Origin of the sequence: Algoriphagus sp., from assembly GCF_013373065.1 — a bacterium.
Classification (GTDB): domain Bacteria; phylum Bacteroidota; class Bacteroidia; order Cytophagales; family Cyclobacteriaceae; genus Algoriphagus.
Window position 1 is genome coordinate 1 of record NZ_JABXIN010000003.1, and the last position, 115,343, is coordinate 115,343.

Here is a 115,343-nt window from a genome sequence, read left to right on the forward strand (position 1 = left end):
CATACGGTATTTTTAATTTTTCTAAGGTCCATCACCACGATATCGAGGGCTTTTTTATCCTCCATTCCTTCGACGATGACTTGACTCAGCTCTTCTGCTGTCATATTTAATTTTTAATTTTGTCTTGTCCTTGTAAATCTAGTCTCTACTTAAGACAAACCAGAAACAAATGCATAAAATTCTTGCCAATACACTTTTTTTGGGCAAAGACATTAAATACCTGCCAGACTGTCACTCTACCAATGACATAGCCTTCCAATTAGTCAGAGAAGGAGAGGGGCTTGAAGGCACGATTGTCATTTGTGATTTTCAAAAAGCAGGAAAAGGACAACGCGGGAATACCTGGGAGTCCCAACCGGGTCAAAATCTTACGTTTTCGCTGATCCTTCAACCATCTTTCATGGATGTTTCTGAACAGTTTTATTTGAATATGGCAGTGAGTTGTGCTATTCAAAAAGTATTGGAAGATTATTTCCCCTTGATTCAGATCAAGTGGCCTAATGATGTGATCGTCCCACAAAAGGGGAAATTAGGGGGAGTGTTGATTGAAAACAGTTTGGGTAAAAGTGGTTGGGAATATGCGGTTGTTGGTATTGGACTCAATATTAATCAAACAGAGTTCGGGAATTCGAAAGCTGTTTCGCTAAAAAGTTTGACTGGGACAGAATTTTCCAAAGATGAGATTTTAAGGCAATTGGTGACCCAGATTGAGCAATATTATCTGCTTCTGAAGAAACGAAAATGGGCTCAGATTGAAGCAGAATATCAGCGGAATTTATATTTATTTCAAAAGGAAGCTGAATTTTTGGTAGGAGAAGAAAAACTTCATGGGAAAATTATCGGTCTTAAGCCCAGCGGACAGTTACTATTGGAGACTAATACTCAAGAAATTAAAACTTTTGATTTTCAGGCAATCCGTTTTCCTGATTACAGTAGTTAATTTTAGAATGCGGGATTTTCGAGGTACCTTTGCGGCAAGTTTTGGAGTTTTAAACAATTAATTTTCATACTATGTCAGAGATTCAATCTGAAAAATTCATTCAATACAAAGTAAAAGACATTTCCTTGGCAGAATGGGGGAGAAAAGAAATCAAACTTGCTGAAGCTGAAATGCCAGGTTTGATGGCTTTGCGTGAAGAATATGGGGAAATCAAGCCTTTGAAAGGAGCTCGTATCGCTGGATGTCTTCACATGACTATTCAGACTGCGGTTTTGATTGAAACCTTAGTGGAGCTTGGTGCGGAAGTCACTTGGTCTTCTTGTAACATTTTTTCTACGCAAGATCATGCAGCAGCAGCGATTGCAGCAGCAGGTATTTCGGTCTATGCATGGAAAGGTATGACTGCTGAGGAATTTGACTGGTGTATTGAGCAAACGCTATTTTTTGGCGAGGAGCGAAAGCCTTTGAATATGATCTTGGATGATGGAGGTGATTTGACCAACATGGTTTTGGATCAATACCCTGAGTTAGTTTCTGGAATTAAAGGTTTATCCGAGGAAACCACCACGGGTGTTCACAGATTGTATGAGCGAACGAAGAATGGTACACTTCCTCTTCCAGCTATCAATGTTAATGATTCAGTTACGAAGTCGAAGTTTGATAACAAATATGGTTGCAAGGAATCATTGGTAGATGCGATTCGTCGTGCTACTGATGTTATGATGGCGGGAAAAGTTGCAGTAGTTGCAGGATATGGGGATGTTGGTAAGGGCTCTGCTGCATCTTTGAGAGGTGCAGGAGCACGTGTTATTGTGACTGAAATTGATCCAATCTGTGCGCTTCAAGCAGCAATGGATGGTTTCGCTGTCAAGAAGATGGTAGATGCTGTAAAAGAAGCGGATATCGTAGTGACAGCTACAGGTAACAAAGACATCATTACCGGAGAGCATTTCAAAGCCATGCGTGATAAAACCATTGTTTGTAATATCGGCCACTTTGACAATGAAATCGATATGGCATGGTTGAATAAGAATTATGGCCATACCAAATCCGTCATCAAGCCTCAAGTTGATTTATATGAAGTGGATGGAAAAGAAATCATTGTGTTAGCAGAAGGTCGATTGGTGAATTTAGGTTGTGCTACAGGACACCCATCATTCGTAATGTCTAATTCCTTCACAAATCAAACCTTAGCACAAATTGAACTTTGGACCAAATCTGAAGAATACAAGCCGGGAGTCTATGTACTACCGAAGCATTTGGACGAAAAAGTTGCTGCTTTGCACCTTGCTAAACTTGGAGTAGAGCTTGAGACTTTGAATGAAGATCAAGCAAAATATATCGGTGTGGAGGTTCAAGGGCCTTTCAAACCAGAGTACTATCGATATTAATTCGATTTGATATCCCAATTTTAAACCCGGAACAATTACTTCCGGGTTTTTTTATTGAAGTTGAAGTCTACGACCGTCAGAGAGTAAAGCCTCTACCTGCACGAGGCAAGGGTTCGTAGAACTATAGAAAAGCGAATGAGAAATGGTTTGAGGGGATGTTCTTGAGATTTCCCAAATCTCAATAGCAGAATTTGGAAGACCAGGTTCATCAGTTAAAAAGCACTCGACCTTTTCTTCCCGAGGGGCCTGTAATATCATGGAAATACTTCTTCCGACAGGGTTTGTACCTTCTAGTGACCCAGAAGTTCTAATGCCGGTCAACAAGCCTCCTGATAAAATTGTGCTATGGTTGAATTCTCCTGAAATTACTGTTCGAACCTCTTTTTCAGATTCAAAAGTGAGGTTTTCAAAAGTTTCTTTGATTTGGGTAAGATTCACGAAAGAGAATCTACGTTCCCCTGAGATTTTGAAGTTTTTAAATGAATAATTTTCATATCTCATTGTCCAAAATGAGAGGAAACCACTCTGTTGCGAGAAATCAAGAATGATTTTTCCTGATCGGAAGGTTTTGTCTTCTCCATCGCATCCTTTTTTATTAGAAAAATCTATAGTCACGCGGCGATCTCCATCACTAATCTGGATTTCTGGACATCCCGGTAAGTATTCACTTTCCATTTGACGATAATCCTCAAAATCCAGCATTGCAAAAAATAGACTTTCTCCCCAGTTAGAGGATGTTTGGAGAAGTTGGGTTGCCTCGACAGTTATATCTGTATGAATGACTCGATCTGTGTCTTCTTGACAAGAGAAAGACAATAGCACCAAAGGAAAAAATAAAAGAGGAAGAATGCGCTTCATAGGAGGTGTTTTCGAGTTTTCCGAATTGTTTTCAATTACCGGGCCGGATGATTATCTTGGTTCAACTTTAAACAAAAATAACCAATGAATTTCAACGAAGGAATGCTCCGGGAAGGGGCTTTGAAAGGCAAAAATATATTGATTACCGGTGGAGGGACAGGATTGGGCCGTTCCATGGGGGCTTATTTTTTAGAATTGGGAGCTAATTTAGTTATTACCTCTAGAAAACTGGATGTGCTTCAAGAGACTGCTTCCCAAATTATGAAGGAAAAAGGAGGTCAAGTTTTGGCCTTAGCCTGTGATGTCAGGGATATTGAGCAAGTTGAAAAAATGTGGGCAGATGCTAATCAGGAATTTGGAGAGATTCATGTGGTTTTGAATAATGCTGCGGGAAATTTTATTAGCCCGACTGAGCGGCTATCGACGAATGCCTTTAATACCGTTTTGGATATTGTTTTGAAAGGCACTTCTCAAGTAACCTTAACTGCAGGTAAGGACTGGATAAATAAGAAGCAAAGGGGAACATTTTTGAATATTGTCACGACTTATGCTTGGACGGGCTCTGGTTATGTTGTCCCATCAGCAGCTGCAAAAGCAGGGGTATTGGCTATGACTCGTTCCCTGGCAGTTGAATGGGCTAAATATGGTATTCGATCCAATGCAATTGCACCAGGACCATTTCCTACCGAAGGAGCATGGAGCAGGTTACTTCCTGGAGATTTGGTGAAAAAATTCGATCCGGCCAAAAAGGTACCTGTTGGTAGAGTAGGAGAGCATCAGGAGCTTGCAAACTTAGCCGCATATTTGGTTTCAGATTTTTCGAGCTATGTCAATGGAGAAGTGATGACCATTGATGGTGGGGAATGGCTAAAAGGTGCGGGAGAATTTAATAATTTGGATATGATTCCACAGGAAATGTGGGATATGCTAGAAGCAAGCCGAGGAAAAAAGCAATAAGCCCCAAAGTGATTTGGGGCTATTTAAAGGCAAAATGGAAAATTCGAAATCTTTAGGAAGCAGTGTTTCCGGTTTCCGATTCAAAAACCTTGTTTTGATTGACTGACTCCTTAATGCTTTTTTTCAAAGCATGATCGAGGTCTTTTGTTTCCTTTTTGATGATTTCGACAATCCTTTTGGATTCGAAAGATTGCTGTTCTAATTCCAGAATATCAATTAATCCTAAAATATTGGCAACTCTAGCCCTCAGGGTATGAGATTGTTGGAAGGCAAGATCTTTCAGAAAGAAATGATGCTCTTTCAACCAAAGTTCTTGCTTTTTCCGCTCGTTTATATCCACAATCAATCCCTGTACGTGAGATGGTAACCCCCTCTCATTCCATTTGGTGGTTTTTCCAAAACCTACTACCCAAATAGTCTGGTTTTGCTTTGTAATCAATCGAAATTCCCGCTTAAATGGAATGGTTCCTGCCGATCTAAAATGCTGAAAAAGGTCAATCCGTAAATTTTCAAAATCCTCTGGGTGAATGTGGTTTTCCCAAGTGATGGAACCAAATTGATTCATGTCTTTTTCAGAATATCCTAAAATCTGAGCAAGACCGGAACTGATCGAATTTGATTTATCGTAAGGGTTGAATTCCCAAAATCCCAGTAAACGATCTTCCAAAATGGTGTCGAGTAATTCTTGTGGGGAATCACTTGCATCCATGAGTTCTCCCAATTGAATATCATATGGTTTTTGAACATCCAAAGGATGCCCAATTCCCAAGCATGTTCCATGTTCTTTGGATATGAAGAAAAACTCCCACCGGGTTTTTAATAAATTCCCGTTTGGATAATTGATTTTTTGAAGATCGACAAAAAAAGACTGCTGATGATTGTTCCAGGCTTTTGTGCGATTATTTTCATATTTTACCCAGTCCGAAGAAAGAAAACAATCAGCAAAAAAAATCTGCTTCTTGCTTTGGTCAAAAAGGGAAGGAATGGGGCCAATACCGCTGTCGCTTGAAAGTACTTTACCATCAGGGTCTAAAGTGACCTGCATCAGGTATTCGGACGATACTGCCAATTGGGCCAAATTTTCAAGTCCTTTCAAACTCATAGTCATACAGCAAGAACAAAACAAATATACGAGAAACATTTAATATAATATGAAATGCAATAAAAATTATTTGAAATGAATGAAACGTCATTAAATCTTGGTCGAAGTGAATTTGGAAGTCCAGAAAATAAAGGGAATGTTCTTTCCCTCGAGGGGGCATTCGATCTTTTGAAAAATTGGGTAAAAAATGAAAAACTGATTGTCCACATGCAACAAGTGGCCCATTTGATGAAGTCTTATGCTAAATCAAAGGGATTGAATGAGTTGGATCAGCACCGTTGGTTTTTAGCAGGCTTGCTTCATGATGCAGATTGGGACCAATGGCCTGATCAACATTGTCGAAAAATTATTGAAGAATTGGAGTCCCGAAATATAGACCCAGAAATCATCCATGCCATTGCATCTCATGGTCCTCGCTACTTTGGGGTAGAACCTGTTACTGAGATGGATAAAATGCTTTATGCTTTTGACGAATTAAGTGGGTTTGTTCATGCCTATTCGCTCATGCGTCCGACGGCCTATGAGGGAATGGAAGTCAAAGGAGTAAAAAAACGATTGAAGGATAAAACCTTTGCGGCGCAAGTAAGTCGGGAGGATATTCGAGATGCTTCAGAGCGGGTAGGAATTCCGGTGGAAGAATTAATTTCCTTTGTAATTCAGCATCAACCTCAAGCATTGGATTAAAGAAGGGGAATTAATCTTCCCCTTCTTCTTCTTGTACCGGTCTGAAATTTCCTTCCGGTAATTCTTGATTTAAATCGTTTGACTCATAAGGAAACACCTCCACTATCGGGCTTTCTGTAATATCAGGAACCCGAAAACTTACCAGCATATTGCTTAAGCTTTCCTGAATTCTGTCATAGGCTTGCTTCACATCATAGGCTGTGACGATCATATACTGGGTTACCTTTTTTTCCTTCCCACTTTCTCCATCAGCAACCAAGTAGGTAATCTTACATTTATGCCAGATATCCGCATCATCGTAATAGAAAACATCGACAATGTTACTTTTACTGATGCCTGTAACTTGGAAATCACCTCGTATTTGAGAACCTAATCGATCGTACAGAATTGCTTCAGCTTCTGTAAATGATACAGCATCGACGAGATATTGCTCGGAAATACTTTTTAGTAATCCCTGTTCATTTTCTTTAGCGTATTTTACCTTACACAAAAACCAAGTTCTCATAATGATTCATTTTAGGACCCTGAAAGTACAGTTTATCATGTGAATGACCATAGGCTAAATTCAATATTTCCCTTCTTGGATTTTCAGGATTTTACAAAACTTTGAGGACCAATGGCTTTAAGTAAAAATTTTTTCATTGAAGGAAAAACTTTAAATTTTAAGGAATATCAAAAATATGATTCAATCCATCTGGTATAGTTTTCCAGTACAGCTTTTATCCCTTCACCTTCGGAAAAACCTAGCCCTGCTTTTGGTTTGGGGGTTGTTGTTTTTGATCATTTTTGAGGGGTTTGGAGTCACCCTTGGGATCCCTTTTTTGTTTTTGGACCCTGAATACCTTCATGAAGTTTCTTGGTTGAGTTTTTTGTTAATGGGTGTTGGGTTCGCTGTCTTTACCATGGCCTTCCACATGACTACCTATATGATGGAAGGTAAAAAATATTCATTTCTAGCTGTTCTCAAAAAGCCATTTATTCATTTTTGTATCAATAATTCCATCGTACCCCTTCTTTTTTACCTAGCCTATTGTATTCGGTTTGTCAATTTTCAACTTCAAAATGATTTAGATTCTCAATGGCAAGTATTGTCTTATTTTGGAGGTTTTACCTTGGGAAGCTTGATTAGCTATGGGTTAATTTTCGGATACTTTGCGGTTACCAACAAAGACTTCTTTTTGATTTTTGCAGGGAATCTGGATCGGAGACTTCGACGTGTTCCTTTCACTCGGAAAAATGTCATCAGCCGATATAAAGATATAAAGAACCAAAATCATCAAGTCCATAGCTATTTGACCATAAAGCTTCGATTTGAGCCGGTTCGGCCGGATATCTCTCGCTTTCATGCTGCCAAACTTTTAAAAGTATTTGATCAGAATCACCTCAATTTATTTCTGATTCAAGTGTTTTTGATTCTGCTCGTAATTTTCCTGGGTTTATTTAAAGAAGAACCTTATCTACAATGGCCGGCAGCTATGAGTGCGATGTTGCTTTTGGCGATTTTAATGATGCTAGTCGGAGCTGTCAGTTTTTGGCTTAGGCAGTGGGCGACGGTTACTGTTTTTTTGGCAATTCTGCTAATAAATTATTTCTCAAACTTTTCATTCTTAAATCGGCCCCATGAGGCATTTGGTCTTGATTATCAAATTGAGCCAGCTCCCTATTCCCTAGAAAGATTGGATTCCTTGCTACATCCAGACACACTCGCAAAAGACCGACTACATACTCTAAAGATTTTAGAAAATTGGAAGAAAAAAACGGGAGATGAAAAGCCAAAACTTGTCATGATCGCTTCGAGTGGTGGAGGGCAACGAGCAGCTTTATGGACAGTTGTGATTTTGCAACATCTCTATGCAATAGAAGAGGGAGAAGTCTTGAAGCATACCGAATTCTTTTCAGGGGCTTCCGGTGGGGTATTGGGGGAGGCTTTTTTCAGAGAAATTTATCTTCGGTCTTTGGAGGATTCTTCAATTGACCCAAGGGATTCTGTTTATCTCGATCAAATATCTGCTGATAATCTGAATCCAATCATTTTTTCACTATTGGTAAATGACCTGATCATTCGAAACCAATATTTTGAATACAATGATCGAAATTACTTGAAGGATCGAGGGTATGCTTTTGAGCAACAACTTAATGAAAACACTAAAGGATTGATGGATAAACCATTGAAAGCTTATCGTGAAGCTGAATTTTCTGGGAAAATACCACTTTTACCCATTACTTCATTAATCACAAACGATGGGAGAAAATTGGTGATTTCACCGCATTCTATGTCTTATTTGGGAACCTCAGTCAAAGGACAATTAGGAGCGGACGAAAAAAAGCAAAGTGTTGATTTCCTTCGTTTTTTTAAGGATCAGGATTCGGAAAATCTCCGATTTCTCACGGCCTTACGGATGTCTGCTACTTTTCCATTTATCACTCCTAATGTACAGCTTCCTTCTCAGCCGATTATGGAAACCATGGATACCGGTTTATCCGATAATTTTGGGATTCAAGATGCCTTACGGTTTATTTATGTATTTCAAGAGTGGATTCATGAAAATACAGATGGGGTGGTCTTAATTACGATCCGCGATTCTCAAAAGTCCATGGAAATTCCACTCAGTCCTGCTCCTCGTATTGCTGAAAAAATATTTAATCCCCTGAAAAATATTTATTCCAACTGGGATAATGTTCAGACCATTCAAAACGAAGTTTTATTCAACTATATGGCAGAGTCCATGCCTTTCGCTTTGGACAAGGTGGAGTTTGAATACGCACCAGAATTAGTTCAAAAAGAGGAACTCACGGGAAGTCAAGAAGCTATGCAGCGAGCTTCGTTAAATTGGCGTTTAACTGCCCGGGAGAAGAAATCAATTTTGTTGAGTATCAGAACTAAAAAGAATCAAACTTCCCTAAGAAAAATTGAGGCAATGTTTAAGGATTAAGAAAGTACTTTGTATGATCTTTTTAGGGCTAATATGCCAAGCCTAGTCGTTTGTAAATGAAGTGCATTAGCCAAGCTGGTCCTATGAGTAAAAACTGTAGGTCTTTGAAAAAAGATGGTTTTTTTCCTTCAATCTTATGACCATAAAATTGGATAACCCAAGAGATCAAGAAAATGGCTAAGCTGATAATCCAGAGTTTTCCAGGGAATTCAATGGTCAAAAAGTTAGCTAGAGCCAAACAAAGCGCAGCAAATAAAAACATTCCTAAGGCTAATGGGACGGAAAGAGTGATGTAATAAACTAAAACCAAAAACAAGACAATTGTAGCCCAATTGGCGAATCCTCCTAAAAGAGGAAAGTATTCTGACAAGGGCCCAGGAGGTATACTGAAAACCAACCCTACTACACTAAAAAAAATAGCTGGTACACAAAACCAATGGATAAGCTTATTAGTAGGGTTTTGATGACTTAAACCATATTCCTGAAGGAGTTCATCAATTTTTCTCATAGCGCTCTGTATGGTTATGATTATGTTTAGAAGTAAATTATCAAAAATCTAACGAAATGCCGTCTGGCAAATAGAATTATGCTAAGCTATTGGGAAAAGAAGCATTTTTTAAACTATGATTTGATTGTAGTAGGGGCAGGGTTTGTAGGATTATCTACTGCGATTCATTACAAAAGAAAAAATAAGAGGGCTCGGGTTTTGATTTTGGAACGCGGGGTTTTTCCTACGGGAGCGAGTACCAAAAACGCAGGTTTTGCATGTTTTGGGTCTTTGACTGAAATTCTGGATGATTTTTGGACCATGACGCCCGATGAAGTTTTACAATTGGTGGAGCGCCGATTTAAGGGTTTGAATCAAATAAAAAAAGAATTTGGGAAAAAGGAGCTTGAATTCAAAGATTCAGGCGGTTTTGAACTTATCCAAGAAGACCAAGTTGAGGCCTTGGACCACCTCGATAATGTCAATAAATTATTAAAGCCCCTTTTTAAAAAGCCTGTTTTTTCAACCGTAAAGGCACATCGCAAAATGGGTTTTTCGGATTCGGTGAAATCGGTTGTCAAAAACCAATTTGAAGGGGAATTGGATTCGGGTAAATATCTCAATTCTCTTTGGTCTTTGGCTGAGGAATTGGGGATTCGAATTTTAACAGGTGCTACCGTTTCTCAACTATATCCTGATTCAGGGGAGGTGATCCTCTCTGAAAACGTCCTTTTTTCTGGTAAAAAAATCGCCATATGTACCAACGCCTTTACAAAAAAGCTATTGCCTGAGGTTGATCTAGTGCCCGGAAGAGGATTGGTAATGGTCAGTGAACCTTTGGATTTTCGTATTCCTTGGAAAGGAAGCTTTCATATGGACAAAGGCTATGTGTATTTTCGGAAAATCGATGGACGTCTGCTTTTAGGAGGAGGAAGAAATCAAGATTTTGAAGGTGAACAAAGTGAAGAAAATCAAATTAATCCTAAAATTGAGCGCTACTTGAAGGGAATTGCAGAGGAGGTAATTTTTCCGGGTAAAAAAATCAATTGGCAGCACTCTTGGACTGGAATCATGGCTTTTGGTCCAAAGAAATCTCCAATTATTCAAAAAGTCGGAGAAAAAACTGCTGTTGCAGTACGATTAGGAGGGATGGGTGTCGCCATTGGATGGCAGGTTGGGAAGGAACTCTCAGATCTTCTTCGAAAAGGGTTTTAAATTTTTTGGTTAGATTCACAGATTCATCCTATCCTTAAAATTTGATGCAAGAAAAAACTCGGACGCCGGGAATTGTTGATGCGTTGATTCCCCTCGTTTTTTTAATCTTCTTATTAGTTTTAAATATCCAGATTTTCGGAACCGATGGTCTTTCTGGATCTAATCAGATCGTTTTATTACTATCCGCTGCTGTTGCAGGCTTAGTTTCGGTTTACAGGCTTGGATTTCATTGGCAAACCCTTCAAGACGGAATTGTAAAGAGCATCAGTTCTGCGATGTCAAGTATTTTGATTTTGTTTTTGATCGGTGCTTTGGCTGGGACCTGGCTCTTGAGTGGGATTGTACCTGCTATGATTTATTATGGATTGCAGGTGCTGAGTCCGGCAATTTTCCTTTTTGCAGCATGCGTGGTCAGTGCGATAGTGTCAATATCTACAGGAAGTTCATGGACAACAGTTGCAACCGTTGGGGTTGCCCTTTTGGGAATTGGAAAGGCCTTGGGATTTGAGGAAGGAATAATAGCAGGTGCTATCATTTCGGGAGCCTATTTTGGGGATAAAATGTCTCCTTTGTCCGACACGACAAATCTAGCACCAGCAATGGCAGGGACGGATTTATTTACCCATATCCGCCACATGGCCAAAACGACCATTCCCTCCATTGTGATTACTCTAATCTTGTTTATCATCATTGGAATTAACTACGATGCTAATGGTTCAGTAGATGATGTGAAAGCAATTTCAACCGTGATTTTAGAGAAATTCAATGTTACTGGTTGGCTATTCATTGTTCCAGCTGTAGTGTTGATTCTGATCATTCGAAAAGTTCCTGCCATTCCTGCTTTATTGGCTGGAGCACTCTTAGGGGGAGTATTCGCGGTGATTTTCCAGCCTGATATAATAGCTTCCATTGCCAACGATTCTGGGAACTATGCATATTTGAGCTTTAAGGCTGTGATGATGTCACTTTATGGAGAGATTTCAGTAGTGACCAGCAATGATGTAGTCAATGAACTTTTGGTGACTCGCGGAATGGGAGGGATGCTCAATACAATTTGGTTGATTATCTGTGCGATGATTTTTGGAGGCATCATGGAGGTTACTGGCATGTTGCAGGTATTAGCTGAAGCCGTAATCAAGAAAGTCCATCAAGTTGGTTCGCTAATCGCAAGTACAGCTGCAACTTGTGTCTTTTTCAATATTACCACTTCTGATCAATACTTAGCTATTTTAGTTCCCGGTCGGATGTATGCGGATATTTATAAAAAGCGAGGGTTAAAGCCAGAAAACTTAAGTAGAACTTTAGAGGATTCAGCAACAGTTACTTCCGTTTTGGTTCCTTGGAATACCTGTGGGGCAACTCAAGCTGGAGTTCTTGGTGTTGCTACCTTGGTTTATGCACCGTATTGCTTTTTCAATATTATCAGCCCATTTATGACGATTTTGTATGGGTATCTCAATATTGGTATTAACTATTACACAGAGGAAGAATTAGAGACCGCATGATTCCTATACGGATTAGCAAAGAGGAGGTAAATGCGCTTCCATTGGGGCAATTTGAAGGGGAAATCTACTTAATTGATCAATTGGAGGATGTGGAAGAAGTGGTTGAATTTCTAGATACTCAACCCATCTTGGGTTTTGATACCGAAACCAAACCGGCCTTTCGAAAAGGGGTAACGAATGAGGTTTCACTTTTACAACTTTCCACTTCCGAGCAAGCCTTTCTGTTTCGGTTAAATTCCATTGGCTTTCCCGATGAATTGCGAGCCATTTTGGAACGGGAACATATCCTCAAGATCGGAGCAGCTGTCCATGATGATTTGAAGGGTTTGTCCAAATTGACGGATTCCTTTTACCCCCAGGCCTTTTTTGATTTGAATGATGAACTTCGGAAAATAGGCTTTCATAATGTGGGTGTTCGAAATCTCTCTGGAATGGTTTTGGGGATTCGAATCAGCAAATCAGAGCAGGTTTCTAATTGGGAGGCAACTCAACTAACGGTCAAGCAACAACGGTATGCAGCTACAGATGCATGGGCCTGTCTAGAAGTCTTTAAAAAGCTCAGAATGGAAGGCTATTTGGATGAATTATTCCAATAGGGTTACATTGACTCCTTCCAAGGTATTTAATTCCTCAGTGACCTTTTCCAGTAAGCCAGACCGAAAGTCCAATATTATTTCTGCATCCAGTGTCATCTCCTGGGATTCAATAGTTAAGTTTTCAGCTTTGATGAGCTTCATAACTTCATTCATTTGAGAGTAAGGAAATTTTACATTGATGCGGCTTTTTAAAAAATCTGTTACAAGTTCATTTTCTTCAATGGCGAGTTTTGCTGAAGTCTTATAAGCTTGAATCAATCCGCTCATTCCCAATTTTGTACCTCCGAAATACCGAACAACTACGATAAGAACATTCGTCAGCCCAAAAGATCGGATTTGTCCCAAAATCGGATCTCCAGCTGAATGATTGGGCTCTCCATCGTCATTTGCCCTGAAGATTTCCCCGTCCTTTCCCAAGCAATAGGCATAACAATGGTGTCTTGCATCATAGTATTTTTTTCGAAGCATGTCTAAATGTTCTTTTATTTCCCCCTCATTTTTGACAGGGAAGGCGAAATAAAAAAACTTGCTATTTTTTTCTTTAAATAAGCCTGAGGAAGAGCTAGCTAAAGTTAAAAAGGAGTCCTTATCTTCAGTAAAATCTGTCAAGGTGAATAGGTTTGATTTGAGATTAAGTTGTAAAATAAATTTAATAGAGGGTTAATCTTTTTTCCTTTGTAATTATCTTAATTTCCGACCGGCTGTAATAAGAATGGAAAATTCGAATATAAAACTTGAGCCTCAAATGATCCAATTTCGAGGTGATGAGCAGGAATCAGGAGAGCTCTTTTTTTGGGAAAATAAGGACATTTTTCCGCAAGGTATTCGGCGATGTTTTTGGATTCATAAAGTTCCTAATGAATCTCTCAGAGGTAAGCATGCACATCGAAAGGAAACACAAGTGTTAATTGCAATGGCCGGGGAATTGGAGGTTACAATCCTTTTCCCTGATGGAAAAAGTAAGAAGTTTTTACTTCAAAATCCTTCGGAAGGCTTATTGGTGCCTCCGGGCCATTGGGTAGAGACAAGGTTTTCTTCTGATGCAGTGTTATTGGGTCTTTCAGATCAAGATTTTTCTGAAGACGATTACATTAGAGACATGGAAGAGTTTAAAAGTTTGAAAGGAAGAAATGCCTGAGAAGTATCAGTTTGCGGTTGAAAAGTCTGATTCCAATCCGAAAGACTATTTTTTATCTGGATTAACTCCTCTTAGTGAAGGAACCTATTGGGATTTTTGCCTGTATAAGAAAGAAAAGAAAAAAGCTTGGGTTACATTTTTCATTGATAAAAATTCAAAGCAAGCTGTCTCTTTACCTCAATTACCATTTGGCGGTATTTGGTTTCAGGAAAAGCTTCATTCAGAGATTTTGGCCTATTTTATTGAAGAATCAATTCAATTTTTACAAAAGCAGGGAATTCAAAAAATTGAGATAACGCAGCCTCCCAAACCATATCAGGACAACCATGATCTGATTGATTATTTATTGTTTAAGTTGGGTTTTGTTCCTCATAGCCTGGTGGCACATCAATTTTTTATTGGTAGGAAGAGAATCAAAAAATTTCTTCAAAAAGAAGAGCCTAAATTTTACCGTCGAGTAAAAGACGGAAAGCTTCAGGTTTATAGCGGACCAATTCAAAATTTTGAATTTTTGAATGCTATCCGAGCATGGAATGAAAACCGGGGCTATGCTGTCAGTTTGGATGAAAGCAAATTGATAGGACAAGTATCTGAATTTCCAGAAAGGTATTTTTTGATTTCATTAGAAAAGAATGGGAAGGTTATTGCACATACCTTAGCAGTTAAATTGACTGAAAATTCGATCTATTATTTTCAATCGGCAATCCACCCAAATAGTCCAATCAATCATGCGGGTGAGATTTTGCTGTATTACCTATTTCGATTAGCAGACGAGTTAAAGGTTGAGTTGATAGATTTGGGGTCCTCTGATCAGCCGGATTCACCGAATCACAGTTTAATGTTTTTTAAGTCAAGATTTTCAAACGATATTTCCAATAAGGTCACTTGGGTCAAGACGCTTTAATCATGGAAAAGCAAAAAAAAGTCACCATCATTTGTATTGCATTCAACCATGAAGATTGGATTTTTGAAGCCTTGGAAAGTGTGGCGATGCAGGATTATTATGCCAAAGAGCTGCTGATCATTGATAACGGCAGTTCCGATCAGACTCCTGCTAAGATTCAGGAATGGGTGAATCAATTCACAGGACTATTCCCGGTAAAAACAATTTTTAATGAAGAGCCCAGACCCTACTGCTCTGTTTTCAATGCTGCTTTTCTCCAAACAGACTGTGATTATGTGGTGGATTTGTCAGGTGATGATGTCCTTTATCCCGATCACCTTTCTCTTTCGATTAAACAATTGAAAAAAGATCCGAATGCGGCATTTTGTTTTTCTGATGCCTATTTGCTTTCATCTTCCGGAGCAATTCGGACCTTTTACAAACGAAATGCATTCAGCGAACTAAGGGAAAATGTGGAGTTGGGGAACTTGTATGAAACCTTATTGCGGAGAAATACCATTTGCTCAGCTACGATTGTTTTTAATGCTAAAATCCTAAAAAAGGAAGGGGGGTATGATGAAAGCCTATACTATGAGGATTTTGATATTCAAATCCGTTTGACTCGAAAATACCCAGTCGTTTTTTCGGATCATGTGGGAATTCTTAAGCGTGTTCATCCTCGATCCATGTCTTCGCAGCAATACCAACGATATATTTCAAGAATGCTTCCCAGTACTGTGAAAGTCTGTGAGAAAGCACTGGAGCTTAATCAAAGTGAAGATGAAAATCAGGCGCTACAGGAGCGGATTTTATTTGAGTTGAAGCATGCGCTTTGGTCTGCTAATTTTTTGGCGGCAAAGCATCTGATCGAACTTGCTGAAAAGCTACATACTAAAAATCCAAGATTGGCTTTTTATAGGTGGTGGTCCAAGATAAAAGTAGATCTGTCTTGGCTCTATATTCATTTGACGGGTTGATCAGCCTACGCTTACAATAAATAGTTCTTGGTTTTTGAAGTATTTTTCTCCTACCTGCAATACATCTTCCTGGGTGAATTTTTTAATAAAGTTGAGCTTCCTTTGATAGAAATCCAAATTTAGATCAGCATGGTAAACAGCTCGGAAGCGGTCCATCAAATCAAAAGCATTGCTGAATTGTGAAAGCATTTGACCCATTAAATAGTTTCTGACTAACTCAAGCTCCTCTTTTGAAACTGCTTCCTCGCAGAGTAGTTGGATCTCCTTTTGAATCTCTGAGGTCACAGTCTCCAAATATTTTTTCTCAACATCTGCAGCGACTACCCAGTAATTCATGCTTCCAATTTGTGCCAAACTGGAATAGATTCCATAAGTATGTCCTTTGTCTTCCCGGATATTTTTTATCAACCGGGAACCAAAGTATCCTCCCAAAATTGAATTGAAAACACTTAATGAGATGAAATCAGGGTGGTTTTTGGGGATTGAAAATTTTCCTACCCGAATACTGCTTTGAACTGAATTGGGACGTTCTTCATGGACTACATATTCGCTACTTACATCCGGAAGAAGCACGGATTCTAATGCTGGCCGAACTGGAAAACCTTCGAGTGAATTCAATAATTGGCTTAATTCTATTTCAGTAAAATTGCCGGAAATAAAAATTTCCAAGTCTTGCCACAAAAGGTTTTGACTTTGATAATGAAGCCTATTGGAAGTTACTTCTTGAAGCATATTTTCCCCGATCTCCACACCATAAGGATGGCCTTCTCCAAAAAGGGCTTTTCTGAAAAGTTGAGAAGCGCGGGAAGCGGTTTTTTCACGTTCCAACTGGATCGCCAATTTTCGCTGAGATTTTCGCTTCTCAAGAATCTCTGTAGGGAAAATGGCTTCATGGACGATTTCCAAAACTAGGGGTAAAACTTTGAATAGGTGTTTTTTGGTACTTATCAAGCTAAATCCTTCATGTCCAAATGTGACAATGGGTTGGATTTCACTTGCATGAAAATCAAAAAAATGAGCAATTTCATTCCCACTTTTGGTAGCAGTTCCTTCAGAAAGTAATTGGAGTGTGAAGCCAGGAATTAATGCCTGATCTAGGGGAAGACTACTTCGTGTTCCTTTTCCAATAAAATCAATTTTCACAGCTTCCACGGCGGGTGTGTGAATATGGAAAACTTTGGCCCCAGATGAAAGCTGGAATTGCTCAGGTTGGATCAACGAGAAATCTTCCGGAATAATAAACTTCGGAGGCTGACTTCGGTCAAGCATCGATTAATTGTTCGGAATAGTGTAAAGGAGACTGAATCTAAGTGTTTCAGCCAAAGGATGGTTTTGCGTTTGCGGAACTAAATAGGAAAAATTGAATCCAAGTCGCTCAAGATTGAATCCTACTCCCATGGTGAAGTATCTTCTTCCTCCTTTTGTAGGGTTCTCAAAGAAATAGCCAGTTCGTACAGCAAACTTGTCACTGTAAGTGTATTCTGCTCCAAAAGAAAGGGTTACTTCTTGGATTTCCTCTTTTATTCCATCTGGAGCATCGGTAAAGGATCCAAACATTCCGGAGATTAAAGGTCTATTTGGATCTTTTCCTTTTTCAATAATCAAATTCCCATCCTCATCAGTTGCTAAAGTTCCATCAGGATTAGTCGCATAAATGGGAGGCGATGGAACCAAAAGCTTATTAAAGTCTAAGGCAAAAGTTAAGGTGTTTAATTCATTTAGATCAATGGAGTATGCTGTTCCAATTCTCAAATTCGTAGGAATATAGTCTAAGTCATCAGCACTGTTATAGGTGATTTTTGGGCCGATATTAGAAATATTGATACCCCAAGACCAGGTTCCTTCTTTCGATCCGGAAAGGATGGGTTTAGAATAGTACAAACCGACATCTGTCCCAACACTAATGCCTGGGCGTCCTTCACTCCCACCAACGGCAGAGATATTTCCGGAAAGGTTTGAATGAATAAATCTTGCTGAGATTCCTAATCCCAAGTTGGCGGATAACTTTCTAGAATAGGTTCCCCCGATGGCGATATCACGAGGATTAAATTCCCCCAACTCATTTCCAAGTCCGTCTGTCAGTTGAATGTCTCCCATATTAAAATAGCGGAGGTCAAATCCAAATGCAGAGTTTTCATCTATTCTAAAAAAGCCTGTCAAATAGCTCAATGACATGTCATTGACTAATTTTCCAAGCCATGGTGAATAGGAAAGAGAGAAGCCCATCTTATCATCTATAAATGCGAGTTTCCCGCTATTCCAATGAGCTGAGTTTGCATCTGGGCTAGTGGCAACACCCACGTCTCCCATGGCAGAATGTCTGGAATCGGGGGCAAAATTTAAAAATGGAACCGCTGTGGTAATCACCCTTCGCTCAGGGTCTTGACCTGAAATCACAACGGAATTTTGGGCAAGCAAGCGGGTAGAATTGAATAAGATCAATCCCATAAATAATCCAACTTGTATCCAGTTGCCTTTTATCTTCATTCAATTATTAGTTTCCCACTGATCGAATCGAGGGTATTATCCTCCTCTGATTGAAGCGTTAATTTGTAAATATAAGTCCCTTTTGCTGGAATTTTCGACTGACTTTGTAAAAAAATCCAGGTGAAGGGTTCTATTTTCGAGTCAACTTTTACCCAACGACGGGAGTCTGAAAATAGTATATTTCCTGCCAAATCAAATACTTCTAAGGTAATAACTAAGTTTTCGCCCGGGCGGTTATGAGTTACCTGAAAGGTTGTTTTTTCATTCGCAGGATTAGGATAGATTTTGTTGTTTAAGATTTGAATTTCATTGCTGCCCCGTACTTCGATTTCAATGGTTTTTACAGATATGTTTCCCAATAAATCAGCCGCTTTAATTTCAATAAGATTGAGTCCTTCCCTTAATCCAGCAAGTGTTAAATCCACTTTTCCTTTTTGATAAGAGCTTTCTAGACTTACGAATTCATGGTTCAATACTTCTTCCTCTTGATTATTAATTCGAATTGTTAGGTTGTTTTCGAGGATTAATCCGCTAACATCAATCCCGTTTGGATCGGAAAACTGGAACTGGGCTTCCAATTGATTTTTTGGAAAAATAAGAGGTGCTGCGGTAAGGTTTTCTATTTTGAACTGTATTTCTGGTCCCTCTTGATCATTCGGTTCTTCGTTCGGTTCACCTCCAATTAAAACCTGCAGGCCTCCAATTGCATCCAAGGACTGGATGGAATCCACTGCATAAAATCGAAATTGTCCCTTTTCAAGATCTGGGGAAATGCCGGCCGGAACTCGTAATTTTCCTTCAAATAAGCCGTTGATTACTTCGCCTGATCCTTTAAAGAGAATTGTATTTTCTTCTGGAAACTCAACGGGGCTGCTTTCGTCTCCTAATGTTTCTATGAAAGTGGGCTTATCTTGAAGTTCAACTTCAAAACTTCCATTGAAATTTGAAATTCGAGATCCGCTTTCGGGTTCAATAATTTCCGCAGAGAAAGTGATTTCAGAAAGTGGGGAGAAAGACTCAATGGGTTCACCGCTTTCGTTTTTAAATTCGATGGCTCGGATATCAAAGTCAGGATAATCCAATTTCATACTGGGGTCTCCTAGCAAGCTAAAATTTCGATTTAAAGGACCATTTAAACTGGCGTTTTTTGTGTTTTTAAAAATACTTCCAAGGTCTTGATGTTTTCCGTCCAACTTTCGAAAGACCTCTTGAATAAATGCTTGATTTAATCTGAAATTGACGCTGCTGAAGACAGGCCTTCCTGTGGTCAATAGGCCGATCGCTCCCTTTCCTTCAGCAATCAATAATTCTTCGGCAGCCGACCGGATAAAAGGACTATCATACCTTCCAAATTCACAGGTTGCGGTTACCCATAAGGCAGGATTTTTAAAGTTCGGCCAATTTTGGATGTCCTCAATCCGAAAAACTTCCTCGGCGGTCAAAGTAGTTTCATTTCCATGGCCAATAAAATTCATAAATAACGTTCCTTCTTCAAGATTATGAAGGAGTTTCTCTTTGGCTTTAGGAGATCGCTGATTCCCATTTTCTTCAATTTGTTCAAAGCGGTCCAAATAGAGTTTTTCCTGAAAATAAGCTTGTGCTTTTTCGCCTAGGGTTGTGGCATGGGACTCGGCATCTCGCAAATGAATATTATTATCCCCATCATCTGCAAAAAGGGTGAAATTTCGTTTCCATTTTCCAAAAGATGGGGTGGACTCGTAATCAATAAGCTTATTGACAACCAATTCAGCTTCTCGTCTATTAATTACCGGTAATCGGCCAACTCCAATGGAAAGCATTTCGTCTCCCTCTTGACTTTCTACCCATTCTCCCTGTCCAAATTCGAGTAATCCAAAGAAATCATCTGAGCTGAAGGTTGTCAAAGGATTAAGACTATTTCTACTGGAATAGGTTGGGACGATGGAAGGGCGACCACCCAATTTTCCTTTATAATCAAAAGTCCCCTTTCCCAAAAAAAGAAGGTTTGTTAATCTTTTTCCGGAATGGAAATGCCAGGCTACGAAATTCCGGATGGCTATGAGGTCAGGGTTCCCAAATCCAAATTGATCGTAAACACTTTCGATAGATATTGCTTCTGCAAAAATCCCCTGACTCAATTTATGCGTTGCCAACTTATTTGCTTCAGGTAAAAAATCCTCAGAGGTGAGAATGAGTAATTCTGGCCAGTTTCCGATAGAGCGGATCGTGGTTTCTACCGCCTTAATTTCTTCGATTTGTTGGATGCTTTCTTCATTAAAAAAGATTAGTTGTGAACCCGCAACTAGATTTTGATTGCCTAAATCTAAGGGATTGAAAAAATCGCTGACTTCCCATACTTGACATGTGGAACATGAGTTCGAAAAAGGGAGTGTTGATTCGGGAAAATAAATTCCCGGTTCAATATTTTCGGATGAAAAGGGTACTCCGACTAGCAGGTGTTCAAAGTATCCAGTTCCATTTGGGTCTGCACTTTCAAACCCAATTTCTATGGTGCTAATCGAACTTGTAGTAGGAATGAATTCTTCTTGGATCGGTACTTCTATTCCCTTGATTCCATAAGTAGAATTGGGAATTGGTGGGATGGTTACATTCGTGATTTCATTTCCATTTTCTATCAAGTGGATTTGCCCCCCTTGAATAGATTGTCCCATCACGACTCCCTGAATTTTCCAGGGAGCATTTGTCGAAGAGTTTTTCCGAATAGGGATGGATTGGATATTTCCCGAACTTACGGGTTTGGAATACCAAACTCTCCCTGAATTTAATAGGTTGGAATCTTCTCCTTTGATGGCAGTCCATTGATAGAGCGTGGGTGGATTTTCAGAATTCCCTTCAGATAACTTGACAGTTTGTATTCGTTTGGGATCTTTTTTTCTTCCAATCAAATAGTAAAGCGTGTCTGTATAGTAGTGGTGCCGGTAGCTGATTGAATTTTCATCGGATTCAATGACATGTGGACCCGAAAGAAATACGAAAAGTCCCTCTGATGTTTCCAAAGCAGGTATTTCTTTCAAGTCAAGTTGGCTACTATCTAATTTTTGAGGAAGTCTTCCAGGAAATCCATAAAAAGTCACCTCTGAAATATCGGAGATTCCGAGAGTAGATAGCTGCTCTGGGGTTAATTGGTAAATGCCACTTTCTAGTACGGGAAACTTAAAAATATCGCTTTGAGCCCAAGTTTGATTAGCAAAAAGACTCAAAAAAACGATCCCTAAGTTTACGATGAAAGCATTTCTCATGGAGAAAAAAACGAATTTTCGATCGCAGAAAGTACCAAATAAACAAGGATAATTAGCGGAACTCCTGCCAAGCCCATTGTCAATAGGAAAATTAGCCCTAGGCCGATCAGCATATATCTAAATACATTATTACGAAAGGAAAAGTTTTTGAATTTTAAAGCAATAAGTGTTAGCTCAGCAACTAGTAAAAGAGAAAAAATCCAGGCTAGAATAATCAAGAACCAAGGATTTGAAAGAAGAAAATCTAATTGAGACCATTTTTGAGAGAGAATTGGTAGAGTACTGAAAAACAAAGCATTCGCTGGAGTAGGTAATCCAATAAAGCGATCAGATTGACGCTCATCGATATTGAATTTTGCAAGCCGGAGTGCAGAAAACAAAGGAATTGTAAGGGAAAGGTAGGGAAGCCATTCCAAATCTGTTAATGTTTGTGACCAAGAAAAAACAATGAATCCAGGCAATACGCCAAAAGAAACCATATCTGCAAGAGAATCGAGTTGTTTCCCAAGTTCTCCAGTCACCTTTAGTAATCGGGCGGCAAAACCGTCAAAAAAATCTAACAAAGCTGCTAGTAATATAAAATAAGCCCCTGCAGAATAGGTGCCGTCCAGAACCCAAACGATCCCGATGACGCCTGCCAACAGGTTCCCTAGAGTTAAAAGGTTCGGGATATGAGATTTAACTTTCAAATCAGCTTCTTGCGTTAGTGCCTACAAATGGATTGTACTCTTTTTCAAACCCGATAGTAGTTGTAGGGCCATGTCCTGGATAGATGATAGTCTCCTCCGGCAAGGAAAATAACTCGGATTTGATTTTGGCCAATAATAGATCATGATTTCCGCCTGGAAGGTCTGTTCTACCTATACTTCCTCTAAACAGCGTGTCTCCGGCTAGGCATTGTTTGCTTTCCTCATGGTAGAATACAACATGGCCAGGCGCATGTCCCGGGACAAAAATTATCTTTAAGCTTTCTTTCCCCAATTGAATAACTTCACCAGGTTGCAGGTAGCCATCTGGTTCTGCTGCCTCGTATTGATTGAACCCATAGTTAGGAGCAAAAACCTTTGCAGAATTCAAAACAGGAACCTCTTGTTCATGGATTAATAAAGGAATTGAAAATGTTCTTTTGACAAATGCATTTCCCAAAACATGATCAATATGGCAATGGGTATTCAAAAGAAGCGCCGGTTTAAGGTTTTCTGATCGAATATAATCCAGTAATTCCTGGTTTTCACTCCGATCATAGTTTCCTGGATCTACAATTGCCGCATTCCCATCTTGATCGGAAATTACATAGGTGTTTTCCTGAAATGGATTAAAGGTGAATGTTTGAATTTGAAGCATGTTTTCTCAATCCTCAAAAACAAAATAAGGAATAAAACACGTTATTTGAGCTATGAAAATTGATTTTTTGCTCATTGGAGGAGGGATTGCAGGAACTGCTTTAGGCTACCGATTGATTCAAGCAGGGAAACGGATTTTGATCATTGATCAAGCATCTCAAAATCAATCAAGTAGAATAGCAGCGGGACTTTATAATCCTGTTACGGGAAGAAAAATGGTGAAAACCTGGTTTGCGGATAGGCTATTCCCGGAAATCGAACCGTTTTACCGACAGTTAGAAAAAGAAACAGGATCAAGTTTTTTGCGACCTGAGACTATCTACCGCCCATTTATAAGTATAGAAGAACAAAATGAGTGGATGGGCAATAGTTCGGAAGCTAGTTTCGAACCCTACATTCGAGAATTGGTTACTGAATCACAGGCGGATACTATAAATGATCCTTATGGAGGAGTCATGCTGAAAAATTCGGGATGGTTGGATATCCCAACCTTCTTAGATGCCTTTCGGCAAAAATTTTCTAAGTATTTCTTAGATCATAAATTTGAGGAAGAAAATCTGGAGCAGAAGGGGAATGTCTGGGTATATGGAGAACTTGAAGCGGACTCTGTCATTTACTGCAATGGTGTTTCAGCGGCTTCCTCCAAATATTTTGGAAATTTACCTTTTGCACCCGTCAAGGGGGAGATTTTGGAACTTCAACAAGAGTTTTGCCCTAATTATATTGTGAATCGAGGGGTATTTCGTGTGCATTTGGGTGATGGAATCCATAGAGTTGGTTCTACATATACTTGGCATGATTTGGATCTAGGTCCTACCGAACGAGCAAAAAATGAGCTTTTGGAACGGCTTCAAGGCTTGGTTGATTTGCCTGTTCAAAAAATTATTTCTCATAAATCAGGGATCCGTCCAGCCACTAAAGATCGGAAACCTTTTTTGGGGAAACATCCTCGTCTTGAAGGCGTTTACATATTCAATGGTTTTGGGGCTAAAGGCGTTTCTTTGGTTCCCTTCTTTAGCAAAATGATGAGTTCTTATCTATTGGAATCTGAGCCGCTGATGATGGAAGTGGATATCGCTCGCTATTTTGATTATATTTAAAACTTCTAGTTATAGCATGTTTAAGAAGTATTTCCATAGTATTCTTTTCTCCTTGGGCTTATTGATGTGGGCGAGCCAGGCCTTTGCTCAATTTGACCAAGAACGATTTGGGAAAAACAGGCTTCAGCACCAGGAATTTGACTGGTATTTCTACAGCTCTAATAATTTTGAGGTTTATTATTACGATCGGGGAGGAGCCAATGCCAAAAGGGCTATTGAATTTTTGGAGTCTGAATTCCAGCGATTGACTCAGATGATTGGCTATGTAGCCTATACCAAACCTAAAATTTACATTTACAACTCCCCTGAAGAACTTCTTCAAAGCAACTTAAATTTAAACAAGGAAGAGTTCAATGAAGAGGGTCAAACCAACTTTAGCCGCCTGATCGCAGAAGTAGCTTATAAGGGTGAAGTTGACCTTTTTAAGGAAGACTTGATTTATGCCACTTCCAAAATCATCATTCAAGAAATGCTCTATGGAGCTTCGGTGGCTGATGCCTTTCAATCCAATTTACTCAATAGCTTTCCTGATTGGTATGTAGAGGGCATCTCATTGTATTTGGCAAAAGGTTGGAGCCGCCAAATGGACGACTATATCCGACATTACCTCAAGGAAGACGAATCCCCCAAAATCCTTCGCTTAAAATCCATCGAATCAGCATTAGTCGGACAGTCTATTTGGAATTACATAGCAGAGCGCTACGGAAGGCGATATATTTCCAGTATTCTCAACCTTTCCAGAATCAATCGAAATGAAGAAAACTCGGTTGCTAATACGGTAGGATTAAATTTTAATTCCTTTTTGGAAGACTGGAAAAAATATTACCTCACAATCAATCAGCAGGTAAATTCCAATTTTAGAGAAATTAATGCCAGTCAGGCCGTAGCTGAAACCTCACCTCGAGTGATTGGAACCATATCGGATATCAAATTTAGTCCAGACGGTTTGAATTTAGCCTATGTGATTAATAATCAAGGGAAATATAAGGTTCAAATCCGGGAGCTTTCCAGTGGCTTGGAGCGTACCCTATTCCAAGGCGGCTCTGTTTACGAAGATCAAAATCCAAACTTCCGGGCACCTGTCATTGCATGGAAAGATTCGGCAAGTTTGGCAATTGCCTCCTTCAAACGGGGCTTGACCACTTTGAGGCTACGCTCAATAGATGGCTCCAATCAGGATAAAATCTTCCTTCGAAACATCGATCAGATTTTAAGTTTGGACTTCAATAGTACGGGTAGAAACATTGTATTGTCTGCCATTTCCAATGGCAAAACCGATATTTACACACTTAATACGCGAGGTCAAGGTAGAAGACTAACAAATGATGAGTTTGATGATCTTACGCCGATGTTTTTGAATGATTCTACCATCATTTATACTACCAATTATTCCGAAGAATTGGATTCCCTTTCTGGGAAATTCGAAAACTTGGATCAGTTCAAGACTAGCTATAATATCTTTATGGCTGAAGTTAGAGATACTGTTCGGTTGACTCGACTTACCAATTCTTTTAGCAAAAATATTCGCCCCCGTAGAGTCAATAGTAATACAGTGATTTACCTCAGTGACTTGAGCGGTATTAATAATTTGATGCGATTGAATGTCGGAAATCAAATTTCCAGTCAAATCACAGGCTACAGCAAAAGTTTGGAATCATTTGATGTCAATAGTCGGATGAATAAGATTGCATTTTCTGTCCGAGATGGGAAAGAAAGCTTTTTGATCGTCCAAAATTATTCCGGGGTTGATTTATTTACGCCAAGTACTCCAAGAGTCCAATTAGAGCAGGCTAAAAGCTTGAATGATCGAATAGCTGCTAGAAGATTAATAGAATCCACACCGAAAGGAGTGGATCAACAAGCTTCTGAACCAAAACCACAGGTGGAGGAGAAACCCATCCAACTTGATACAATTGCTCAAAAGACGACTTCATCCATCAATGTGGATCGTCTGAAATTTCAGAATCGAAAAGGAATTAATACCGAAAATTACACCTTTGATTCGCTTCCAAATCCATTGTTGAATCGTGAGCAAACTCAGTCTTCCGAAGGAAAAGCTGGGAATATTCTTGATGCGTTTCGTCGGCAGTCTCTCCAAAAGCGGGTATATGGTCCTAGAGGGATGGAACCTCAGTTTTTCACCAATAGTCTAAATACCCGATTTATTGTAGATCCGTTGAGGGGATTTGGTTTGAGAATGAGTGGAAAGATGACCGATTTATTGGATAATCATTCCCTTTCGGGAGGAATTTCAGTAGCGCTTGATTTTCGTTCCGGTGGCGATATCTTCGCTGAATATGAATATCTGAAAAGCCGATTGGATTTCAGAGCTAGGTTTGACCGAAGAAGTATTCGTTATTCCGAACAAGATATTACTTTCCAAAAGTATGTTTTGACCAAAATAGAAACAGGAATATCTTATCCGTTCAACGTCAACAGTCGCTTTACCTTAGCTCCTTTCCTAGCGAAAACGCAATATTTCAATTTAAATCCAGATTCTTTGATTTGGTCTACCAATCCTGAGTCTAACCGGTTTGATGTGAATTACGTCGGAGGGAAAGCGGAATTTGTTTATGATCGCACAAAACAAATCGGTCTTTATTCTCAAATAGGCTTGAAAGGGAAGGTGGGATTCATGCACTATCAAGGGTTGAATAATTCCGAAAGAAGCTTCAGCAATTTCTATTTGGACATCAGGAATTATCAGCAAATTCATAAAAACATCGTCTTGGCTTCCAAATTATATGTAGGTTCATTCTTCGGAAATAACCCGCAAACCTATTTGGTTGGGGGCATGGACAATTGGTTGTTTAATGAATTCTATCAACCTCCATCAAATCGTCCGGAAGCGTCGCCTGTTCGAAATCCTACTGGAGTTGAAAATTCCAATATTCTTTTTGCCGATTTTGTGGATTTAAGAGGCTATGATTACGATGAAATAAGAGGTAGTAAGGTAATTACTTTCTCTACTGAACTTCGAATTCCTTTATTCTCCTACCTCACCAGAGGAAATATCACCTCGAATTTTATTCGTAATTTCCAGCTTGTAGGGTTCTATGATATTGGTTCAGCTTGGGATGTTTCTGCTCCCTGGGAGCGAGTTAATGATCAAAATACGGAAGTCATCAACACCGAAGGATCTCCATTCAAAATCACTCTGAATAATTTCAATAATCCATGGTTGCAGAGCTATGGTGCAGGATTAAGAACAGTTCTTCTCAATTACTACGTGAAATTTGACGTAGCAAGACCAATCCGAAATTATCAGACAGAAGATTTGAAGTTCTATGTAACTTTGGGCTATAATTTTTAATCAAGCATTATGATCAAATCAATGACCGGCTTTGGAAGTGTCGGGTGGGAAGATGATTCAAGGATAATACATGTTGAGGTAAAGACCCTCAATTCAAAGTTTTTGGATTTATCAATACGAAACCCAAGACAATTTTCAGAGAAGGAGCATGAAATCCGAAACTTGGTCCAATCGGTTTTGGAACGAGGAAAAGTATCTCTAACCATTGATTTTGTTGCTAAAAAATCCTCTGAGATTCCAGTAACGATTAATGAGGAACTTTTTGGAACCTATTATGCCAAGTTTGAAGAAATGGCTGAAAGAGTTGGCGCTGATGATTCTGAACTTTTCAAACTTGCCTTGCAAGCGCCTTCTGTTATCATCAATTCATCACCCGAGGAAAAAGAGGATGATGGTGATTGGGAGCTTGTTCGGAAGCTTTTAACTGAGGCTTTACAAAAATGCGATCAATTCCGTCAGGACGAGGGGAATGTTTTGTTGGAAAAACTCAAAGAAAACATTGAAGTTATTGCTTCCTCCTTGGAAGAAGTCAAGAATTCAGAAGGTCAACGAAAAGAAAGAATTAAGAATAGAATTCGAAATAACTTTTTGGAGTGGATAAATGAAAATGATTTTGATAAAAATCGTTTTGAGCAAGAGTTGATCTACTACTTTGAAAAGCTGGATATTACTGAGGAGCTGGTTCGGTTGGAAACCCATCTGAACTATTTTTTAAAAGTGCTCAAAGAAGAATCCCAACAAGGAAAAAAGTTGGGATTTATCAGTCAGGAAATAGGTCGAGAGATCAATACCATTGGTTCCAAAGCAAATGATGCGGGGATTCAGAAATTGGTCATCTTAATGAAGGATGAATTAGAGAAAATCAAAGAACAATCGATGAATGTTCTTTAAAGTTGATTTTTCCGAATAACTCTTCCATATCCTTTCTGTTGAAATGTTCCTTGCTTAATGGCAAATTGACCATTGACAAGGACGTACTCAATCCCTAATGGGTATTGGTGTGGGTTGATAAAAGTAGCCTGATCAATAATTGTCTCTGGGTTAAAGACGCATATATCAGCATAAGCCCCAACTTTAAGTATCCCTCTATCTTTTATTCCTAAGCGCTCAGCAGATAAACCGGTCATTTTGTGAATTGCTGTAGGAAGGTCTAGGATTTTCTTTTCTCTTACATAATATCCCAAAACCCGAGGAAATGTACCATAAGCTCTTGGATGAGGATGTCCTTGTCCTGGTTTTGAAAGCCTTCCATCCGATCCGATCATGGTCATAGGGTGTTGCATAATTCGCTCAACATCTGCTTCATCCATAGCGTGGTAGATAGTGCCGGTTCCCCCATTCAATTGGGCTTTGATTACAAATTCAGCTCCATTTTCTACAGTAGGTTCTATTCCTTCTCGAACTAGCCAATCAAACATGGTCTTCCCCTCCAAACTTCGATCCCACTGAACGGTAGAAAACTGAATACGCTTTAGATCACTACCTCCGCGGTCATTTAAGACAGCGAATACAATTCCGGATTTGATGCTGTCTTTTAAGGTAGGATTTTCAACTCGTTCTGCGAATTTCCCTCCTTCCAGTGCCCAACTTGGTATTAGTACGCTAATACCGGTGTGACTAGCTGTATAGGGATATTGATCCATCATGATATCGAAACCCAGTTGTCGGGCTGAATCCACAAGTGCCAGGGTCTTATTACTTGCACCCCACATTTTCACACCTATAGCCTTGTGATGCGTCAACACAACAGGGATTTGTGCATCTCTAGAAATCTGAATTGCTTCTTGTACTGCATCAATTAAACCTAAGCCTTCTTCTCGAAGATGAGAAGTATAGATTCCACCTTTGTCTGCAGCTACTTTTGAAAGGGCAATGACTTCATCCAGTTTTGCAAATGTTCCTGGTAAATACTTGAGGCCAGTAGAAATTCCAAAAGCACCTGCATCCATGGCTTTTTCCACTTCCCCTTTCATGTCAGCTAATTCTGCTTGAGTAGGCCCCCGGTCCACATTTCCGAGATAGGCTCTTCGAATAGAATTATGTCCAACCAAATAAGCCAAATTAGGTCCAATCTCTATTTGCTCCAAAGTGTCCAAAAAAGAGTCCAAGGGTAGGGGACTATTGCCATCTGGACCTCCCAAAGAAAGTGTGACTCCTTGCCTTACTAAAGATTCAGCCAAGGGCATTTCTAAAATGGGTTCCAAATGCGTATGCATATCAATGAATCCCGGAGATATTGCTAATCCAGAGGCATCGATTAGTTCTTTGCTTTCGAAAGATCCTAATTTCCCCAAAAATGTAATCCGGTCTCCAGAAATCCCGACATCCATGATCTCGCCTTTACTACCATCTCCTGTGTAGACGGTTCCATTTTGAATGACGATATCAAACTTTGGAGTTTGGCAGGCAGCTAGTGCCAGAAATAAAATAAGGGTAAGAATTTTCTTCAAGTTCATACTTACCCAAATTACATTATTTAAATCATCCTACGATCCCTTTCAAATAAAATTATCAGTGGAGGATCTTTCTTGATGAATTAATATTTTACTAGTCATGCAATCAGTTTAATTTGAATCGAATGGGAATTACCATTCGAGATCTTACTGGTCTTCCACCCATTTTACCCGGATTCCATTCGGGAGAATTTTCAACGACTTGCTGTGCTACTTGATCGCAGCCTCCTCCCAGGGATCTAACAACTTCTACATCTTGCACACTTCCGTCTTTATTGACCACGAATCGGATCAAAACGACCCCTTCCACTCCCATTCTTCTAGCCTGGAAGGGATATTTCAGCTTATTTCTTAAGTATTCATACCAAGCTTCCATACCTCCTTTAAATGAAGCTTGAACCTCCGTGAAGTCCATAATCTCATCAGCTTTGTCAATAATAGGAGGATCATCTGAGATAATTATTTCCGGAATCTTTGTTTCCTCTGTTGTATTGATGTCAATAGAAATCAATGTAGGATCAATTTTGATTTCATTAGGCTGTTCCTGAATTATAGGGGGGATCTGAATTGCCGGTGGAGGTGGGGTTTGAAAAGTATTTGGAATGTCAGGAATGTCCCAAATTTCTGATTCTTTATTAATCTCTTTGATAGGGGAGTCTGAATAAGATTTCCATTCAAAGGCAAAAAGACAAAGACCGATACTAATTGCTAAACCTAGATTAAAAAGGGTCGAAGACCATTTTTGTAGATCTGCTTTTGGGTTTTTCTTGGTTTCCATGATTTATGAGGTTTAATTGAAACGATACCAGAAATTACCCAATAACTAGTTGATATCTAGTTAAATAACTGACTTTAACTATGTTAAAAGTTTTAAAAGCAAGTCATAAAAAAAGCCCGAATAATTATTCGGGCTTTGTTATATGGTTTGGTTCGATTAGCTCAATTTGAATCGGATTGGCAATCTCATTCGAGTACGTACTGGACGTCCTCTTTGCTTACCAGGTTCCCATTTAGGAGCATCTTGAACAACTTTAACAGCTTCTTCATCACAACCTCCTCCGATTCCACGAAGTACTTCAACGTCTTGGATTGAACCATCGGTGTTAATAACGAATACTACGATTACAGTTCCTTCAATACCCATTCGACGTGCTTGAGTAGGGTATTTCAAGTTCTTTCTAAGGTATTCATTCCAACCTGACATTCCGCCTGGTGGTTGAGGCTGAGTTTCTACCACATCAAAAATTTCGTCTGCTTTTTCTTCCACTGGAGCTTCAGCAATAACTACCTCTTCAATGACAGTTTCTTCTTCCACGTTTACGTCGAAATTAACTTCAATCTTTTCCTCAATCTCGATTTCATCAGGAATTTCTTGAATGATTGGTTGCTCGACTGGTGGTGGCGGTGGTGGTGGTGGTTGTTCGGTGATTGGAATATCCAGTAGCTCCTCAAAGTTGTCGTCCGCCATTCCAAGATCCTTAAGGGCTCCATCATCGAACGATCTCCATTCAAAGGCCACTAGGACAGCACCTACAGCAACTGCCAAACCCAAATTCAGGAACATTCCTGAAGTTCTGGTTAAGTCAGCGCTTGGGGTCTTTTTTGCTTCCATAGCGTATTTGATTTATGATAGGTTAATTTGATACTATTTATCTAACAAGTCTAAGGATTTCCAAAGATTATTGCAAATGATTTAACATCACTGAATCTTAAAATATCCAAAGACGGCCAACCAGACTCCGAGTTGATTAAATGCTAAATCCCATAATTCGAAGGATCGATTGGGGACCCAAAGCTGTATAATCTCAAAAGCGACGGATGGAATAAGTACTAAAGGTATGAAAATGAGCCGGTTGATTTGTTTTTTGTGACTAAGACTAAGCTTAGAGTTAATTCCGATCCAGAGATAGGATAGGATGAAAAAACAAATCGTGTGAATGAATTTATCTTGAAAATCAAATGCATCAATTTCGGGTAAACGGTCACCAGGTGTGAGCATTGCGAATCCCAAAATGATCAGCCAAGTAATTCCAAGAACAATCCGCAATTGGCTACTTAATTTTTCCCTACCAATTCTGCATAACTTTCTGCAGACAACAAATCAGCAGGAAGGTCTCCGTCAATTTTGATTTTGATCATCCAGCCTTCTTCATACGGCGATTCGTTAACGAGTTCTGGAGAGCTCTCTAGTTCTTCGTTAAACTCAATGATCTCACCTGAAATGGGCATGAAAAGGTCGGATACTGTTTTCACCGCCTCCACAGTTCCAAAGACTTCTCCGGCTTCTATGGTTTCGCCTACGGTCTCGACTTCGACATAAACGATGTCACCCAATTCGCCTTGGGCAAATTCTGTAATACCTACCGTGGCAGTATCTCCTTCGATACGCACCCACTCATGGTCTTTGGTGTACTTTAATTCTCCTGGGAAATTCATGTTATGATGATTGATTAAGGTCTCCAAAAATAAGACGATTCCTAATTGGAAAAAATCTATTGTGATAAATTAAATCGAAGTTGTCCACCAAAGGAGGTAGAAGCTCGTTTGAAGGCAGTTGTCACGCGTGGATCATTGATGGTTCGGTCAAAATAAATCGTCAAATTCAGGTTTTGATTGATTACATAACCAATGGTTGGTCGAATCTGAATATTAAGGTTTCCATTTGTCACAGTACTTCCTTCTTCAATTTTTCGCTGAACCTGTTGGGTGTCGACAATTTTCATATCCATTCGTAATTGGAGATCATTTTTCAGAATGGTTTCTCTTCCTTGGATTTTGAATGGAATTCTAACGCCCGCTTTGGTAAATGCAATATTTAATCCGAAATCATTGCTTTTCTGTTCGGTGACTTGGGCATTGGAAAAATTGAGCCCCAAGTTTCGCTCTTTGTTATAATTGACTGCCACATTGAGCCTTCCTTTGGTCATTAAGTCAAGCCCAATCAATGGAGAAAACCGTTCGGAAAGAACAACTTGATTAAGGACGTAGATTGGGATAAACTGTCCTTCATCATTGATTTCATTTGGGAATTGACGGTTTTGCAAGGTATTGTAAAGCTCCAATCCTTGTTGATATTGGAGGGAGTTGGAGAAATTACTTGCATCATAGGTGGAAGTGTAGGAATGGGAGATGTTGATGCTGGTAAAGACATCGCTCAGGCCTTTGATTCTGGAAAGACCTGAGTAATCAATTCTCCAATTTGGTAAAGGGGTTTTTGGAAAAGGATTCAAATTCATATCTCCAGCATCTTGTCCCCGATAAGCAGCTAAAAATGCAGGAACCAATACATCTTGTCCATTGATGGAGTATTCTCCCGAATTGGGATTTAGGGCATCAAGTCTGTCTTTGATGATCGCACGATTGTTTTCAAAGTCCTGGAATAATGGTGAGTTATTTTCCGCATCATCCCTTGAGAAGCTTGTCCCAAGCAAAATAGTAGTTATGGAATAGGCACTGTTATTTCGAAGTGGGCTTATGGATAGGTATTCTCCAGGATTATCCGCAGAGTTTCTGAAAATTTCCTGGTATCTGCCCACTTCCCGTTTTTCGGCATTCAGGGTGATTCGGAAATCGCGGAATGGCTCCACCAAAGCACCTAATCTCAAATTCATAGCTCGATTTTGCTCAAATGGCTGCGTTAGTTCGGCACTTGGAGCCATTAGTCCACGAGCAGCCAATTCATTTCGAATTTGGGGATCCTGACTTCCAAAAATGAAGGCAAGGCCAGGATTAGTAAAGGCTCGATCCATTCCTAAAAGTCCTGTATTTGGTAAATAGCCAGGCAAGAATGTTCCTTCCGTTAATCCATAATTAAATGTGATTTCTTTTACTGACATCAAAAACTTCAAAAGCTTGTTGCTAAATGGATTTCCAATGGTGTCTTCTGCAGATGTTGTGTTTCGGCCTGGAATACTTGGTCTTCTTGGAGCATTTAAAGCCTCCAGTTTTTTGTTTTTGTTGTAAAGACGAATCAGGTCAAGCTTTCCGCTTATAGTTTGTTCTCTCGTATTTTGAATTACATTTCCTAAAGTATCCCGTTGTCCGATAGCCCCAGTCATCCAGGTATAGGTGGTATTGTAGCGGTAATCCGCCCGTATCCAATTGACTAGAGGCACTTTGTCAAATGGAATGGTGTAGTTCAAGTTTACATTGTGATTGTAATTCGTTCGCCTGCCAAAATTCCAGAAATTGGTCCGTACCGAATCAATTTTTTCTTGGGTATCTAAATCTCCTTGGGGTTCATCTACCACAGCCATTACGGATGCACTATAATCCACCCGAAGGTTTTTGCTCAAATCCCAATTCAAGGTGTAGAATCGGTTCATGAAGAAGGATTTTTGAAAAAGTGGATCAACCCCGCTCGTTGAAAGCTGATCATTTCGATATTGAGATCGAAGGAATTTCCGGTCCACATCCACGCGAGCCAAAAGCTGCGTCGGGGCAAAGTTCAGGTTGAAATCCTTAATCAGTTTCAGATATGGCGAAGACATGCCCTCTGAATTTTTGAATGGTTCAAATGTCAAAGGCTTCGGAGCAAAACTGTAGGTAATATTTCCCCGATTAGTTTTGAATTCATACCGCTCGATTTGTGCATTCGTTTGGGTAACAGTCCCTACAGCATAGGAGAAGGCAAAATTGCTCAAGTCATAGAATCGATCCGGTGCCTCCGGATTGGTTTTGATTTTCCGGACGTTGTTTAAACTGATATTTTTTCGGCTCAGTTGATCTTGTGCGATCGATTGATAAGCATCCCGCTCCTGATCGGTTTCAAACTTCTGAAGGGCTACTTCAAATGGAACATCCGGATTCAGAGGGTCAAATTCAGGTCTGGTATTTGAATTTTCAACACTCAAGTATACCGGGATACTTACACCCAATTCTTCAGGCAATAATTTATCAGCTTTGATATTGGTAGAAATATCATATTGGGTAGTTGCTTCTCGGGTTCGTTGAGAAAGCCTTGTCTCCAAACCTCCAAAACCAATGGAATTGTGGCGAATTGATGCTGAAACAACTGCCAGATCCGCAATTTTAGCATTCATAAATGCATTGGCTGCCCAGCCATTTGATTCATTTTGGCCTGTAACTCGAAGTTCATTGGCCCAAATACAAACACTGCGACTTCCACCAGCACCTGTTCCGGGATTTCGCACCCCGATCATTGCTCCTTGAGTTTGATTTAGCTCAGGTCGCCCAACAACCGTTACTTTATATTGTCTGATAGATTTAGAGAATGGAAGATTCAAAGGGAGTCCCTGATTATCACGGTCTGTTTTAACAGATACGATTTCTTGAATCGCAATATCTATTTCATTTTCCAGAGGCCAGATTTGTCTAGGGTCCCGGGTACCTTTTGGTGTAATGATCAAAGGAACTTCTATCTCATAATAGTTGTCGGTGTAGTCTGTTCCTAATCTTAAGAATGCGGTGATTTCTCCATCAAGGGCATCTTCACTATCTGCATGGAAAAACATCTTGATTCGTTCAAATTGGACTAAATCAAGGGTTAGGTTTTTAAATACAGCACGAGCATCCCGAGCGGCTAAATCCTCAACACAAACCCGGAGAGACTGTTCATTTAGTCTTCGTTCTACAGTCGACGTATTATCCCGATCCCGGTTTATTCCTGGAGGAAGTACATAAGGGCTTTGAGTATCGCTTCCTTGCGAGTTTTCTTCGATTCCGACTACATCCACTGTTACATTTGAGTTGTCCGGCTCTGGAATTTCGAAGAATCCTCTTTCGAAAAGAGACTCTTGGAATACGCGCCATTGGCTACCAATCATTCGGAAATTAGCCATTCGTAGCACTACTGGTTGTTCGAAATCAGTCAGATACGTTCGAATCCATCGAATAGATTTAAAGCCGTTGATATTCCCTTGAATTCGATCCGGTTGTCTGACTGGAATCCTAAAGAGGTACCAATTGACAGATTCCCCTCCAACGTTCGCAGTGACTTTATCTACAATGTAATTTTGACCCACTACCAAATTATCAGGACGAAGATCTATTTCATACTCATAATAATTCTCAAGCTCATTGATGGTATTGTCTGTGTTAAGATCTTCGTTGTCAGGAATATTTGTGCCCGATGGGGTAAAGGAAAGATTGACGTTAGGCTCTACAGGGGAGTTCCCTTCCTGTCCATTGAATTTCTTATAGCGCTCAAGGATTTTGGCATTTTGTGCGTCAAATGATTCATCCAGATAATATTGGAAGGCGTCCGCAGAAACGTCTTGTAGGATTGTGTTTAGAGCTTGTTGATCGACATTAATTCGATCTAAGAATCGATTTCTAAAGAAGTTTGCTTCATCATCATTTTTCAACCCATCTAATCCTACATCCTGATTCGCACGAGCTGCCTCGGAGTTGTCAAATGCTGGCAGAAGAAATTGTTCTCTCGTAATTCTTCCCCATTCATTTTCCCGTGTCTCGGCAGGATCTCCATCGGCTGGGAGACCATTTTCAAATGCATGACTTCCATCTTTCATTACATCCTCGGAAATATCTCCAAGGTTGAAAAATAGTTTACCTCCTGTGGTATTGTTTTGGTTGAAAATACCGTCAAGCACCCGACCATTTTCTCCACCGATAAATGGATCTAACAACCAGAATTCTAAATATTCGATATTGGTTCGATCGAAATCCACCTCGGTGGTTATTGCTCTTGTAACTCCTCCGTAGTTGAGTCTAGGATTGGGTAAAAGGCCATCCTGACGAAGATTCGGGTTATAATTATACATCCCCCGCTCCGAAGGGAAATAGGCTAATTCGAATAAAGGTTCTGGAGTGATGATTACATCCCGGTCCTGTTGAGGAAAAATCTCTTGAGGGACTACACGACGAACATAGTGGTTTTGTCTATCCTCTCGGGTAATATTGGGAGGAACTCCAGGCCCGCTTTCCCGATAGAAAATATTATCAATATTATACCAGGCTACTCGGGCTCTTCGATAAGTTGCTCCCAAATTGTCCTCTGTTTGCATACTGAGGTCAAAGCGATTATCTGGGGTTTGCGGTGTGGACCCAAGTTTCCAATTTTGGTTGGCAGCTCCTCCAAGGTTGAAAGGGGTGATGGCAGCTTCAAAATCATCGATGTAAGAGGCTCCTTCTCCATTCACCCTATTGGAAGTTCCGGGGATTAAATGGGCAAACTCTCCGCTGATTTGTACCTGAGAGACTTCTTTGGTATTGGTGAAAGGAAGGGCATCTGCCAATTTCGTAAGCCATCTGGATTCATCTGAATAGTTGGCATCTAATCCCCAAAGGCTGTTTCTAATTGTTTCACTTCCTGTTGCAATTCGAGTAACATTGGGGCGCTCATTCAGGTAAAGGAAAGTGCCACCTAAATTGAATTTATCGCTAAATAGATAGTCTAGCCGGGTGCCTAATAGACTTCGAGTTTGAAAAGAAACTAAGTCGGCTTTTTCAAAACTCACGTTGATCTGTTTTCCGGACTGTAAGATTGCATCATTGATGATGACTAGCCTTCCGACATTGTAGTCTATTGTAAAATCTACTCCTTCAGTTAAGGGGATATTTCCAGCAGTGACGATTACCGAACCTGGGGAAATGTTCAAGCCTGGCAGCTGAATTTCACTTGCAGATCCAGCAGTAAGTCTTCCTTTAATGAAATACTTATTTAGTCGAGTGACCAGCTCTGCATCTGCTTGGGTTGTTCTGTAGAGCGTATCATACACGTATTTTTCCTTCAATACTCCTTCATTAGGCAAAAAGCGCTTTTCTAAATTTGAACCAAAGGGTTCCAAAACCGGAAAAATCAACAATCCGCGATTGGAAACCATTGTTAGGCCTTCTACAAAGTCAAAGTTTCCATCAGGAGCGGGGTCATTTTGAGGGTTGAGGTTGTCCAAGCCAGTAAGGCGAATAAGTGGAACATCTTTGACTTCCTGTCCCTCCAATAAGGATGGGTTGTCCAAGCCCGTTCGGTCATCCCGATAAATCACCTGAAGTTGAAATCCTTCGCGAAGGATCTGACTTGCATTTAGGGAATAAACGTTTTTCATCATCAAGTCCCAAGTTGGAACCTGCGTGTTAATTCGGGCCGGACGCAAAAGCTTCAAAAAGATCAACTCATCTTCAGGACGGTTTTGATAGTCTTCGGTCAATTCCCCTACTTTATAAACCTGTCCATTGTAGGTGTACTCATAGGAAACCGCCAATACCTCGTCATTCTGTAATCTTCTGAATAAGGAAATATATCCCAATTGTGCGTTAAAGAAGAACTCGGTTTGGTCTAGCTTTCGAGCGCCATTGATTTGCTCGAAATCAATACCTTTTCGGATTCCTAAACTACTTTCCATGGCTCTAGATCCGGTGTCAAAAGGTCGGAAAGCTGGATTTTGAGAAATTGAATTGTATAACTGATTGGCGCTATTTCCTGTAGGTGCATTGGGATCAGCAGGGCCAATGTTGGGATTTGTTGGATTTAGAAGAACTCGTCCTTCCCCTAGATCCATGAATGCTGCAAAATTCCGAAGTGTCTCTGTATTTGCAGCTCGGTTCATGACGTAGACCTCGATCCGGGTTACATTGACTCCAGAAAGAACCTGTGGAAGCCCACGTAACCAACGTTCATAATTGTCTCTGAAAAAATGGGAAAGGAAGAAATGCCGATTTTCGTCATAATTTGATGCTTGAATCTCGAAGGTTCTGCCTTGTCCGTTTGCATCAATCTGTAGATTATCCCTTCTGCCACGTTGGGTAGAAGCTACCGCAGTTACATTTAATTTTCCAAACTGCATTTGCGTCTTGACTCCAAAAAGGTTCTGAGCACCTTGAATCAAGCGGTTTTGAACCGGCATGGATACATTTCCAATCTCAATGGATTGAATGATGTCTTCCTCAAATCCATCAAATTCAAGTTTGAGCTGGTTTTGAAAATCAAAGGAATTGTTGGAATCAAAATTGGCCGCGATTTTCATTTTTTCACCCAAGGAGCCATTGACTGCCATTTGGATTTGTTGGTTGAAGTTGAAGCCGCCATTTCGCTGTTGACGGATCGGAAGGGTTGGATTGTCAACTCTTCGGAAAATCGCCCCAAAGTCCAGATTTACATATCCAGTAGGTTGGATATTAATATCTGACCCTCCGAAAATTCTGTCAAAATTAGGGCTGACGGTCAATGGAGGTACTAATCCACGACCTTCAACTGCACTTTCCCCATCTCCTCCGCGCGCTCTATTTCGCCAATACTCTTGACGGACTTTATATTCTTGGATTTGGGAAAATTCTTCAAAATCGTACTCTTGCCCAGTCCCCACTTGGGAGCTATCCATTTCATCGAAAATATTATAACGAAGCTGTGAAGTGGAATCTATTTTGACCTGAACTGATCGATCAAATAGGGATCTAGGAAAAAAAGGAGAATAAACATTTAAAAAAGGATTTCCTAAGGGGTAAAGCGGATTCGTTCGCTGATTTTGCCACAGCAAAAAAGAAGGGGCTAGCCTTCGTTGATTCAGGGAGTCTATTTTCGTTTGGGTAGAATCTGTACGAGTCTGTTGGCTATATGCATCCGCAAAACCAACAAACAATCCAAACAGGATGAAGCAAATTGTACCCAGCGCTTTCCCCCTGCAAAAAGTCAGTATCGTACGAAAGTTCAATCCAAGTTTAAATTATGATGTCTTTAAAGATGCTTTAATTAAATCTTCTAAAGAAATTTCTCCCTTGGTTTTTTTGAGAACTGCATCAATATTCTTTTCTGCGGCGGCTTTAGGAAAACCAAGCGTAATTAAGGCTTTTAACGCCTCTTCTCGGATTTTATTGCTTGATTTTAAGAATCCGAGTGGTTGAATACTTTCGGATGCGCCTGATTTTCCAATCTTGTCCTTTAACTCCAAAATGACTCGCTGCGCAGTCTTGAGTCCAATGCCTTTTACTTGTTTGATGGTGTTTACATCCCCACCTAAAATTGCTTCTTCAATTTCTGAGGTGCTTAAAGAAGAAAGGATCATTAATCCTGTGTTCGGGCCAACACCATTGATGCTGATCAAAAGTAAAAAAAGGTGTTTTTCGTCCTCTTCCTTGAAGCCGTAAAGTGTGTGGGCGTCTTCTTTGATGTGGAGGTAGGTGAGGAGTCGAATCGACTCCTCATCCTTGATTTTGCTGTAAGTCTGAAGGGAAATTTTCACTTCATAACCTATTCCTCCTACATCAATGATGACATAAGTGGGGTCTTTGAAAGCTAATTTTCCCTGTAGATAGGCGATCATGAAGAAGCTGTTTGAGCGTCAACAACAGCGATAGCAACCATATTCACAATTTCACGGATTGAACTACCCAATTGAAGGATGTGAACAGGCTTGTTCATACCTAGAAGAATTGGTCCGATTGCTTCAGAGTTTCCTATTTCAGAAAGCAACTTATAAGCAATATTTCCAGAGGCAAGATCAGGGAAGATCAAGGTGTTTGCTCTCTTGTTGATCAATTCAGAGAAAGGATAGACTTCGCGTTGAATTTCATCATTTAAAGCAACATTTGCTTGCATTTCTCCCTCAATTACCAAACCTGGGAATCGCTCTTTTGCCATGGCAGTTGCCTTGGCCATTTTAGCAGGAATATCCCCTTTTGCAGATCCGAAATTTGAGTAGGAAAGCATAGCCACTCTAGGTTCTACATTAAAGAATTTGACAGCATCGGCAGTAAGCCCAATAATGTCGACTAATTCTTCAGCTGTAGGATTTAAATTAACAGTGGTATCTGCAAAGAAGAAAGGTCCTTTGTCGGTATTCATGATGTACATACCGGCAACTCGCTTGGCTCCTGGTTTCACTCCAATTGTATGAAGTGTCGGAAGGATTGTTTTTGGATAATCCCGAGTCAATCCTGAAATAAAGGCATCTGCAAGTCCCGCTTCTACCATCATGGCGCCAAAGTAATTTCGCTGAGTAACCAGTCTGGAGGCATCCACGGGAGTCATGCCTTTTCGCTTGCGTTTGTCAAAGAGAATTTTGGCAAAACGATCAAGCTGTTCTGTTTCCTCTTGCGGATCGATGATGGTGACATTCTCAAGATCCAAGGAGCTTTCTTGGATAAGAGCTAAGATTTTCTCTTTATTTCCTAAAAGGATTGGGTGAGCAATTTTTTCATCTCGGATAATTTGAGCAGCTTTCAAGATTTTACGGTTATCAGCTTCCGCAAATACTACTCGCTTTGGATCTTTTTTAGCTCGAGCGATGACTACTGACATCAAGCGCTGATCAATACCGATTCGCTCTTGAAGTTCTAACTCATATGCATCCCAATCAGAAATGGTATGTCTAGCCACTCCAGAATCAATTGCAGCTTTTGCTACGGCAGGAGCGATTGTGGTAATCAATCTAGGGTCTAAAGGCTTAGGGATAAGATAGAATCGTCCAAAACCTAAATTGCTTTCACCATAAGCTTTGGTTACAATATCAGGAACAGGTTCTTTGGCCAGCTTAGCGATTGCTTTTGCAGCTGCCAACTTCATGTCTTCATTGATGGCTGTGGCACGTACATCTAAAGCTCCTCTAAAGATGTATGGGAATCCTAAGACATTGTTTACTTGGTTAGGATGATCAGATCGTCCAGTAGCCATAATCAAATCCTCCCTAGCCTCAATTGCCAAATCATAAGCGATTTCTGGATCTGGATTGGCAAGGGCAAAAACAATGGGGTTTGGTGCCATGGCTTTGATCTGTTCTTGGGAAACTACATTTCCTGCAGAAAGACCTAAAAATACATCCGCGCCATTCAAAGCCTCAGTAAGTGTATGAATATCTCGATCCGTAGCAAATTCAGCTTTGACAGGATCCAAATGTTTCCTGTCTTTACGGATTACACCTTCCTTGTCACACATGACAACATTCTCAGGCTTAACACCTAGTGACATGTAGAAGCGTGTACAGGAAACAGCAGAAGCGCCGGCTCCATTTACAACCAACTTGATGTCGGAAATATTTTTCTCAACTAATTCAAGGGCATTCAAAAGTGCAGCGCCTGAGATAATCGCTGTGCCGTGTTGATCATCATGCATTACGGGGATATTCATTTCCCGCTTGAGTGTTTGCTCAATTTCGAAACACTCTGGAGCTTTGATATCCTCCAAATTAACACCCCCAAAGGTTGGCTCTAGGGATTTGATAATCTCGATTAGTTTTTTAGGGTCTTTTTCGTTGATTTCAATGTCAAAGACATCAATTCCTGCGAATTTTTTAAAAAGGACGCCTTTCCCCTCCATGACAGGCTTGGAAGCCTCAGGACCGATATCTCCAAGTCCCAAAACGGCCGTACCGTTTGAAATGACCGCGACCAAGTTTCCTTTTGCGGTGTATTTGTAAACATTTTCCTGATCGGCTTCGATTTCCTTACAGGGTTCGGCTACTCCTGGTGAGTAAGCCAATGCCAAATCCATTTGACTGGAAAGGGGTTTGGACGGAATAACTTCAATTTTTCCAGGTGAGCCCTGTGTGTGATAATTGAGGGCGTCTTCTTTCCGAATTTTAATGGCCATAAAAGCTACGTTAAGTTGGGTTTAGCTCCCTTGGTCAGGAACCCAACTCACGTCCGTATTGAGTAAAATGGTCTCAATTTCTCGAAGGGCATCCCGATGAACTTCATTCGGATAGTAGACGAATCCTTCGATGTAATAGAGTTTTCCTTTTTTCTCATCCACCATGAGGTAACCTAAGTAGGTTCCACCCATGGTCACGTTGTTGGTCCTCCAGGAAGCCCTGATTTCGGTTGTAAAATTATCATTTATAACCATGTTTCGGAAAGCCGGAGGAATTTGTTTTTCAGTTACGACATAAGAGTTCGGAACTTCAGGATCACCAAAAATGTGATTTTTGGTGATTGAGTCTCTGAGAGTCAGGATATTCTCTGGAAATGTTTGCTCTTCAGACACATAATCTTCCACATGAAAAAATAAGCTGATATCCGGTCGGTTTCCTGATGGTGTGGGCTGTCGAAGCCATAAAAAGCCAGGTACAGACTTTGCAATTTGATAAGATGCCGGCACATTTACCTGGATTCCAATATTCTTTTCTGCCTCGGCATTGGCTGCTGTATTTTTACGTGCCAATAAGATTTTTTCCAATCTCCCTCTTTCCCGAACTTCAAAAAGATTTTGAATTCTTGGACCGTTTTTCTTCAGATTTTCTACTAGTTGCTCCTCTGTATTTCCAAAAAGATACAAGACCTCTTGTCCTATGGCATATTCATCCTCAACCCGAAGGGAGTAGATGCTGGGATCATTCAGGGCTTTTTCTTTTGATTCTTTTGAAAACTGTGCATTGATCACTTGACTAGCTCCACCTTTATCATCAAAAGTTGTTACATAGATTAGATTAGTTGACATTTTTAGCATTCGCGTCATTGCCCGAGGATCCACGGTATTGACTTTGAATTTGCTTTCTGAGCGGATCATTCCCGGAAGGTCTGATTCAAAAATATCACGTAAAGCATCTCCAACTGGTCCTGCGTATTTGACCGAGTCGATGACTAGTATAATCTCGCCAATAGAGCCTCGTGCTCTTGGCTTGGTATTCTCAGATAAAGATCCGTTTGAATCACAGGAGGCAAAAATTGCTAAGGAAAGGATGAAGAAACTGATTCTGGAAAGGATTTTCATTCGGTTGTTTGGTTTGTTTTTCTAGCCAAGACTAAAGTAAATACTTTCAAATAGGAAAATTGAATCCTGTTAGGACTTTTGGGTTTTGTTAAAAAAATTTAACAGAAATCGGGGGATTGAAATCTCTAAATCAGAAGAATTGCCTACCCAATAATCAAGCGTTGACCTGGTTTGATTTGAGTGGAATTGAGATTGTTTAATCGTTTGAGTTGGTCCACTGTCAAACCTTCAAAACGTCTGGATATAATCCACAAAGAATCTCCCGGCTGAACGATGTAAGTTTTTTGTCCATTTGAATTTGTTTGGACTTGGGCGATGGCCCGGTTAGAACTGCTTCCTATCGGTGCATGAATAGTAAGTCGTTGGCCTACCCGAATTAAATTGGAAGACAAGCTGTTCCATTCTTTGAGTTGTGATACAGTGACACGGTGATTTTGAGCGATTTTACCGAGGTTATCTCCGCTTTGAACCCGATAGGTGATGGTATTTCGTTGAATTTCTTTTTCGATAGCAGACTCATCCCGAATAATCAGCTTGTCACTTGCTAAAAGAGTGAGTGGGGGATTACCGAGGGAGTCTGTAATCCAGGCAAGATTTTCATTGATAAAGTCAACCTTTCCTTTTGGGATATTCAAAGCCATGCTTCGGTTTGTTTCCGGAATTTTTCGCCGCTTTACAGAAGGGTTTAATTTTTCCAAATCACTCATGCAGAGATTGGTGAGCTCAGAAAGCTTCTCAAAACTTAAAGCACGATCAAATCTTATTTTTTCCGTAGCGAATCGATAAGTAGGGTCTTCCAAATGAAGGTTGTGTTCATCTAAATGATGTAAGATGTACATCATTGCTTGGAATTGAGGTACATAGCCTCGCGTTTCTCGCGGTAAATAGTTGTAGATTTCCCAGAATTTCTGCTTACCTCCAGATCTTCGAATTGCCTTTCGAACATTGCCCGGTCCGCAATTGTATGCAGCAAGCGCTAATTCCCAATCTCCGAACATGCGGTAAAGCGATTTAAGATACTTTGCAGCAGCTTCCGTCGATTGTTCAGGATCCATGCGGTCATCAATATCCCAGTTCACATTCATTCCATACATTCTACCTGTGGCTGGCATAAATTGCCATAAGCCCATGGCGCCTACTCGTGATCTAATTTGAGGGTCTAGCCCAGATTCAATAATTGCCAGGTATTTGATGTCATCTGGCATTTCGTGCTTTTCAAGTGTGCTTTCAAACAAAGGAAAGAAAAGATCTTTCCTGGCTAGAATCATTTTGGTGTAATCCCGATTTCGAACGGTGAAATATTGTATGAAGGAAAAAATCCGATCGTTTAATTCGAAGGACATTTCGGTGTCCATTTTTTCAACCCTAGCTTTTACTTGGTCATAGGTGAAATCGGGGATGTATTCGTAATGGTAGTTGGGCTGTACTTCATCTTCTGAAAAAAGTTCAGGAGCTACCAGTTGATTTTCTTGAGAAAATGCCTTGATAAAAAACAAACTGCTCGCTGCCAAAACGAATAGAAATTTTCTTCTCAAAGCTGTTTTCATAGGTTTAATTTATTTCGAAATAAGGTTCATCAAATAATTACTAAATGCATAAAGTTCGGCTTCCTTGAAGGAATTGGCCATAATTTGTAGGCCAATAGGCATTCCAGCTTCATCATTTCCATTAGGGAGTGAGATAGCTGGAACCCCGGATACAGAAGCTTGTACAGTGAATAAATCCTCCAAATACATCGCTACAGGATCCTCTTTATGCGCTCCAATCTTAAACGCTGTGGTTGGCGTAGTTGGCATGATAATATAGTCAAAATCATTCAAAAGATTTTCAGTGAAGTCTTTTATCAGTCTTCTGACTTTCTGAGCTTTAGTGAAATACGCATCATAATAACTGGCACTTAACACGAAAGTTCCTAGCAAAATTCGTCGCTTCACTTCCTCGCCAAAACCTTCTGTTCTGGTCTTTTTATACATGGATTCCAAATTATGAGCATTTGGACTTCTGTAACCATATTTTACTCCGTCAAATCTGGAAAGGTTGCTACTTGCCTCTGCAGTAGTTAAAATATAATAGGTAGGAAGAACATAATCCAAAAGCGGAAAATCGACCTCTTCAACCGTATGACCTTCCTTTTTTAAATTTTCAAAAACGGAAAGCGTGTGATCCTTTATTTCTTTTTGAAGGATCGGAGATTCAATGGTTTCTTTGAGATAGGCTACCTTGGCCTTTCTGTCAAAATGTAAAAGTTGGCTGTAAGGGAAAACTGGTTTTCTTGAGGAAGTACTGTCAAATTCATCATGTCCAGCCATGACTTCCATGACTAAAGCATTGTCTTTGACAGTGCGAGAAAAAACGCCAATGGTATCGAAGGAAGATGCGTATGCTATTAATCCCCATCGAGATACTCGGGAGTAGGTGGGTTTGGATCCAATGACTCCGGTAAAAGCTGCTGGTTGTCTCACGGACCCGCCAGTATCAGTACCCAAAGAAACAGTACAAAGGTTAGCTTGGACTGCTACGGCCGAACCACCAGACGATCCTCCGGGTACCCTTGTCTCGTCTTGTGCATTTAAGACTTTTCCGTGGCAGGAGTTCTCATTTGAGCTTCCCATCCCGAATTCATCACAATTGAGTCTTCCAATGATGATAGCATCTTCGTCGATTAGCCGTTGGATAGCAGTAGTTGTGAACTGGGCTTCATAACCTTTGAGAATCTCAGAGGAAGCATTGGATTCATGACCGGCATAGTTTAAAACATCTTTAATTCCGATCACCATCCCGGCTAATTTGCCGGCTTTTCCGGAGACTAATTTTTCATCCACCCAAGCTGCTCTGGCAAGAGCGGATTGCCCATAAACTTCAACGAAGGCGTTGAGATGCGCCTTCGTCTGAATGTTTGAGAGATAATAACGAACGATTGATTGACAATCAATTTCTCTGTTTTCGAGGGATTTTTGAATTTCCTCGAATGAGTTAAATTTTTCCAAAGCTGATAGGCTTTAGGGATTATTTTTTCTTGTCTTTTAGTCCCTCTTCGAGATCATTTTGGATGTCTTTGGTAGCATCTTTAAACTCACGAATGCCTCGGCCTAAGCCTCGGGCTAATTCCGGAATTCTTTTAGCACCAAATAATAGGAGGATGACCAAGATGATCAGGATGATCGAGCCACCGCCCATATTTTGTAGGAAACCCAATGTAGCCATAGTGTAATTAATTTAGGGTAAGTGAGGTCACAAAGATAGCATTGTCGTTGGCAAGGACAAAGCAGTGAAGTGACTCTGCGAATCTTTTTTCCGAATATACGAAATTTTAACCTATCTGGACGAAATCCAGGACGCAGGATCCATTTTTTGAAGACCTTTCCAGGTTTGGAAATGGATTTCTGCTTCCCCGTCAGAATTGGTTGCCACTTTACCAATTACGTCTTTTGCCTTGACAGTTTGGCCTGATTTTACAGAAGTGGAGGATAGCTTGCTATATAAGGTATAATACTCTCCATGCTTGATCAAAACAGTCTCGCCGTAACCCGGCATAGAGGCGACTTTTGCAACTACTCCGTCAAAGACGGTACGTACGGTGGAGTTCGGTTGGGTACGAATATTGATCCCGTCGCTGGGGACCGTAATTCCCCGTAAGGTTGGGTGAGGGTGATCTCCGTAGGTTTGGGTAATAAAACCAGTTTCTACCGGCCAAGGTAATCTACCCCGATTTCCTGCGAAAGAACTGGAAAGAGCAGCCACTTCGGGTGTCATCGGCATACTACTATCTGGACTTTTTGTAGCGGTGCTATTGGCTTTGGCAGCAGCTGCTTCTGCGAGTCGGATTTCTTCTTCAATTGCTTCCCGAATCATCGCTTCCAATTGTTGTTGCTGCTTTTTGGTTGCTGTAATTTGGCTACGGATCGTTCGCTCCTTTTTGGTAAGGGAATTGACAATCACCTGTTGCTCTTTTCGAAGGGCTTCTAGCTTTTTTCGCTCTTCTTGGGCTTCTGCAAGAATAGTCACCTTATCCGCTTTTCGGGCATCCAATTGGACCCGCTCTTCTGCAAGTTGTGCAGTTATCGTCTCGATTTGTTCAGCTTGTTGTTTTCGACTGTCTGCGTATTGCTTGAGGTATTTCAATCGCATATAGAGTTGATTGAAATTGGCTGAGCTAAAAACAAAAGCTACGATGGAAAGATTGCGGTTCAGCTTGGAGGTATTGTAAATCATTCGGCTGTATTCCGCCTTTAGCTCTTTTAAATCCAGTTCTAATTGATTGATCTTCGACTCCGTTTCTCGAATTTCAGTATCCAATACTTTTACCTCGCGGTCCAGGGTATTGACTAATCGGTTTTGTGCCTGAAACTGACGGGTTATTGCATTTAAGGATCCGATAGTTTCCCTTTTAGTGGCTGTGGTTTGTCTAAGAATGACATCAAACTCTCTTAATTTGGCTTGGATTTCAGCTTTTTGACGCTCTAATTCCTCCCGGGTTTTACTGATTTGACCAAAGCCATCAATGCTCCAGAGGATTCCGAGTAATCCGAAAAAAATAAAAGTAAGTAGCCTGTTTGACCGGTCTCTTTTCAAAATCTAAATGGAAAGTTTAGGGATTCTGACTGCATGGTGATTCCAGTCCAATCCAAATGAACAATTGTATTTTGTCTTTCCTTGCCTAATGCGTAAGCAAATTTGTAAAGGGTTTCAGCCGGGAAAGGCTGTCCCTCCACATCTTGAAAACCTGCAAAACTCGCCAATAAGCTTCCTCGATCATCCAAAGAATTACTCACCAATTCAGTGACTTTGGCATTTTGTGTGCCTATTTCGCTGAAGTATCGGACTTGATTTCGTACCTGAGTGAGTTCATAATTGGTCTTCACTTTCAACAAGCGATCACTGTAATCAAAAGGAAAAGGAGGATTGGCCCAAAGGATGTTTTGAAATAAATCCAGTGATAAATCCAGTCCGTAGAAATTCTTGAATTCCTCGAAAGTAAGGTTCACATCCTCATGACCGATTCGGTCTTTAATTTGGATTTTCTCCTGCGTAATTAATCCGCGTACCGCTTCCATTCCCAAGCCTGGAGAAATTGAAAACCAAAGTACAGAATCCTTTTTTGATCGTAGGTTTAAGGTTCCTCTTGTGATTTTTCCAGACTCTTCCTCAATGACTACTTTAGCTTTTGCAGTAAGATATTGGTATTGGGGATAGCTGGGGTTAAAACCTTCCATTCGGCTGTCTGAGCTAAATGGTATGGTTTTTTTGGAACAGCCATTCAATAAAATCAATCCAGAAACCAAGAGGATGTAAACCCAAAATTTATTCATGATATTTCTTATCTCGAATCTTCAAAGGTAATTTTTCAGAGGCTTCGGAGCTTTCAGCGGCTTTTTGCCAATAGCTTAAGGCTTCAGCTTTTTGGCCGACATGATACAAGATGTCTCCAAAATGTTCCAAAAGGGTTCCACTGGGTTCAGATTCAAACTTTAATGCTTTTTCCATATACTCATACGCTTCCTGATACTCTCCCAACTGAAAGAGAACCCAGGCATACGTATCCAAAAAAGTGCCATTCTCTGGAAATTTGCGAACGACTTTTTCAGCCATCTGTTTTGCCTTTTCCAAATCCCGCTTTTCAAGGGAGAGAAAATAGGCGTAGTTATTTAGAACTTGCTCATCATTTGGGTTCAGTTCCAGGGCTTTGTCGAAATAATGGAAAGCAGAATCGATTTCTCCCAAATTGTACAGAGAACTTCCTAAGGACCCATAAGCGACTTGGTTGAGTTGAGTGTTTTGGCCCTGATTAAGATTGAGAGCTTCCTGTAGAGAGAGAACGGCTACACTGTCTTTTTTGAGGGCGGATTTTACGACTCCGTCGTAAAACCAAAACTCAGGTCCTTTAGGAAATTCATCTACACCCAAAATGGTGTATTTTTCCAATCCTTGGAGATCTGCATTTTCCCCGAATGAGTTTAAGATCACTTGTTCTAAAATTCGAGCATTTTTCGGATTGAGATCGAGTGATTTTTTATACCAATTAACACTTTCTTTAATTTGGTTTTCCTTTGCTTCCCGATCCCCCAAGACCTCAAATACCGCTGCATTTTCGGTTTCGGATTGAATCAAGAGCGTGGTAAGGGAGTCTAATAATTTCTCTCGTTCCGGGGTTTTGATTTCTTCAAGGATACCTGCAAAGGCTCTTGCTTTTGATTCAGCTTCTAAATCTGGACTTGAAAATGCCTTGTAAAGAAAAACTTCTGATTCATCCTTTTTTCCTTTGGCTTTCAAAAGGGTATAGGCAGCTAGTTGAAGTTCAGGTTGATTTGGATATTTCGAGATTTCTTTATTTACCAACTCGATCGCTTGGTCGATGCGGTTGTTGTTATAGAGAATTTCAACCAAGCTTAGGACATATCGAGCGTTTCCTGGTTTGTTTTCGATCAATCGCTCACCTTCGCGAATAGCTTCGTCTAATTGATTTTTACGAAGATAAATCCGCTGTTTTTGTTGGGTAATGGGCTCCAGTATTCCAAAGTAAGCTTCCGCCCGATTCAATACTACCAAGGCCTTGTCGAATTCTCCTGCCTGCAAATAAATAGAGGCCAGGTCTAAATTGTATTGCTGGTTACTTTTTCCATCTGCGGTAAGTTGATCCAGTATTTCAGCTGCTTTTAAAGGCTGCTTGAGGTTGGTATAAATTTCCGCAACCAACAAAGCATAATATTTATTACTAGGATCTAGTTCAACAGCTTTCTCGGCATAGGGAAGAGCTTGTTCGGGTTCGTTGATTCGCGCAAACAATTCTCCCATTTTGTAGAGAATAGCAGGCTCGTCAGGTTTAAGTTCCAGCGCTTTTTGCAGGTATGCATAGGCATTTTTGTAGTCGCCTAAGGTTAATTGTTTGGAACCTTCAATGAAGTTTCTGTCTGCTAGGGCTTCTTTTTCCTGCAGTTTTCGTTGCTTTTTAGAAAGTTTGGTTTGTCCATTTGCCTCGGTGATAATTCCAGTTGCTAGAATCAAAAGGCCAAGGAGAATATTTTTGATGCTCACGTTTAGATTCACTCTTATCGGATTGATTTTACAAACATAATGCCTTTTTCCCCGAAAGAAATTCTTATTTCAGAAGAACAGGCAAGGGAAGCAAATCATCCCATTTTTATTGGTTTTTTGAAAAATAGCCTTGGATTTCCTTTCGGTCCAGGATGAAAAACAAAGCTATGAAGGGTATGAGAAAAGCGTTTTTTAGGAAAAACGCTAAAATTTGGTTCTCGATTTTCCAATAAAAGCCAAGATAACTTAGGCCAAAAGCCGCCACTAAATATGTCAGGTCTTTTTTTGTCTGATAGGGTATGGGATAAAATTTTTGACCGAAATAAAAACAAACTATGGACATCACCAGGTAACATGCCAATGTACTCAGTGCTGCTCCCATAAATCCATATTCTGGAACCAAGAAAACGACAACGATAATACTTACAATTGCTCCTATGAGCGTAATCCAAAAGCTATATTGGGTTTTGTCTGTAATCTTAAACCAAATCGAAAGATTGAAATAGACACCCAGTAAGAGATAGCCCATCAATAAAACCGGAACAATGTATAAACCCTCTGCATAGCCCTCACTCCTTAGGAAAAGAGGTCCTAACCAATTTAGATTAACTGATATAGCAATCATTAAAAGACCACAAAATATGATGAAAGCATGCATCACACGAGCGTATAGTTGAGGAGAGTCCTTGTTTTCTGATTCCCGGAAAAAGAAAGGCTCGGCTGCGTATTTGAAAGCTTGGATCACCAAATTCATCAAAATAGCTAGTTTGAAATTTGCGCCGAAGACCCCAGCTGCTGCCCGGGCGTCCAAATCGGAATAAAAGCCTGTTGGAAGTACATATTCGAACAACAACCTTGATACAAGCTCATTCGTGACCCCAGCGAGCCCCATGAAAAGTAAGGGGAGGGAATAGCGCCACATTGGTAGCAGGATATCTTTTTCCAATTTGAAGGAAAAGAAGCCCGCTTTCCACCAAACAAAAGGGATGATAATCCCATTTGCGAGGAGATTAGCTAAAAGAATGTATTCAACCCCCCAATCAGATCGATACCCTAAAAACCCTTCTGGAATACTTCCATTTTGAATCCAGATGGGAAAGGCAATGATCAAAATCAAATTGAAGGCTACATTCAAGGTGATATTGGCCAGCTTAGCAATTGCAAATGTCATAGCCTTGTTTTCCAATCGGAGTTTAGCGAACGGAATGGCCAAAATTGCATCAAAAGTCAATATCAAAGCTACCCAACGAAAGAGGTAGGCTTGGCCGGGGTAATCCATCCAGCTAGCCAATACTGGAGCTAGCAGGAAAATCCCTGATCCGAGAACAAGGCTTGAGCTGACAAGGAGACTTTGGGTATTGTTATAAACACGTTCAGGAGACAGTTTTTTTCCTGTGGCAAAACGAAAAAAACTGGTTTCCATCCCATAGGTAAACACAATGTTTAAAAATCCAATGAGGGCATAAATTCCCGTAAAAGCACCTAAGTCATTTTTGCTTAGGTAGGCAGTGTATACAATAATTAGTAAAAAATTGATGGATCGGCCAAGAATACTGCTAAGTCCATAAATGGCAGTTTGACCGGCTAGTTTTTTGAGGTTGCTCATCGTAGAACCTCTCCTTATTCTCCTTTGAATTCAGGTTTACGCTTCTCAAGGAATGCAGAAGTACCTTCTTTATAGTCACCAGATTTTACGCAACGGGCAAAACTATTGGCTTCTGTTTGGTAACCATTTTCTTCTGATAAATATACTGCGTTGACACAATCCACAATCATCCCAATTGCAAGCGGGGCCTTAGACATGATTTTATGGATGATTTCTTCTGCTTTTGCCATTGCCTCCATTTTGGTCGGCAATACATGATTAACAAGTCCTAATTTTTGTGCTTCTTCTGCACCAATCATATCACCTGTCATCATCAATTCATTGGCCTTTCCCCTGCCTACCAAGATGGTCAAACGCTGTGTGCCCCCATAGCCCGGGATAATTCCTAGATTCACTTCCGGTTGGCCAAATTTTGCATTGGCAGTAGCGATTCGCATGTGACAAGCCATCGCCAACTCACAGCCTCCACCTAGGGTAAATCCATTGGTTACAGCGATAACAGGCTTCTGACAGTTTTCGATTACAGAAAATATTTCTTGACCGTTTTCAGCAAATTTTCGAGCATTTACTTCATTCAATTCTGCTATTTCGCGGATATCTGCGCCAGCGACAAAGGCCTTTTCGCCTGCCCCGGTAATGATTACCGCTTTGATGGATTTACTGTCCATCACCCGGTCAAAAATCTCCTTCAATTCTTCCAGTGTGGCAAAATTTAAGGCATTCATTTTTTCTTCCCGATTGATGGTTAGGTAGAGTACACCTTCTTTTTCTTCAGTCAGAATATTTCGAAAACCGTCCATAGAATTTTTTATGAGTAAGAAACAAATATACGTCTCGGGTATTCATTCCCAAATTCAGACTTTGAAAAATACAATTCCAGACAAGTGATTCAAACAAAATCTAATGATATTCATTAGTTCAATTTACTATTTTTCGGGCCGCGGTCCATTATTTTTTCCTTACTTTTGCACCAGCAAAAATTTAACTAAACCTCAATAATATGTCTTCAAAAAGAAAGATTACCGTAGCTTACGGAGATGGAATCGGCCCTGAAATTATGGAAGCCACCCTTCGAATTCTAGATGCAGCAGGAGCACAGCTAGAATATGATGTAATCGAAATCGGTGAAAAGGTTTATCTCAAGGGGATTTCTTCAGGTATGGAACCTAAGGCTATCGATTCCCTTCGTGAAACCAAAGTCTTTTTGAAGTCACCTATCACCACTCCTCAAGGTGGAGGTTTTAAATCCCTCAACGTTACCACACGAAAATCATTTGGTCTTTATGCAAATGTGAGACCTTGTAAGGCTTTTTCTCCTTTTGTAAAAACCAACTTCCCAAAGACTGATATGGTAATTATCCGGGAAAATGAGGAAGATTTATATGCAGGAATCGAACACAGACAGACACAGGAAGTCTATCAAACTTTGAAATTGATTTCTGAGCCTGGTTCTGAAAAAATCATTCGCTATGCTTTTGAATACGCCAAAAAATATGGCAGAAAGAAAGTGACTTGTATGACCAAGGACAATATTATGAAGTTGGCTGATGGTCTTTTCCATAAGAAATTTGATGAGATCTCTAAAGAATACCCAGAGATTCAAGCAGATCACAAAATCATCGATATCGGAACTGCTTTGATCGCTGACCGCCCTGAAACCTTCGATGTGGTGGTTACCCTAAACTTGTATGGGGATATCATCTCCGATGTAGCTGCTCAGGTGACCGGTTCTGTAGGATTGGGAGGTTCTGCCAATGTAGGTGAAGAAGTTGCCATGTTTGAAGCAATTCACGGTTCCGCACCGGATATTGCTGGAATGGGAATTGCCAATCCATCTGGGTTGTTGAATGGAGCGATTATGATGTTGGTTCACATTGGACAGCCGGAAATTGCTGAGAAAGTTTCCAATGCATGGATGAAAACATTGGAAGATGGAATCCATACAGGAGATATTTATCAGGAAGGCCTTTCTGCGAAGAAAGTTAGCACCAAGGAGTTTGCTGATGCAGTCATTGAGCGATTAGGTCAGAAGCCAGAGAAAATGACGCCTGCAGTATTTGGAGAAGATGCAACAGAGCCAATGAATATTAAGCTTTCACCAAAAACCAAACAAAAGAAAGAGTTGGTTGGTGTGGATGTATTTATTGATTGGGATGAGGATGGAAGAGATCCAAATATCATTGGAGAGCGACTTAGAAAAGCCAATGCAGATGGATTACAATTGCACTTAATTACCAACCGCGGAGTAAAAGTATTTCCAGAAGGACTAAAAGAAACTTTCTGTACTGACCACTGGAGATGCCGGTTCAAGACTGCCGATCAAAAAGTTATCACACATGATCATGTATTGGATCTTTTGAAGCAAATCCAAGAGTTAGGCTTTGATTTCATCAAAACCGAGCATTTGTACATCTTCGATGGTCAGAGAGGATATTCCCTTGCGCAAGGAGAATAAGCATTTAATTAGTAGTTATAAAAGGGGAAAGGAGACTTTCCCTTTTTTTATTGGGAATAATGAGGGCGGAAACCAAATCTTCCATGCCAAGAAGGACATGTCCTTTAAATCTTTCATTCTCTAGTTTGTACTTTCTCCATTCTACCTAGTACTTTGTACAAGAATGAAAAAACGGGTTTTAATTATTACCTATTATTGGCCCCCGAGTGGAGGTTCAGGCGTGCAACGTTGGCTAAAGTTTGCCAAATACTTGCCTGAGTTCGGTTGGGAACCCGTGATTTTTACTCCCGAAAATCCTGATTTTGATATTCAAGATCCATCCTTGGAAAAGGAGATCAGTTCTGACTTGGAAGTAATCAAATTTCCGATTTGGGAGCCCTATGCTGTTTTGGGGAAATTGAGAGGCAAAAAGAAAATCCATCCTGCCCGAATTTTGGAACAAAAGGAAATGAGTCTTTTGGAAAAGGCAGCTGTTTGGATTCGTGCTAATTTTTTGGTTCCCGATCCCCGTGTTTTTTGGGTGAAACCTGCGGTGAAGTTTCTGCAGGATCTGACCAAATCGGGGCAGTTCGAGGCAATCATTACAACCGGTCCACCTCATTCAATGCATTTGATTGGGAAGGCATTAAAGGAAAAAACTGGCATCTATTGGATAGCTGATTTTCGGGATCCTTGGTCAGAGTGGGAGTTTTTGGACACCTTACCTATGATGGCTTCAATCCGAAAAAAGCACAAGAAATTGGAGCAGGAGGTTTTGAAAAAAGCGGATCGGGTGATTACAATTTCTCCTACCTTTCAAAAGGAATTGGCAACTATTGGAAATCGTACCATTGACTTAATTACTAATGGTTTTGATCCCGATGATATTCCTGAAGGATTTAAAGCAAAGAAAACTTCTGTTCAGGAATTCCACATCCTCTACACAGGTGTGATTGATGCTATTCGCAATCCCATTCCATTTTTAAATGCGCTTAAGGCTGAGTTTGAAAAATCACAAAAAGCCATTCAAATGACTTTTTTGGGAAAGGTCAGTGAGCAAGTTTTGAATTTTGTTGCACAGGATACTTGGCTTTCCAAGGTGGTGAAATTTCCGGGTTATGTTACCCATCAAGAGGTATTTGATTATTATGCTAAAGCAGATCTTTTGCTCTTGATTTTGACCGATACCAAAAATGCAAAAGGAAATATTCCAGGTAAATTATTCGAATACCTGTCAACAGGCATTCCTGTGTTGGCCTTAGGCGATCCTAATGGAGATTCCGCTCAAATCTTAAAGGAAAGTGATGGTGGTCAGATGGTCTCCCATAGTGATGGGAATCAAATTCGCACTCTATTGCAGAAATGGACTCATGAGCAACCAACTATTCGGTCCGCTGCTCAAGTTTCTCAATTTTCAAGAAAAGTGATTTGTGAAAAACTAGCAAAGATTCTCGATGAACATCCCCTTTCTTGACCTTAGTCGAATAGATTCCGGACTTCAGGAACGACTTCAGCAAACATTCACCCAAGTCCTGAAGCGTGGTGTTTTTTCCGGTGGAGAAGAGGTTGCTCAATTGGAACAAAGGATCCATCAAAGACTGAAATCTAAATTTGCGATTGCCTGTGCCAATGGAACTGATGCTTTGGAACTGGCGATTCGGGCTTTGGAAATTGGTGAAGGGGATGAGGTGATCGTGCCTGCCCTGACTTGGGTAAGTACTGCCGAGGTGGTGAAATTGGTTGGTGCAAAACCCGTTTTTTGGGATACAGACGAAGAAGGTTTGTTGCGCCTGGATTGGGAAAAAGCAGTCACTTCAAAAACCAAAGCGGTAATTCCTGTACATCTTTATGGGAAAATGGTAAAAATGGCTTCCGTAGTCGATACAGCAGGTCGCCATGGGATTTCAGTAATTGAAGATGCTGCACAGGCTTTTGGAGCTGTTCTGGATGGAAAAGCGGCTGGAACTTGGGGTGATCTTGGATGCCTGAGCTTTTATCCTACCAAAAATCTCGGAGCCTTAGGTGAAGCGGGGATGTGTTTGACCCAAGACCGAAATCTCGGGGAGAAAATTCGATTTCTATCCAATCATGGGCAATCCAAGCGGGATGAACATATTATGGTCGGAAGGAATAGCCGAATTGATACGCTTCAAGCGGCTTTTTTGAATGTTTTGCTAGAAAATTTTGAATCATATCAGCAGAAACGAAAGTCCTTGGTTAAGATTTATTTGGAAGAATTATCGGAATTGGAAGGACTTCAATTGCCTCATGATGTTTTGGAACCCAATCATAATGCTCATCTATTTGTGGTGAAAAGTTCTAGAAGGAATGAGCTTAAGGAGTTTTTAGCTGAAAAGGGAATAGGGACTGCGATCCATTATCCTCAAATTATTCCGGATATGAAACCCTATCGGGTCGAGGGGGATTTTACAAATGCTCAAATTTTCGCTAAAGAAGGACTTTCCTTGCCATTGAATCCTTGGCTTAAAGAAGAAGATTTGTGGGAGATCATAAAAGCTGTCCGCGATTTTTTCGGTAGGAAATAGACTTAATTTCTTCTAATCGGAATCCATATTCCTTCATCCAAACCCATTTCATTTCCTACAGAATTCTATTCGAGGAAAGTTTTTCTCATTGTTCCAAAATTTGGATCCAATTACTGGCAAGAAATTTATCGAGATGCTTTTGGACTTTCTTTCTTCTATCTTTTTGTTCTTGCTTCAATTCCTTGAATGATTTTTTGAACGATCTGGAGACTTCGTCTTTTGGAGACTTGTTAAGGAAATTCTTAATGGATTTGAGCAGATCCCTGTAATCATGCCATTTTCCAAGTTGGTGACTCAAAGCCTTTACAGAGTTTTCTAGAATTTCAAACTTTTTATTGGAATTTAGCTTTGAAAGGACAACCAAAATTTCCTGAATGGCTTTTAAATAAATTCGGATTTGGTGTAATTCTTGGCTTTTTCCTCCCTTCTGATTGATTTTTTGGATTTTTTTATGCTTCCGAATGATGGAGGAAGTTGCCTTTTCGGTAACAATTTCATCTGGGATACTTTCGAATTTTTCTATCCAATGGGTGTTGAGCTTTTTGAATTTTTTAATGTCAAAATCTAAGATGATGTCGCTAAATTTTAGTTGATTTCTTTTTTCACTTTCTTTTAGCTTTTCGGAAAAAGAGAACCAACAATCATCATTGAGTCGTTCGATGTTTTTTAAATGGACCTGATCTTCTCGGAATGCACCTGCAGTTTTAAAGAGTCTTGAAATCAATGAAAAATGAGCGGTTTTCTTCCAGCTATTATGGCTAAGTTCCTCGCTTAATTCCCAAATTGCCCGGAGTTTTTTAATACTTACCCGCATCTGGTGAACCGTCTCAGTGGATGGAAACTCCTTTGCCTGATTGAAATAGCTAAGAAAGGCTTCTACTTGGCCTTCATAATGCTTTATAAATTTGCTTTTCTCCATTCATTTTTTTCCCTCCCAAAATAAACCTTAATCCATCTTTGCTTCACAACCTAGAATTTTCCTTTGCCCATCTTCTGAGAGGAGGTTCCAGATGCCTTATTTACCAGCGATAGCCGCCGCCATACATTCCGACATTTACTGAAGGAGTGACACGCATGCCATAAGGGCCACCGCTGAAGTTTAGCCCAACTCCACCTGTTACATGCATATTGGAGCAGGCAGGTAAAAACATGGAAATACCGATAATTATTAAAAACGTGATGAGTTTCTTTTTCATGATGGTTGAATTAAGGATTATAAACTTGTAGGGCTAGGGGAGCACCGGTTGGATCTAGAATAATGGCCACAGAACCGTTTCGAATGTTAGCATTTGGTTCCAGTACCACAATAGCACCGTTTGCTTTAGCTTTTGCCAAACTTTGTTGCACATCCGAAACCCGAATATAAGGAAGCCAATGGGAGCGGACATTCTCGGCAGGATTAGCAAGCATTCCAGCACAATTCATATCACCCATTTTAAAAACCGTGTAATCAATGGTCCCTTCTTTCCGCATCTCGGTTTCATAGCCTGTGATTTCGGTATAAAAATTATGGGAAGCCTGCGTATCATTAGACCAAAGCTCCATTCCCAAAAAGGAATTATGCTGAGCAATCTTTGGTTCGGGGTCACCTTTCGCCAATTTGATTAGAGAAAAATTTGCTCCCTGTGGATCCTGGATAAAGGCGACTGTTCCTTGATTTTCTACTGCTACAGGTTTGTTTAAAATTTTTGCGCCCAAGGATTTGGCCTCAGAGGCGGAAGCATCTACATCTGCTGTTGAGATTGAGCCGATCCATTCTCCGGAATTGTTGTCGCTGTTGTATCGAGCCATCAGCCCGACCGGAGTATCTCCGTTCTTGAATACCCAAATTTCCCGATTCTTGTCTCCATAGGGGATAGTGGTCCAACCGAAAACCTCCTCATAGAAATTCTTAGAAACTTCAGGGTTAGGAGATGCCAGATTGTACCAAACTACTCTACCGTGATGATAGCCTGGTGTAGAAATTTCCGTTAAAACAGGAGGTGCTGCACTGGGACTACAAGCAAAGAATAGGTAACCAATGCCTAGAAAGATTAAAAGTTTTTTCATGGTTAAAGAGTTAATAATTTAAAATTTAAAAAAACTAGCTCAAAATTCAATGAACTAGAGTGATTCTAGAATATTTTGACCAAAGGTTTAATTTAAAAGCCTGCATTTTTATATTTTTCCATTATGAGTTTCCAGCAAGATCCCATTTTCATTGCAGCAGTTCTTTGCCTATCTGTGTTTTTTGCCATTTGGCTCACACGGTTTCCTTGGGGGAGGACTGTAGGAACGCCTATTTTGGTGATAGTGATTTGTGCTGTTTTTGCCAATATGGGTTTGATTCCTTCTGCAATGGAGGGAAGCCCGATTTACGATGGGGTTTTTCAATATGTCGCGCCTTTGGGAATTTTCATTGCCTTGCTTGAAGTAGATTTGAAGAGTTTGAAAAACGCAGGGATCCCCCTTTTGCTCATGTTTGCTATTGGTACAGTAGGTACTGTGGTAGGTGTAATGGTTTCTTGGTTTTTGGTTCAACCCGAAGCTGCAATAGGTGACTTGGCAGGTGCAGTAGCAGGGATGTATACAGGAACTTACATTGGGGGAAGTATCAATTTCAATGCAGTGGCATTAAGTTATGGAGTGAATGAACAGGGTCCTTTATTCGCAGCCACAACAGTAGTGGATAATTTGATTGGTACTCCTTGGATTATCGCGACCTTGATCCTTCCCAAGTATTTGCAAAAGCTTTTTCCTCGGAAAAAATTAAAATCTGCAAAATCAGGGGAAAAAATACCTCAGATTGAAGTGGTTTCCATGTCTTCTTTAGCCTCGATTCTGGCCTTGGGTTTTATGGCTATGATTATCAGTAAGACCATTCAATCTTATTTTCCAGCTATTCCAGAAATCATCACGTTGACGACAATAGCCTTGATTTTAGCCCAATTCCCATCTGTCCAACAATTGCAGGGAAAGCATACCTTAGGGTTCTTTATGATTATCCTTTTCCTGGCAGTGATTGGGACCCTATGCGATGTTGGGGCCTTATCAGGGGTTGGAGATTTGGCAGGAACGCTCGTCCTTTTTGTGGGGTTGCTGGTTTTGATTCACGGCTTGTTCGTCTTTGGAATCGGTTCCCTTTTGAAGATGGATTGGGATGTGATTGCAGTGGCTTCCCAAGCTAATGTCGGTGGGAATACCACCGCTATCGCTGCTGCTGAAAGCCTCAATCGACCTGATTTATTAATTCCTGGAGTGTTGGTGGGTAGTTTAGGAAATGCCTTGGGGACTTACATAGGATTTTTGGTTGCCGGAGGGTTGAGTTAGGGATTGTATAATTTGAAAATTGAAAAATTTGAAGATTAGATCGCTACTTCACCATTCCTTTTTCTTTCTAATTCTAAAACCAAAAAATCCCCTTGCCAACTGATCTTTGTCAGGTATTTTTAGGAATAGGCTAATCAACTTTGCTTTCGATTTTAATCGAGTTTTTATTTTCAGTGTATGACAAACGCAATTTATTTAACCACCACCGAGCCATTTTCCGGTAAATCCATCTTTGCCTTAGGTCTTATGAATATGTTGGCCAGTAAAGCAGAAAAACTGGCTTATTTCAAGCCCATCATTTCTGGTGGTAAAAAGTCTCGTGATCGGCGATTGGAATTAATCTCTAAGCAATTTAATCTCACTCAAAGCTATGAGGAGATGTATTCCTTTACCCGCAAAAATGCGATTAAAGAAATAAACAATCGGAATGAAGCCTATCTGATCGATACCATCATCGAAAAGTTTAATGCCTTAAAGGAGGTTGCAGATTTTGTGGTTGTGGAGGGTACGGACTTTACAGATGTCAATACCAATGTAGAGTTTGATGGAAATATCACAGTAGCAAAAAACCTGGGGATTCCAGCTGCTATCATTTTGAATGGAGCAGAAAGAACCACTTCCGAAATTGTGGATTTGGCTATGGCCAGTGCCAATAGCTATTTGAGCAGGGGGGTGCAAATTTTGACTTTGATCGCCAATAAGGTTCAACCTGGCAAATTAGATGAAGTGAAAAGAAGGCTTCGCTATGTGCTTCCTGAAAGTGTTTTGGTCAATGTTATACCCTCTCATCAACAATTGAGCAATCCCACCATGGGAGAAATCATGGAGTCCTTGGGGGCAAAATTGCTTTTTGGTAAGGAATTTTTGAATAACCGAGTAGATCATTCTATAGTGGGAGCCATGCAGTTGCATAATTTTTTGGACCGCCTGGGGCAAAATACCTTGGTGGTAACGCCAGGTGACAGAGGGGATATTTTAGTCGGCTCCTTACAGGCAAATATTTCCCGAAATTTTGGCAAAGTAGCAGGTGTAATTGTATCGGGAGGAATGTTTCCTGAGTCTACAATTGTGAAATTGATCGAAGGATTGGAGACGGTTGTGCCTGTGTTGCAGGTGGAAGATGGCACCTTCATGGTTGTAACCAAGGTCAACCAAATTCGCGCCCGCATAGCTCCCGATGATAAAGATAAAATCGCCTTAGCTATTCGTTTATTTGATACTTATGTAGATGAAAAGGCGCTTTCGGACCGAATTATTTCCTTCAGTTCAGATATTCTGACACCCCGCATGTTCCAATATCAGATCGTTAGAAGAGCGAAAAGCCATAAAAAGCACATTGTACTTCCAGAAGGAAATGACGAGCGTATATTAAAAGCAGCAGATATGTTGCTTCGACAGGAAATTGTGGAATTGACCATTTTGGGAAATCGAGACGAAATTCGAAGTGATATTTCCAAACTAAACTTATCCATGGATTTGGATAAAGTCAATATCGAAGACCCAGCAACTTCACCGAAGTTTGAAGAATATGCAATTACGCTTTATGAGCTTCGAAAGAATAAAGGACTTTCTTTGGCAACCGCACGTGATCTCATGCATGATGTTTCTTATTTCGGTACCATGATGGTTTTCAAAGGAGATGCGGATGGAATGGTTTCCGGTGCAATTCATACGACTCAACACACAATTCGGCCTGCCTTGCAATTTGTCAAAACAAAGCCTGGCGTAAATACGGTTTCTTCGGTATTTTTTATGTGTTTGCCTAACAGGGTCTCAGTCTTTGGAGATTGTGCAGTTGTTCCGAATCCGACCTCTGAACAATTGGCTGACATCGCCATTTCTTCTGCTGAATCAGCACAGATGTTTGGGATAGAACCAAAAATTGCCATGCTATCTTATTCTTCAGGTTCTTCAGGTTCGGGCGAAGAAGTGGAAAAGGTACGGGCGGCTACCGAGTTGGTGAAATCAAGAAGACCGGATCTTAAAATTGAAGGGCCTATTCAATACGATGCAGCTGTAGATCCTGTGGTAGGAAAGAAAAAGCTTCCGAATTCAGAGGTAGCAGGTCAGGCAAGCGTTTTGATTTTCCCAGACTTAAATACCGGAAACAATACCTACAAAGCAGTTCAGCGAGAAACAGGAGCGATTGCAATCGGACCTATGCTACAAGGACTTAATAAACCAGTTAATGACTTGAGTCGCGGCTGTACAGTTATTGATATCTTCAATACAGTTGTTATCACCGCAATTCAAGCTCAAGAATCCTAATGCTATGAATGTTTTTGTAATTAATTCAGGCAGTAGCTCGATCAAATATCAATTGATTAGCATGCCTGAAGAAAAAGTCATTTGTTCAGGAATGGTTGACCGAATCGGACTAGAAGGATCTCGAGTGGAATATCGTTCCTTTTTGAAGGAAGAGCCAGTTGAATTTACAAGGAATATGCCTGTTTCTGATCATTCAGCAGGTTTGAAGGAAGTGGCCAAATTACTAGTGGATTCTGAAATTGGGGTAATTACTAATCCGAATCAAGTGGAGGTTGTTGGGCATCGTGTGGTGCATGGAGGGGAAAAATTTGCCAGCACGCAACTCATTTCCGAAGAAATAAAGGCCAAAATCAAAGAACTCTTTCCTTTGGCACCTTTGCATAACCCAGCCAATTATTTGGGAATAGAAGTAGCGGAACATATTTTTTCTAAAGCGAAGCAGGTAGCTGTTTTTGACACGGCTTTTCATCAAACCCAGCCCCCCGTTGCTTTCCGGATGGCTATCCCCAATGAATTTTATGAAAAGCACGGAATCCGTGCCTATGGATTTCATGGTACCAGCCATAAATATGTTTCAGAAAGAGCCCGCGATTATTTAGGAACGAAAGGAAATCGAATTGTCAGTATTCATCTAGGTAATGGTTGCAGCATGGCTGCTATTCGTGATGGGAAATCTATTGATACGAGTATGGGCTTTGGTCCTATGAATGGTTTGGTGATGGGTACGCGCGCGGGAGATATAGATCAGTCGGTGATTTTCCATTTGGTTCAGGAATTAGGTTATTCCTTGCAGGATGTTTTTCAGATTCTCAATAAAAAAAGCGGTATGTTGGGCTTGACGGGATTTAGCGATATGCGGGATATTCAGAAAAAATACAATGAGGGAGAAAAAGAAGCTAAGCTCGCATACCACCTTTATGCCTATCGAATCAAAAAATATATCGGTTCCTTTGCGGCAGTTTTGAATGGTTTGGATGCAATCATTTTTACGGGCGGAGTGGGTGAAAATGACCGATTAACCCGTCAATTGGTTTGTCAAGGAATGGATTATTTGGGAATTGAATTGGATGAGGAAAAAAATGCTGGACCAAAGCAGCCTGTACAGGAAATACAATCAGAGAATTCAGGGGTGAAATTATTGGTCATTCCAACTAATGAAGAATTGGAAATTGCCAAGCAAAGCTTTCAATTATTGAAATGAAAAGGACTTAAAAGAATTTCAACTGGGCTTTGTCTGCTTGAATTTCAGCTTTCTCAAGCTTGAGAAGTTTCTTTTTCGCTTCTAAACCACCAGCATATCCGACCAATGAACCGTCTGAACCAATGATTCTGTGACAGGGAATCAGGATTGAAATGGCATTTGCACCATTAGCCGAAGCTACGGCTCGAATCGCGTCTGTATTTCCCAAATCCTTAGAAAGTTGAAGGTAGGATCGGATTTCCCCATAGGGTATTTCAGTCAGTTTTTTCCATACTTCTTTTTGAAAACTAGTTCCAACCGGTAAAAGTGGAATGTTAAATTGGGTAAGCTCTCCAGCAAAATAGGCTTCAAGTTGGCCTATAGTTTCTTTTGCTACTTTAGTCTCTTTATCTACAAATTCCGCTTCCAAGCCCTTTCGAATCCGTTCATTGATGGAAGTGCGCATTTTCCGGTATTTCCAGTCACAAAGACAAAGTTGATCTTCGAAAGTACCTAAGATCAGCTCTCCAACAGAACTTTTATAGGAAGTGGTGTAGATGAAATTCATGGTTGGAAATTACCTGATATAAATGGGTATTTGGTTTTTATGTCACCCAATGTCATAGAAATTCTAAAATGGTTCAATGTGGATCAGGATATGTCCCAATTCCGGAAGTTCCAATTTCAGGGTGTCTTTTAAGTCATGAGCGATGTCATGGCCTTTTTTTACACTTAAATCTCCATCTACACTTGCGTGGAGGTCTACATGATATTTCATTCCTGCTTTTCGGATGTAGCATTTTTCGGTTCCCTTAATCCCGGGAACAGTAGATGCTATTTTCCGGATTTCATCGGTAAGTTCTTCATAATTATTTTCATCCATGACCTCACCCAAGGCTGGTCTGAATATCAAATAGCAATTGTAAAGGATGAATCCACTGGCAAAAAGTGCGGCGTAATCATCGGCTACCTCAAAGCCTTCTCCTCCAATCACTGCAATTATGATTCCTATAAAAGCAGCTACTGAAGTAATTGCATCACTTCGGTGATGCCAAGCTTCGGCCTTGAGGGAAGAGGAATGAAGCTTTTTGCTTCTTGAAAGGACTATTTGATAAGAAATTTCTTTCCAGAGAATGATAGCTCCTAGAATTCCCAAAGTCCAATTTTCAGGCGAAGGATGGGGGGTTTGGATGTTTTGGATGGCTTGAAAAGCAATGGTGGCTGCAGATACTATCAGAAAACCTACTACCATAAAGGTGATCAGTGCCTCTGCTTTTCCATGGCCATAGGGATGGTTTTCATCAGCTGGTCGCTGGGCATACTTTAGACCAAAAAGGATTAAGATACTGGAAAAAACGTCTACTAGGGATTCAATACCGTCGGCAATTAAGGCAAATGAATTCCCAAAAATTCCAGCTAGGAATTTGATCCCAGCGAGCAGGACATTTCCCAGCATGCTGAAATAAACGGTACGAATGGCCAGCTTACCTGTTGACATCAGGTTTTTGTTTAATAAGAAAAGCGGGAAAAGCTTTTCTTAATCTTGATTTTGTCTTTTCCCTATCCAATATAAGCCCGTTCCGATTCCTACGAAAATAGCGGTCATCCAAATAGAGTTCCAACTTACCTGAAGCATCAGCCAAAGACAGGCTAGGATACCTAAAATCGGAATGGTATAGCCTCCTTTTAAGATAAAGCGATTAGGGGCTTTGAATTTTGGTCGAAGGGCAGGAACTGCCGCGCATGTCATGATGAAAAGGAAAAGCCTTGACAAAACCGTCATAGCAGCCAATGCCCGGAAAGAACCCATGGCAGCTAGGATGAAGGCTGCAATTCCAAAGAATAAAACCGAATTGGCTGGGGTAAGGAATTTGTTGTGAACTTGACCAAACCAAGAGGGGAGAGAGTTTTCCAATGAAAGGGCATAGGTCACTCGGGTGGCAGAAAACATGGAGCTAATTAGATTGGCAATCACAGAAGTAGTAACGCCGATCATCAATATATAGGCTCCAATTTCACCAAAAAGACTTGATGCCGCATCTAATAGTGGAGTATTGGAATCCGAAAGATCAGGTACAGCTGCCATGGTTACCAATTGGATGAGCATGTACAAAATCACGACGACAATCAAACCTAAGATTAAACCCAAAGGCATGTCTCGTTCTGGTTTTTTGGCTTCTCCTGCGGGAACAATGGCACCTTCAAACCCAACAAAAGCATAGATCAGTAATAGAGCTGCGGCCCCCAAATCTCCTGCTGGTGGAATTGCACTGTCAAAACGGGGAAGAACGGAATCTCCTAACACTAGAAACCCTCCAAATACCAATCCGATCAAAACCCCAAACTTAATGATAGTGAAAAAAGTCATGGAGCGGATGGATTCACTTGAACCCAAAATATTGATGATACTCAATCCTAAAATAGTTAAGAAGACAGTCACCAATCTTCCAGCACCTTCTCCTGCCATTGGGATGAAATAGGCGATGCTATCCGTAAGCAAGACAGTGTTTGCAGCAAAAGAAATCAACCGAGCAAGGTAATAAAGCCAACCTCCTTGAAAGCCAACAAAACCTCCAAAGGCTAGCGCACCATATCGAATGGGACCTCCGGTACCTCGAAAATAACTTCCAATTTCTGCGAAGCTGAGGATAACGGGAAGCATAAGCAAGGCACAGAATGCATAAATCCAAACACTGTAATCTCCTGCCAAAGCTGCTGCCCCTGAGGGTAATCCAAAAATACCCGCTCCGATAAATCCGTTCACAACAAGCATCCAAACGCCCCAAAGGCCTAAGTTTCGAGGAAGTTTTTCGAGTTTTTCTTCAGTGGAAAATGGTTTTGACACGAGAGTAGTTTTGTATTTTCGAATGGGGGAAGATAATTAGAATGGATTAAGAATCGTATGAAAAATCAGTAAATGGTTATCCTATTAAGTCAAGTTTTCATTCAGTTTTTGCCCTTCGAATATTTTTAAGCCATTTCTCAAATTCTACAGCATGGAAAACCACCAAGCCCATTCCTAGAGTGAAAAGCAATTCGGGAAGATTCAAAGCTTCGGTATGGAAGACCTGATTGAAAAAGGGTAGGTAAATGATGAGGATTTGCAAAATCAGGGTACCAATAATGGAAAGTATCAAAGGGGTATTAGTGAATAGGCCGAGCTTAAATAGTGAGATTTGGTCACTTCTTATGGCCATGACATGGCCAAGTTGAGAAAATGCTAGGACAGAAAATACCATGGTTTGCCAATGCCAACCTTGGCGAATTGCCCAGTATTGGGTGAAAAGTGTGATTCCAGCCATTAATATGCCTACCCAAAGAATGTGTATACCCAAGCCATCCGCAAAAAAGCTCTGTTTGGGAGGTCGGGGAGGGCGCTTCATGATATTTTTTTCAGCTTTTTCTCTTGCCAAAGCTAAAGCAGGTATTCCATCTGTTACCAGATTTATCCAAAGTATATGAATTGGGAGTAATGGAATAGGGAGGCCTAATAAGGGGGCCAATGTAATGGTCCAAATTTCTGCCCCGTTACAGGTCATGATGTATTTGATGAATTTCCGGATATTATCAAAAATCCTTCGTCCCTCGCGAATTGCTCTGACTATAGTTGCAAAATTGTCATCCAACAAAATCATATGGGCGGCTTCCTTACTCACATCTGTTCCTGTGATTCCCATGGCAATTCCTATGGTACTAGCTCGAAGGGAAGGAGCATCATTTACCCCGTCTCCAGTCATCGCGACGAATTGGTTTCGTTGCTGTAAGATTCGGACAATCCTGAGTTTTTGGTCCGGGGAAACCCGAGCATATACCGTGATTTTCTCCACCTGATTCCCAAAATCTTCATCAGACATCTCTCGGAGTTCGGATCCACTCAATACCAAATCTCCTTCTTCAAAAATCCCTACTTCTTTAGCGATAGTTTTAGCAGTTGCAGGATGATCTCCTGTAATCATCACCGGTTGGATCCCTGCTGTTTTGCATTCTTGAATAGCCTCCTTGACCTCTTCTCTTGGAGGATCAATCATTCCTACTAATCCCCAAAAAGAAAGTTCGCTTTCGATTTTATCCCATTCTGATTTTGGAGGGAGTTTTTTTAAAACCTTTCCAGCAAAAGCTAAAACACGCTCGCCAGCCTCAGCCCAATCCTGGGATTCTTTCTTTATTTTTTGAATATCATTTTGGTCGTTTAAAACGGCCAAAATACATTCAGAAGCTCCTTTGCAAATCACTAATACCTGATCTCCCATTTGATGAAAAGTACTCATGAGCTTGCGATCGGAATCAAATGGAATTTCACCAATTCTTGGTAAGGTTTGCAGAATTTCCTGATATGCTTTTTTATCCATTTGTTCTATCAGGTGGTGAACTAAGGCTAGTTCAGTGGCTTCTCCCAGTAATTTTCCGCCTTCATCGATTTTGACATCGTTGTTCAAAGCCAAAGCAAGCTGCAGATTGTCATAGCCCGAATAAACATGATCTTTTTCTTCCGAGAAATGCCGAACAACGGTCATTTGATTTTTGGTGAGGGTACCGGTTTTATCGGTGCAGATAAAGGTGATAGAACCCAAACTCTCTACTGCGGGGAGTTTTCGAATTAAAGCTTCCTTCTTTGCCATTCGTGCAGCACCTAGGGAAAGCGCTATTGTAATTAAGGCCGGCAAGGCTTCTGGAATGGCAGCCACTGCCAAGCTCACGGAAATCATCATTAATTCGAGTGGTTCTTCGCCCCGGAGAAGTCCTAAGCCAAAAATGATCAAGCAGATTAATAGAATGAGGAGTGAGATTGTTTTTCCAAACTTCTTCATTCGAATCTGTAAGGGAGTTTCGGGACTTCCTTCTTGGAGCAGGTCTGCGATTTTCCCGAACTGGGTGTCCATCCCTGTTTTCAGAACAATTCCCACACCCCTTCCATTGGTCTGAAACGTGCCTTTGAAAAGGTGATTTTCAGAATTGATATCCGGAGAGTCCAATTCCTCGATTAGAGGTTTTTTGTCTACTGGAACAGACTCTCCAGTTAAAGAGGATTCATCCATTTTGACAGCCGATCCTTCCAAAAGTTGGATATCTGCCGGGATCATATTTCCCGCTTCGCAAATCAGAATGTCCCCTGGTACGAGTTCGCTGGAGTGGATAGTTTGGGTCTTCCCATTTCGAATGACTCGTGTGTGGGTTTCGCTCATTTTTTTCAGAGCTTCCAAAGCTTTCTCAGCTCGATATTCCTGGATGAATCCCATGATGGCATTGAGGATGACAATCACCAAAATGATGATGGTATCTGACCATTCCCCAATAATCCCCGCAATTATGGAGGCTGAGATCAGGATAGCGATCATGAAATCCTTGAACTGATCCAGAAAAAGTTGGAAAGGCGTTTTCTTCTTTTTTTCCTTGAGGGTATTAGGACCAATTTCCTCCAAGCGACTTTTTACTTCGGCTTCGGTCAGACCAGTGCCGATCAATGCTTTGAGTTCTGACTTAGAGGTTGGAAGTGAAATCATAAAAGTTTTGCTTCAATAGCTTAAAATAAAAAAGTCTGGGCTAAGATGCTCCAGACTTTTCAATTTGATTTAAAAACTTGCTCTTAATGAGAAAATAAAATTTCTTCCCGGACCCGAAATCCCCGAGCTATAGGGTCTATATCGCTGATCGGTGATGTTTTCAATCCCGGCGTTTAATTGCAGAATATCCAGAATAGGATAGCTGACTTTTAGGTTGAGTGTATACCAAGCGGGTGAATAATTGTTCCCGTTTTCGTCCTTGGCATAGATTTCATCTTTCCCACGTTCTTCCTGAGCAAGCTCCTCAAAACTTCGCTCTCCTTGGAAGTTCACATAAAGCTGTGCCCGGATATGACTTGACTGATAATCCAATCGACTCACTCCAAATAGTGGAGCAGCATGCCGTGAAGGGCTGGTGCTTCCATCATCCAACTCCTCTTTTCCCTCCTGGAAATTGATGTCGGTGAAAAAAGAAAGCCTTTTGGTCAACTTGGCCTGAACTCCAATCTGGACTCCATAAACTTGCGCCTGAGCCGCATTTTGGATAGCCTGCACCTGGCTCAATTCTCCATCATAAAGAATACTGTCTTGGCCGTTCAATAGGAAATTCCTTCGCACCAAGGCATTGGCTAAATGAGTATAAAATCCTGTGATGTCCAACTTGAAAGTATCTCCCCATAGTTTGGCGAGACTCAAATCGATATTGGTGGCGTATTCGGGTTTTAAATTAGGATTCGGGACAGTCACGGCACCTGCCTCAGAATCGAATACCTTTCCAATATCATCCACATTCGGGGATCGGAAGGCGGTTCCTAAATTGGAACTCATAACCCAAGATTCCGCTGGTCTATACACGACTCCTATACTTCCTGTAAGGTTTCCGTTTCCCAAACTGGCTTCTTCAAAAGGAAAAGGATAGAATCGGGTGTCAAATTGACTTTCTATTCCATACCAGCTATATCGAAGTCCACTTTGCAGAGTTGCTTTTTCATGGATTTTGGATTCCAGGTTTACATATGCACCAAAAGAATTCCAATGTGATTGTGGATAGCGAGCCGGTCCTTCTTCCCTTTCACCTCTTTCGATATCAGTCGTAAATCCGGTGGAATTCACTTTGTTTTTCACCCACTCCAATCCATAGAAAAGGAATTTTTTGGAATTGATGCTTTTGCTGAAATCCAGATTTGCGGAATAGGCAGTGACTTCCTCAACCTGGGTGTTTCGGATGGGGTCATTTAGGCTTCGATCGATTCGACTTTCTTCAAAATTCTGAAGGGCAAAACTCAAATTTACCCGATCATACCAGCCTGCAGATTGATTGTGTGTGACTTTCAGGTGATTCATCATCCATTTTTGCGGACCATAATTCCATTCTGCATAGCGCGGTAAGCCATTCCGAACGCGATTATGCCTATCGTAGCGTCCATAGCTCGAAGTAGCTGAATAATGGAAACCATAATTGAACTCCCAATCGTCTGATGGTTGGAATCGGATTTTTTGCATGAAATTTTTCTGTGAATATCCTGAAGGAATCTGACGAAGGGCGGGATCCTCCAAGGTCAAAACCACATCTTCACCATCGATTCGTTCGACATAATTTCGCTTGATGTAATCTTCTGGGCCATGGGAACCCTGCCGCAAGTCATCATAATCCCAGCTGGAGAAACCAGTAGCTAAAGCCCATTTTTTCCAACCAATTTGGAGGTCCGCATGCCCTGTTTTTTCCTGATTGGCACCGGAGTAGCGAGTAACGATTGTTCCTTCGACCAGCGTTTCATCGTCGAGAGAAAATCCTGGCTTGATCGTTTCAAAACTCATTACGCCACCAATGGCATCACTTCCATAAATCACGGAGGCGGGGCCAAGCAAAACTTCTGCATCACTGATCACAAAAGGATCCAAATTGATGACGTTTTGGATATTTCCGCCTCGGAAAATTGCCGTATTCATCCGAACGCCATCAACAGAATAAAGCAAGCGATTCGTAGCAAATCCCCGAATCATAGGGCTGCCTCCTCCTTGTTGACTTTTTTGAACGTAGACTTTGCCAGAAATCCCCAATAAATCAGCGGCGGTTTGTGGGTCTTGAAATTGCACTTCCGATGGGGCAATGGTCACGATTTTTTGAGGGACATCATCGCTGTTTTGCCTCCATTTATTTGCTGCAACCACTACCTCGCCGAGGTTTAAATTGCTTTTTTCGAGATATAAGGTGGCATCAGGTAAATTTATTAGTTCCTGAAAACTCAACCTTACGGTTTGGTAGCCATAGCTACTGATTTGTATTAATTCTAAATCTGCAAAAGAGGAAATGTCTAATTGCCCCTTTCCGTTTGCATATAATACCCTTCCTGTTGATGGATCATGAGCCACTACAGTAGGAATGGGTTCATTGCTTACCTGATCTTTTACCGAGATGGTTTGACCTAAGGACACAAAAACCAAGGCGCAACAAAGAACCCAAGTCATGATGTATTTCATGTTGTATGGGTTGTAAATAAAATACCATTTTAAAGACAGAGAGAAATAAAGAGGTTAGGTTTCCCTTGGTGGTGAAAAAAGTCGCTTGTGATCAGGGTTTTCCCAAATCGGATTTGGGTTTTCCTGAAAAGATACTTGCCTTGGATTGTTCCAAAAATCAATTGAAGGTATTTGCTCAAAGTAGAAAATCACATGAAAACTGTTTCGTTTCTGATTTTCAGAATGGTTTTCTCGAGTTGACTTTTCATAGTCCGACTCACTTCTTTTTAGCTCACTTTCCTCTTGGTCATGCCATACCAAATATTCGATTTGGTTGCCTTTTTCGTGGATTTCGAGCACATCATACATTTCTCCCAAGTACTCAAATTCCCGATCATGCTCCCAATTCAAGTGAGTCTGGGATTCTTCTTTGGTAAAGACTAAAGTCTTGATTCGGTCATCATTTGGATCTCTTTTGATGCGCCTTTCCATGCTTTCCTTCAGTTGAAAAAATCGAAGCTCAAAAGAAGCCAGTCCCAAAGTCATCGGACCAGCGATACTTAATGCAAGCAATATGACGATGAGAAGGTGCTTCATAGGAACTCCAAATACGAAAATGAGAATAATTACCTCATGAACAAGTCCGGATTTTAATCTTGGAAGATTGTGATGATTGAAGGTAATAATGGTTTTTGGGAAAGGGAAAGGATGTAAGATTTTGAATTTAGACAATACTATTTTTGTTGGATTTGGTTTTTAAAGCACCTAGTGCATTTTTCATTCGTCATCCTAGCCGCTTACCAATATTTGTTTGGTATTAAGGGAAATAAATTTCATTTTAGGAAAGAGAGTTTTTCTCTTGCCCAAATCAAAATAACCTCGTTAAGCGTGAAAAATCTTCAGGTATGGATGTTTTTTGGATTGTCTGTATTGGCGTCCTGTAAAGAGCCCGGTCCTTTGCCCGAAACGCCTGATAGCCCAGTTCGCTCTCCTGAGGAGGAATTGTTGACATTTCAGATAGATCGGGGCTTGGAAGTTCAATTGGTTGCCCAAGAACCCTTGGTAGAAAGTCCGGTAATTATCCAATTTGATCAATGGGGGAGGTTATGGGTAGTGGAAATGCGAGGGTATATGAATGATTTGGAGGGAAGTGAAGAGCATCAACGAGTGGGCCGGATTGCAATTTTGGAAGATCAAGATGAAGATGGAGTCATGGATCATCGAATCATCTATTTAGATAGCTTGGTCATGCCCCGAGCTTTAGGTCTTTTTGGAAGTGGAGCCTTAATTGCTGAAAATAATTCCCTTTGGATTACGGAAGATTTGGATGGGGACTGGGTGGCAGATCGAAAGGTTTTACTCGATTCGACATATGCTGCAAATGGAATCCCCGAGCATTCAGATAATGGTTTTTTAAGAAATCTGGACAACTGGTATTACAGCGCCAAGTCCCGTCTTCGTTACAAATGGGTGGATGGAGAATGGATTCGCGATATTACTGAATTCCGGGGACAATGGGGTATTTCCCAAGATAATCAGGGTCGCTTGATTTACAATTACAATTGGTCCCAGCTTCATGGAGATTTGGTTCCGCCGAATTCCATCGGTAGAAATGAAAATCATCAACCGACAAGTGGCATAGATTATGGATTGACGATAGATCGACGGGTATATCCCATTCGCTCTAATCCTGCTGTAAATCGCGGTTATATCCCTGGAACACTGGACTCCGCCAAAAGGCTGTTAGAATTTACCTCTGCTAGTGCTCCTATTGTTTATCGAAGTTCATTACTTCCTGAAGAATACCTCGGAAATATGTTCGTGATGGAGAATGCAGGGAATTTGATCAAGCGGAATGTGGTGGCCGAAAATGGAATTTATCTGGAAGCCAAAGATCCCAATCCCGGAAGGGAATTTATGGCTTCTACTGATGAGCGTTTCCGACCTGTTTTTGCTACAGTGGGACCAGATGGAGGTCTGTATATAGCTGACATGTATCAGGGAATTGTGCAGCACGGTTCTTATATGACCGATTATTTGAAAGAACAAACTTTAAATCGAAAATTGGATCATCCCGGTCATATGGGGAGAATTTGGCGAATTGTGCCGAAAAGAAATTCCTACAAAGCTCCTGAAAAACTTGGCGATCTTTCTGTCGAAGAATTGATTCCCTATTTAGACCACTCAGACGGTTGGTATAGAGATATGACCCAACGACTCTTGGTCGAATCTGCTCAAAAAAATCTAGCTCCTCAATTAGAAAATTTCTTCACCAATCAGGCAAAAACTGATTTAGGAAAGATCCATGCTCTGTGGACTTTGGAAGGTCTTCAGGCTTTAAACCCAGATTTTATGTTGGGGATATTGGATAAAGCTGAGTATGGGGTAAAAATTCATACCCTTCGTTTATTGGAGCCTTTTGCAAAGGAAGATTCTGAGATTTCCGCAGCTTTGGCAGAAGTAGTCCAAAAACATCTAAGTCAAGGTACTCCGCGGTTTAAGTTGCAGGTAGCTTTGAGTTCTTATGTTTTTGACCCTAGTGATCGAATGAAAATTATGTCTTCGATTTTAGCTGACTTTGGTGAGGATCCAGTCTTTCGGGATGCCCTATTGAGTAGTCTTCAAGGATATGAATATGAGTTTCTTACCTTTTTGGAAGACTCAAAGTGGAGGGAGATGGAAACACAGGGAAAAGCCATTTTCTTGGAAATGCTGACTTCTGCCATTATTCAAGGAGGAGATTTGCAAGAAGTTCGGCAGCTGATTTCACAGATTGAAAGCGACCCAATGCATTGGACTTCCCTAGCATTACTTTCTGGTTTGGCTACCCAAGGAGGAAACCCGGATAATTTGGGCAAATTCTCATTAGGTGAGCAGCCCATACTTTTTGGAGAGAGCAGCCCTATTTCTGAAAATTCTGCTCTTGCACGGGCAAAGAATCTCTTTAGATGGAATGGGTTTTCTCCTGAAAAAAGTAAGGAAGGAGGGTTGGCCTTGGATGAAAGTTCCCAGAAATTATTCACTGAAGGAAGACAAAAATACCTAGCCTCCTGTGCGGGATGCCATGGAGGAAATGGGGCAGGAGTAAACAGAATGGGACCTCCATTGGACGGTTCCGAATGGGTAATTGGTGATGAAAGAAGGTTAGCTTTAATTCTTCTACATGGGATAGAAGGTCCAATTGCAGTAAAAGGTAAGCTATATGATGCTCCTGAGATTTTACCCGTGATGCCCTCTCATTCTACTATGGATGATCGAAGTATAGCAGCTATTTTGACCTATATTCGAAATGAATGGGGGAATCATGCAGGTCCTATCGCTCCAAGATTAGTTGGGGGAACTCGCCATACGTCCCAGGGAAGAGTATATCCTTGGTCCGAATCGGAATTAAATGCGCATATCGAAAAATTAAATCAAACCGACTCCAACCCTTAGCCCTGTGAAGAATCAAATTACTAGAAGAGATTTTATCCAAAAATCCAGTTTGGCAACGCTCGCCTTTTCTATTCCCTTTCCCTCCATTCCGGAATTTTTGAAAGATTATTCAATGGGAGTGGTCGTACATTCTTACGGGATGCGTTATGGAGGGAGGATTAAAAGCGAAAAATATCCTCCTTTTTTGGATGCGTTGAACTTGATGAAGCATTGTCATACGCTTGGGGCGGGAGGAGTTCAAACTATGGTCGGAGGTTGGGATGAGGATTTTGGGAAAAAACTCCGAACGGAATCTGATCAATCAGGAATGTATTTGGAAGGAAGCATAGGGCTTCCTAAGGATGAAGCAGATTTAGAACGATTTGAACGTGAAATCAGAATTGCGAAAGAGGGGGGAGTATTTATTTTTCGAACGGTATGCTTGAACGGTAGGAGGTATGAAAATTTTGATTCGAAGAACCAATTTGACAAGTTTAAATCCAATGCCATCCATTCTTTGGAATTGGCGGAGGGTGTGGTTCGGAAGCATCAGGTTAAGTTGGCAGTTGAAAACCACAAAGATTGGAAAGCAGCCGAATTAGTTGAGATTTTAATAAACTTGGGTTCGGAATGGGTCGGAGCAACTGTTGACTTTGGAAATAATGTATCACTGCTTGAAGATCCGAATCAGGTCATTGAAACTTTAGCTCCATATGCCTTTTCTACCCATATCAAAGACATGGGAGTGAAAGAATATGAAGATGGATTTCTCCTTTCAGAAGTTCCCTTGGGGGAAGGGATTGTAGATCTTAAAAAAGGAATGGATCTATGTAAAAAGTATAATCCGGCAATTCGGTTTTCTTTGGAAATGATTACGCGGGATCCCCTTCAAATTCCTTGTTTGACAGAACACTATTGGTCCACCTTTGATAATCCCTCCGCAGTTGAATTTGCTCGGAATTTGGCTATGGTTCGTCAGCATGAGTTTAACGGAAAACTTCCTGAAACGAGTTCTTTATCGCCTGATGAAAAGTTAGCTTTGGAGGAAGAACATGTTCAAAAATGCCTTTATTATTCAAAAATTAACCTATTGACATAAATAAGATGACAGACTTCAGTAAACTTCCAGGTATAGAACTTTTTTCACAAAAAGGCAAAGCAGCCATAATAACAGGCGGTTCCAAAGGATTGGGATTTGCCATGGCAGCTGGATTGGCATCTGCAGGTTCAAATGTAATGTTGGTGAGCCGAAATCAAGCTGAATGCGATGCTGCTGCTTCTGAGATTGCAGAACAGTATGGAGTTAAAACTTTGGGATATGCCGCAGACGTTACAAAAGCTGCTGAGATGGAGGCCATGGCTCAGGCAGCTTTGCGGGCATTTGGAAAGATTGATACATTGATTAATTCTGCCGGAATCAATATCCGAGGTGCGATTGATGAACTTTCTGAAGAAGATTTTAAAAAAGTAATGGACATCAATGTCAATGGGACTTGGTTGGCTTCAAAAGCAGTCATTCCTAATATGAAGTCAAATAAGCGGGGTGCTATTATCAATCTAGCGAGCACGCTTGGATTGGTGGGCTTGGCCAACCGAACCCCCTACACAGCAAGCAAAGGGGCTGTTGTAAATATGACAAAGGCTTTGGCATTAGAGTTGGCTCCATGGAATATTACGGTAAATGCCATTTGTCCTGGTCCTTTTTTGACTGAAATGAATGAGCCGATTGCTCACACTGAAGAGGGTAAAAAATTCATCGTTGGGGCGACTGCATTAGCAAGATGGGGAGAGCTAAAAGAGATTCAGGGGGCTGCGATTTTCCTTGCTTCAGATGCGGGGACCTACATGGTTGGTTCCATGGTAACTGTGGATGGAGGCTGGACAGCGCGTTGATCGCTTAACCTACAAAAAGGCTAATCAGATAGATGATAATAATAGCCGACATTCCCATGATAAGCGTACCAAGACTGTGGGATTGATTCCCTTGCTTGACCGTCATTCCTGAAAGTTGGGTCACTACCCAAAAGCCGCTGTCATTTGCGTGGGATATGGCTATGGCTCCTGCACCTACAGAAAGTGCGGTCAAAACTTTCATCGTTTCAGTGTCCAACCCTAAAGGTCCCATCAAAGGAGCAATAATTGATGCCGTAGTAATCATGGCTACGGTCGTAGATCCTTGAGCTGTTTTAAGAGCAAATGCAATTAAAAATGGTAGAAAAATCCCCCAGTTTGCATCTTTCATACTTTCACTGACTAAGGTTCCGATACCGGAATTTTGAAGCATTTTTCCAAATACTCCCCCTGCACCAGTAATAAAGATGACTGGAGCTGCGATCAGCAATGCTTTTCCAACCCAACCGCTAGAAGACAGCATTTTCTTGTCTAGTTTTTTGGGAAGGGTAAACGAAAGTAGTGCTCCTATAAGCAGGGCTATTACTGGGGAACCCAAGAATTTAATCAAATTTAAAAGGCTTCCTTCTCCAAATGGCTTTGTTGGATAATTTGCAATAGAAGCTAAAATGATCAAGACAAGTGGAATAATGATAGGTAGAAAGGACTTGAAAGCCGAAGGGAATTCCTTACGGGAAATGGCTTCCTCGTCAGTTTCTATGCTTGCCTCCAAAGGTATTTTTGAAACAAACTTGTTGACGAAAATATATCCTGGAATCAAGGTAAGAAGCGATACTAGAACGCCCCAAAAGATCATTTGCCCCAAATCTGCCTGCAAAATTCCAGCTGTAGCAATGGGGCCAGGAGTAGGCGGTACAAGGGAGTGGCTACACATTGCTCCAAGGGAAAGCGCGATCATAGTGCCTGCATAGGATCGGTTGCTTTTTACGGCTAATGACTTGGCAATGGGGTTCATCATGATAATTGTGGAGTCTCCAAAAACTGGAATAGAAAGAACGTATCCCCCCAGCATCATGGTAAGGTTCACTGATTTTTTACCGATCCAGCTAAGAATTTTTTCTGCGATTACCAGTGCTCCACCTGTTTTTTCCAAAAAAGTACCCAAAATCACTCCCAAAAGAATCAACAAGCCGACAGAGCCCAAAACACCTCCAAATCCCTCTGAAATGGATTGAATGATTAAATCCATGGACATTCCGGCTAATAACCCATAAATCAAGGCTGCTGCGAATAGTACTAAGAAAGGATGAATGTCAAATTGGACAATGGCAATTAAAATAAAAGCCAAAACCAAAAGAATGGAAATAATGAGGATCATGTCAGGTCTATTTTGAAAAAGAATCTTTGGATATTCTTTCTTTTAGCCTTAAAAAAAGCCAAAAAGAGGAATAAAAAAAGGTTTTTTATTTCGGGTTTGAACATTCGAAGCTGAATCTTGAATAAAATTCCTCGCTTTTAAAAAAATCCCCTTCGATTTAATTCCGAAGGGGAGTTTGAAAACGACTTTAAACAAGTGGTTTTAGGGTTTTCTTTTTGGAATTTTATTTAGGGAAAAGAAGTACAAAAATGGCTCGTATACCCCAACTGGCAGAGTTTCCGTTTCCATAATGAATTCGGGGGCCTATGGCGATTTGGGAAGCTTGTTTTCCAATGGTCAATACCTTAGAACCAACCAAATTGATGGTTCCTGAGGTAGTATTCGCTTCCCAGTTTTGGGTCATTTCAGTATTGATGGTAATTGCTTTTCCTCCCGGAAAATTTTTTGCAATAAATGGTTGGATAAAGGTGGAGTTTACATTTGCTCTATCTTCGTTTCCCGCGACTGTGAAAATATGATTGACTAATCCACCTATAGTGAAGCTGCCTGCCTGTGTCAGGGCTACGGCTGTTGGCCCTAATCCAAATTTTTCTGTGCCTAGAGTGTTGTTGGTAGCAGTTGGTAACAAAAGCGCCGGTCCAACTCCCCAAATCAAACCTCCACTGGTTGGTTCTTTCGGAGAAAAGAATCCACTTACCAGCACATCACTTAGTCCGGATTGCTTTCCACTTTCGCCAAAAACATTGTTCTGAGAAATAACAGGCACAATTACACGTGCAATCAAATTCCAATCCTCACCAATGCTTAAGGGGATTACAGGTTGAAAATTCAAAGTATAACGGGAGCCATTGTCAGGTCCAATTCCAAAGTCAAAATTGTTTTGAAAAGGAACGCTAATTAGGCTTGCAACAGGGTTTTGAAGCTGTTTAGCAAGATCGTCGGCAGAGCTTCCAGAGTTTTCCTGAGCGTATGACTGGAATGTAAAAAGGATTGCTACAATAAGAGCAGAAAGTGATTTTTTCATTTTAATTTTTTCTAAATACAGTTTGGCCTTCCTTTATAGTCTCTACTACCTGAATGTCTTTTATTCCATCAGGCTCGACCTTCAGGGGATTATTGTCAAGGATCACCAAATCAGCAAGTTTCCCAGCTTTTAAACTACCTTTTTTATCATCTTCAAAATGCTGGTAAGCAGACCAAATCGTAATGGCCTGGAGGGCTTCATAAGGAGTTAGTCTTTCACCTTCTCCAATGATGGCTCCTGATCGAGAGGTCCTATTGACGGCTGTCCACAAGACACGCATTAAGTTGGGAAGTGCTACCGGAGCATCGGTGTGAATCGTGACTTTTACACCTTTGTTTAATGCTGTTCGGACTGGACTGATTTTATTCCCTAGTTCATCTCCGATAATTTGCTTATGCCAGTCACCCCAATAAAATGTATGCAAGGGGAAAAGTGAAGCGATTACATCTAAAGCTTTTAAAGAGTCCAGTTGATCCTCTCGGATATATTGCCCGTGGATGAGGGTATTCCTCCTGTCTCTGATGCCATATTTATAGACATTGGGTCGAAGGGTACGAATCATTTGATCGACGGCGGCATCCCCATTAGCATGGATAAGAATCTGCCAGTTGTTTTGGAAGCCTTTTTCCATGATAGCTTGCACCGTTGAGTCATCGGGGATTGCGGGATAGCCAGCGTAATCAGCTTCCATTCCATCAGGAGGGAGTAAGTATGGTTGTGTACGCCAGGCAGTTCGGCCCTGTGGAGAGCCATCAAGCGTAAGTTTCATCCCTCCGATACGGTATTTATTAAGATAGTCTTTGCGGTTCCATTTGGAGTTCATGTATTGATCTGTAAAGGTATAATCTATGTAGCTGACCACATCCAGTTTTAGCTCTCCTCTTTCTGCATTTGCGGCGAGTAGCTCGTGATTTTGCATGGCTCTGCCTTCTTGGGCAGTTGTATATCCGAATGAAAGTGCCATATCCTGACCTGCCTGAAAAAATCGATCCGCGCCGGCTTGATCTTTAGGCATGAGTGCTTTTAGCATGTATGGGATTGCGGCGAGTTCTTCAAGTACACCATTCGGAGTCTTTCCGTCTGCTTCTCTTCGGATAATTCCGCCTTCTGGGTCAGGTGTGTTTTCATTAATTCCTAAGAGTTCGAGTCCTTTGGAGTTGACTACAGCAAAATGACCTGAAATATGGGTAATCAAGATCGGGAGTTCGGTGCTGACTTGATCTAAGTCATGTTTAGTCGGGAAGCGCTTTTCCTCCAAAACGGAATCGTCAAAGCCTGTTCCAAAGATCCATCCTGTAAGCGCCAGGTTTTCCGGGGTATTCCATTCTTTCAGCAATTGGATTAGTGTAGGGATATCCTTACACGTAGCGTCTGGTGGGGCTAGCAACTGCGCTCCGACTGCCTGTAATCCAAAATACCCGAAGTGAGCATGTCCATCGATAAATCCCGGAAGCAATGTTTTTCCTTCCAAATTGACCATTTTATGGCCTTTTCCAGCAATTTTCATTGCTTCTCCTGATTCTCCTAAATATTCAATCAATCCATCTCGGACAACCAGAGCCTCTTCATAAGTTGGTTGATCTCCTTCCATGGTCAGGATATCACCTCCAAAATATACGGTAGCGTTAGAGGTTGTTTCTTCTTGTTGCTGACATGAAAACACAAGAAAAGAAAGTAAAAGAAGGGGTAGTTGGATTATTCGAAAAAAAACTTTCATAGTATCAAACGTTAAAAGTTATAGCTTTTAAATTGTCTTTTAATTCCAAAAGATAAGTTTTTTTGATTTTTCCTTTACTAGGTATAAATAAAAACTCCCTCAAAAATTATTTCGAGGGAGTTAAAATTAGTGATGGGATTCAACCCATTTTTTAGCATTTATAAATGCTTCCAACCAAGGAGTGTAATCATCCTCCCGATTCATCAGGTAGAATGGCCAGTTCCAAGGTTTTAAACTACGTTCTATGTGTGGCATGATTGCCAAATGTCGACCGTCTTTGGATGCGATACCTGCTACTGCATAATCCGATCCATTAGGATTTCCAGGATAGGCTTCGTAGCTATATTTCATGCCAACATGGTAGTTGGATTCTGACTCAGGAAGCTGGAATTTTCCTTCTCCATGTGCTACCCAAACACCTAATCGTTGTCCTGCCAGACTTTTTAGCATGACAGTATCATTTTCAGGAATACTCACATTGACAAAAGCCGATTCAAACTTATGGCTTTCATTATGTAGCATCTTGGCGCGGCTATTTCCGGTATTACCTACAAGGCCTAACTCTACCATTAACTGACAGCCATTACATACGCCGAGACTTAAGGTGTCAGGTCTTGCATAGAAGTTGTCCAAAGCCTGCTTTGCCTTTTCATTATAAAGGAAGGCACCAGCCCAACCTTTGGCAGAACCCAAAACGTCAGAATTGGAGAATCCACCAACAAAGACAATCATCTGAACATCGCTGAGGTCTTCTCTTCCCGCAATCAAATCTGTCATATGCACGTCTTTCACTTCAAAGCCCGCAAGCCAAAGTGAATAGGCCATTTCCCGGTCTCCATTGACTCCTTTTTCTCGAATTATGGCTGCTTTCGCTTTACCTTTTTCTTTTCGATAAGGGTCAATTCCTGCCTTTTTAAAGTTTCCAGACCAACCCTCTGCAAACTGATAACGAAGTGGTTGGTTTTTATAATTTTCAAATCGGTCTTTTGCTAACTTTTCTCCACTTTGTTTTCTGTCAAGAAGGTAAGAGGATTTATACCAGCTGTCACGTAGCTCTTCAATTCCAAGATTCAATCCGATTTCTTGGATGGAAAGTGTTGGTTCTGAGGTCACGTCGGCTATGGAAATGTAGTCAATTCCATAATTGTCAAGCAGATTTCTAACCTTTTCGATTTCCTTAATTTGAATCAACACCCCCGGTTTCTCGGCAAAAAGAGCTTTGATAATGTCTTTTTCTTTCAGTCGATCTGTTTTGACTTTAATTCCTGTTCCTTGATTTGGGAAACACATTTCAAGTAGGGCGATAATCAAGCCTCCAGCAGAAACATCATGTCCAGCTAAAACCAAATCTTGTTCGATTAATTTTTGAACGGCCATAAAGGCATGACTGAAGTAATCTGCATCCTTTACATCAGGCGATTCACTACCAATTTTATTCAAGACTTGGTAGAAACTTGAACCCCCAAGCTTGGACTCATCCTTGGAAAAATCTAGGTAATAAATTTTACTTTCTTCTTCTGCTTTTAGCGCAGTTTGAACAGTTTTTTTGATGTTTGAACATTCTCCAACTGTGGAAATGATAACCGTTCCTGGCGCATAAACCACTTTCCCGTCTGGGTATTTTTGGGTCATGGAGAGCGAGTCTTTACCAGTAGGGATGTTGATTCCCAAGGCTATTGCAAAATCGGAACAAGCTTGAACTGCTCGATAAAGTCGGTCATTTTCGCCTTGATTTTTGGCTGGCCACATCCAGTTGGCAGAAAGTGATACTCCCTGTAGGCCTCCTTCGATAGGTGCAAAAACCAGGTTTGTCAAAGCTTCTGCAATTGCCAGACGGCTACCAACCTCAGGATCAGTTAAAGCTGCCACTGGAGCATGCCCAATTGAAGTAGCGATTCCTTTATTTCCATTGAAATCCAGAGCCATAACAGCCACGTCGTTGAGTGGAAGTTGGATTTCACCTGCTGTCTGCTGCGTAGCTACCCGACCTGTAACAGAACGATCCACTTTGTTGGTCAACCAGTCCTTACAGGCCACCGCTTCCAATTGCAATACTTCACGGATGTACCCTGCGATTTGGTCTGCGCTATAGGTTGGTTCGGAGAATTGGAAATTTGCTTTTTTATCTTCCAAAATAGTTTTGGGAGAGGAGCCAAACATATAGGCCAAATCCCAATCCACTGGTTTTTCTCCGGTTTTTTGGTTCTCGAATTTGAAGTGCATATCGCCGGTGGTTTCACCGACTACATAAAATGGTGCTCTCTCCCGAGCCGCCAATTGGGATAGGGTAGGGATGTCTTTTGGAGCAACGACTAATCCCATTCGTTCTTGGGATTCATTTCCGATGATTTCTTTAGCGGAAAGCGTTGGGTCACCAACTGGAAGTTTGTCCATGTGAATGGTACCCCCGGTAGATTCCACCAATTCAGAAAGACAATTCAAGTGCCCACCAGCTCCATGATCGTGGATAGAGATTATTGGATTATCATCACTTTCAGCCATGGCTCGGATCACATTGGAAACCCGCTTTTGCATCTCGGGATTGGATCTTTGAACGGCATTGAGTTCAAGTGAACTGGAAACTTCTCCTGTATTCAAGGATGAAACGGCAGAACCTCCCATACCAATCCGGTAATTGTCGCCACCCATGACGATGATTTGATCTCCCTTACCGGGTTCGTCTTTTTTGGCGTATCGAGCATTCGTAAATCCAATTCCTCCAGCCAACATGATGACTTTGTCAAAGCCAAAGTGCTTTTCTCCTTCATCATGTTCAAAAGTCAAAAGAGAACCTGAAATCAACGGCTGACCGAATTTGTTTCCGAAATCAGAAGCCCCATTAGATGCTTTGATTAGTATATCCATCGGGGTCTGGTAAAGCCAAGGGCGTTCAGGTAAATTCTTTTCCCAGCTTCTTCCTTTTTCGGAGCGTGGATAGGAAGTCATGTAAACTGCCGTTCCGGCCAAAGGAATAGAGGCAGTACCACCAGCAAGTCGGTCTCTAATTTCACCTCCCGAACCGGTAGCAGCACCATTAAAAGGCTCAACGGTGGTAGGAAAATTGTGAGTTTCTGCCTTTAGAGAAATGACCGTGTCAATTTCCCTTGTCTCGAAGAAATCAGGTTGATGCTGGGTTTTGGGAGCAAATTGCTGAGCTTTTGGTCCCTGAATGAAGGCAACATTGTCTTTATAAGCGGAAACAATCCGATTAGGATGCTGCTTTGAAGTTTCTTTGATCAGTTGAAAAAGTGTCTTCGGTTTTTCTTCTCCGTCGATAATAAAGGTGCCGTTGAAAATTTTATGTCGGCAATGCTCCGAGTTAACTTGGGAAAATCCGAAAACTTCAGAATCAGTAAGTGGACGGTCCAGTTGCTTGGACACCTTTTCTAGATAGGTGATTTCTTCCTCGCTTAAGGCTAGGCCCTCTTGCTCATTGTAAGCAGCGATATCGGTAATATTTTCAATAGGAGCTGGGTCCAAATGGATATCGAAAATCTCCTGATCTAGCCCATGGTAAGAATGCTGGAGCATGGGGTCAATGGAATTCTCGTCTTCAAGTGGGAAAAATTCCTCAATTCGTTGAATTCCTGGAATTCCCATATTAGCAGTGATTTCCACTGCATTGGTTGACCAAGGAGTGATCATTTCTTTGCGTGGGCCCGCATAATTACCACTGAGCGAAGCTTGCTCAATTTGTTGAGCTTCACCAAAAAGCCACTTGAGTTTTTCGATGTCTTCTGGTGCGAAAGGTTGGGGGGTCTGTACGGCGTAGACTACTTTTTGGGGTGATTCGAAGAAGAAAATCATGTCCTTAAGCTGGTAAGATGCAAAGGTAAGGAATTGAGAGAAGCTTTGGAATAGAAAATTGAAACTGTGTTTTTTATCCCAAAAGTTTAAAATTCCATCCTAGTCGGTTTAGGGTACAAAAGTGATTTTGCCTATCTTTCCTTGATGACGTCCTTTTTAGGATGTGAGAAAAATAAATTGTGAAATTCATAAAAATAGATCTCACTATGAAAAAATTTACATTGACCATGAGTCTAGTCTGGATGCTTTTGATTCCGATTATGGCTCAAGAGACGACAGCCTCAGAAGAAACTCACTCCGATCCCAAGGCGGAAGTTTTCGAGTCCGATATTTCAGTAACCATTGACGGAAAGTCAATCGATCTAAAGGCTCATGCTGGGACGATGGAACTTAAAGATGAAAACAATAAGCCCATTGCTCTTTTTGGCTTTACTGCTTACTTCAAGAAAAACCCTGAGAAAAACCGTCCTATTGTTTTTGCTTACAACGGAGGTCCAGGTTCCTCTTCCTATTGGTTGCATTTGGGTATTATGGGCCCTAGAAGAGTGGTCGTAGACGATCCCAATTACAATCAAGCAGCGCCTTATCAATTGGTGAATAATGAATTTTCCATTTTGGATGTAGCTGATGTGGTGATGATGGATCCTGTCGGGACTGGCTTATCAGTTCCTATTGGTGAGGCAACTGGAAAAGATTTCTGGGGTGTTGATCAGGATATTCGAAGTGTGAGTTTGTTCATCATGCAGTTTTTGAAAGAGCATAACAGACTCAACTCGCCAAAATATATTCTGGGAGAGAGCTATGGGACTTTTAGGAATGCAGGTGTGATGAATTATCTACTAGGTAGAGGCTATGCTCTTAATGGAGTGATTATGGTTTCTGCTGTTTTTGACCTTCGGACTTTATTTTTTGCGCCCAATGAAGATATTTCACATATAGTTTATCTACCTACCATGGCTGCTACTTCTTGGTATCATGACCGGGTAGCTAATAAAGGAGGGAGTTTGCCTGATTTCGTTCAGGAGGTACGGGAATTTACTGAGGAAGAATATGCTCCAGCCTTATTCAAAGGAAATCGTATCAGCACTTCAGAAAAATCTCAAATCGCCCAAAAGTTGGAGGCCTATACAGGGATTTCATCCACTATTTGGGAGCGCGCAGATCTAAAAATTACTGCTTCTGAATACTTCCAGGAATTGTTGCGGGATGAAGAAAATACAGTAGGTCGATTAGATTCCCGATACAAAGGCATCAATATCGACCCTATGTCCATGGATGCGTTTACGGATCCTCAAAGTGATGCGATTTCTCCGGCCTATACCATGGCTTTCTTAGATTATTTTCATGGTCAATTAGGGGTGAGCAAAGATTGGTTGTATTCAACATCAGCTTATTCCAAGGAAGGTTTTCGCTGGGATTGGAAGCACCAAGGAAATAATTTTTGGGGAGCAGATGCGGCTGTGACTACCTTACCGGATATGGCTGAAGCATTGAGTAAAGATCCTCATGTGAAAGTTTTGATCATGAACGGCTACTATGACTTGGCGACTGTTTTCTATGGTGTTGAACATTCGATTTCTCATTTGGATTTACCAAAAGAAGCCACCGATCGAATTATCATGACATATTATGAGGCGGGACACATGATGTATACCCATTTGCCATCTGCCAAACTTTTCAGAGATGATTTGAAAAAGTTCATCGAAGACACCCTACGTAAATAAAAACTCTTTTTCGATTTATGAAAAAACTCCAAAACCTAGCTTCCCTTGGAATTATTCTGATAGGGTTTTTGACGCTTTCAAATTTGACTGCTCAAACCACATCGTCTTCCTCTTTGTATTTTCCTCCAATTGGAGAAGAAAACTGGGAGAAGATGCCGGTGAATCAAACCGGTTGGGACCAAGGGAAGCTAGGAGAGTTTTTGGCCTGGATGGAAACCACCAATACTCGGGCTTTCATCATTCTGAAAGACGGGAAAATTGTCGTCGAAGAGTATAGCGGAAATCGATTGACTGGCTTAGGGCCGATGAACGAAAGTTCGCTATGGTATTGGGCTTCTGCAGGGAAAACATTAACAGCAACATTGATTGGTATTGCGGAGGAAGAGAAACTACTAAAACGAAATGATCGAACCCAAAAATACCTAGGAAAAGGATGGACTGCTATGAGTTCAAAGCAAGAAAAGGCTATCCGGCTTATTCATCATTTGACAATGACAACAGGATTGAATGATCAAGGGGTTGATTTGGATGATCCAGATCCTTCCAGTCTGACCTTCTTGGCTAAACCTGGAAGCCGTTGGAGTTATCATAATGCTCCATATACACTGTTGAAAAATGTTTTGGAGGTAGCAAGCGGTCAATCATTTGAAACTTATTTCAAGGAAAAAATCGGTGATCCAATCGGCATGGGAGGATTTTGGCAGCGAACTGGTAAGAATCATGTCTTTTATTCCAATGCCCGAAGTATGGCTAGATTCGGATTGCTTCTTTTGGCTCAGGGGCAATGGGAAGGAAAGCAGCTTGTCAATAGAAGCTTTATCCGTGAGATGACCTCAAGTTCGCAGGGATTGAATCCGAGTTATGGTTTTCTAACTTGGCTGAATGGACAAAGTTTTTTTAAGCTTCCCGCCGTTCAACGGCAAATTGAGGGAGCTTTAGTCCCCTCAGCTCCCAAGGATATGTTTCAAGCTATGGGAAGAAATGGTCAATTTTTGATGGTAGTTCCTTCTGAGAATTTGGTAATTGTCCGGATGGGAGCTCATTCTGATACTTCCTTGATTCCTTACCTTTTGATTCGGGATATTTGGGATCGCTTTGCTCCAGTCATCCAAAAGGACTAAAAATTCATTTTTAGAATAATAAAGAATAAGAATTGTTTATTGGTATTTACCCAATTGATAATGGATTTTGTCCAGGGAAAGTGGTTTTTCTAAAAATCCAGAAACGATTTCATATTCCATCGCCTTTTTCCGATCCTGAAAATCAATAGAGCTTGAAAGGATTACAATTTTATCCTTCCTATCTGGGAATTTCACCTGATATTCATCAAGGAATTCCCACCCATTCATGACGGGCATGTTGATATCTAAAAAAATCAAAAGACTCTTCTCAATCGCAATTTCTTCTAGGTTTTTTAATGCCTGATCTGCTGCTAAAAACTCTAAAATATTTTCAGAAATTTCGGTTTTCCCTAGAAGCCGTTTATTGATGAGATTATTTATTGGGTCGTCATCTACAAGAAAAATGGCATCAAATTGAATCATGCAATGTGTATGGATCAGGCTGTATACTGCCAAAATACAATTATTCCAATTGTCAGAAAAAGTTTGTGAGTATTTTTTAAATCTCGATAAAAAAATATTTTTCTAGAAAACAAAAAAGGAGGCCGAAGCCTCCTTGTAATTGATTGGGGGTGAATTACATCATTCCACCCATTCCGCCGCCACCCATTGGAGGCATAGCCGGAGCATCATCTTTCACGTCTGCTACGACACATTCGGTGGTCAATAGCAATCCAGCGATGGAAGCCGCATTTTCCAAAGCCAATCTCGTTACTTTGGTAGGATCGATTACACCAGTCTCGAACAGGTCTTCGTACTGATCGATTCTTGCATTATAACCGAAGTTTCCATCGTTTTCTCTGATTTTGTTGATCACTACGGAAGGCTCACCACCCGCGTTAAGAACAATAGTTCTCAATGGAGCTTCGATTGCCATTCTAACGATGTTGATACCAGTGTCCTGATCTTCATTGGATCCAGTTAGGTTGTCTAAGCCTTCAGAAGCTCTGATCAACGCTACACCACCACCAACAACTACACCTTCTTGTACAGCAGCTCTTGTTGCATGAAGGGCGTCATCCACTCGGTCTTTTTTCTCCTTCATTTCTACCTCAGTGGCAGCACCAATGTAAAGGATAGCTACACCACCGGAAAGCTTAGCTAATCTTTCTTGAAGCTTTTCACGATCGTAGTCAGAAGTAGTTTTTTCGATTTGTGCTTTGATCTCAGCAATTCTAGCTTGGATCATTTCAGGCTGTCCAGCACCATTAACAATGGTAGTGTTGTCCTTGTCAATGTTCACTTTCTCAGCTCGGCCAAGCATGTCTACAGTAGCATTTTCTAGCTTGAAGCCTCTTTCTTCAGAGATAACAGTTCCGCCAGTTAAGATTGCGATATCTTCCAACATGGCTTTTCTTCTGTCACCGAATCCAGGAGCTTTAACAGCAGCTACTTTGAGAGCTCCTCTGATTTTGTTTACAACCAAAGTTGCCAACGCTTCACCGTCTACGTCCTCGGCAATGATGATCAAAGGTTTACCAGACTGAGCAACAGGCTCTAATACTGGAAGCAACTCTTTCATAGAAGAGATTTTCTTGTCATAGATCAAGATGTAAGGAGCCTCAAGCTCAGCTTCCATCTTTTCAGTGTTGGTGACGAAGTATGGAGAAAGGTAACCTCTGTCAAACTGCATACCTTCTACAGTTTTCACTTCAGTTTCAGTACCTTTTGCTTCTTCTACAGTGATTACTCCATCTTTTCCAACTTTATCCATCGCGTCAGAAATCATGTTACCGATTTCTTCGTCGTTGTTAGCAGATACAGTCGCAACTTGAGCGATTTCTTTGCTAGTAGAAATTTCTTTGGAGTTTTCCCTCAACTTGGCAATCACAGCAGCGACAGCTTTGTCGATTCCTCTTTTCAAGTCCATTGGATTGGCACCTGCAGCTACGTTTTTGATACCTGCATTGAAGATGGCCTGAGCCAAAACGGTGGCAGTAGTAGTTCCGTCACCTGCATTATCTGCAGTTTTGGAAGCCACTTCCTTCAAAAGTTGAGCACCCATATTTTCAATAGGCTCTTCCAATTCGATTTCTTTCGCTACAGATACACCGTCTTTGGTGATGGTTGGAGCACCGAATTTTTTGTCTAGAATAACGTTTCGACCTTTTGGTCCAAGGGTTACTTTTACTGCATCAGCAAGAGCGTCTACACCTTTCTTCAGGCGGTCTCTAGCATTGGTGTCAAAGAATAATTCTTTTGCCATTTTCTTTTTAAGTTTTAGGTTTCGTTAATCAATTAAAGGATTGCGAAAATGTCAGACTCACGCATGATTAGATAGTCTGTGCCATCCACGTTTAGCTCGGTACCGGAGTATTTTCCGTACAAAACAGTGTCTCCAACTTTCACAGTCAATGGTTCATCTTTTTTACCAGTCCCGATAGCCACTACCGTACCTCTTTGAGGCTTTTCTTTTGCGGTATCCGGAATGTAAAGACCGGAAGCGGTTTTTTCTTCGGCTGCAGCAGGTTGTACCAACACCCTATCTGCAAGTGGTTTGATGTTCACGTTTGACATAATATGAGATTGTTTAAAGGTTAGATTAAAATTCCTATTCCCCTTTGAGCGATTCCTATGCCAAGCCAATTTTTCTAAAAAACCCTGACAAATCGGCTACAATTGTGTCAGTGTTTTCAATTTTTATTTTTCCCTTCATTTTAAATCCTGTCAAAATTTCGCTGAGCTCTGGAAAAAAATGTCAGAATTCCTTATTTTTTAATAAGCATTGAAACCTATGAGTACACTTTCTAAAAACTGGATTACTGAAGGCTTGATTGATTTTGAGTATAAAAAGTACCAATTGCTAGCCTATCTTCAAGAAACTGACAAACGATTTAAGGCTATCCAATTGTACCCTTATTTGGGTGAGTTGATTGAACATCATCGGAATTTGGCAGCACTCCAATCGGGAAAGAAAAATCTTGCAGAGTTTTTCCCAAAAGCATTGGATAGTATTGATTTCAAAGAGAAAAAACTCAATTACGAGCCTCGCTCCGAAGATCATGAAGTGTTGAAGGAGATTAGCCAGATTACTGAATTTGCCCTACCCAAAATCGAAGGTCAAATCAAGGAAGGAAAGACCATTTATGATTTTGTAGAGGATCAAGTGGAGTTTGAACCAGTCGGTATTCTTCCCATTTATAATCGGGAAGGCTTCGTGCTGATGACCCGGGAGAAGAAATCAGAAATTCACGCATTCCGCTACAAGTCAAGCTTGTTGCAAATTGCCGGGGAGCGTTTTCGAAGTATATCCGTTTGGTTGATTGGTGTTTTTCAAAAAACATTTGTCAACACATTGGAGGCTTTGAAATTGGAGTTAATCCGGGAGATCAAAGAATTGCCAAATCCTGCTACGTATAGACTGCATTCTAAACAAGAATTCCCCATTGAGGAGACCTTGCTTCCGATCGGCAAGCGGTTGCTACTTCAGCATGTTAAAGCATAAGGGAACTAGCTTGCTTCTGCTAGTTCCTTCTTTGGATTGCTGATTTCTTTTTCCTTTTTCATTTGCAGTTCCTGACGCTTTTTGATGATTTCTGCCCCAGGTTTATCAAAAAGTATCAGCCAGATTTCTTTCAGATTTTGAGCCTTTCGAATATCACGGAAAATATCTCGCCATTCATGAAATACGAGATAGATGGGATTGTAGGAAGTGACAGGTTTGGTAATTCCATAGACCGGTCTTTCCTTTTCTTCCATGAATGTTCCAAACATCCGATCCCAAATAATAAAGGTTGAGCCGTAATTTTTATCTAAATAATGCTCATCACTAGCATGGTGAACGCGATGATGGGAGGGAGTCGTGAAAATATATTCGATGACCGGATGGAGTTTGGTAATGTACTCCGTATGAATCCAAAATTGGTATAGCACAGCAATCTGGTGACAGATAAAGAAGACAAACGGATCAAAACCCATCAACATTACCGGGATGAAAAATACAATTTTAATATGCTGGGTCCATCCTAAACGGAAGGAAACAGAAAGGTTGTATTTGGAGCTGTTATGATGGGTGATGTGCGTAGCCCACCAAAAGCGCTGTTCATGAGCTACTCGATGTGCCCAATATCTTGCAAAATCAATGGCTATAAAACATATAATAAATGACCACCAAGTGGCCGGGATTTTAAAAGGAGCGAGATTGTAAAAGAACAAGGCTGTACCAAAGGTTGCCAATTTGATCATGGCGCTAATTCCCACATTGACTAAGCCAATAGATGCAGCGGCTAGAAAATCTTTGGTATCATAGGCGTCTCTTTTTTGGTACCAACTGATTCCCCATTCGAGGAATACTAATAAAAACATAATTGGAGCTGCCCATAAAATTAAATTTGGCCAGTTTTCAAACTGTAGATCCTCCAGGCGGAGTGATTGATTATTCATAAATAGGATTTGAATTTGTATTAGCAGATTTCAAAAACGGGTGATTTTAATCCGCAAAAAACGGTTTTGATGAAAGTACAAAAAAAAGTCCGCCTTTTGAAAGACGGACTTCAATTTTTATTGGTTTTAACTTTTATTATTGATTCTCTGTCGAATCAGGAGTTGTCTCTTCTGTAGGAAGAATGCTTTGAGACTCTTGGTCACCAAAGGCAGGAGCTACTACTTGTTGTTTAGCACTTTCAATATTTGGAGACTGGAATTGATTCGCTTCTGGACTGCTATAGAATGCGGAAGAGGCCAAAGACAACACCAAAATGGAGATTGCTAAAATCCAAGTTGCCTTTTCTAAAACATTGCCGGTTCGAGTTACTCCCATGATTTGAGAAGCACTACCTCCGAAAGCAGCACCAACGCCACCTTTAGAATTTTGTCCCAAAATGACCAAGATTAATAAAACGGCCAAAATTAGAATGACGGAAATCAGGAAAGTGAACATATAATTATTTGGAGTTTTTCAGTTTTTCAATTAAGTCCGCAAAGTAAGTTGATTTCTCTGGAAACTTCAAACTCAAGCTCTCATAAATTTGGAGGGCTTTTTCTTTTTTACCTTGTTTGATCAGAAGCTTCGCAAATGATTCGGTGATCAATTCTTCTTTGATTTTAGTACTGCTTTCTGCAAGGTTTTCATTGTTTTGATTGGCTTCGATTTCCCGGATGGTTGCCAATTTGATATCCTTTTTGCTGAATGCTTTAATCAAATCGATTTGCTCCTTTTTTTTGGAGTCAAGAATTTTCTTTTTTTCTTTTTTCTTGATTGATTCAATTAGATCATCGGGGTTTGATTTCCGTTTGCGGGCCTTTTGTTTAGGTTTTTCTTCTTTCGGACTTGATTCCTCAGATTTCTTTTTGAGTTTTTCATCCAGTTGAACCAGGCTTGCAGTGCGATCAGCAAGGTCTAGTTTTTCTTTTGGTTTCTCTGGAAGAATATCAACGCTAGGCCTTGTTTCCTGAATGGGAACTTCATTTTCAAGTAAAGCCTTAAGCCAAATACGGTCTGGACTAGTAATAGCTGCCCAGCTCAAGGAATCAGAATGTTTTCTAGGGGACTTTTGGATTTCATATCTAGAAATCAATACATGCGGAATCTGAAAATAGGGGAAATTCTCCTGTATTTTCCGTAGCAATAGCACATCCGATTTCTCTAGCTTATCGGCCCTTTTTAGTATTTCTTTGAATTGATTGGCGTTCACTTCAAGTTTTTTTTCAATATAGGGATTTTACCAATTTGCCACGGTTGCAGTGAAAATATCTTGGATGATATTCTTGAAAATTTCCTCGATCAATCGATCTTCCACATCCAAAAGGGTTGTGGTCCTTGGGTCATAATCCTGGAAAAAGGAGAAGTTTTGCTTCAAGTTTTCTTCCTCGTTCGTTTGATTGATATATTCTACTTCTACTGAAATAGTCAATCGCATTTGACCTGCTCGATCGGGTAAGTTTGGGTTTCCGCTGGACACCACTGCCTGTGGCGTCAAGGTATAGCGCTTGATCGCTCCCGAAAATTGCAAGTCCCCGTTGGTGCGGACTAATTCCAATTGGGTGTTCCGTTGGTAAAACTCTTTTAGGGATTCGGTGAAACGCTGTTCCATATTTGCAGGGCCTCCTCCTGAATCATTGAAAAAATTATCCACTGAAAAGGTCTGTACCTCTTCATAATTGATATTGGTTCCCGTAAAGCTGTAACTAACAGAACATCCGTTAATTCCAACTCCAAGAACAATTATAGAAAGCAATACTAAAAATCTATTGATCAATTTCATATTGTTTGATCTTTCTGTAAAGGGTCCTCTCCGAAATTCCCAAATCATTCGCGGCATATTTTCGCTTGTTATTATGCTTTCGAAGCGCTTTGATGATCATTTCTTTTTCTTTTTTCTCCAAAGAAAGTGAATTATCATCTTCTTCGTGAAGTATATCCTCAATGGCTTCTTCCTCATATTCCTCCGAATTTCCATTGCTTGGTTTTTGAGCTTCCAAAACCAAGGGGAGTGGATAATTAGGGCTGGTTTCTTTCGGTTCCTTGACAGGTATGCCGGTGTCCAGATCCTCAAAAAGCTCACTATGCTTTTGGATAATACTTTGACTCAGTCCTCCGCTTTTATAGGTGTCCAATACCAATTTTTTCAACTCGTTCATGTCCTTTTTCATATCAAAAAGGACCTTATACAGCAGATCTCGTTCAGAAAAATCCATGGATTCTCCTCCTGAACTTCCGGCAGGAATTGGCATGGGAAGCCTGCTGTTATCAGTTGGTAAATACTTGGAAAGAGTCTGTGCATCGACCTCCCTGTTTTGTTCTAGAAGAGATGCCTGCTCAGCAATATTTTTCAATTGACGAATGTTGCCCGGAAATGGATAGCGCATCAGTAAAGCCTGTGCATTGGTATCCAGGCTAATAGGCTTCACACGATATTTTTCCGAGAAGTCGGAGGTGAATTTTCGAAATAATAGTACTACATCTTCTCCTCTTTCTCGTAGAGGGGGTACGAAAATGGGAACGGTATTCAATCTGTAATACAAATCTTCCCGGAATTTCCCTTTTTCAACAGCCCGCATCAAATTGACATTGGTAGCAGCAATGACACGAACATTGGTTTTCTGAACTTTGGAGGAACCGACTTTGATGAATTCGCCATTTTCTAACACCCGTAGAAGTCGGGCTTGCGTTCCCAAAGGCATTTCTCCAATTTCATCTAAGAAAATGGATCCTCCATCTGTTACTTCAAAATATCCTTTTCGAGCTTCGTGGGCACCAGTAAAAGAACCCTTTTCGTGGCCAAAAAGCTCGGAATCTATAGTTCCTTCGGGAATGGCTCCACAGTTGATAGCAATAAATTTTCCGTGTTTTCTAAGGGAGAGGGAATGAATGATTTTCGAAAAACTTTCCTTTCCACTTCCACTTTCCCCAGTAATCAAAACAGTCATATCTGTAGGAGCAGCCTGCATCGCGACCTGAATGGCGTGATTCAAAAGCGGGCTATTGCCAATGATGCCAAATCGCTGTTTGACACTTTGTATTTCTGCAGGAGTGATCATGCTACGGCTGGATTTATCTCAATGACTTCCCCAAATAGGGTAGCTGCAGTGCAATCCTTGATTTTTACTTTTACATAATCTCCTAACTTCAGTCCTTCTGAAGGGACGATGACGACCTTATTGGCTGAGTTACGTCCTTTCAATTCGAATTCTGATTTTTTGGATGTTCCTTCAATCAAGATAATTTGCTCTTTTCCGATATCCAGTTTATTACGCTCTAATGAAAGTTGGGTTTGCTTCTCGATGATTTCGTTCAGTCTGCGTTTTTTTACATCTAAAGGAATATCATCGGTATATTTCTTGGCAGCCAAAGTTCCCGGACGTTCAGAATAGTAGAACATGTAGGAGAAATCATACTTGACGATATCCATCAATGTCAAGGTGTCTTTGTGCTCTTCTTCTGTTTCAGTACAGAATCCGGCGATCATATCAGAGGAAATCCCACATTCATCCCCTAATATTTCACGGATCGCCTTGACCCGATCGAGATACCATTCCCGATCATAGGTACGGTTCATCAATTCCAAAACCCGGCTGTTTCCGGATTGAACTGGGAGGTGAATGTATTTACAAATGTTGTCGTACTTTTTCATAGTGTAAAGTACCTCATCTGTAATATCCTTAGGATGAGAGGTAGAGAATCTTACACGAAGTAAAGGATTCACCTGGGCAACCATTTCCAGGAGGTTGGCGAAGTTTACAACTTGGCTGACTTCTTCTTCCTTTTTATTTAATCGTGCTTTGTTGTTTTCTTCAGGAGACCATTTGTAGGAATCTACATTTTGTCCCAATAAAGTCACTTCACGATATCCTCTTTCAAATAAATCGCGAGCTTCGGCCACAATGGAATGTGGATCCCGGCTTCTTTCTCGGCCTCTTGTAAAAGGCACCACGCAGAAAGAGCACATGTTATCACAACCACGCATGATTGAAATAAATGCGGTTACTCCATTTGAATTGAGACGGACCGGGGCAATATCTGCGTAGGTTTCTTCTCTTGAAAGAAACGTATTAACTCCTTTTCGGCCATCCTCTGCAGCATTTACGAGATTGGGTAGATCTCGGTATGCGTCAGGACCTACGACCACGTCAACAATTTTTTCCTCTTCCAGCAATTTGTCCTTCAATCGCTCTGCCATACAGCCCAAGACGCCGATCGTCATGTCTGGTTTAGTTTTCTTAACTGCATTGAAATGATTGAGGCGATTGCGAACCGTTTGTTCAGCTTTCTCTCGGATTGAACAAGTGTTCAAAAAAACCACGTCAGCTTGCTGAAAGTCGGCAGTGGTATCGTAGCCGTTCTCTTTCATGATAGAAGCTACAATTTCAGAATCAGAAAAATTCATCTGGCAACCGTAGCTTTCGATGTAGATTTTTTTGGTTTTTCCGGTATTCTCTTCTGGGGTGGTTTTATAATCCACTGCTTGCGCTTCCTCTCCGGAGATAATATCAATGTCTTTGATCAGTTGATCCATTCAATTCTCAATTTTGAAGATGCGAAATTACTAAAAATCGGACAAAATGGCAGAGAAGTATCCATTTATTCTAACCGCAATTCAAGATTTTTCAAATTGAATCTTTAATTGCTCCCCAAAATGAATTTGTTCTTCGGTAATGTTTAAGTTGGAAAGGCCTAATCCAAGTAATCGTATTGGTTTTAGGATTTCTTCTTGTCGGAGAAGTTTCAATCCCACTTCCCAGATGGTTTTTTCATCAGGGTATTGTTCTAAAGTTTTGCTGCGAGTTTGGATGGTGAAATCAGAAAATTTGATTTTTAGGGTAATGGTTCGTCCTTTTATGCCACTTTTCTTGATCCTGCGAATGACTTCTTCAAAAATTGGTTGAAGACCCTCTTCCATTTCTCCTGGAGTAATAAGGTCTTTTTCGAAGGTGTTTTCGGCACTTAAGGATTTCCGAATCCGATTAGGTTGGACTTCTGAAAGATGAATTCCTCTCACGATATTGTAGTAATGAAGTCCTGATTTCCCGAATTTTTTGGTTAGAAATTGAAGTGAGTATTCTTTTAGATCCTTTCCATTAAAAATACCCAGCTTCTCCATTTTCTGAGCAGTTACTTTTCCAATACCAAAAAACTTATGGATGGGTAATTTTTCTAGGAATGCCTCTGCCTCCTCAGGAAGAATAACCGCTTGGCCATTGGGTTTATTCAGATCTGAGGCTGTTTTTGCTAAAAATTTATTATATGAAACCCCTGCAGAGGCATTGAGTCCTGTTTTTTCTTTGATCTTTTCTCGGATTTGCCTGGCAATCAGGATGGCGGATTTGAGCCCTTTTTTATTTTCAGTCACATCCAAAAACGCCTCATCCAAAGATAGTGGCTCAACCAAATCGGTGTATTCGTAGAAAATTTCACGGATCTGACCTGATAATTCTTTGTATCGCTCGAATCTAGCTTTTGCGAAAATCAAATGTGGGCATTTTCGGGCAGCCAAAACCGATGACATGGCAGAATGAATCCCGTATTTTCGTGCCTCATAATTTGCAGCAGCTACAACTCCTCTAGCTGCATTTCCACCAACCACAAGGGGTTTTCCTCGCCATTCCGGGTGATCTAATTGCTCCACGGAAGCATAGAAGGCATCCATGTCCACATGAATGATTTTTCGGAGTTTGGTTTCGGAATGCGGAATGGAATCCATGATCAACCAATATAAACAGAAAAGGGAATTCCGAAGAATTCCCTTTCTATTCGTTGGTTTAGTAAGTCTTAGTTTGCTTTTACATCCAACTGCAAAGAAACCGTGTTGTAGATGAATTGGTCTTTTGCTTTGTCCACCGCATTTGCCTCGTCTCCATAGGAAAGGCCCCATGCAGTCCGGTCGATGTTGAATCCTGCTTTAGCAGTCACGATCCCGTTTTCAATAGAAACTGCTGCAGGGAATTTGATGTTTTTAGAAGTTCCTCTCATGGTCAAGTTTCCGCTGATCCAATGAGTAGGAGCCTCAGGTGAAAGTTCGCTATTAGAAGCAGGGGTGAATTCAGTAACGAATTCTTCCTTGTCAGTAATTACATCCTCTGCATTGAAAACTTCCACACCAGTGATTTCAAAAGTAGCGGTAGGGTGATTTTCTGCATCAAAGAAATCAGCAGATTGCAAGTGACCCCACAACTTTCCATAGTTTTCAGATCCTTCTTCCAAATCTTCAATCTTCAAACCAGTGATATCAAAGGTGAATGAACCACCAGTGATTTCTTCTCCATTTACAGAAAGAGTTCCGGTTGTTGCTGGGATTTTACCGAAATGCTTTCCTGCTGGCTTGTATCCTGCCCAAGAGATTGTTGTGGCATTTGGATCCAAGGTTAAAGTTTGACCAGTTGCTTCAGCTACTTCTTGTGCTTCAGAAGTTTCTACAGTTTCACTTGGTCCACCACAAGCCACCATCAATAGGGTTGCGGCTACAAATAGGCCTGATTTAGCGATCAATTTCATAGTTGTTTTAGATTTAGTTTCCTAATTAATGTATAGACACAGAACGCAAATTTCTAGAAAAAGTTTATAAGTCCGAAAAAAAATTAAAATTTGTTTTTCACTAATTATGCGAATTATGAAAGAGGCCTTAATCATGGAAATAAATGGTAAAAAGCCAGTTTTTGGAGAGTCTTGCTGGCTAGCTCCCAATGCCACCGTTGTTGGAGATGTAGTCATGGGAGATGAGTGTACCGTTTGGTTCAATGCAGTAATTCGAGGAGATGTTCATGAAATACGAATTGGGAATCAAACCAATATTCAAGATGGTGCCGTGATTCATTGTACTTATCAAAAGGCAGGAACGTATATTGGGAATCAAGTATCCATCGCCCACAATGCAATCGTTCATGGATGTACAATTCATGATCGGGTTTTGATAGGGATGGGAGCAATTGTAATGGACGGGGCAGTGGTCCATTCCGGGGCTGTAATTGCCGCAGGAGCAGTTGTACTAGCTAATACAATCGTGGAACCAAATTCAATTTACGCTGGGATGCCTGCCAAAAAAGTGAAAGCTATAGGTCCAGAAATGGAACAGGTAATACTACGCACCGCAAGAAATTATCCCATGTATTCAAAATGGTTTGAAGAAAAGTAGATTTCATGAAACTTTAGCTTTCTTAAGCCGTTGATTTTTAGTAATTTCAGATCGTTTTTCAACTCATTTTTTTATGAAAACCTCATTAAATTTTGTTTGTAAAGGGAAAATATTGGCTTTGCTATTTTTTCTGATGTTATCGCTAAATCTATCACTTTCATTCTTCATGCCGAAGGATTATGCCTTGGATCTGAAATTTGCCTATACATTTTCAGAGGCCTATCAAGCTCTTTCGGCGATGGATTTGGATACTCGAAAATTTTACCGATTTGGAATTTGGGCATTGGATTTCCCATATATGATTGTTTACAGTCTGTTTTTTGGAGGGGTTTTGTATCGATTATGGAGTTCAAGAAATCTACTTTTGCTCCCTTTTTTGGTAGCTGTTTTCGATTTTTTTGAAAATCTAATGGTATTGCGTTTATTGAAAATTTTCCCAGAGCCGAACCGCATGATGACACTAATTGCTTCCGCCTTTACCACTTTGAAATGGCTGTCGGTTGGTGTAATGGTTTTGACGATATTGTGGGGGATTTGGCGCTACGATTTTTCTGAAAAATTTTCCACCTCATCCACATCTTAAATTAACATTGGGTTTAATTTCTTATCTGAAAATGTAGTTGCTTTGCATTTCCAGATATTTTGAATAGTTTTTCCTTTAGTTTCCGACTCGGGAGGCGATTTCAATCACTTTATGAAAGAAGAATATTTTAAATGGTACTCCCCCCATCTTCAAAGGGAAGTGCAGATGTTAGTTTTTGGGCATGCGGGGTATCCCGTAGTAGTCTTTCCAACTTCCAAAGGATCATTTCACGAAAACAAGGATATGGGGCTAATTGGCTCTGCTCAATGGTTTATTGAACAGGGATTGATCCAAATTTATTGCCCGGAAAGTAACGACGCTCAAAGTTTTTACAATAAAAATGTCCACCCTCATCAACGGATCCAAAATCATGTAGCGTATGACAAAATGATTTGCCATGAACTGGTGGAGCGGATCCGACTTAACACCGGTACAGCAAAAGTGGTGGTGGCAGGTTGCAGCTTTGGAGGGTATCATGCCGCTAATTTTGCCTTCCGGCATCCAGGCTATGTGAGCCATATGTTTAGTATGTCCGGTGCCTTCCATATCCGTAATTTCATGGATGGCTACAATCATGACGATATTTACTACAACAGTCCGCTAGAATACCTGCCTGGATTGAATGATCATGAGCTTTGGAATATGGATATCGTATTGGGAACTTCCAATTGGGATATTTGCTTTGATGCCAATTTAAAGTTGGCAGATGTACTTAATAAGAAGCAAGTTCCACACTGGCTGGATATCCGCCAAGACAGAGTTCATGATTGGGACGTTTGGAAAGAAATGTTTCCACATTATTTGAGTAGAATTAAGTTTGATTAGAAATTTTATATCAAGGAATTATGAAAAAGATCGGAATACTTTTCGGAATGGAAGACACCTTTCCGCAAGCCTTTATCGACAGGGTAAATCAAAAGGCGGAAAAGGGAATTGTAGCGGAGGCTGTCAAAATTGATAAAGTGATTCAGAATGAACTGACCGAATATGCAGTAATCATTGACCGGATTTCACAAGATGTTCCATTTTACCGTGCTTATTTGAAAAATGCGGCCTTGACAGGTACCGCCGTAATCAATAACCCTTTTTGGTGGAGCGCTGATGATAAGTTTTTCAATAATTGCCTAGCTGATCAATTGGGTGTACCTCTTCCAAAAACAGTGATTCTACCATCAGCGGAGCATCCTACTGATACAACGGCCAAATCATTTCGAAATCTTGTTGCCCCTTTGGATTGGGAAGGGATTTTCAATTACATAGGATTTCCTGCCTACATGAAGCCCTATGCGGGAGGCGGTTGGAAAAATGTCTATCGGCTTGAAAATAAGGAGGAGTTTTTCCAAAAACATCCAGAAACAGGTCAATTGGTCATGTTACTTCAGGAAGAAATTGTCTTTGATGAATATTTCAGGGTGTATTGCCTAGGAGGAAAGGCAGTAAGAATCATGGAATACGAGCCTAGAAACCCTCATCATCTCCGCTATGTGGTCGATCGTGCGCCTGCTTCGAAGAAGCTTTTGGCGAAAGTGAAAGAATATACGCTCACTCTTTGCAAAGGCTTGGGGTATGATTTCAATACTGTCGAGTTTGCTGTGCGGGATGGGATTCCGTATGCAATTGATTTTGGAAATCCTGCACCAGATGCTGATGTAAATTCTGTAGGTCAGGAAAATTTTGAATGGGTGGTTGAAGAAGCTGCGAATATGGCCATTCGTTATGCTAAAGCTCAGAAGCCGGGGAAAATGAATTTGACCTGGGGAACTTTCATGAGAAATGCTGTGGAGGCAACCAAACGTTTTTAGAATTAAAACTCACTTTTTATGTGTGCAGTAATCAAGAAATTACCTCAGTTTACAATTGGGGTAGAAGAAGAATATCAGATCATTGACCCGACGACAAGGGATCTGCGGTCTCATATGTCCAAAATAGTGGATGGAGGAAAGATTCAGCTACGCGAACAAGTAAAAGCGGAGATGCATCAATCCGTTGTGGAAGTTGGAACAAATATTTGTCAAAATGTCCAAGAGGCCCGAAAAGAAGTAGCCTTTTTGAGAAATAAAATTTCCGAACTCGCTGCTCAACAAGGTTTAATTGTAGGAGCCTCCAGTACCCATCCTTTTTCAAAATGGCAAGACCAAGAGATAACTGATGATCCCCGATATCATACGATAGTAGACGAGCTAAAGGATATTGCACGATCAAACTTGATTTTTGGTCTTCATGTGCATGTTGGTATCGAAAGTCGGGAAGTGGCTCTCCAAGTCATGAATCAGGCTTGTTATTTTCTGCCACATATTTATGCCCTGACCACCAATTCCCCTTTTTGGGAAGGAAGAAATACTGGTTTTAAAGCATTTAGAGCTAAGGTTTTTGCCAAATTTCCGAGGACAGGATTGCCGGAATACTTTGATTCCGTACAGTCTTACGACAATTTTTTGGAAACTTTGGTAAAGACGAACTGCATAGACAATCCCAAAAAAATCTGGTGGGACCTTCGAATGCATCCCTTCTTTAGTACCATTGAATTCCGAATTTGCGATATGTGCCTGACAGTTGAGGAAACCACTTGTATTGTGGCGCTAATTCAGGCTGTAGTCGCCAAATTGTACAAATTGATCATGAGCAACATTTCGTACAATGTCTACAGAATTGCGCTGATTCGGGAAAATAAATTCCGTGCTGCGCGAAACGGTATTGAGGGAAAGTTGATCGATTTTGGCAAGAAACAGGAAGTGCCAACCGTAGATTTAATTATGGAGCTGTTGGATTTTATCGATGATGTAGTTGATGAACTTGGCAGTAGAGAAGAGGTGAATTATGTTCACCAAATCCTAAAAAATGGAACGGGAGCAGATCAACAGCTGAAGGTATATGAAGAAACCCAGGATTTGACGAAAGTGGTTGATTTTATCACTGGTAAATTTACCGAAGGGATTTAAGGAATTCCAGTACCTTTGAGGCCTAAAAAGTAGACGTTGTGGGAAAATCAAAAATTCATTTGGCCATTTTGGATATGTATGATGGGGAGCCAAACCAGGGGATGCGATGCATTCAGGATATTCTGGGGAGGTTTCACCAAGATATTACATTCAAGATTTTTGATGTGAGAGGAAAGGCTGAGCTTCCAGAGATTACTGATTTTGATCTTTTCATTTCCACAGGAGGCCCGGGGAATCCATTGGAAGGAAATGGGGATTGGGAAATCAAATACTATGATTTCTTAGATCAAGTTTGGATTTGGAATCAAAATCATACTGCTAAAAAATACCTGCTCCTGATCTGTCATTCATTCCAAATGGCTTGTAAGCATTTTGGTTTGGGAGAGATCACCAAACGGAAATCTACTTCTTTCGGAGTAATGACTATTCATAAAACTCAGGAGGGATTGACGGACCCCTTATTCAATAATTTGGAAAATCCTTTTTGGGCTGTGGATAGTAGAGATTATCAAGTTGTTCAACCTCATAAACGGAAGTTTACTCATTTGGGAGCGAAAATTATAGCTCTTGAAAAAATCCGGAATCACGTGGAATATGAGCGTGCAATAATGGGGATTCGATTTACAGATGAAATCGTAGGAACTCAATTTCACCCGGAAGCCGATCCTGTTTCTTTCTTGGAGCATTTGAAAAAACCAGAAGTCCGAGAAAAAATTATTGATTTGAAAGGAAAGGCCAAATTCCGAGACATGATCGAGCACTTGGTGGATGAAGATAAGATTTACCGTACCAATGAGGAGTTAATTCCAAATTTTTTGAGGCAAAGTGTCCATCAAATACGAAATCAAAAAAAATCGAAAGCCTTGATTTAACCCATATGATCTCATCAAGTCGTCAGCAATTTAATGCTGCTTTTTCGCAAGAAAAGTACCAGGAGCTTCTGAAAAGTATACAAAAAGATTTCGATTTTCTTCCAGCATTTAGAGTTGCAGAGACTCCCTTTTTTATTTCAGAAAAACTGAAAGAGCAACTTCTGGAAGCATGCCAGGAACTTATTTCTTTTCTTAAACGATCCGATTTTAAAAAATTAACTCAACAGGCATTGGACCTAAATACCGAGGTTCCCAATGAAGATGCTCATACCCAATTTTTGGCAATTGACTTTGGGATTTGCGAGGAAAACGGGGAGATTTTACCCAAACTAATTGAAGTTCAAGGTTTTCCTACCGTTTTTAATTTTCAGTATAATCTATTCCAAAAACTCCGATCCGTTTATCCTTTTCTACAAAATTACACTCCCTACCTAAGTGGGTTGAATGAGACAACTTATCTGGATCTACTTCGAAAAACCATCTTGGGAAAATTTGATCCAAAAGAAGTGGTGTTGTTGGAAATTGAACCGGAAAATCAAAATACCAAGATTGACTTCTATTATTGTCGAAGAGATTTGGGTATTCCTGTTTGTTGCGTGACAGAAATAGAGAAAGAGGGTAGAAAATTGTATTACAAGGATGCGGAAGGAAATAAAATCCAGATTAAACGAATTTATAATCGGGTCATTTTTGATGAATTAAATTCTCGTCTAGACCTGAAAATGAATTTTAGTTTTTTGGATGATTTGGACGTCGAATGGGCCGGACACCCAAATTGGTACACTCGGATTTCGAAGTTTATTTTGCCACACTTGGAGGGGCCTTATTTCATTGACAGTACACTCATGAGTGAACTGAAAGAAATCCCTGAAGATTTGGATAATTATGTGCTGAAATCCCTTTTTTCATTTTCGGGTACAGGAGTGATTTTTCATGTTAAACCTTCAGATATCACCAATTTAAAATATCCGGATCAGTTTATGTTTCAGAAAAAAGTGACCTATTCACCGGTCATTCAAGCTCCAAACGGTAATGTGAAGGTGGAAATCCGGATTTTGGCGATATGGCCTGAAGAAGATGAATCTCCTACTTTGGTTGGGAATTTGGCTAGATTGAGTCGTGGTGAAATGATTGGAGTGAAGTATAATAAAGACAAAGATTGGGTGGGAGCCTCTATTGGTTTGTTTCAAAAATAATTCTACTACCCAATAAAATAATGCATAAAAAAAGCCGATTAATTCGGCTTTTGTTTTTTAAGGAGTCCATTGAGATGGGTTTTCTCTCCAGACTTTAAGGGACTTTAGTGCTTCGTCATCGATATATTTTTTCTGAACAGCTCGGGGAAGTAAGGCCTCGTAATGAGAAAGAACAGCCAATCGAACCCCAGCCTTTTCGAAATTCTCAGAAGCAACCGGGAATCCGTAGCTAAAAATGGCTACCATTCCCAATACTTCGAATCCAGCCTTCCGAAGATCCTCTACTGCTTTTAACGAACTTCCGCCAGTGGAAACCAAGTCCTCAACTACCACCACTTTTTGTCCTTTCACTACTTTCCCTTCGATCATATTCTCCATACCATGTCCTTTTGGTTTGGAGCGCACATAAAGAAAAGGTAACTCTAATTCATTTGCCAATAGGGCTCCTTGGGGGATTCCTGCGGTCGCTACACCTGCAATTGACTCGACTTCAGGAAAGCAATGTTGAATTGCTCGGGTGAGTGAGTCGCGGATTAGATTTCTAACTTTCGGGAAAGAAAGAGATAATCGATTATCGCAATAAATGGGGGATTTCCATCCGGAAGCCCATGTAAAAGGTTGCTTGGGTTGAAGTTTGATGGCTTCGATCTGCAGTAATTGATCGGCGACTTCTGCGGCTATTTCTTGGGATATGATTTCCATATTTCAAAAATAAGGGAAAGCATCAGCTTCTAATTGGACTCGGGAAAAATTTTATGCATTTTTGATCCATTGCATACCAAACAAACGAATTGATTTAGCTCTTCATGCGAATTTTTATCAACGATAAGCCTTTGGATTTGATCAGCTACTCCGAACTGCCAAAGACCAAAAAGTTTGATGGGATTTTTACCGATCCAGAGGAATTACCTCCAGCTTCTGAGTGGCAGGATGATTTATTATTTCATGAGCCCTCCTTTGATTTGGTGATCCGTATTTTGTATCAATTGAGGACCCGAAAGCTTCGGGAATTGGATTCGATTACTTTGGTAACCAAGTCCAAAAAACAGCTTCGTGATTTTGTGAAAAGCCGCTTTTTCATTGTGAAGGCTGCAGGTGGGGTTGTGATGAAACAAGAGCAGGTTTTACTAATCCATCGCTTAGGGAAATGGGATTTTCCCAAAGGGAAGTTTGACAAAGGGGAAACTCCAGAGGCTTGCGCAGTCCGAGAAGTAGAAGAAGAATGTGCTATTTCAGTCCGATTGGGAAAGCCTATTTGTAATACTTGGCATACCTACATGCAGGATCGAAAAAGTATTTTGAAAAAGACTTATTGGTATGCAATGGACTGTGTAGACGATCGTAAAATGACTCCACAAAAGGAAGAAGGCATCGAAGATATACGGTGGTTTAGAGTCCCTGAAGCAAAGACTGCCTTAATTAATTCTTACCCTTCCATGAGGTGGCTGTTTAAGCAGGTTTTAAAGTCATATTTTATTTCTCCGGAAGGGAAAAAAACTTCTAAAACTTGATCCTTATATAGGATAAGGCAGGAATTCATTCACTTCACCCCCATAGCGGTGAACTTCCCGGATTACCGTCGAGCTGATTGCTGCAAATTCGGGAGAAGTGATTAAGAATACTGTTTCCAATTCCTCATTTAAATACCGGTTCATTTGAGAAATGGTGTTTTCATATTCGAAATCGGTTGTATTTCTCAAGCCTCGAATCAAAAATTTCGCGCCATGTTTTTTGGCCAACGTGGAGGTGAGTTCGTTATATACGATCACTTTCACTTTGGAGTCGTCAGCATAAACCGATTCGATCTTTTCCACCATCATATCAATATCAAAATACCGGTTCTTTTTGGTCGAATTGTAGCCGATTCCGATGATGACCTCATCAAATAAGTTTAGACTTCGTTGGACGATGTCATGATGTCCCATTGTGAAGGGGTCAAAAGTTCCGGGAAAGATGGCTACTTTTTTCATACTTACAGGTGTTGCCATGAAACTTCAAACAAACCAAGATCTTTGATTCTTTTGAATCCATGTGAGTAATTTTGATTGGCATGTGGAGTCAAGATCCGCACATGATGGAAGTACTGCTTTGCCCATTCCTCTGTAATAGAGGATTTTTGGGGTAATCCATAAATTGTGATTCTAACGTGCTTCGGGGAGTATTTCAGTTGTTTGATTAGGATGAGAATATATTTCAAAAAATCCTCATCTGTGGGTATATCAAACATATTGAAAGTACTTAATTCTTGATCCGTAAATGCCGCTAGGTACATTTTTCGACCAAATAAATTGACTAATATTTCTTGGCCAATCAAATTGAACCGCTCCTTGAATAGATAAGAAAGGAAGGAACAGGCCCCGTGAGAAAATGTGATTTCTGTGAATCGTGCCTGCAGTGATTTTTTTAATTTTTCATCGACAAAAGAGACGATTTGCAGATTGTTGCTATCGAGCGGGGTGTGAAAGAAATGAGCCTGTGGGGGCAATTCTTGAATAAATTCTAAATATTTCTCGTCATTTTCAGGGGCGTATAGGACTCCAGGGACTAGACTAAAACCAGGTTGATGAACATAAACCTGAAGCGGTAGATCATTTTTAAGCAAAGGATCTGAGATGATCAGCTTTTCGAGTCTATCCCATTCAAAATCAGGATAAAAGTGTATCCCAGTATTCGCTTGGTTTTGATCCTTGGCGAATATTGCTAAAAAATCAGGGTATAAAAAAAGTGATAAGCTCGCCGTGTCTTCCACATCAAACTTATCACTCTTAAAAACTTTCAAAGTGGTTTCCAAAATCGCTGGGATTATTTCCAGTTACCTTCAGTAGAAGCGTCAGTTCTGGATCCTACGCGTAAAGCTTTTTCGTTATTGTTTAATCTTCGCTCTGGGTTGATCGGAGCTGGATCACGAATTTCGAATACGTTGATCTGATAATTGTTTCGCTCGATTTTGTCTGCGAAGAATTCGAACACTTTTCCTCCTGAACCTGGAACTACTGCCAAAGCTTCTAAATTAAAGTCAGGATATTTCCGCTCGTTGAATAGGGAATCAATTACAGGTACAGATCCCAAGGTATCGAAAGTAACGGTAGTTTCTTCCTTACCATAATCCAACAATTTGGTAGTTTCAGTTCGCTGGATCAACCAGATTTCACCTTCAGTGATAAAGGTTTTTAAACTATCCCAAGTTGAGGCATATTTTCCGTTGGAAGCTTCATAAGCTAGTTGGGCGTCTCGAAGCATTTGAAGTTTTTCGATAATAGCTGCTTCTACAAGCGCGATTCTTTTTTCTTCTTCAACGACGTCATCGACTCCTTTCCATAGGAGATATCCGAGACCTAAGGCTGCCAGCAAGAAGACGAAGGAAAGTACTTTGGTTAGATTCATTTTAGTTAGAATTTTAAAATCTAGGTAAGGTTGATGGTGTTTTTAAACCGTGCTATTTTAGGTATTTATTTTCAAAATTAAAATATCCTTTCCACAATCCTATATCTTCAAGGGATTTAATTCCCCAAAATACCTGATGGAGGGATTTTTTAGGGATTTTTTGGATTTCGGATAGGCTTAACCATTCTATTGCTGTCAAGATTTGCTGCAGTCCTTCAAGTTCAGGATCCTTCCCTAATTGCATTTCTCCACCTAAATGTTTGACCTCAAAAAACAATTCAATTGCATGAAGAGGTGGTTGAAGAAACTCGTGGACAAACAAAAATTTTTCTGCCTGCACTTCTAAGCCTGTTTCTTCTAAAAATTCTCGCTGAAGATTCGTGGATGCATCAGATCCGAAGCGCATGCCTCCTCCTGGTACCGACCAGAATTCCTGCTGATCACCCATTTGGTGGCGAACCATAAGTATTTTTTCATCCTTGATAAGGATTCCATTTACCCGAGTCCGGAGACGGTTTCCGAATTTTGATTCGATTTGCTTCCCGATTTTGTCTGTTGTCATGTACCTTCGTCTCTATGGGTAAAGATAGGCAGGCTGAGGTAAAGCCATCCCGGTTTTTTTCAAAATATTTTCCCTTTGAGCCCACTCAAGGTCAGCATCAGTTTTTTTTAAAGATGGATGAATTCCTAATGATGGATTCAAAGGACAAGCCCACATTTGTCTTGAAAGGTTATGCGGGTACTGGTAAAACGAGTTTGATTTCCGCTTTGGTTAAAGTACTTCCCCACTTTTCCATGCGCTCCCTTTTATTAGCTCCTACTGGTCGAGCAGCGAAAGTCATGAGCAATTACAGTGGAAGAGCAGCATTTACCATTCATAAAATCATTTATAAGCCAAAAGGGGAGGTTTCCGGTCTTGGTTTGGGATTTGTCTTACAGAAAAACTATTTCAAGGATACCTTATTTATTGTGGATGAATCATCCATGTTGGCGGATGATGGGGGAATGTCAGGCAATTTGCTGGGTGACTTGATTCAATTTGTGTTCAGTGGAACGGGAAATCGCTTAATGTTGGTTGGCGATACCGCGCAGCTCCCTCCGGTAGGCAGTAATTACAGTCCTGCCTTGGAATCAGGTTATTTATTAAGACAATTCCGACTTTCTTCGGACCAGGTAGAATTGGTGGAGGTCATGCGTCAACGGACAGAGTCGGGAATATTGATAAATGCAACGAACCTTAGACAGCTTCTACAAACCGATAAACCCACAATTCAATTACGAACTTCCGGTTTTCCGGATATCTACCGAATGACAGGAGAGCGTTTGGAAGATGGGCTTCGCTATGCTTATGATAAGTATGGAACCGAAAATACAGTCATTGTAACCCGATCTAATAAGAATGCTGTTCAATACAATCAATATATCCGAAGAATCATCCATTTTTTCGAAAATGAAATCGATACAGGTGATCTCTTAATGATTGTAAAGAATAATTATACCTACATGGCGGAATCAGATCGGGTGAGTTTTTTGGCAAATGGTGATATGGTAGAGATCATGAAAATCCGGAATTTTGAAGAGCTTTATGGATTTCGATTTGCCACTTTAGAGTTGCGCTTATTGGATTATGAGGAGGAGCCTCCTTTTGAGGCCAAAGTCCTGTTGGATACCCTGTATTCACCAGCTCCGTCCTTGACCCGAGAGCAATATCGAAGTTTATATGATCAGGTCGCTGAAGATTATCAAGATGTAGCATCCAAAAATGAGCGAATGGAATTGATTCGAAAAGACCCATATTTGAATGCTTTGCAAATCAAGTTTGCGTATGCCTTAACTTGCCATAAAGCCCAAGGGGGGCAATGGGATGCGGTTTTTGTAGATCAAGGATACCTACCCGAAGAGCAAATAGATCGCGATTACATTCGATGGTTGTATACGGCAGTCACCCGGGCAAAGGAAGAATTGTACCTTTTAAATTTCCAGCCTGCATTTTTTGCTTAAGCATCTTTCCGCGGAGAAAAGAACCTTGGTCTGAATTTTGAATAACCTATGTAAAGTTGAATATTTGAGAAATTAAACCAGGAAAGCCATGAAAAAATTAGGATTATTATTTAGCGCACTTCTAATGGTAGTAGCATTTCAGATGCAGGCACAAGCTCAATCTGGTGCGGTTATTAGCTTCAAAGAAAAATCAGTGGACTTCGGTGATATTGTACAAGGTGCAAAAGTCTCCCATACCTTCGAATTGACAAATACAGGAGATGCCCCATTGGTTATTTCCAATGTTGCTGCTACTTGCGGTTGTACAGTGCCAAGTTGGCCAAAGGAACCTGTTGCTCCTGGATCAACTGCTAAAATTGAAGTTTCTTTCAATTCAGCAGGCAAAATGGGAAAACAAAATTCGATCGTTCGAATTTATTCAAATGCTTCCGAGCCGATTGAAAAAGTTTCTTTGATCTCGAATGTTTTGCCAAGAACCAAATAATCATAAGATCACTTAATTATCTTGAAAAGCTGTTTCCATGAGAAGCAGCTTTTTTTATTTCTACCAAATCAAAGAAAGGATTGAGAAAAATGGATCAGTTTTCAATTCTTAAGAATTTGTAGAAATCTGAACTAGAAGAAGGAAATACAAGTTACTTTTCATCTCCTATGAAAAATCAAAAAGAAAAAAAGGTAAGTATCCGAAAGGTATTTGCCACGATTGTCTGGCCTCGCAGGAAGCAGCTTTTTATTGGTTTAGTCTTGATCTTGATTAGCCGATTGTCGGGTTTGGTTCTCCCCGGGGCCAGTAAATACCTTATTGATGATGTTATTCCTTCCACTGACTTGAATCTTCTCAAATGGTTAATTCTGGTTGTGGTAGCCGCCATTGTGATCCAGTCCATTACTTCTTATGCTTTGACACAAATTCTCTCTGTTGAGGCTCAAAATCTGATTGCCAAACTTCGGTCTCAGGTTCAAAGTCATATCATTCGACTTCCGATTCGATTTTTTGACAATACAAAAACCGGGGAGTTGGTATCGAGAATTATGAGTGATGTTGAAGGGGTCCGAAATCTGGTGGGAACGGGGTTTGCCCAAATGATAGGAGGTGTTTTGACCGCTGTAATTTCCTTGGTCTTATTGATCAGTATTTCTCCTCTGATGACCTTGTATGTACTGGTTCCTGTTGCTGTTTTTGGATTAGTTTCCTTGAAAGCTTTTGGGAAAATCCGGCCTATTTTCCGGGAAAGGGGTAAAATCAATGCGCAAGTGACGGGAAGATTGACCGAAACCTTAGGAGGAATCCGAGTAATTAAGGGATTTAATGCAGAAAGTCAGGAAATAAAGACTTTTGAAAAGGGAGTTGATCAGCTCTTTCAAAATGTGAAAGCCAGCTTAACTGCTACTTCCTTTGTTACGTCGGCGGGTACACTTTTATTGGGTTTGGCCTCCGCAGGGATCATGGGAATTGGAGGATGGATGATTATGGAAGGTAAAATGACTTTTGGGGACTTTTTGGCTTTTACCTTGTATTTAGGCTTTATGATCGCGCCGATTGTACAAATGTCCAATATAGGTTCACAGCTTACAGAAGCCTTCGCTGGTTTGGATCGGACAGAGGAAATCATGAACACGCCACTTGAATTTGAGGATACTCAGCGAACCATCGTTTTGGATAAATTCCGGGGAGATATCCAATTTGAAAAGGTGTCCTTCGCCTATGAAGAAGGTAAAGAAGTTGTTCATGGAGTGAGTTTTGATGCACCTTCCGGTTCCGTTACGGCACTGGTTGGAACCTCTGGTTCCGGGAAAACTACTATTGCTGGATTAGCAGCGAGTTTTTTAACTCCTGATTCCGGAAAAATCACCTTGGATGGTTTTGATTTAAATGAAATTACTCTTGAATCTTATCGATCCCGTTTAGGAGTGGTTTTGCAGGATGATTTTCTTTTTGAAGGTACGATACGGGAAAACATTCTTTTTCCAAGACCCGAAGCTTCTGAGGAACAGCTTCAGGCTGCTGTGAAAGCGGCTCATGTTTCAGAATTCACAGATCGATTTGAAGATGGCTTGGATACCTTGATAGGGGAGCGAGGAGTGAAACTTTCAGGCGGACAACGCCAGCGTATTGCTATTGCAAGGGCGATTTTGGCTGATCCAAGGATTTTGATACTGGATGAAGCTACCTCCAATTTGGATACAGAATCCGAGACCCTCATTCAAGCTAGTTTAAAAGAATTGATGAAGGGAAGAACCACCTTTGTAATTGCCCACCGCTTGAGTACGATTCGGCAGGCAGATCAGATTTTGGTAATCGAGCAAGGAAGGATAGTGGAGAGCGGAAAGCATGAGGAATTGATCGCGTTGGAAGGAAGATATTATCAATTGTATACCTATCAGGCTCGGATTTAATTACAAGTCTTTCAGCTGATGTTGATACTTTATCCTTCGAATGGGAGAGAGGATTTTGTATTTTTGTAAACCCAAATGAAAACGGAAGAGATGAACGAATTGAAATGGTACGTGATGTACACGGCATCACGATCTGAGAAAAAAGTAGCTAACAGATTAAGAGAGAAAGGGTGGGAGGTTTATCTGCCTTTGGTTACTGAACTTCGACAATGGTCAGATCGGAAGAAGAAAGTGGAACGACCCCTTTTCAATGGATATGTTTTTGTAAAAACTAGTCGAAATCAGCTCTGGGAATGTTTGCAGGTTCCTGGTTCGGTCAAGTTTGTTCATTTTTCAGGAAATCATGCAACGGTCCGGGAAGAAGACTTGGACAAAATTCGCCGTGTGGTGGAGACTGGAGTTGCTGTTGAAACAGATGGTGGAGATATCGAGCCGGGAGAACAAGTACAGGTTATGGGAGGACCTCTTCAAAATATGGTTGGAGAATGTATTGAAAAGGGGAATAAGGATTATTTTGTTATTCGGATTCCTGGAATTTATCAGAACATGCTGATCAATGTTCCTCGAAAATTTTTACAAGTCCTTCCGAAAAAAGAAACCGCAGGTTAAGTTCTTCTTTCACCTGTGATTCCGGAAAATTATTACTCCAAGCCTTTAGGACGGAAGTATCGTCTGTAAACGATTTGGGCTTGAAAAAGATGGTCCCCAAAACGGTTGAATCCTACGTTTCCATCAAGGTTGTCCGAAAAAGTCCAAAGCATGGTTCCTTCTCCGGCGATATCGGAGTAGGGGCCTATACTATAACTTAATCCAGCTCTTACGGGAACATAGCCTGTCGTTACTTGGTGCTTGGTAGGAGTCTCCTCAGGGCTAAAAGATTTGGTTTGCTCTGTCATGATATGCATAATCCCTAAGCCAACCCCACCGTACAAATTCACTCGGGTACGGTGCATATGATTGGAAAATGGAATTAAGTTCAGGTTGGGCATGATGTCAAAGAAAAAAGCAGGACCTTTTGCGGTAAAGGAGGCGAAATCTGCAAACCAAGCATCCCGAATAGGTGTACTTGGATTGCCCCCACTGCTAATGAATTGTACTCCTAGAGTCGATCGCAGATCAAAGGCTGCACTTAATTTTTTACTTAAAGCAACTGATATAGCTGGTTTAATTTCAAAATTAAAATCCCGGTATTGACCACCATTATCCAAATAGGCAAAAGAGGGCCCTACGCCGACGGTGAGAATATTATTTCTTGATATACGCTCCTTATAAAAATTTTGAGCTTTTGCCAAAAATGGAAAAGTTATAAAAAAGATGAGAAAGGAAAATTTGATCAATGAACTCATGAAAATCAGTCCGTTACGTAAGGTTTTTAACAGATTCGAAAGTGACAACAAATATGCCAAGACTAGATTTGTTTGAAGTAAAAACTTCAGGAATTGCGAATTATTGCCCTCGATTTAAAAGAAATTTGATCTTATTCTTCTTCGAAGGCTTTTTGAATTTCTTCCTCAGTTTCTTTCAGTTTTTCTTTGCAGAATTTTACCAAATCGGCAGCTTCCTTCACCAAATCGGAAAGTTCATCAACACTTTTTTTGCCTTCTTCCAATTGACTGAGAATGAGTTCCAGTCGTTCAATAGCTTCATTGTACTTCATGATTGCTTTTATTTTGGATCTTGTCGATCGTACTCTGTATGATAGTTTTGGCACTGATGGTAGTAAGGTGGTCACCCACTTTTGGGTCTGCTAAATGAATGGGCATGCCCTCTAGTTCTGTTCGTGTATATCCTCGATTTAGAATGGCTTGTGGGTCCAGCTGATGCAGCATTTTTTCCATACTGGAAAGTTGTTGATCATGATATCGCAATAGTTGGGAAGAATAGGATTGAATGTCTTTTTGGAATTTGGACACTTCCTCCTTTTGCTTCTCAAGTTGGGCTATGGTGGTTCGCTCAAGTCTTGTTTTTTGATGGTTGATCTTTTCCTTTTCCAATCGTATCTGTCCCGTCACGACTCCTTTCAGGCGTTGTGAAAATACCTCAACTTGGTTATGTGCAAATTTGAGGTATTGGTTGGTGATTCGATCTATTTTGGAAGCTAATAGGAGTAAGTTTTCCTCAAAAATCCGGAAGCTGGATAATATGAACTCTGCTACAGCTGTGGGGGTTTTGAGTTTCGAATGGGCAACCAAATCAGCGATAGTTTCATCCCGTTCGTGGCCAATCCCTGTTAGCACTGGAAGCTTGCAATTTGCAATTTTTACAGCCAGGTAATAGTCGTCAAAGCAATCGAGGTCGAGTTGTGCACCCCCTCCCCGGATAATTATCAAAGCCTCTAATCCAAGTTTTTCTGCTTTTTTTTCAGCCTTTTCGATTGCAGTGATTAAGCTGCCAACAGCCTCATTTCCTTGCATCAGGGAAGGGAAAAGGCGATGGTATACCTGATATCCGTATGGGTTTTGCTCCAACTGATTTACAAAATCTCCATAACCCGCGGCTGTTGCACTTGAAATGATCCCGATTCGTTGAATTACCTTCGGAAGAGGACGGGTTGCATTGAGTCGTAGAATGCCTTCTTTGGTTAATCGCTCAATTGTTTCCTGACGGATTCTGGCACGTTCCCCGAGTGAAAATGAAGCGTCAATGTCTTTGATGTTTAGACTGAAGCCATAGACCGGGTGAAAGGTGACCTGTACTTGAGCGAGAATTTTCATCCCATTTTTGAGGCCAGAACCAGTCAAGCTTTCAAATCTCGCTGCAATGCTTCTGTAGGTAAATTGCCAACAGTTGCTTCGCATTTTCGCTAGAAC

General features: G+C 40.7%; 97 protein-coding genes and 1 pseudogene (1 of these 98 running past the window's edge). 38 read left to right on the top strand and 60 right to left on the bottom strand.

The annotated features are described in order from the left end of the window. Positions 1–104 (bottom strand): annotated as a pseudogene (locus HWE15_RS02440) (ribosome silencing factor); the annotation flags it as partial. A 65-nt stretch (positions 105–169) separates the two neighbouring features. On the opposite strand from HWE15_RS02440, the gene HWE15_RS02445 reads away from it, so the two are divergent. Further along, complete coding sequence (locus tag HWE15_RS02445) at positions 170–940, top strand: biotin--[acetyl-CoA-carboxylase] ligase (protein ID WP_290505908.1); 771 nt, start codon at positions 170–172, stop codon at positions 938–940. A gap of 71 nt (positions 941–1,011) precedes the next feature. Beyond that, entirely contained in the window at positions 1,012–2,331 is a 1,320-nt protein-coding gene (gene ahcY, locus HWE15_RS02450) for an adenosylhomocysteinase (RefSeq protein WP_290505909.1), read from the top strand. Between the two features lie 51 nt (positions 2,332–2,382). Here ahcY and HWE15_RS02455 read toward each other — a convergent pair whose 3' ends face one another. Further along, entirely contained in the window at positions 2,383–3,189 is an 807-nt protein-coding gene (locus HWE15_RS02455) for a hypothetical protein (RefSeq protein WP_290505910.1), read from the bottom strand. Between the two features lie 84 nt (positions 3,190–3,273). Here HWE15_RS02455 and HWE15_RS02460 point away from each other — a divergent pair, with 84 nt between their 5' ends. Next, positions 3,274–4,146 carry an SDR family oxidoreductase gene (locus tag HWE15_RS02460; RefSeq protein WP_290505911.1) on the top strand — a complete coding sequence of 291 codons (873 nt, stop codon included), beginning with the start codon at positions 3,274–3,276 and terminating at the stop codon, positions 4,144–4,146. Positions 4,147–4,198: 52 nt separating this feature from the next. Here HWE15_RS02460 and HWE15_RS02465 read toward each other — a convergent pair whose 3' ends face one another. Further along, complete coding sequence (locus HWE15_RS02465; protein ID WP_290505912.1) at positions 4,199–5,248, bottom strand: PAS domain-containing protein; 1,050 nt, start codon at positions 5,246–5,248, stop codon at positions 4,199–4,201. A gap of 75 nt (positions 5,249–5,323) precedes the next feature. On the opposite strand from HWE15_RS02465, the gene HWE15_RS02470 reads away from it, so the two are divergent. Beyond that, positions 5,324–5,932, top strand: a complete 609-nt coding sequence (locus HWE15_RS02470; protein WP_290505913.1) for an HD domain-containing protein — start codon at positions 5,324–5,326, stop codon at positions 5,930–5,932. 10 nt (positions 5,933–5,942) lie between these two features. Here the strand turns inward: HWE15_RS02470 and HWE15_RS02475 are convergent, their stop codons facing one another. After that, positions 5,943–6,437, bottom strand: a complete 495-nt coding sequence (locus HWE15_RS02475) for a DUF4494 domain-containing protein (RefSeq protein ID WP_290505914.1) — start codon at positions 6,435–6,437, stop codon at positions 5,943–5,945. A gap of 175 nt (positions 6,438–6,612) precedes the next feature. Here HWE15_RS02475 and HWE15_RS02480 point away from each other — a divergent pair, with 175 nt between their 5' ends. Then, positions 6,613–8,865, top strand: coding sequence for a patatin-like phospholipase family protein (locus HWE15_RS02480; RefSeq protein ID WP_290505915.1), 2,253 nt, complete (start codon positions 6,613–6,615; stop codon positions 8,863–8,865). Between the two features lie 28 nt (positions 8,866–8,893). On the opposite strand, the gene HWE15_RS02485 is transcribed toward HWE15_RS02480, so the two are convergent. After that, the gene (locus HWE15_RS02485) at positions 8,894–9,373 is read right to left on the bottom strand and encodes a DUF962 domain-containing protein (protein ID WP_290505916.1); all 480 of its coding nucleotides are present in this window, start codon (positions 9,371–9,373) and stop codon (positions 8,894–8,896) included. A 78-nt stretch (positions 9,374–9,451) separates the two neighbouring features. On the opposite strand from HWE15_RS02485, the gene HWE15_RS02490 reads away from it, so the two are divergent. From HWE15_RS02490 to HWE15_RS02500, 3 genes are read left to right on the top strand one after another with little or no spacing between them, the layout of a single operon-like run. Beyond that, positions 9,452–10,567 carry an FAD-binding oxidoreductase gene (locus HWE15_RS02490; protein ID WP_290505917.1) on the top strand — a complete coding sequence of 372 codons (1,116 nt, stop codon included), beginning with the start codon at positions 9,452–9,454 and terminating at the stop codon, positions 10,565–10,567. A 44-nt stretch (positions 10,568–10,611) separates the two neighbouring features. Beyond that, positions 10,612–12,072 carry a Na+/H+ antiporter NhaC gene (gene nhaC / locus HWE15_RS02495; protein ID WP_290505918.1) on the top strand — a complete coding sequence of 487 codons (1,461 nt, stop codon included), beginning with the start codon at positions 10,612–10,614 and terminating at the stop codon, positions 12,070–12,072. Beyond that, positions 12,069–12,668 (top strand): 3'-5' exonuclease, encoded by a 600-nt coding sequence (locus tag HWE15_RS02500; RefSeq protein ID WP_290505919.1) that lies wholly within the window; start codon positions 12,069–12,071, stop codon positions 12,666–12,668. Before nhaC ends, HWE15_RS02500 begins: the two co-directional genes overlap by 4 nt. Here HWE15_RS02500 and HWE15_RS02505 read toward each other — a convergent pair. Next, on the bottom strand, positions 12,657–13,277 hold the full coding sequence (locus HWE15_RS02505; protein ID WP_290505920.1) for a YigZ family protein: 621 nt from the start codon (positions 13,275–13,277) through the stop codon (positions 12,657–12,659). The genes HWE15_RS02500 and HWE15_RS02505 overlap by 12 nt on opposite strands. A 136-nt stretch (positions 13,278–13,413) precedes the next feature. Between HWE15_RS02505 and HWE15_RS02510 the strand changes: the two genes are divergently transcribed. Genes HWE15_RS02510 through HWE15_RS02520 form a run of 3 tightly spaced genes read left to right on the top strand, consistent with a single transcriptional unit; the run spans position 13,414 to position 15,666 of the window. Continuing rightward, positions 13,414–13,806, top strand: coding sequence for an FdtA/QdtA family cupin domain-containing protein (locus tag HWE15_RS02510; protein ID WP_290505921.1), 393 nt, complete (start codon positions 13,414–13,416; stop codon positions 13,804–13,806). Beyond that, positions 13,799–14,710: a hypothetical protein gene (locus HWE15_RS02515; RefSeq protein WP_290505922.1), complete on the top strand. Its 912-nt coding sequence runs from the start codon at positions 13,799–13,801 to the stop codon at positions 14,708–14,710. The genes HWE15_RS02510 and HWE15_RS02515 overlap by 8 nt, the downstream gene beginning before the upstream one ends. Positions 14,711–14,712: 2 nt before the next feature. Further along, a complete protein-coding gene (locus HWE15_RS02520; RefSeq protein WP_290505923.1) occupies positions 14,713–15,666 on the top strand; it encodes a glycosyltransferase family A protein in 954 nt (317 codons plus the stop codon). On the opposite strand, the gene HWE15_RS02525 is transcribed toward HWE15_RS02520, so the two are convergent. The 5 genes from HWE15_RS02525 to HWE15_RS02545 are packed head-to-tail and all read right to left on the bottom strand — an operon-like array spanning position 15,667 to position 22,736. Beyond that, complete coding sequence (locus HWE15_RS02525) at positions 15,667–16,935, bottom strand: pitrilysin family protein (RefSeq protein WP_290505924.1); 1,269 nt, start codon at positions 16,933–16,935, stop codon at positions 15,667–15,669. A 3-nt stretch (positions 16,936–16,938) separates the two neighbouring features. Then, entirely contained in the window at positions 16,939–18,114 is a 1,176-nt protein-coding gene (gene porV, locus HWE15_RS02530) for a type IX secretion system outer membrane channel protein PorV (protein WP_290506205.1), read from the bottom strand. A 35-nt stretch (positions 18,115–18,149) separates the two neighbouring features. After that, positions 18,150–21,392, bottom strand: coding sequence for a type IX secretion system sortase PorU (gene porU, locus HWE15_RS02535; RefSeq protein WP_290505925.1), 3,243 nt, complete (start codon positions 21,390–21,392; stop codon positions 18,150–18,152). After that, positions 21,389–22,081, bottom strand: coding sequence for a CDP-diacylglycerol--serine O-phosphatidyltransferase (gene pssA, locus HWE15_RS02540; protein WP_290505926.1), 693 nt, complete (start codon positions 22,079–22,081; stop codon positions 21,389–21,391). Before pssA ends, porU begins: the two co-directional genes overlap by 4 nt. Position 22,082: 1 nt before the next feature. Then, positions 22,083–22,736 carry an MBL fold metallo-hydrolase gene (locus HWE15_RS02545; RefSeq protein WP_290505927.1) on the bottom strand — a complete coding sequence of 218 codons (654 nt, stop codon included), beginning with the start codon at positions 22,734–22,736 and terminating at the stop codon, positions 22,083–22,085. 52 nt (positions 22,737–22,788) lie between these two features. Between HWE15_RS02545 and HWE15_RS02550 the strand changes: the two genes are divergently transcribed. Genes HWE15_RS02550 through HWE15_RS02560 form a run of 3 tightly spaced genes read left to right on the top strand, consistent with a single transcriptional unit; the run spans position 22,789 to position 28,039 of the window. Beyond that, complete coding sequence (locus HWE15_RS02550; protein ID WP_290505928.1) at positions 22,789–23,835, top strand: FAD-binding oxidoreductase; 1,047 nt, start codon at positions 22,789–22,791, stop codon at positions 23,833–23,835. Between the two features lie 16 nt (positions 23,836–23,851). Beyond that, positions 23,852–27,148: a biopolymer transporter Tol gene (locus tag HWE15_RS02555; protein ID WP_290505929.1), complete on the top strand. Its 3,297-nt coding sequence runs from the start codon at positions 23,852–23,854 to the stop codon at positions 27,146–27,148. Positions 27,149–27,157: 9 nt separating this feature from the next. Continuing rightward, positions 27,158–28,039, top strand: coding sequence for a YicC/YloC family endoribonuclease (locus HWE15_RS02560; RefSeq protein ID WP_290505930.1), 882 nt, complete (start codon positions 27,158–27,160; stop codon positions 28,037–28,039). Here HWE15_RS02560 and HWE15_RS02565 read toward each other — a convergent pair. The 17 genes from HWE15_RS02565 to HWE15_RS02640 form a co-directional block, all read right to left on the bottom strand. Further along, a complete protein-coding gene (locus tag HWE15_RS02565) occupies positions 28,036–29,604 on the bottom strand; it encodes an amidohydrolase family protein (protein ID WP_290505931.1) in 1,569 nt (522 codons plus the stop codon). The genes HWE15_RS02560 and HWE15_RS02565 overlap by 4 nt on opposite strands. A 103-nt stretch (positions 29,605–29,707) precedes the next feature. Then, complete coding sequence (locus HWE15_RS02570; protein ID WP_290505932.1) at positions 29,708–30,379, bottom strand: energy transducer TonB; 672 nt, start codon at positions 30,377–30,379, stop codon at positions 29,708–29,710. A 156-nt stretch (positions 30,380–30,535) separates the two neighbouring features. After that, positions 30,536–31,213 (bottom strand): energy transducer TonB, encoded by a 678-nt coding sequence (locus tag HWE15_RS02575; protein ID WP_290505933.1) that lies wholly within the window; start codon positions 31,211–31,213, stop codon positions 30,536–30,538. 87 nt (positions 31,214–31,300) lie between these two features. Next, complete coding sequence (locus HWE15_RS16045; RefSeq protein ID WP_367203750.1) at positions 31,301–31,600, bottom strand: VanZ family protein; 300 nt, start codon at positions 31,598–31,600, stop codon at positions 31,301–31,303. A 56-nt stretch (positions 31,601–31,656) separates the two neighbouring features. Next, entirely contained in the window at positions 31,657–32,037 is a 381-nt protein-coding gene (gcvH, locus tag HWE15_RS02580) for a glycine cleavage system protein GcvH (protein ID WP_290505934.1), read from the bottom strand. A 56-nt stretch (positions 32,038–32,093) separates the two neighbouring features. After that, on the bottom strand, positions 32,094–39,095 hold the full coding sequence (gene sprA / locus HWE15_RS02585; protein ID WP_290506206.1) for a cell surface protein SprA: 7,002 nt from the start codon (positions 39,093–39,095) through the stop codon (positions 32,094–32,096). A gap of 147 nt (positions 39,096–39,242) precedes the next feature. Continuing rightward, the gene (gene ruvA / locus HWE15_RS02590; protein WP_290505935.1) at positions 39,243–39,839 is read right to left on the bottom strand and encodes a Holliday junction branch migration protein RuvA; all 597 of its coding nucleotides are present in this window, start codon (positions 39,837–39,839) and stop codon (positions 39,243–39,245) included. After that, positions 39,836–42,103: an NADP-dependent malic enzyme gene (locus HWE15_RS02595; protein WP_290505936.1), complete on the bottom strand. Its 2,268-nt coding sequence runs from the start codon at positions 42,101–42,103 to the stop codon at positions 39,836–39,838. The genes ruvA and HWE15_RS02595 overlap by 4 nt, the downstream gene beginning before the upstream one ends. Positions 42,104–42,124: 21 nt before the next feature. After that, on the bottom strand, positions 42,125–43,222 hold the full coding sequence (locus HWE15_RS02600) for a DUF4837 family protein (RefSeq protein WP_290505937.1): 1,098 nt from the start codon (positions 43,220–43,222) through the stop codon (positions 42,125–42,127). A 143-nt stretch (positions 43,223–43,365) separates the two neighbouring features. Continuing rightward, positions 43,366–44,769: a lytic transglycosylase domain-containing protein gene (locus HWE15_RS02605; RefSeq protein ID WP_290505938.1), complete on the bottom strand. Its 1,404-nt coding sequence runs from the start codon at positions 44,767–44,769 to the stop codon at positions 43,366–43,368. A gap of 9 nt (positions 44,770–44,778) precedes the next feature. Beyond that, entirely contained in the window at positions 44,779–46,209 is a 1,431-nt protein-coding gene (gene gatA, locus HWE15_RS02610) for an Asp-tRNA(Asn)/Glu-tRNA(Gln) amidotransferase subunit GatA (RefSeq protein WP_290505939.1), read from the bottom strand. A gap of 19 nt (positions 46,210–46,228) precedes the next feature. After that, the gene (gene tatA / locus HWE15_RS02615; protein WP_135073659.1) at positions 46,229–46,426 is read right to left on the bottom strand and encodes a twin-arginine translocase TatA/TatE family subunit; all 198 of its coding nucleotides are present in this window, start codon (positions 46,424–46,426) and stop codon (positions 46,229–46,231) included. 111 nt (positions 46,427–46,537) lie between these two features. Next, positions 46,538–47,794, bottom strand: a complete 1,257-nt coding sequence (locus HWE15_RS02620) for a peptidoglycan DD-metalloendopeptidase family protein (RefSeq protein ID WP_290505940.1) — start codon at positions 47,792–47,794, stop codon at positions 46,538–46,540. Beyond that, positions 47,791–48,531, bottom strand: a complete 741-nt coding sequence (locus tag HWE15_RS02625; protein ID WP_290505941.1) for a DUF4292 domain-containing protein — start codon at positions 48,529–48,531, stop codon at positions 47,791–47,793. The genes HWE15_RS02620 and HWE15_RS02625 overlap by 4 nt, the downstream gene beginning before the upstream one ends. Next, positions 48,524–50,254, bottom strand: coding sequence for a tetratricopeptide repeat protein (locus HWE15_RS02630; protein ID WP_290505942.1), 1,731 nt, complete (start codon positions 50,252–50,254; stop codon positions 48,524–48,526). The genes HWE15_RS02625 and HWE15_RS02630 overlap by 8 nt, the downstream gene beginning before the upstream one ends. Positions 50,255–50,360: 106 nt before the next feature. Beyond that, the gene (locus HWE15_RS02635) at positions 50,361–51,860 is read right to left on the bottom strand and encodes a lipopolysaccharide biosynthesis protein (protein WP_290505943.1); all 1,500 of its coding nucleotides are present in this window, start codon (positions 51,858–51,860) and stop codon (positions 50,361–50,363) included. Between the two features lie 14 nt (positions 51,861–51,874). After that, positions 51,875–52,660, bottom strand: a complete 786-nt coding sequence (locus tag HWE15_RS02640; RefSeq protein WP_290505944.1) for an enoyl-CoA hydratase-related protein — start codon at positions 52,658–52,660, stop codon at positions 51,875–51,877. Positions 52,661–52,860: 200 nt separating this feature from the next. On the opposite strand from HWE15_RS02640, the gene HWE15_RS02645 reads away from it, so the two are divergent. The 3 genes from HWE15_RS02645 to HWE15_RS02655 all read left to right on the top strand — a co-directional run bounded on the left by HWE15_RS02645 (position 52,861) and on the right by HWE15_RS02655 (position 56,840). Next, entirely contained in the window at positions 52,861–54,315 is a 1,455-nt protein-coding gene (locus HWE15_RS02645; protein ID WP_290505945.1) for an NADP-dependent isocitrate dehydrogenase, read from the top strand. Positions 54,316–54,478: 163 nt separating this feature from the next. Next, positions 54,479–55,768, top strand: coding sequence for a glycosyltransferase family 4 protein (locus HWE15_RS02650; RefSeq protein ID WP_290505946.1), 1,290 nt, complete (start codon positions 54,479–54,481; stop codon positions 55,766–55,768). Beyond that, positions 55,749–56,840, top strand: a complete 1,092-nt coding sequence (locus tag HWE15_RS02655; RefSeq protein WP_290505947.1) for a DegT/DnrJ/EryC1/StrS aminotransferase family protein — start codon at positions 55,749–55,751, stop codon at positions 56,838–56,840. Before HWE15_RS02650 ends, HWE15_RS02655 begins: the two co-directional genes overlap by 20 nt. 85 nt (positions 56,841–56,925) lie before the next feature. Here the strand turns inward: HWE15_RS02655 and HWE15_RS02660 are convergent, their stop codons facing one another. The 3 genes from HWE15_RS02660 to HWE15_RS02670 all read right to left on the bottom strand — a co-directional run bounded on the left by HWE15_RS02660 (position 56,926) and on the right by HWE15_RS02670 (position 58,889). Next, positions 56,926–57,759, bottom strand: coding sequence for a CHAD domain-containing protein (locus HWE15_RS02660; RefSeq protein WP_290505948.1), 834 nt, complete (start codon positions 57,757–57,759; stop codon positions 56,926–56,928). A 100-nt stretch (positions 57,760–57,859) separates the two neighbouring features. Then, entirely contained in the window at positions 57,860–57,991 is a 132-nt protein-coding gene (locus tag HWE15_RS02665) for a hypothetical protein (RefSeq protein ID WP_290505949.1), read from the bottom strand. Positions 57,992–58,046: 55 nt separating this feature from the next. Continuing rightward, a complete protein-coding gene (locus tag HWE15_RS02670; protein WP_290505950.1) occupies positions 58,047–58,889 on the bottom strand; it encodes a VOC family protein in 843 nt (280 codons plus the stop codon). Between the two features lie 123 nt (positions 58,890–59,012). On the opposite strand from HWE15_RS02670, the gene HWE15_RS02675 reads away from it, so the two are divergent. The 3 genes from HWE15_RS02675 (at position 59,013) to HWE15_RS02685 (ending at position 63,618) form a co-directional block, all read left to right on the top strand. Next, positions 59,013–60,149 carry a DUF819 family protein gene (locus HWE15_RS02675; protein WP_290505951.1) on the top strand — a complete coding sequence of 379 codons (1,137 nt, stop codon included), beginning with the start codon at positions 59,013–59,015 and terminating at the stop codon, positions 60,147–60,149. Between the two features lie 177 nt (positions 60,150–60,326). Further along, complete coding sequence (gene pta / locus HWE15_RS02680; RefSeq protein WP_290505952.1) at positions 60,327–62,417, top strand: phosphate acetyltransferase; 2,091 nt, start codon at positions 60,327–60,329, stop codon at positions 62,415–62,417. A gap of 4 nt (positions 62,418–62,421) precedes the next feature. Then, positions 62,422–63,618: an acetate/propionate family kinase gene (locus tag HWE15_RS02685; RefSeq protein WP_290505953.1), complete on the top strand. Its 1,197-nt coding sequence runs from the start codon at positions 62,422–62,424 to the stop codon at positions 63,616–63,618. Between the two features lie 7 nt (positions 63,619–63,625). On the opposite strand, the gene HWE15_RS02690 is transcribed toward HWE15_RS02685, so the two are convergent. From HWE15_RS02690 to HWE15_RS02715, 6 genes are all read right to left on the bottom strand, one after another. Continuing rightward, entirely contained in the window at positions 63,626–64,165 is a 540-nt protein-coding gene (locus tag HWE15_RS02690) for a methylated-DNA--[protein]-cysteine S-methyltransferase (RefSeq protein WP_290505954.1), read from the bottom strand. A 63-nt stretch (positions 64,166–64,228) separates the two neighbouring features. Then, positions 64,229–65,095 (bottom strand): cation diffusion facilitator family transporter, encoded by an 867-nt coding sequence (locus HWE15_RS02695; protein WP_290505955.1) that lies wholly within the window; start codon positions 65,093–65,095, stop codon positions 64,229–64,231. Between the two features lie 39 nt (positions 65,096–65,134). Further along, entirely contained in the window at positions 65,135–66,442 is a 1,308-nt protein-coding gene (locus HWE15_RS02700) for an APC family permease (RefSeq protein ID WP_290505956.1), read from the bottom strand. Positions 66,443–66,539: 97 nt separating this feature from the next. Beyond that, positions 66,540–69,098 carry a cation-translocating P-type ATPase gene (locus tag HWE15_RS02705; RefSeq protein WP_290505957.1) on the bottom strand — a complete coding sequence of 853 codons (2,559 nt, stop codon included), beginning with the start codon at positions 69,096–69,098 and terminating at the stop codon, positions 66,540–66,542. A gap of 69 nt (positions 69,099–69,167) precedes the next feature. Beyond that, positions 69,168–71,579 carry a TonB-dependent receptor gene (locus tag HWE15_RS02710; RefSeq protein ID WP_290505958.1) on the bottom strand — a complete coding sequence of 804 codons (2,412 nt, stop codon included), beginning with the start codon at positions 71,577–71,579 and terminating at the stop codon, positions 69,168–69,170. Between the two features lie 54 nt (positions 71,580–71,633). Continuing rightward, positions 71,634–72,290 (bottom strand): hypothetical protein, encoded by a 657-nt coding sequence (locus HWE15_RS02715; RefSeq protein WP_290505959.1) that lies wholly within the window; start codon positions 72,288–72,290, stop codon positions 71,634–71,636. Positions 72,291–72,446: 156 nt separating this feature from the next. Here HWE15_RS02715 and HWE15_RS02720 point away from each other — a divergent pair, with 156 nt between their 5' ends. Genes HWE15_RS02720 through HWE15_RS02730 form a run of 3 tightly spaced genes read left to right on the top strand, consistent with a single transcriptional unit; the run spans position 72,447 to position 76,865 of the window. Further along, on the top strand, positions 72,447–74,993 hold the full coding sequence (locus tag HWE15_RS02720) for a c-type cytochrome (protein WP_290505960.1): 2,547 nt from the start codon (positions 72,447–72,449) through the stop codon (positions 74,991–74,993). A gap of 4 nt (positions 74,994–74,997) precedes the next feature. Next, a complete protein-coding gene (locus tag HWE15_RS02725; protein WP_290505961.1) occupies positions 74,998–76,071 on the top strand; it encodes a sugar phosphate isomerase/epimerase in 1,074 nt (357 codons plus the stop codon). Between the two features lie 5 nt (positions 76,072–76,076). Further along, positions 76,077–76,865 (top strand): SDR family NAD(P)-dependent oxidoreductase, encoded by a 789-nt coding sequence (locus HWE15_RS02730; protein WP_290505962.1) that lies wholly within the window; start codon positions 76,077–76,079, stop codon positions 76,863–76,865. A gap of 4 nt (positions 76,866–76,869) precedes the next feature. Here HWE15_RS02730 and HWE15_RS02735 read toward each other — a convergent pair whose 3' ends face one another. The 4 genes from HWE15_RS02735 to purL all read right to left on the bottom strand — a co-directional run bounded on the left by HWE15_RS02735 (position 76,870) and on the right by purL (position 84,749). Next, positions 76,870–78,201: a GntP family permease gene (locus HWE15_RS02735; protein ID WP_290505963.1), complete on the bottom strand. Its 1,332-nt coding sequence runs from the start codon at positions 78,199–78,201 to the stop codon at positions 76,870–76,872. A 223-nt stretch (positions 78,202–78,424) separates the two neighbouring features. Next, positions 78,425–79,225 (bottom strand): hypothetical protein, encoded by an 801-nt coding sequence (locus HWE15_RS02740; RefSeq protein ID WP_290505964.1) that lies wholly within the window; start codon positions 79,223–79,225, stop codon positions 78,425–78,427. Position 79,226: 1 nt separating this feature from the next. Further along, a complete protein-coding gene (locus HWE15_RS02745; protein ID WP_290505965.1) occupies positions 79,227–80,942 on the bottom strand; it encodes an amidohydrolase in 1,716 nt (571 codons plus the stop codon). Between the two features lie 126 nt (positions 80,943–81,068). Continuing rightward, on the bottom strand, positions 81,069–84,749 hold the full coding sequence (gene purL, locus HWE15_RS02750) for a phosphoribosylformylglycinamidine synthase (protein ID WP_290505966.1): 3,681 nt from the start codon (positions 84,747–84,749) through the stop codon (positions 81,069–81,071). Between the two features lie 206 nt (positions 84,750–84,955). Between purL and HWE15_RS02755 the strand changes: the two genes are divergently transcribed. Both HWE15_RS02755 and HWE15_RS02760 read left to right on the top strand, forming a co-directional pair. Beyond that, a complete protein-coding gene (locus tag HWE15_RS02755; protein ID WP_290505967.1) occupies positions 84,956–86,473 on the top strand; it encodes a carboxypeptidase in 1,518 nt (505 codons plus the stop codon). A 17-nt stretch (positions 86,474–86,490) separates the two neighbouring features. Then, the gene (locus tag HWE15_RS02760) at positions 86,491–87,594 is read left to right on the top strand and encodes a serine hydrolase (RefSeq protein ID WP_290505968.1); all 1,104 of its coding nucleotides are present in this window, start codon (positions 86,491–86,493) and stop codon (positions 87,592–87,594) included. Between the two features lie 36 nt (positions 87,595–87,630). Here the strand turns inward: HWE15_RS02760 and HWE15_RS02765 are convergent, their stop codons facing one another. The 3 genes from HWE15_RS02765 to groES all read right to left on the bottom strand — a co-directional run bounded on the left by HWE15_RS02765 (position 87,631) and on the right by groES (position 90,111). Beyond that, on the bottom strand, positions 87,631–88,017 hold the full coding sequence (locus HWE15_RS02765) for a response regulator (RefSeq protein WP_290506207.1): 387 nt from the start codon (positions 88,015–88,017) through the stop codon (positions 87,631–87,633). A gap of 154 nt (positions 88,018–88,171) precedes the next feature. Further along, on the bottom strand, positions 88,172–89,800 hold the full coding sequence (groL, locus tag HWE15_RS02770; RefSeq protein ID WP_290505969.1) for a chaperonin GroEL: 1,629 nt from the start codon (positions 89,798–89,800) through the stop codon (positions 88,172–88,174). A 32-nt stretch (positions 89,801–89,832) separates the two neighbouring features. Further along, positions 89,833–90,111 carry a co-chaperone GroES gene (gene groES, locus HWE15_RS02775; protein WP_135073596.1) on the bottom strand — a complete coding sequence of 93 codons (279 nt, stop codon included), beginning with the start codon at positions 90,109–90,111 and terminating at the stop codon, positions 89,833–89,835. Positions 90,112–90,328: 217 nt separating this feature from the next. Between groES and HWE15_RS02780 the strand changes: the two genes are divergently transcribed. Then, on the top strand, positions 90,329–91,039 hold the full coding sequence (locus HWE15_RS02780; protein ID WP_290505970.1) for a hypothetical protein: 711 nt from the start codon (positions 90,329–90,331) through the stop codon (positions 91,037–91,039). 5 nt (positions 91,040–91,044) lie between these two features. Here the strand turns inward: HWE15_RS02780 and HWE15_RS02785 are convergent, their stop codons facing one another. From HWE15_RS02785 to HWE15_RS02820, 8 genes are all read right to left on the bottom strand, one after another. Next, positions 91,045–91,977 carry a sterol desaturase family protein gene (locus HWE15_RS02785; RefSeq protein WP_290505971.1) on the bottom strand — a complete coding sequence of 311 codons (933 nt, stop codon included), beginning with the start codon at positions 91,975–91,977 and terminating at the stop codon, positions 91,045–91,047. Positions 91,978–92,113: 136 nt separating this feature from the next. Further along, entirely contained in the window at positions 92,114–92,473 is a 360-nt protein-coding gene (gene secG, locus HWE15_RS02790; RefSeq protein ID WP_290505972.1) for a preprotein translocase subunit SecG, read from the bottom strand. 4 nt (positions 92,474–92,477) lie between these two features. After that, positions 92,478–93,227 (bottom strand): hypothetical protein, encoded by a 750-nt coding sequence (locus HWE15_RS02795; RefSeq protein ID WP_290505973.1) that lies wholly within the window; start codon positions 93,225–93,227, stop codon positions 92,478–92,480. Positions 93,228–93,254: 27 nt separating this feature from the next. Next, positions 93,255–93,797, bottom strand: coding sequence for an LptE family protein (lptE, locus tag HWE15_RS02800; RefSeq protein WP_290505974.1), 543 nt, complete (start codon positions 93,795–93,797; stop codon positions 93,255–93,257). Continuing rightward, positions 93,781–95,073, bottom strand: coding sequence for a sigma-54-dependent Fis family transcriptional regulator (locus HWE15_RS02805; RefSeq protein WP_290505975.1), 1,293 nt, complete (start codon positions 95,071–95,073; stop codon positions 93,781–93,783). The genes lptE and HWE15_RS02805 overlap by 17 nt, the downstream gene beginning before the upstream one ends. Beyond that, on the bottom strand, positions 95,070–96,548 hold the full coding sequence (gene miaB / locus HWE15_RS02810; protein WP_290505976.1) for a tRNA (N6-isopentenyl adenosine(37)-C2)-methylthiotransferase MiaB: 1,479 nt from the start codon (positions 96,546–96,548) through the stop codon (positions 95,070–95,072). Before miaB ends, HWE15_RS02805 begins: the two co-directional genes overlap by 4 nt. Before the next feature lie 81 nt (positions 96,549–96,629). Continuing rightward, on the bottom strand, positions 96,630–97,733 hold the full coding sequence (gene dinB / locus HWE15_RS02815; RefSeq protein ID WP_290505977.1) for a DNA polymerase IV: 1,104 nt from the start codon (positions 97,731–97,733) through the stop codon (positions 96,630–96,632). A gap of 68 nt (positions 97,734–97,801) precedes the next feature. After that, positions 97,802–98,524, bottom strand: a complete 723-nt coding sequence (locus HWE15_RS02820; RefSeq protein WP_290505978.1) for a YceI family protein — start codon at positions 98,522–98,524, stop codon at positions 97,802–97,804. 115 nt (positions 98,525–98,639) lie between these two features. Between HWE15_RS02820 and HWE15_RS02825 the strand changes: the two genes are divergently transcribed. The 7 genes from HWE15_RS02825 to HWE15_RS02855 all read left to right on the top strand — a co-directional run bounded on the left by HWE15_RS02825 (position 98,640) and on the right by HWE15_RS02855 (position 104,751). Continuing rightward, positions 98,640–99,161 carry a gamma carbonic anhydrase family protein gene (locus tag HWE15_RS02825; protein ID WP_290505979.1) on the top strand — a complete coding sequence of 174 codons (522 nt, stop codon included), beginning with the start codon at positions 98,640–98,642 and terminating at the stop codon, positions 99,159–99,161. A gap of 73 nt (positions 99,162–99,234) precedes the next feature. After that, complete coding sequence (locus HWE15_RS02830; RefSeq protein ID WP_290505980.1) at positions 99,235–99,744, top strand: hypothetical protein; 510 nt, start codon at positions 99,235–99,237, stop codon at positions 99,742–99,744. A gap of 111 nt (positions 99,745–99,855) precedes the next feature. After that, entirely contained in the window at positions 99,856–100,569 is a 714-nt protein-coding gene (locus HWE15_RS02835; RefSeq protein ID WP_290505981.1) for an alpha/beta hydrolase-fold protein, read from the top strand. Positions 100,570–100,589: 20 nt separating this feature from the next. Next, entirely contained in the window at positions 100,590–101,546 is a 957-nt protein-coding gene (locus HWE15_RS02840; RefSeq protein WP_290505982.1) for a hypothetical protein, read from the top strand. 18 nt (positions 101,547–101,564) lie between these two features. After that, entirely contained in the window at positions 101,565–102,683 is a 1,119-nt protein-coding gene (locus HWE15_RS02845) for a carboxylate-amine ligase (protein WP_290505983.1), read from the top strand. A 74-nt stretch (positions 102,684–102,757) separates the two neighbouring features. Next, on the top strand, positions 102,758–103,555 hold the full coding sequence (locus HWE15_RS02850; RefSeq protein WP_290506208.1) for a GMP synthase: 798 nt from the start codon (positions 102,758–102,760) through the stop codon (positions 103,553–103,555). Positions 103,556–103,560: 5 nt separating this feature from the next. After that, positions 103,561–104,751 carry a hypothetical protein gene (locus tag HWE15_RS02855; protein ID WP_290505984.1) on the top strand — a complete coding sequence of 397 codons (1,191 nt, stop codon included), beginning with the start codon at positions 103,561–103,563 and terminating at the stop codon, positions 104,749–104,751. A 57-nt stretch (positions 104,752–104,808) separates the two neighbouring features. On the opposite strand, the gene pyrE is transcribed toward HWE15_RS02855, so the two are convergent. After that, positions 104,809–105,453: an orotate phosphoribosyltransferase gene (gene pyrE, locus HWE15_RS02860; protein ID WP_290505985.1), complete on the bottom strand. Its 645-nt coding sequence runs from the start codon at positions 105,451–105,453 to the stop codon at positions 104,809–104,811. A gap of 104 nt (positions 105,454–105,557) precedes the next feature. Between pyrE and HWE15_RS02865 the strand changes: the two genes are divergently transcribed. After that, a complete protein-coding gene (locus HWE15_RS02865) occupies positions 105,558–106,262 on the top strand; it encodes an NUDIX hydrolase (protein ID WP_290505986.1) in 705 nt (234 codons plus the stop codon). Between the two features lie 3 nt (positions 106,263–106,265). Here HWE15_RS02865 and coaD read toward each other — a convergent pair whose 3' ends face one another. Genes coaD through HWE15_RS02885 form a run of 4 tightly spaced genes read right to left on the bottom strand, consistent with a single transcriptional unit; the run spans position 106,266 to position 108,697 of the window. Further along, positions 106,266–106,721 (bottom strand): pantetheine-phosphate adenylyltransferase, encoded by a 456-nt coding sequence (coaD, locus tag HWE15_RS02870; protein ID WP_290505987.1) that lies wholly within the window; start codon positions 106,719–106,721, stop codon positions 106,266–106,268. Between the two features lie 2 nt (positions 106,722–106,723). Continuing rightward, positions 106,724–107,530: a DUF3822 family protein gene (locus HWE15_RS02875; protein WP_290505988.1), complete on the bottom strand. Its 807-nt coding sequence runs from the start codon at positions 107,528–107,530 to the stop codon at positions 106,724–106,726. A gap of 23 nt (positions 107,531–107,553) precedes the next feature. Continuing rightward, positions 107,554–108,135: a hypothetical protein gene (locus tag HWE15_RS02880; RefSeq protein WP_290505989.1), complete on the bottom strand. Its 582-nt coding sequence runs from the start codon at positions 108,133–108,135 to the stop codon at positions 107,554–107,556. Between the two features lie 52 nt (positions 108,136–108,187). Continuing rightward, positions 108,188–108,697, bottom strand: a complete 510-nt coding sequence (locus HWE15_RS02885) for an NUDIX domain-containing protein (RefSeq protein WP_290505990.1) — start codon at positions 108,695–108,697, stop codon at positions 108,188–108,190. Between the two features lie 14 nt (positions 108,698–108,711). Here HWE15_RS02885 and HWE15_RS02890 point away from each other — a divergent pair, with 14 nt between their 5' ends. From HWE15_RS02890 to HWE15_RS02905, 4 genes are all read left to right on the top strand, one after another. Next, positions 108,712–110,136, top strand: coding sequence for an ATP-binding domain-containing protein (locus tag HWE15_RS02890; RefSeq protein ID WP_290505991.1), 1,425 nt, complete (start codon positions 108,712–108,714; stop codon positions 110,134–110,136). A gap of 88 nt (positions 110,137–110,224) precedes the next feature. Then, positions 110,225–110,620: a DUF1573 domain-containing protein gene (locus HWE15_RS02895; RefSeq protein ID WP_290505992.1), complete on the top strand. Its 396-nt coding sequence runs from the start codon at positions 110,225–110,227 to the stop codon at positions 110,618–110,620. A 167-nt stretch (positions 110,621–110,787) separates the two neighbouring features. Further along, entirely contained in the window at positions 110,788–112,533 is a 1,746-nt protein-coding gene (locus HWE15_RS02900) for an ABC transporter ATP-binding protein (protein ID WP_290505993.1), read from the top strand. 90 nt (positions 112,534–112,623) lie between these two features. Next, positions 112,624–113,142, top strand: a complete 519-nt coding sequence (locus HWE15_RS02905; RefSeq protein ID WP_290506209.1) for a UpxY family transcription antiterminator — start codon at positions 112,624–112,626, stop codon at positions 113,140–113,142. Positions 113,143–113,174: 32 nt separating this feature from the next. On the opposite strand, the gene HWE15_RS02910 is transcribed toward HWE15_RS02905, so the two are convergent. The 3 genes from HWE15_RS02910 to xseA form a co-directional block, all read right to left on the bottom strand. Next, complete coding sequence (locus HWE15_RS02910; RefSeq protein ID WP_290505994.1) at positions 113,175–113,825, bottom strand: hypothetical protein; 651 nt, start codon at positions 113,823–113,825, stop codon at positions 113,175–113,177. A 185-nt stretch (positions 113,826–114,010) separates the two neighbouring features. Continuing rightward, positions 114,011–114,190 carry an exodeoxyribonuclease VII small subunit gene (xseB, locus tag HWE15_RS02915; protein ID WP_290505995.1) on the bottom strand — a complete coding sequence of 60 codons (180 nt, stop codon included), beginning with the start codon at positions 114,188–114,190 and terminating at the stop codon, positions 114,011–114,013. Further along, on the bottom strand, positions 114,177–115,343 hold the 3' portion of the coding sequence (xseA, locus tag HWE15_RS02920) for an exodeoxyribonuclease VII large subunit (RefSeq protein WP_290505996.1). It continues 162 nt past the right edge of the window; only the last 1,167 of its 1,329 coding nucleotides appear in the window; its start codon lies off the right edge, out of view; the stop codon is at positions 114,177–114,179. The genes xseB and xseA overlap by 14 nt, the downstream gene beginning before the upstream one ends.

Coding starts and splice junctions, on each gene's coding strand:
- HWE15_RS02445 (WP_290505908.1), top strand. CDS start 170: ATGCATAAAATTCTTGCCAATACACTTTTTTTGGGCAAAGACATTAAA.
- ahcY (WP_290505909.1), top strand. CDS start 1,012: ATGTCAGAGATTCAATCTGAAAAATTCATTCAATACAAAGTAAAAGAC.
- HWE15_RS02455 (WP_290505910.1), bottom strand. CDS start 3,189: ATGAAGCGCATTCTTCCTCTTTTATTTTTTCCTTTGGTGCTATTGTCT.
- HWE15_RS02460 (WP_290505911.1), top strand. CDS start 3,274: ATGAATTTCAACGAAGGAATGCTCCGGGAAGGGGCTTTGAAAGGCAAA.
- HWE15_RS02465 (WP_290505912.1), bottom strand. CDS start 5,248: ATGAGTTTGAAAGGACTTGAAAATTTGGCCCAATTGGCAGTATCGTCC.
- HWE15_RS02470 (WP_290505913.1), top strand. CDS start 5,324: ATGAATGAAACGTCATTAAATCTTGGTCGAAGTGAATTTGGAAGTCCA.
- HWE15_RS02475 (WP_290505914.1), bottom strand. CDS start 6,437: ATGAGAACTTGGTTTTTGTGTAAGGTAAAATACGCTAAAGAAAATGAA.
- HWE15_RS02480 (WP_290505915.1), top strand. CDS start 6,613: ATGATTCAATCCATCTGGTATAGTTTTCCAGTACAGCTTTTATCCCTT.
- HWE15_RS02485 (WP_290505916.1), bottom strand. CDS start 9,373: ATGAGAAAAATTGATGAACTCCTTCAGGAATATGGTTTAAGTCATCAA.
- HWE15_RS02490 (WP_290505917.1), top strand. CDS start 9,452: ATGCTAAGCTATTGGGAAAAGAAGCATTTTTTAAACTATGATTTGATT.
- nhaC (WP_290505918.1), top strand. CDS start 10,612: ATGCAAGAAAAAACTCGGACGCCGGGAATTGTTGATGCGTTGATTCCC.
- HWE15_RS02500 (WP_290505919.1), top strand. CDS start 12,069: ATGATTCCTATACGGATTAGCAAAGAGGAGGTAAATGCGCTTCCATTG.
- HWE15_RS02510 (WP_290505921.1), top strand. CDS start 13,414: ATGATCCAATTTCGAGGTGATGAGCAGGAATCAGGAGAGCTCTTTTTT.
- HWE15_RS02515 (WP_290505922.1), top strand. CDS start 13,799: ATGCCTGAGAAGTATCAGTTTGCGGTTGAAAAGTCTGATTCCAATCCG.
- HWE15_RS02520 (WP_290505923.1), top strand. CDS start 14,713: ATGGAAAAGCAAAAAAAAGTCACCATCATTTGTATTGCATTCAACCAT.
- HWE15_RS02525 (WP_290505924.1), bottom strand. CDS start 16,935: ATGCTTGACCGAAGTCAGCCTCCGAAGTTTATTATTCCGGAAGATTTC.
- porV (WP_290506205.1), bottom strand. CDS start 18,114: ATGGGATTGATCTTATTCAATTCTACCCGCTTGCTTGCCCAAAATTCC.
- porU (WP_290505925.1), bottom strand. CDS start 21,392: ATGAGAAATGCTTTCATCGTAAACTTAGGGATCGTTTTTTTGAGTCTT.
- HWE15_RS02545 (WP_290505927.1), bottom strand. CDS start 22,736: ATGCTTCAAATTCAAACATTCACCTTTAATCCATTTCAGGAAAACACC.
- HWE15_RS02550 (WP_290505928.1), top strand. CDS start 22,789: ATGAAAATTGATTTTTTGCTCATTGGAGGAGGGATTGCAGGAACTGCT.
- HWE15_RS02555 (WP_290505929.1), top strand. CDS start 23,852: ATGTTTAAGAAGTATTTCCATAGTATTCTTTTCTCCTTGGGCTTATTG.
- HWE15_RS02560 (WP_290505930.1), top strand. CDS start 27,158: ATGATCAAATCAATGACCGGCTTTGGAAGTGTCGGGTGGGAAGATGAT.
- HWE15_RS02565 (WP_290505931.1), bottom strand. CDS start 29,604: ATGAACTTGAAGAAAATTCTTACCCTTATTTTATTTCTGGCACTAGCT.
- HWE15_RS02570 (WP_290505932.1), bottom strand. CDS start 30,379: ATGGAAACCAAGAAAAACCCAAAAGCAGATCTACAAAAATGGTCTTCG.
- HWE15_RS02575 (WP_290505933.1), bottom strand. CDS start 31,213: ATGGAAGCAAAAAAGACCCCAAGCGCTGACTTAACCAGAACTTCAGGA.
- HWE15_RS16045 (WP_367203750.1), bottom strand. CDS start 31,600: ATGCTCACACCTGGTGACCGTTTACCCGAAATTGATGCATTTGATTTT.
- gcvH (WP_290505934.1), bottom strand. CDS start 32,037: ATGAATTTCCCAGGAGAATTAAAGTACACCAAAGACCATGAGTGGGTG.
- ruvA (WP_290505935.1), bottom strand. CDS start 39,839: ATGATCGCCTATCTACAGGGAAAATTAGCTTTCAAAGACCCCACTTAT.
- HWE15_RS02595 (WP_290505936.1), bottom strand. CDS start 42,103: ATGGCCATTAAAATTCGGAAAGAAGACGCCCTCAATTATCACACACAG.
- HWE15_RS02600 (WP_290505937.1), bottom strand. CDS start 43,222: ATGAAAATCCTTTCCAGAATCAGTTTCTTCATCCTTTCCTTAGCAATT.
- HWE15_RS02605 (WP_290505938.1), bottom strand. CDS start 44,769: ATGAAAACAGCTTTGAGAAGAAAATTTCTATTCGTTTTGGCAGCGAGC.
- tatA (WP_135073659.1), bottom strand. CDS start 46,426: ATGGCTACATTGGGTTTCCTACAAAATATGGGCGGTGGCTCGATCATC.
- HWE15_RS02625 (WP_290505941.1), bottom strand. CDS start 48,531: ATGAATAAATTTTGGGTTTACATCCTCTTGGTTTCTGGATTGATTTTA.
- HWE15_RS02635 (WP_290505943.1), bottom strand. CDS start 51,860: ATGAGCAACCTCAAAAAACTAGCCGGTCAAACTGCCATTTATGGACTT.
- HWE15_RS02640 (WP_290505944.1), bottom strand. CDS start 52,660: ATGGACGGTTTTCGAAATATTCTGACTGAAGAAAAAGAAGGTGTACTC.
- HWE15_RS02645 (WP_290505945.1), top strand. CDS start 52,861: ATGTCTTCAAAAAGAAAGATTACCGTAGCTTACGGAGATGGAATCGGC.
- HWE15_RS02650 (WP_290505946.1), top strand. CDS start 54,479: ATGAAAAAACGGGTTTTAATTATTACCTATTATTGGCCCCCGAGTGGA.
- HWE15_RS02655 (WP_290505947.1), top strand. CDS start 55,749: ATGAACATCCCCTTTCTTGACCTTAGTCGAATAGATTCCGGACTTCAG.
- HWE15_RS02660 (WP_290505948.1), bottom strand. CDS start 57,759: ATGGAGAAAAGCAAATTTATAAAGCATTATGAAGGCCAAGTAGAAGCC.
- HWE15_RS02665 (WP_290505949.1), bottom strand. CDS start 57,991: ATGTTTTTACCTGCCTGCTCCAATATGCATGTAACAGGTGGAGTTGGG.
- HWE15_RS02670 (WP_290505950.1), bottom strand. CDS start 58,889: ATGAAAAAACTTTTAATCTTTCTAGGCATTGGTTACCTATTCTTTGCT.
- HWE15_RS02675 (WP_290505951.1), top strand. CDS start 59,013: ATGAGTTTCCAGCAAGATCCCATTTTCATTGCAGCAGTTCTTTGCCTA.
- pta (WP_290505952.1), top strand. CDS start 60,327: ATGACAAACGCAATTTATTTAACCACCACCGAGCCATTTTCCGGTAAA.
- HWE15_RS02685 (WP_290505953.1), top strand. CDS start 62,422: ATGAATGTTTTTGTAATTAATTCAGGCAGTAGCTCGATCAAATATCAA.
- HWE15_RS02690 (WP_290505954.1), bottom strand. CDS start 64,165: ATGAATTTCATCTACACCACTTCCTATAAAAGTTCTGTTGGAGAGCTG.
- HWE15_RS02695 (WP_290505955.1), bottom strand. CDS start 65,095: ATGTCAACAGGTAAGCTGGCCATTCGTACCGTTTATTTCAGCATGCTG.
- HWE15_RS02705 (WP_290505957.1), bottom strand. CDS start 69,098: ATGATTTCACTTCCAACCTCTAAGTCAGAACTCAAAGCATTGATCGGC.
- HWE15_RS02710 (WP_290505958.1), bottom strand. CDS start 71,579: ATGAAATACATCATGACTTGGGTTCTTTGTTGCGCCTTGGTTTTTGTG.
- HWE15_RS02730 (WP_290505962.1), top strand. CDS start 76,077: ATGACAGACTTCAGTAAACTTCCAGGTATAGAACTTTTTTCACAAAAA.
- HWE15_RS02735 (WP_290505963.1), bottom strand. CDS start 78,201: ATGATCCTCATTATTTCCATTCTTTTGGTTTTGGCTTTTATTTTAATT.
- HWE15_RS02740 (WP_290505964.1), bottom strand. CDS start 79,225: ATGAAAAAATCACTTTCTGCTCTTATTGTAGCAATCCTTTTTACATTC.
- HWE15_RS02745 (WP_290505965.1), bottom strand. CDS start 80,942: ATGAAAGTTTTTTTTCGAATAATCCAACTACCCCTTCTTTTACTTTCT.
- purL (WP_290505966.1), bottom strand. CDS start 84,749: ATGATTTTCTTCTTCGAATCACCCCAAAAAGTAGTCTACGCCGTACAG.
- HWE15_RS02755 (WP_290505967.1), top strand. CDS start 84,956: ATGAAAAAATTTACATTGACCATGAGTCTAGTCTGGATGCTTTTGATT.
- HWE15_RS02760 (WP_290505968.1), top strand. CDS start 86,491: ATGAAAAAACTCCAAAACCTAGCTTCCCTTGGAATTATTCTGATAGGG.
- HWE15_RS02765 (WP_290506207.1), bottom strand. CDS start 88,017: ATGATTCAATTTGATGCCATTTTTCTTGTAGATGACGACCCAATAAAT.
- groL (WP_290505969.1), bottom strand. CDS start 89,800: ATGGCAAAAGAATTATTCTTTGACACCAATGCTAGAGACCGCCTGAAG.
- groES (WP_135073596.1), bottom strand. CDS start 90,111: ATGTCAAACGTGAACATCAAACCACTTGCAGATAGGGTGTTGGTACAA.
- HWE15_RS02780 (WP_290505970.1), top strand. CDS start 90,329: ATGAGTACACTTTCTAAAAACTGGATTACTGAAGGCTTGATTGATTTT.
- HWE15_RS02785 (WP_290505971.1), bottom strand. CDS start 91,977: ATGAATAATCAATCACTCCGCCTGGAGGATCTACAGTTTGAAAACTGG.
- secG (WP_290505972.1), bottom strand. CDS start 92,473: ATGTTCACTTTCCTGATTTCCGTCATTCTAATTTTGGCCGTTTTATTA.
- lptE (WP_290505974.1), bottom strand. CDS start 93,797: ATGAAATTGATCAATAGATTTTTAGTATTGCTTTCTATAATTGTTCTT.
- HWE15_RS02805 (WP_290505975.1), bottom strand. CDS start 95,073: ATGATCACTCCTGCAGAAATACAAAGTGTCAAACAGCGATTTGGCATC.
- miaB (WP_290505976.1), bottom strand. CDS start 96,548: ATGGATCAACTGATCAAAGACATTGATATTATCTCCGGAGAGGAAGCG.
- dinB (WP_290505977.1), bottom strand. CDS start 97,733: ATGGATTCCATTCCGCATTCCGAAACCAAACTCCGAAAAATCATTCAT.
- HWE15_RS02820 (WP_290505978.1), bottom strand. CDS start 98,524: ATGAAATTGATCGCTAAATCAGGCCTATTTGTAGCCGCAACCCTATTG.
- HWE15_RS02825 (WP_290505979.1), top strand. CDS start 98,640: ATGAAAGAGGCCTTAATCATGGAAATAAATGGTAAAAAGCCAGTTTTT.
- HWE15_RS02830 (WP_290505980.1), top strand. CDS start 99,235: ATGAAAACCTCATTAAATTTTGTTTGTAAAGGGAAAATATTGGCTTTG.
- HWE15_RS02835 (WP_290505981.1), top strand. CDS start 99,856: ATGAAAGAAGAATATTTTAAATGGTACTCCCCCCATCTTCAAAGGGAA.
- HWE15_RS02840 (WP_290505982.1), top strand. CDS start 100,590: ATGAAAAAGATCGGAATACTTTTCGGAATGGAAGACACCTTTCCGCAA.
- HWE15_RS02845 (WP_290505983.1), top strand. CDS start 101,565: ATGTGTGCAGTAATCAAGAAATTACCTCAGTTTACAATTGGGGTAGAA.
- HWE15_RS02850 (WP_290506208.1), top strand. CDS start 102,758: ATGTATGATGGGGAGCCAAACCAGGGGATGCGATGCATTCAGGATATT.
- HWE15_RS02855 (WP_290505984.1), top strand. CDS start 103,561: ATGATCTCATCAAGTCGTCAGCAATTTAATGCTGCTTTTTCGCAAGAA.
- pyrE (WP_290505985.1), bottom strand. CDS start 105,453: ATGGAAATCATATCCCAAGAAATAGCCGCAGAAGTCGCCGATCAATTA.
- HWE15_RS02865 (WP_290505986.1), top strand. CDS start 105,558: ATGCGAATTTTTATCAACGATAAGCCTTTGGATTTGATCAGCTACTCC.
- coaD (WP_290505987.1), bottom strand. CDS start 106,721: ATGAAAAAAGTAGCCATCTTTCCCGGAACTTTTGACCCCTTCACAATG.
- HWE15_RS02880 (WP_290505989.1), bottom strand. CDS start 108,135: ATGAATCTAACCAAAGTACTTTCCTTCGTCTTCTTGCTGGCAGCCTTA.
- HWE15_RS02885 (WP_290505990.1), bottom strand. CDS start 108,697: ATGACAACAGACAAAATCGGGAAGCAAATCGAATCAAAATTCGGAAAC.
- HWE15_RS02890 (WP_290505991.1), top strand. CDS start 108,712: ATGGGTAAAGATAGGCAGGCTGAGGTAAAGCCATCCCGGTTTTTTTCA.
- HWE15_RS02895 (WP_290505992.1), top strand. CDS start 110,225: ATGAAAAAATTAGGATTATTATTTAGCGCACTTCTAATGGTAGTAGCA.
- HWE15_RS02900 (WP_290505993.1), top strand. CDS start 110,788: ATGAAAAATCAAAAAGAAAAAAAGGTAAGTATCCGAAAGGTATTTGCC.
- HWE15_RS02905 (WP_290506209.1), top strand. CDS start 112,624: ATGAACGAATTGAAATGGTACGTGATGTACACGGCATCACGATCTGAG.
- xseB (WP_290505995.1), bottom strand. CDS start 114,190: ATGAAGTACAATGAAGCTATTGAACGACTGGAACTCATTCTCAGTCAA.